91 protein-coding genes and 7 pseudogenes (2 of these 98 running past the window's edge) are annotated in these 115343 nt (G+C 61.1%); 46 read left to right on the plus strand and 52 right to left on the minus strand.

Annotation, left to right across the window (positions count from 1 at the left end):
• The 3 genes from ACSFC5_RS20780 to ACSFC5_RS20790 form a co-directional block, all read left to right on the plus strand.
• Positions 1-880, plus strand: partial view of a hydantoinase B/oxoprolinase family protein gene (locus tag ACSFC5_RS20780; protein WP_440767127.1) — the 3' portion only. The gene continues 1091 nt to the left of window position 1, outside the view; only the last 880 of its 1971 coding nucleotides appear in the window; the start codon falls outside the window, past its left edge; its stop codon occupies positions 878-880.
• A 147-nt stretch (positions 881-1027) separates the two neighbouring features.
• Positions 1028-1474 carry a GNAT family N-acetyltransferase gene (locus ACSFC5_RS20785; protein WP_440767128.1) on the plus strand — a complete coding sequence of 149 codons (447 nt, stop codon included), beginning with the start codon at positions 1028-1030 and terminating at the stop codon, positions 1472-1474.
• Positions 1475-1648: 174 nt separating this feature from the next.
• Positions 1649-3061 carry an aspartate aminotransferase family protein gene (locus tag ACSFC5_RS20790; RefSeq protein ID WP_440767129.1) on the plus strand — a complete coding sequence of 471 codons (1413 nt, stop codon included), beginning with the start codon at positions 1649-1651 and terminating at the stop codon, positions 3059-3061.
• A gap of 30 nt (positions 3062-3091) precedes the next feature.
• Here ACSFC5_RS20790 and ACSFC5_RS20795 read toward each other — a convergent pair whose 3' ends face one another.
• Together ACSFC5_RS20795 and ACSFC5_RS20800 are read right to left on the minus strand one after the other, a co-directional pair.
• The gene (locus ACSFC5_RS20795) at positions 3092-3607 is read right to left on the minus strand and encodes an Lrp/AsnC family transcriptional regulator (RefSeq protein ID WP_440767130.1); all 516 of its coding nucleotides are present in this window, start codon (positions 3605-3607) and stop codon (positions 3092-3094) included.
• A 109-nt stretch (positions 3608-3716) separates the two neighbouring features.
• Positions 3717-5066: an aminotransferase family protein gene (locus tag ACSFC5_RS20800; RefSeq protein ID WP_440767131.1), complete on the minus strand. Its 1350-nt coding sequence runs from the start codon at positions 5064-5066 to the stop codon at positions 3717-3719.
• Positions 5067-5241: 175 nt separating this feature from the next.
• Between ACSFC5_RS20800 and ACSFC5_RS20805 the strand changes: the two genes are divergently transcribed.
• Positions 5242-6723 carry a CoA-acylating methylmalonate-semialdehyde dehydrogenase gene (locus ACSFC5_RS20805; protein ID WP_440767132.1) on the plus strand — a complete coding sequence of 494 codons (1482 nt, stop codon included), beginning with the start codon at positions 5242-5244 and terminating at the stop codon, positions 6721-6723.
• Between the two features lie 186 nt (positions 6724-6909).
• Here the strand turns inward: ACSFC5_RS20805 and ACSFC5_RS20810 are convergent, their stop codons facing one another.
• The 3 genes from ACSFC5_RS20810 to ACSFC5_RS20820 all read right to left on the minus strand — a co-directional run bounded on the left by ACSFC5_RS20810 (position 6910) and on the right by ACSFC5_RS20820 (position 10122).
• Positions 6910-7947, minus strand: coding sequence for an LLM class flavin-dependent oxidoreductase (locus tag ACSFC5_RS20810; RefSeq protein WP_440767133.1), 1038 nt, complete (start codon positions 7945-7947; stop codon positions 6910-6912).
• On the minus strand, positions 7944-9182 hold the full coding sequence (locus ACSFC5_RS20815; RefSeq protein ID WP_440767134.1) for a Zn-dependent hydrolase: 1239 nt from the start codon (positions 9180-9182) through the stop codon (positions 7944-7946). Before ACSFC5_RS20815 ends, ACSFC5_RS20810 begins: the two co-directional genes overlap by 4 nt.
• Before the next feature lie 169 nt (positions 9183-9351).
• Entirely contained in the window at positions 9352-10122 is a 771-nt protein-coding gene (locus ACSFC5_RS20820; protein WP_440767135.1) for an IclR family transcriptional regulator, read from the minus strand.
• Between the two features lie 206 nt (positions 10123-10328).
• Between ACSFC5_RS20820 and ACSFC5_RS20825 the strand changes: the two genes are divergently transcribed.
• On the plus strand, positions 10329-10985 hold the full coding sequence (locus tag ACSFC5_RS20825; RefSeq protein WP_440767136.1) for an isochorismatase family protein: 657 nt from the start codon (positions 10329-10331) through the stop codon (positions 10983-10985).
• Here ACSFC5_RS20825 and ACSFC5_RS20830 read toward each other — a convergent pair.
• Positions 10954-11706 (minus strand): SDR family NAD(P)-dependent oxidoreductase, encoded by a 753-nt coding sequence (locus ACSFC5_RS20830; protein ID WP_440767137.1) that lies wholly within the window; start codon positions 11704-11706, stop codon positions 10954-10956. The genes ACSFC5_RS20825 and ACSFC5_RS20830 overlap by 32 nt on opposite strands.
• Before the next feature lie 182 nt (positions 11707-11888).
• On the opposite strand from ACSFC5_RS20830, the gene ACSFC5_RS20835 reads away from it, so the two are divergent.
• The 6 genes and pseudogenes from ACSFC5_RS20835 to ACSFC5_RS20860 all read left to right on the plus strand — a co-directional run bounded on the left by ACSFC5_RS20835 (position 11889) and on the right by ACSFC5_RS20860 (position 18874).
• A complete protein-coding gene (locus ACSFC5_RS20835; RefSeq protein ID WP_440767138.1) occupies positions 11889-13304 on the plus strand; it encodes a dihydroorotase in 1416 nt (471 codons plus the stop codon).
• 150 nt (positions 13305-13454) lie between these two features.
• Positions 13455-14085 (plus strand): annotated as a pseudogene (locus ACSFC5_RS20840) (transposase domain-containing protein); the annotation flags it as partial.
• An 82-nt stretch (positions 14086-14167) separates the two neighbouring features.
• Entirely contained in the window at positions 14168-15328 is a 1161-nt protein-coding gene (locus tag ACSFC5_RS20845) for an NAD(P)/FAD-dependent oxidoreductase (RefSeq protein ID WP_440767139.1), read from the plus strand.
• Positions 15329-15594: 266 nt separating this feature from the next.
• Positions 15595-16899 (plus strand): glycosyltransferase, encoded by a 1305-nt coding sequence (locus ACSFC5_RS20850; RefSeq protein WP_440767140.1) that lies wholly within the window; start codon positions 15595-15597, stop codon positions 16897-16899.
• On the plus strand, positions 16892-17275 hold the full coding sequence (locus ACSFC5_RS20855; RefSeq protein WP_440767141.1) for a cupin domain-containing protein: 384 nt from the start codon (positions 16892-16894) through the stop codon (positions 17273-17275). The genes ACSFC5_RS20850 and ACSFC5_RS20855 overlap by 8 nt, the downstream gene beginning before the upstream one ends.
• 87 nt (positions 17276-17362) lie before the next feature.
• Positions 17363-18874, plus strand: a complete 1512-nt coding sequence (locus tag ACSFC5_RS20860) for an aldehyde dehydrogenase family protein (protein ID WP_440767142.1) — start codon at positions 17363-17365, stop codon at positions 18872-18874.
• 17 nt (positions 18875-18891) lie between these two features.
• Here the strand turns inward: ACSFC5_RS20860 and ACSFC5_RS20865 are convergent, their stop codons facing one another.
• Positions 18892-19875: an ROK family protein gene (locus tag ACSFC5_RS20865; protein ID WP_440767143.1), complete on the minus strand. Its 984-nt coding sequence runs from the start codon at positions 19873-19875 to the stop codon at positions 18892-18894.
• 147 nt (positions 19876-20022) lie between these two features.
• On the opposite strand from ACSFC5_RS20865, the gene ACSFC5_RS20870 reads away from it, so the two are divergent.
• Positions 20023-21429 carry a phosphohexomutase domain-containing protein gene (locus ACSFC5_RS20870; protein ID WP_440767144.1) on the plus strand — a complete coding sequence of 469 codons (1407 nt, stop codon included), beginning with the start codon at positions 20023-20025 and terminating at the stop codon, positions 21427-21429.
• Positions 21430-22031: 602 nt separating this feature from the next.
• Complete coding sequence (locus ACSFC5_RS20875; RefSeq protein ID WP_440767145.1) at positions 22032-23171, plus strand: tyrosine-type recombinase/integrase; 1140 nt, start codon at positions 22032-22034, stop codon at positions 23169-23171.
• Between the two features lie 569 nt (positions 23172-23740).
• Here ACSFC5_RS20875 and ACSFC5_RS20880 read toward each other — a convergent pair.
• From ACSFC5_RS20880 to ACSFC5_RS20900, 5 genes and pseudogenes are all read right to left on the minus strand, one after another.
• A pseudogene (locus ACSFC5_RS20880) lies at positions 23741-23944 on the minus strand (DUF7568 family protein); the annotation flags it as partial.
• A 10-nt stretch (positions 23945-23954) separates the two neighbouring features.
• Entirely contained in the window at positions 23955-24407 is a 453-nt protein-coding gene (locus tag ACSFC5_RS20885; protein ID WP_440767146.1) for a toxin-antitoxin system TumE family protein, read from the minus strand.
• Entirely contained in the window at positions 24404-24916 is a 513-nt protein-coding gene (locus tag ACSFC5_RS20890; RefSeq protein WP_440767147.1) for a winged helix-turn-helix domain-containing protein, read from the minus strand. Before ACSFC5_RS20890 ends, ACSFC5_RS20885 begins: the two co-directional genes overlap by 4 nt.
• A 79-nt stretch (positions 24917-24995) precedes the next feature.
• Positions 24996-25163: pseudogene (locus ACSFC5_RS20895) on the minus strand (transcription initiation factor IIB family protein); the annotation flags it as partial.
• Positions 25164-25410: 247 nt separating this feature from the next.
• Positions 25411-25785, minus strand: a complete 375-nt coding sequence (locus tag ACSFC5_RS20900; RefSeq protein ID WP_440767148.1) for an ABC transporter permease — start codon at positions 25783-25785, stop codon at positions 25411-25413.
• A 134-nt stretch (positions 25786-25919) separates the two neighbouring features.
• On the opposite strand from ACSFC5_RS20900, the gene ACSFC5_RS20905 reads away from it, so the two are divergent.
• Positions 25920-26783 carry a hypothetical protein gene (locus ACSFC5_RS20905; RefSeq protein ID WP_440767149.1) on the plus strand — a complete coding sequence of 288 codons (864 nt, stop codon included), beginning with the start codon at positions 25920-25922 and terminating at the stop codon, positions 26781-26783.
• A gap of 97 nt (positions 26784-26880) precedes the next feature.
• Here the strand turns inward: ACSFC5_RS20905 and ACSFC5_RS20910 are convergent, their stop codons facing one another.
• The 4 genes from ACSFC5_RS20910 to ACSFC5_RS20925 all read right to left on the minus strand — a co-directional run bounded on the left by ACSFC5_RS20910 (position 26881) and on the right by ACSFC5_RS20925 (position 34236).
• Positions 26881-27744, minus strand: a complete 864-nt coding sequence (locus ACSFC5_RS20910) for a DUF8173 domain-containing protein (protein ID WP_440767150.1) — start codon at positions 27742-27744, stop codon at positions 26881-26883.
• Entirely contained in the window at positions 27741-29018 is a 1278-nt protein-coding gene (locus ACSFC5_RS20915) for an MFS transporter (protein WP_440767151.1), read from the minus strand. The genes ACSFC5_RS20910 and ACSFC5_RS20915 overlap by 4 nt, the downstream gene beginning before the upstream one ends.
• A gap of 228 nt (positions 29019-29246) precedes the next feature.
• Positions 29247-29477 carry a DUF2071 domain-containing protein gene (locus ACSFC5_RS20920; RefSeq protein ID WP_440767152.1) on the minus strand — a complete coding sequence of 77 codons (231 nt, stop codon included), beginning with the start codon at positions 29475-29477 and terminating at the stop codon, positions 29247-29249.
• A 736-nt stretch (positions 29478-30213) separates the two neighbouring features.
• Positions 30214-34236 carry a carboxypeptidase regulatory-like domain-containing protein gene (locus ACSFC5_RS20925; protein WP_440767153.1) on the minus strand — a complete coding sequence of 1341 codons (4023 nt, stop codon included), beginning with the start codon at positions 34234-34236 and terminating at the stop codon, positions 30214-30216.
• 321 nt (positions 34237-34557) lie between these two features.
• Between ACSFC5_RS20925 and ACSFC5_RS20930 the strand changes: the two genes are divergently transcribed.
• Both ACSFC5_RS20930 and ACSFC5_RS20935 read left to right on the plus strand, forming a co-directional pair.
• Entirely contained in the window at positions 34558-36438 is a 1881-nt protein-coding gene (locus ACSFC5_RS20930; RefSeq protein WP_440767154.1) for a histidine kinase N-terminal 7TM domain-containing protein, read from the plus strand.
• A gap of 184 nt (positions 36439-36622) precedes the next feature.
• Positions 36623-38320 carry a bacterio-opsin activator domain-containing protein gene (locus ACSFC5_RS20935; RefSeq protein ID WP_440767155.1) on the plus strand — a complete coding sequence of 566 codons (1698 nt, stop codon included), beginning with the start codon at positions 36623-36625 and terminating at the stop codon, positions 38318-38320.
• Positions 38321-38529: 209 nt separating this feature from the next.
• Here the strand turns inward: ACSFC5_RS20935 and ACSFC5_RS20940 are convergent.
• Positions 38530-38808, minus strand: a pseudogene (locus tag ACSFC5_RS20940) (IS6 family transposase); the annotation flags it as partial.
• A 283-nt stretch (positions 38809-39091) separates the two neighbouring features.
• On the opposite strand from ACSFC5_RS20940, the gene ACSFC5_RS20945 reads away from it, so the two are divergent.
• The 5 genes from ACSFC5_RS20945 (at position 39092) to ACSFC5_RS20965 (ending at position 43218) form a co-directional block, all read left to right on the plus strand.
• Positions 39092-39313, plus strand: a complete 222-nt coding sequence (locus ACSFC5_RS20945; RefSeq protein WP_440767274.1) for a hypothetical protein — start codon at positions 39092-39094, stop codon at positions 39311-39313.
• Between the two features lie 32 nt (positions 39314-39345).
• On the plus strand, positions 39346-39615 hold the full coding sequence (locus tag ACSFC5_RS20950; protein WP_440767156.1) for a hypothetical protein: 270 nt from the start codon (positions 39346-39348) through the stop codon (positions 39613-39615).
• A gap of 216 nt (positions 39616-39831) precedes the next feature.
• On the plus strand, positions 39832-41250 hold the full coding sequence (locus tag ACSFC5_RS20955; RefSeq protein ID WP_440767157.1) for an APC family permease: 1419 nt from the start codon (positions 39832-39834) through the stop codon (positions 41248-41250).
• Positions 41251-41863: 613 nt separating this feature from the next.
• Positions 41864-42754: a ParA family protein gene (locus tag ACSFC5_RS20960; protein WP_440767158.1), complete on the plus strand. Its 891-nt coding sequence runs from the start codon at positions 41864-41866 to the stop codon at positions 42752-42754.
• Positions 42751-43218 carry a DUF7970 domain-containing protein gene (locus ACSFC5_RS20965; RefSeq protein ID WP_440767159.1) on the plus strand — a complete coding sequence of 156 codons (468 nt, stop codon included), beginning with the start codon at positions 42751-42753 and terminating at the stop codon, positions 43216-43218. Before ACSFC5_RS20960 ends, ACSFC5_RS20965 begins: the two co-directional genes overlap by 4 nt.
• Positions 43219-43312: 94 nt before the next feature.
• Here the strand turns inward: ACSFC5_RS20965 and ACSFC5_RS20970 are convergent.
• Both ACSFC5_RS20970 and ACSFC5_RS20975 read right to left on the minus strand, forming a co-directional pair.
• Positions 43313-44590 (minus strand): annotated as a pseudogene (locus tag ACSFC5_RS20970) (RNA-guided endonuclease TnpB family protein).
• Positions 44587-44742: a DUF2080 family transposase-associated protein gene (locus ACSFC5_RS20975; RefSeq protein ID WP_373608730.1), complete on the minus strand. Its 156-nt coding sequence runs from the start codon at positions 44740-44742 to the stop codon at positions 44587-44589. Before ACSFC5_RS20975 ends, ACSFC5_RS20970 begins: the two are co-directional and overlap by 4 nt.
• Positions 44743-44795: 53 nt before the next feature.
• Between ACSFC5_RS20975 and tnpA the strand changes: the two genes are divergently transcribed.
• Together tnpA and ACSFC5_RS20985 are read left to right on the plus strand one after the other, a co-directional pair.
• On the plus strand, positions 44796-45194 hold the full coding sequence (tnpA, locus tag ACSFC5_RS20980) for an IS200/IS605 family transposase (protein WP_440767160.1): 399 nt from the start codon (positions 44796-44798) through the stop codon (positions 45192-45194).
• 203 nt (positions 45195-45397) lie between these two features.
• On the plus strand, positions 45398-46363 hold the full coding sequence (locus ACSFC5_RS20985) for a transcription initiation factor IIB (protein ID WP_440767161.1): 966 nt from the start codon (positions 45398-45400) through the stop codon (positions 46361-46363).
• A gap of 745 nt (positions 46364-47108) precedes the next feature.
• On the opposite strand, the gene ACSFC5_RS20990 is transcribed toward ACSFC5_RS20985, so the two are convergent.
• Entirely contained in the window at positions 47109-47897 is a 789-nt protein-coding gene (locus tag ACSFC5_RS20990; protein ID WP_440767162.1) for an IclR family transcriptional regulator, read from the minus strand.
• Positions 47898-48790: 893 nt separating this feature from the next.
• Positions 48791-49051 carry an alpha/beta hydrolase-fold protein gene (locus ACSFC5_RS20995; protein ID WP_440767163.1) on the minus strand — a complete coding sequence of 87 codons (261 nt, stop codon included), beginning with the start codon at positions 49049-49051 and terminating at the stop codon, positions 48791-48793.
• A 701-nt stretch (positions 49052-49752) separates the two neighbouring features.
• Here ACSFC5_RS20995 and ACSFC5_RS21000 point away from each other — a divergent pair.
• From ACSFC5_RS21000 to ACSFC5_RS21020, 5 genes are all read left to right on the plus strand, one after another.
• Positions 49753-50916, plus strand: a complete 1164-nt coding sequence (locus ACSFC5_RS21000; protein WP_440767164.1) for a CaiB/BaiF CoA transferase family protein — start codon at positions 49753-49755, stop codon at positions 50914-50916.
• A gap of 169 nt (positions 50917-51085) precedes the next feature.
• Positions 51086-52264, plus strand: coding sequence for a CaiB/BaiF CoA transferase family protein (locus tag ACSFC5_RS21005; protein ID WP_440767165.1), 1179 nt, complete (start codon positions 51086-51088; stop codon positions 52262-52264).
• A 182-nt stretch (positions 52265-52446) separates the two neighbouring features.
• A complete protein-coding gene (locus ACSFC5_RS21010) occupies positions 52447-53625 on the plus strand; it encodes a CaiB/BaiF CoA transferase family protein (RefSeq protein WP_440767166.1) in 1179 nt (392 codons plus the stop codon).
• 638 nt (positions 53626-54263) lie between these two features.
• The gene (locus ACSFC5_RS21015; RefSeq protein WP_440767167.1) at positions 54264-55280 is read left to right on the plus strand and encodes a TAXI family TRAP transporter solute-binding subunit; all 1017 of its coding nucleotides are present in this window, start codon (positions 54264-54266) and stop codon (positions 55278-55280) included.
• A 73-nt stretch (positions 55281-55353) separates the two neighbouring features.
• The gene (locus tag ACSFC5_RS21020; RefSeq protein ID WP_440767168.1) at positions 55354-57279 is read left to right on the plus strand and encodes a TRAP transporter permease; all 1926 of its coding nucleotides are present in this window, start codon (positions 55354-55356) and stop codon (positions 57277-57279) included.
• 207 nt (positions 57280-57486) lie between these two features.
• Here the strand turns inward: ACSFC5_RS21020 and ACSFC5_RS21025 are convergent, their stop codons facing one another.
• Both ACSFC5_RS21025 and ACSFC5_RS21030 read right to left on the minus strand, forming a co-directional pair.
• Positions 57487-57765 carry an aldehyde dehydrogenase family protein gene (locus ACSFC5_RS21025; RefSeq protein WP_440767169.1) on the minus strand — a complete coding sequence of 93 codons (279 nt, stop codon included), beginning with the start codon at positions 57763-57765 and terminating at the stop codon, positions 57487-57489.
• A gap of 322 nt (positions 57766-58087) precedes the next feature.
• Positions 58088-59425 (minus strand): ABC transporter substrate-binding protein, encoded by a 1338-nt coding sequence (locus tag ACSFC5_RS21030; protein ID WP_440767170.1) that lies wholly within the window; start codon positions 59423-59425, stop codon positions 58088-58090.
• Positions 59426-59672: 247 nt separating this feature from the next.
• Between ACSFC5_RS21030 and ACSFC5_RS21035 the strand changes: the two genes are divergently transcribed.
• Positions 59673-60035, plus strand: coding sequence for a helix-turn-helix domain-containing protein (locus ACSFC5_RS21035; RefSeq protein ID WP_440767171.1), 363 nt, complete (start codon positions 59673-59675; stop codon positions 60033-60035).
• A 124-nt stretch (positions 60036-60159) separates the two neighbouring features.
• On the opposite strand, the gene ACSFC5_RS21040 is transcribed toward ACSFC5_RS21035, so the two are convergent.
• Positions 60160-61614, minus strand: a complete 1455-nt coding sequence (locus tag ACSFC5_RS21040; RefSeq protein WP_440767172.1) for a YjiH family protein — start codon at positions 61612-61614, stop codon at positions 60160-60162.
• A gap of 204 nt (positions 61615-61818) precedes the next feature.
• Here ACSFC5_RS21040 and ACSFC5_RS21045 point away from each other — a divergent pair, with 204 nt between their 5' ends.
• Genes ACSFC5_RS21045 through ACSFC5_RS21060 form a run of 4 tightly spaced genes read left to right on the plus strand, consistent with a single transcriptional unit; the run spans position 61819 to position 67098 of the window.
• Positions 61819-63768: a 3-hydroxyacyl-CoA dehydrogenase/enoyl-CoA hydratase family protein gene (locus ACSFC5_RS21045; protein WP_440767173.1), complete on the plus strand. Its 1950-nt coding sequence runs from the start codon at positions 61819-61821 to the stop codon at positions 63766-63768.
• A gap of 2 nt (positions 63769-63770) precedes the next feature.
• Positions 63771-64970: a thiolase C-terminal domain-containing protein gene (locus tag ACSFC5_RS21050; RefSeq protein WP_440767174.1), complete on the plus strand. Its 1200-nt coding sequence runs from the start codon at positions 63771-63773 to the stop codon at positions 64968-64970.
• Positions 64967-65479, plus strand: coding sequence for a Zn-ribbon domain-containing OB-fold protein (locus ACSFC5_RS21055; protein WP_440767175.1), 513 nt, complete (start codon positions 64967-64969; stop codon positions 65477-65479). Before ACSFC5_RS21050 ends, ACSFC5_RS21055 begins: the two co-directional genes overlap by 4 nt.
• The gene (locus tag ACSFC5_RS21060; RefSeq protein ID WP_440767176.1) at positions 65476-67098 is read left to right on the plus strand and encodes a long-chain fatty acid--CoA ligase; all 1623 of its coding nucleotides are present in this window, start codon (positions 65476-65478) and stop codon (positions 67096-67098) included. The genes ACSFC5_RS21055 and ACSFC5_RS21060 overlap by 4 nt, the downstream gene beginning before the upstream one ends.
• Before the next feature lie 533 nt (positions 67099-67631).
• On the opposite strand, the gene ACSFC5_RS21065 is transcribed toward ACSFC5_RS21060, so the two are convergent.
• Both ACSFC5_RS21065 and ACSFC5_RS21070 read right to left on the minus strand, forming a co-directional pair.
• Positions 67632-68489, minus strand: coding sequence for a branched-chain amino acid ABC transporter permease (locus ACSFC5_RS21065; RefSeq protein WP_440767177.1), 858 nt, complete (start codon positions 68487-68489; stop codon positions 67632-67634).
• 3 nt (positions 68490-68492) lie between these two features.
• Complete coding sequence (locus tag ACSFC5_RS21070) at positions 68493-69788, minus strand: ABC transporter substrate-binding protein (protein ID WP_440767178.1); 1296 nt, start codon at positions 69786-69788, stop codon at positions 68493-68495.
• A gap of 183 nt (positions 69789-69971) precedes the next feature.
• Here ACSFC5_RS21070 and ACSFC5_RS21075 point away from each other — a divergent pair, with 183 nt between their 5' ends.
• From ACSFC5_RS21075 to ACSFC5_RS21090, 4 genes are all read left to right on the plus strand, one after another.
• On the plus strand, positions 69972-71024 hold the full coding sequence (locus tag ACSFC5_RS21075) for a branched-chain amino acid ABC transporter permease (RefSeq protein ID WP_440767179.1): 1053 nt from the start codon (positions 69972-69974) through the stop codon (positions 71022-71024).
• Positions 71025-71041: 17 nt separating this feature from the next.
• Positions 71042-71818 (plus strand): ABC transporter ATP-binding protein, encoded by a 777-nt coding sequence (locus ACSFC5_RS21080; protein WP_440767180.1) that lies wholly within the window; start codon positions 71042-71044, stop codon positions 71816-71818.
• Positions 71819-72535, plus strand: a complete 717-nt coding sequence (locus tag ACSFC5_RS21085) for an ABC transporter ATP-binding protein (RefSeq protein ID WP_440767181.1) — start codon at positions 71819-71821, stop codon at positions 72533-72535.
• A gap of 678 nt (positions 72536-73213) precedes the next feature.
• Complete coding sequence (locus tag ACSFC5_RS21090; protein WP_440767182.1) at positions 73214-73975, plus strand: IclR family transcriptional regulator; 762 nt, start codon at positions 73214-73216, stop codon at positions 73973-73975.
• Between the two features lie 495 nt (positions 73976-74470).
• Here ACSFC5_RS21090 and ACSFC5_RS21095 read toward each other — a convergent pair whose 3' ends face one another.
• Positions 74471-75229, minus strand: coding sequence for a UbiA family prenyltransferase (locus tag ACSFC5_RS21095; RefSeq protein WP_440767183.1), 759 nt, complete (start codon positions 75227-75229; stop codon positions 74471-74473).
• 427 nt (positions 75230-75656) lie between these two features.
• Here ACSFC5_RS21095 and ACSFC5_RS21100 point away from each other — a divergent pair, with 427 nt between their 5' ends.
• Together ACSFC5_RS21100 and ACSFC5_RS21105 are read left to right on the plus strand one after the other, a co-directional pair.
• Entirely contained in the window at positions 75657-77045 is a 1389-nt protein-coding gene (locus ACSFC5_RS21100; RefSeq protein WP_440767184.1) for an acetate--CoA ligase family protein, read from the plus strand.
• Positions 77038-77733 carry an acetate--CoA ligase family protein gene (locus tag ACSFC5_RS21105; RefSeq protein WP_440767185.1) on the plus strand — a complete coding sequence of 232 codons (696 nt, stop codon included), beginning with the start codon at positions 77038-77040 and terminating at the stop codon, positions 77731-77733. Before ACSFC5_RS21100 ends, ACSFC5_RS21105 begins: the two co-directional genes overlap by 8 nt.
• A gap of 99 nt (positions 77734-77832) precedes the next feature.
• Here the strand turns inward: ACSFC5_RS21105 and ACSFC5_RS21110 are convergent, their stop codons facing one another.
• The 3 genes from ACSFC5_RS21110 to ACSFC5_RS21120 all read right to left on the minus strand — a co-directional run bounded on the left by ACSFC5_RS21110 (position 77833) and on the right by ACSFC5_RS21120 (position 80408).
• The gene (locus ACSFC5_RS21110) at positions 77833-78711 is read right to left on the minus strand and encodes a fumarylacetoacetate hydrolase family protein (RefSeq protein ID WP_440767186.1); all 879 of its coding nucleotides are present in this window, start codon (positions 78709-78711) and stop codon (positions 77833-77835) included.
• 242 nt (positions 78712-78953) lie between these two features.
• A complete protein-coding gene (locus ACSFC5_RS21115) occupies positions 78954-79136 on the minus strand; it encodes a hypothetical protein (protein ID WP_090309853.1) in 183 nt (60 codons plus the stop codon).
• A 186-nt stretch (positions 79137-79322) separates the two neighbouring features.
• Positions 79323-80408, minus strand: coding sequence for a cupin domain-containing protein (locus ACSFC5_RS21120; protein WP_440767187.1), 1086 nt, complete (start codon positions 80406-80408; stop codon positions 79323-79325).
• A 248-nt stretch (positions 80409-80656) separates the two neighbouring features.
• Here ACSFC5_RS21120 and ACSFC5_RS21125 point away from each other — a divergent pair, with 248 nt between their 5' ends.
• Complete coding sequence (locus ACSFC5_RS21125; RefSeq protein ID WP_440767188.1) at positions 80657-80980, plus strand: hypothetical protein; 324 nt, start codon at positions 80657-80659, stop codon at positions 80978-80980.
• A 230-nt stretch (positions 80981-81210) separates the two neighbouring features.
• Here ACSFC5_RS21125 and ACSFC5_RS21130 read toward each other — a convergent pair whose 3' ends face one another.
• The 3 genes from ACSFC5_RS21130 to ACSFC5_RS21140 all read right to left on the minus strand — a co-directional run bounded on the left by ACSFC5_RS21130 (position 81211) and on the right by ACSFC5_RS21140 (position 84653).
• Positions 81211-82446, minus strand: a complete 1236-nt coding sequence (locus ACSFC5_RS21130; protein ID WP_440767189.1) for an FAD-dependent monooxygenase — start codon at positions 82444-82446, stop codon at positions 81211-81213.
• Positions 82447-83452: 1006 nt separating this feature from the next.
• Complete coding sequence (locus ACSFC5_RS21135) at positions 83453-83770, minus strand: universal stress protein (protein WP_440767190.1); 318 nt, start codon at positions 83768-83770, stop codon at positions 83453-83455.
• A gap of 487 nt (positions 83771-84257) precedes the next feature.
• Positions 84258-84653, minus strand: coding sequence for an acyl-CoA thioesterase (locus ACSFC5_RS21140; RefSeq protein ID WP_440767191.1), 396 nt, complete (start codon positions 84651-84653; stop codon positions 84258-84260).
• 480 nt (positions 84654-85133) lie between these two features.
• Here ACSFC5_RS21140 and ACSFC5_RS21145 point away from each other — a divergent pair, with 480 nt between their 5' ends.
• The 3 genes from ACSFC5_RS21145 (at position 85134) to ACSFC5_RS21155 (ending at position 90246) form a co-directional block, all read left to right on the plus strand.
• Positions 85134-88217 carry an FAD-binding and (Fe-S)-binding domain-containing protein gene (locus ACSFC5_RS21145; RefSeq protein WP_440767192.1) on the plus strand — a complete coding sequence of 1028 codons (3084 nt, stop codon included), beginning with the start codon at positions 85134-85136 and terminating at the stop codon, positions 88215-88217.
• A gap of 1036 nt (positions 88218-89253) precedes the next feature.
• Entirely contained in the window at positions 89254-89799 is a 546-nt protein-coding gene (locus tag ACSFC5_RS21150) for a helix-turn-helix domain-containing protein (RefSeq protein WP_440767193.1), read from the plus strand.
• 282 nt (positions 89800-90081) lie between these two features.
• Positions 90082-90246 carry a hypothetical protein gene (locus ACSFC5_RS21155; RefSeq protein WP_440767194.1) on the plus strand — a complete coding sequence of 55 codons (165 nt, stop codon included), beginning with the start codon at positions 90082-90084 and terminating at the stop codon, positions 90244-90246.
• Between the two features lie 155 nt (positions 90247-90401).
• On the opposite strand, the pseudogene ACSFC5_RS21160 reads toward ACSFC5_RS21155, so the two are convergent.
• The 8 genes and pseudogenes from ACSFC5_RS21160 to lysA all read right to left on the minus strand — a co-directional run.
• Positions 90402-90545: pseudogene (locus tag ACSFC5_RS21160) on the minus strand (thiamine pyrophosphate-binding protein); the annotation flags it as partial.
• Positions 90535-91878 carry a class-III pyridoxal-phosphate-dependent aminotransferase gene (locus ACSFC5_RS21165; protein ID WP_440767195.1) on the minus strand — a complete coding sequence of 448 codons (1344 nt, stop codon included), beginning with the start codon at positions 91876-91878 and terminating at the stop codon, positions 90535-90537. The pseudogene ACSFC5_RS21160 and the gene ACSFC5_RS21165, both read right to left, overlap by 11 nt.
• Before the next feature lie 98 nt (positions 91879-91976).
• Positions 91977-92777, minus strand: coding sequence for an IclR family transcriptional regulator (locus ACSFC5_RS21170; RefSeq protein WP_440767196.1), 801 nt, complete (start codon positions 92775-92777; stop codon positions 91977-91979).
• Between the two features lie 763 nt (positions 92778-93540).
• Complete coding sequence (locus tag ACSFC5_RS21175; protein WP_440767197.1) at positions 93541-95142, minus strand: N-acyl-D-amino-acid deacylase family protein; 1602 nt, start codon at positions 95140-95142, stop codon at positions 93541-93543.
• Between the two features lie 278 nt (positions 95143-95420).
• Positions 95421-96173: pseudogene (locus ACSFC5_RS21180) on the minus strand (serine hydrolase domain-containing protein); the annotation flags it as partial.
• A 63-nt stretch (positions 96174-96236) separates the two neighbouring features.
• On the minus strand, positions 96237-97313 hold the full coding sequence (locus ACSFC5_RS21185) for a dipeptide epimerase (protein WP_440767198.1): 1077 nt from the start codon (positions 97311-97313) through the stop codon (positions 96237-96239).
• A complete protein-coding gene (locus ACSFC5_RS21190; protein ID WP_440767199.1) occupies positions 97310-98332 on the minus strand; it encodes an NlpC/P60 family protein in 1023 nt (340 codons plus the stop codon). The genes ACSFC5_RS21185 and ACSFC5_RS21190 overlap by 4 nt, the downstream gene beginning before the upstream one ends.
• Positions 98319-99584 (minus strand): diaminopimelate decarboxylase, encoded by a 1266-nt coding sequence (lysA, locus tag ACSFC5_RS21195; RefSeq protein ID WP_440767200.1) that lies wholly within the window; start codon positions 99582-99584, stop codon positions 98319-98321. The genes ACSFC5_RS21190 and lysA overlap by 14 nt, the downstream gene beginning before the upstream one ends.
• Positions 99585-99720: 136 nt before the next feature.
• Between lysA and ACSFC5_RS21200 the strand changes: the two genes are divergently transcribed.
• The gene (locus ACSFC5_RS21200; protein ID WP_440767201.1) at positions 99721-100641 is read left to right on the plus strand and encodes a serine hydrolase; all 921 of its coding nucleotides are present in this window, start codon (positions 99721-99723) and stop codon (positions 100639-100641) included.
• On the opposite strand, the gene ACSFC5_RS21205 is transcribed toward ACSFC5_RS21200, so the two are convergent.
• On the minus strand, positions 100642-102156 hold the full coding sequence (locus ACSFC5_RS21205) for an amidase (RefSeq protein ID WP_440767202.1): 1515 nt from the start codon (positions 102154-102156) through the stop codon (positions 100642-100644).
• Positions 102157-102379: 223 nt separating this feature from the next.
• Between ACSFC5_RS21205 and ACSFC5_RS21210 the strand changes: the two genes are divergently transcribed.
• Complete coding sequence (locus ACSFC5_RS21210) at positions 102380-103090, plus strand: helix-turn-helix domain-containing protein (RefSeq protein WP_440767203.1); 711 nt, start codon at positions 102380-102382, stop codon at positions 103088-103090.
• 75 nt (positions 103091-103165) lie between these two features.
• Here ACSFC5_RS21210 and ACSFC5_RS21215 read toward each other — a convergent pair whose 3' ends face one another.
• The 9 genes from ACSFC5_RS21215 to ACSFC5_RS21255 form a co-directional block, all read right to left on the minus strand.
• Positions 103166-103510, minus strand: a complete 345-nt coding sequence (locus ACSFC5_RS21215; protein WP_440767275.1) for a toxin-antitoxin system TumE family protein — start codon at positions 103508-103510, stop codon at positions 103166-103168.
• Between the two features lie 86 nt (positions 103511-103596).
• Positions 103597-104115 (minus strand): DUF7342 family protein, encoded by a 519-nt coding sequence (locus tag ACSFC5_RS21220; RefSeq protein WP_440767204.1) that lies wholly within the window; start codon positions 104113-104115, stop codon positions 103597-103599.
• A 220-nt stretch (positions 104116-104335) separates the two neighbouring features.
• A complete protein-coding gene (gene dacB / locus ACSFC5_RS21225) occupies positions 104336-105682 on the minus strand; it encodes a D-alanyl-D-alanine carboxypeptidase/D-alanyl-D-alanine endopeptidase (RefSeq protein WP_440767205.1) in 1347 nt (448 codons plus the stop codon).
• Positions 105672-106979 (minus strand): ABC transporter ATP-binding protein, encoded by a 1308-nt coding sequence (locus tag ACSFC5_RS21230; protein ID WP_440767206.1) that lies wholly within the window; start codon positions 106977-106979, stop codon positions 105672-105674. The genes dacB and ACSFC5_RS21230 overlap by 11 nt, the downstream gene beginning before the upstream one ends.
• A gap of 72 nt (positions 106980-107051) precedes the next feature.
• The gene (locus ACSFC5_RS21235; RefSeq protein WP_440767207.1) at positions 107052-108104 is read right to left on the minus strand and encodes an ABC transporter ATP-binding protein; all 1053 of its coding nucleotides are present in this window, start codon (positions 108102-108104) and stop codon (positions 107052-107054) included.
• Positions 108101-109165, minus strand: a complete 1065-nt coding sequence (locus tag ACSFC5_RS21240; RefSeq protein ID WP_440767208.1) for an ABC transporter permease — start codon at positions 109163-109165, stop codon at positions 108101-108103. Before ACSFC5_RS21240 ends, ACSFC5_RS21235 begins: the two co-directional genes overlap by 4 nt.
• A gap of 57 nt (positions 109166-109222) precedes the next feature.
• A complete protein-coding gene (locus ACSFC5_RS21245) occupies positions 109223-110173 on the minus strand; it encodes an ABC transporter permease (RefSeq protein ID WP_440767209.1) in 951 nt (316 codons plus the stop codon).
• A gap of 39 nt (positions 110174-110212) precedes the next feature.
• A complete protein-coding gene (locus tag ACSFC5_RS21250; RefSeq protein ID WP_440767210.1) occupies positions 110213-111877 on the minus strand; it encodes an ABC transporter substrate-binding protein in 1665 nt (554 codons plus the stop codon).
• A 90-nt stretch (positions 111878-111967) separates the two neighbouring features.
• Positions 111968-112468: a DUF7974 family protein gene (locus ACSFC5_RS21255; RefSeq protein WP_440767211.1), complete on the minus strand. Its 501-nt coding sequence runs from the start codon at positions 112466-112468 to the stop codon at positions 111968-111970.
• Between the two features lie 149 nt (positions 112469-112617).
• Between ACSFC5_RS21255 and ACSFC5_RS21260 the strand changes: the two genes are divergently transcribed.
• Complete coding sequence (locus ACSFC5_RS21260; protein ID WP_440767212.1) at positions 112618-113730, plus strand: M42 family metallopeptidase; 1113 nt, start codon at positions 112618-112620, stop codon at positions 113728-113730.
• Between the two features lie 179 nt (positions 113731-113909).
• Here the strand turns inward: ACSFC5_RS21260 and ACSFC5_RS21265 are convergent, their stop codons facing one another.
• Positions 113910-115343, minus strand: the 3' portion of a protein-coding gene (locus ACSFC5_RS21265; protein WP_440767213.1) for an aldehyde dehydrogenase family protein. It continues 102 nt past the right edge of the window; 1434 of the gene's 1536 nt are visible here — the last part of the coding sequence; its start codon lies beyond the right edge, outside the window — the gene reads right to left on this strand; its stop codon occupies positions 113910-113912.

A 115343-nucleotide genomic window follows, 5' to 3' on the forward strand; every position in this document is an offset into this window, starting at 1 on the left:
ACGGGCGATGGCCTGCGCGTTCAACCTCGAGTACCTGCTCTCGGGCGGCACCGACCGTCGCCCCGACCGCGACGGCGAGGAGTTCATGTGGTACGACTGGATGGCCGGCGGCTGGGGCGGCCGCGACGGGATGGACGGCGCGAACGCGACCGCTCCGGTCTTCGGTGCGGGACTGGCCGTCCAGTCGCTCGAGGGCCAAGAGCGGGACACGCCGCTGCTGACGAGCGAGCACTCGATCGTCACGGACTCCGCCGGCCCCGGCGAGTTCCGGGGCGGCTGCGGCGTCCGGAAGGGCGGCCGCCTGCTCGAGAGCGAGAACAGCGTGATCTCCTACTGCTCCGATCGGTCCCGCTCGATCACGTGGGGACTCAACGGCGGCCTCCCGGGAATCCCACACGGCGTGTCGCTCACCCGGGACGGCGAGACCGAGGATATGGGGACCGTCTTCTCCAACCGGCCGATCGAGGAGGGCGACGCGTTCGTTCGGCCGTCCTCCGGCGGCGGCGGCTTCGGCGATCCGCTCGAGCGCGACCCCGAGGCGGTCCGCGAGGACGTCATCGACGACTACGTCTCGATCGAACGAGCGGAGACGGACTACGGCGTCGTGATCGACGCCGTCGATCCTGATCTGTGCGAGTACGAGATCGATCTCGAGGCGACGGAGCAGGCGCGTGATCACATTCGGGAGAACCGGGAGTCTTGGCTCGAGGAAGATCCCGAATCGGTCGCCGAACGCTACCGCGAAGGCGAACTCGACCAGCGCGATCTCGTCCGCCAATACGGCGTCATCCTCGAGTGGGAGACGGAGGAGTTGCTCGAGCGCACGACCGAGCAGTTCCGCGAGATGCTCGGTCGACGAGCCGCCGCGGAGTGGCAGTAGAGGTCGCCTATAGCCGGCAGCGGCCTGACAAAACGCTTTTGACGATACTCCGTGTGTACTCCACTGCTATCGACCAATCGCCGTCGCCGACGCCACCGAGCGGTGGGTTCAGTCGGCCAGCGGCGGGATCGTCGAGGCGAGTGACAGATGAGCAAGATAACCATCCAGCAGCTATCGACCGACGCGGAACGACGCGAGGCGTTCCCGATTCTCAACGAACTGCGGACGCACTTGGACGAGGCGCTGTTCGAAGAACAGTACGAGCAGATGTACGAGGAGGGGTACCGACTGTTCGGTCTCTACGAGGACGACGAGATGGTCGCCGTCGCGGGAGCCAAAACCGCGACCAACTTCTACCTCGGCAAGCACGCCTACGTCTACGACCTGGTGACGACCGAGTCCCGGCGCTCGGAGGGGTTCGGCGAACAGCTCCTCTCGTTCGTCCACGACTGGGCGGCGACGGAGGGCTGCGTGGCGGTCGAACTCGAGTCGGGCCACTGGCGCGACGACGCACACCGGTTCTACACCGACGCGCTCGGCTACGAGAAGTACTGCTACTCGTTCAAGTACGATCTCACGAGCGATCACGAGTGAGCGTGGACGATTGGACGGGAAATCCTCGGTCGTGAACCGTCGAACGGACGACTGCCAGGGAGCTGTGACCGACGGAGAGCCGCGACTCGAGGAGCGACATCGAGCGACGTCTCGGGAAACCTGTATGTGTACAGTTAACAAAGGTCTTTAGGACGCTCCGCGAACCCTCTATTGATGACCCGAGGACCACCCATAGCGGAACTCCACTTCGATGACGCACCGCACGTCGACACGTCGATTCCGGGCCCGCGCTCACAGCAGTTACTCGAGCGACAGGCCGAGATCGACAGCAGCGCCGTCGCGTATCCCAAATCCGTCCCCCTGGCGTTCGCCGAAGGTCGGGGCGCGACGATCAAGGACGCAGACGGGAACGTGTTTCTCGACTTCTTCGCCGGCATCGGCGTGCTGAACGTCGGCCACTCGAATCCGTACGTGCTCGAGGCAGTCAACGAGCAGACGAACGAACTCGTCCACACGATCGACTTCCCGACGGAAGCCCGACTGGACTTCATCGACGCGATCGGCGAGATCGCGCCGCCGGGATTGCGGGGGAACAGCAGGATGGTGTTCGGCGGCCCCTCGGGCAGTGACGCCATCGAGGGCTCGATCAAGTTGGCGAAACACAACACCGGCCGCCACGGATTGCTCGCGTTCGAGGGCTCCTACCACGGCGGGTCGGCCGGGGCGTTGAGCCTCACCGGCGGCCGGGCGTACAAGGCCGGTTACGAGCCAATGTTGCCCGACACGGTTCACGTTCCGTACCCCGACCCCTATCGCGAACGCCTCCCGAACGACGGCGCGACGGCGCTCTGTCCGCAGGACGACTGCTGCGGGCAGGTGTCCTGTGCGCGGTCGCTCGAGGCCGTCAAAGAGAAGTTCGAGGGCGCCTACAGCGGCCACGAGCCGCCGGCGGCGATCTGGGTCGAACCGATTCAGGGCGAGGGCGGCGTCGTCGTCCCGCCCGCGGGATTCCTGCAGGGACTGCGCGACATCGCGGACGACAACGACGCGCTGTTAATCTTCGACGAGATCCAGTCCGGCTTCGGCCGCACCGGCGAGTGGTGGGGCGGCGAGCACGCCGGCGTGACCCCCGACGCGATGACGATGGCGAAAGGAATCGGTGGCGCCGGCCTTCCGCTGGGCGCGATGTTGTACCACGAGAAGTTCGACACGTGGGGGCCTGGCGGCCACCTCGGAACGTTCCGCGGGAACCTCCCGGCCATGCGCGGCGGGATCGCCGCGATCGAATACATTCAAGAGCACGACCTGCTCGACCACGCGACCCAGCTCGGGGAGTACATCCGGGACCGAATCCGAGCGGTCGATAGCCCCCTGATCGGCGAGGTGCGCGGGCGCGGGCTGTTCATCGGCGTCGAATTGATCGACGAGAACGGGAACCAGAACGCGGAGATGGTCAAGGCGGTCCAGACCAGCTGTTACGAGCAGGGCGTCCTTGTCTGGAAGGCCGGCCGACAAAACGGCGTGCTCCGACTCCTGCCGCCCCTTGTCATGACGAACGAACAGGCCGAGATCGGGCTCGATATCATCACCGACGCGCTCGAGTCCTATACCGAGAATAGCCGCTAACCCAGACGCCGCCGGTTTCGTCCGCAGGGATCAGTCGGTGCCGTCGACGGCGTCTCGAACCATCTCTTCGGACATGTTCGCGACCGCCCGTGTACTCGTCTTCAGCTCCCGCATCACGAACTTCGAGGACGTCTCGTCGACGCCGTCGATCGAGACGATTTCGTCGACGAGGTCGTTCATCTGCTCTCGGTTTTGCACCCGTGAGTGGACGACGAAATCGACGTCTCCCATCGTGTAGTACACTTGAAAGACGCCATCGATCGCGGTGAGCGACTGGCCGATATCCTCGGCGTAGTCGCTCTCGTGTGCGACCGACACCTCCGTGATCACCACCATGTTGAGCCCGAGCGCGAGCGGGTCCACGTCCGCCGACACGGCGGTGATGACGTCGGCGTCTTTGAGCTTGTTCAGCCGGTAGTGTACCGCCGATTTCGACAGTTCGAGCTCCTCCGCTAGCTCCGCGAGATTTACGTCGGCGTCGCGTTCGACCCGCTCGAGGATCGCAACGTCCGTCTCGTCCACGGCGGGGCGTTCGTTCGTGTCCATAGTAGTCAGTTCGTCGCCAGCGGGTTCCGTGCGACTCGCATTCGATCGCGCTCGAGAGCCAAGTTGCCGACACAATCGGCGTCAATCGGCGCTCGAGTGATCCGACGGGCTATCGATCCATCGCGGCGTCGGACACCTCGAGCGCGACATCGAGACCGGCGACGGCCTCGTCGACGTCGTCCTCGGTGATCGGGAGCGGCGGCGCGATGATGAGCGTGTTGATCATGTTGCCGACGTAGACGCCCTCGTCCCACGCCGCGGCGCTGACCTCATCGACGACGGTCGATCCCATCGAGATCTTGTCGGAGCGGTGGCCGAAGGGCACGCGCTCGTCGGGATCTTTCGTTAGTTCGATCCCGCGGAAGAGACCGACACCCCGCGTCTCGCCGACGCTCGGGTGGTCTTCAGCGAGTTCCTCGAGTCGCCCCTCGAGATAGTCGCCGACCTGCCGGGCGTGTGGAATCAGTTCCTGGTCCTGGTAGCTCGTGACGGCCGCGAGTCCGGCGGCACAGGCGAGGGGGTGGCCCGCGTAGGTGTGGCCGTGGCAGAACATCTCGTTCTCGAAGTGGTCGGCGATCTCGTCGGTGACGATCGTCGCGCCCAGCGGCGCGTACGCCCCACTAAGTCCCTTCGCCATCGACATGATGTCGGGCGTCACGTCGAAGACGTCGCTGCCGAACCACTCGCCGGTGCGGCCGAAGCCGCTCATCACCTCGTCGCAAATCAAGAGCGCGCCGTGGTCGTGAGCGATCTCTTTGAGTCGCGGGAGATACTCCTCCGGCGGAACGAGAATGCCGTTCGAGCCGACGACCGGTTCGACGAGCACCGCCGCGACGGTGTCGCCCTCGAGCATGAGCATTTCGTCGATATACTCGAGGCTCTCCATCGGCTCGAGGGTGGAGCCGTAGGCGTAGGGATCGGGAGCTTTGATGGCTCCGGGGACGCCGGGTTCGGCCATGAGTCGTCGTGGGTCGCCGGTGACGCTAATCGAACCCGCGGTCGCGCCGTGATACGAGCGGTAGCGCGAGATGATCTTCTGCTTTCCCGTGTACATGCGAGCGATCTTGATCGCGGCTTCGACGGCTTCGGTGCCGCTGGTCGAGAAGAACGTCTTCGAGAGGTTCCCCGGCGTCACCTCCGCGAGCTTCTCGCCGAGTCGCGCCCGCGGTTCGGTCGTAAAGCCCGGCGCGAAGTACGCGCCCTCGTGGGCCTGTTCGGCGATTGCGTCAGCGACTCCGTCGGCGGAGTGTCCGAGGTTCGAACACATGAGCTGACCCGAGAGATCGATGTACTCCTCGCCGTCGGCGGTGGAGAACCGAACGCCCTCACCGCCGACGACCTCCGTCGGGGAAACCTCGCTCTGGAAGGACCAGGTGCCGAACACGTACTCCTTGTCGAGTCGTTCGATCTCGGTTGCGTCCTCCGGGAGCACGTCCTCCGTTGTCTGCGTATCTGACATTGTTACCTCATCCATCGTCGTCGCGCGTGATTAATCTTTATCAAAGTTCCAGTTGAGCAGACCATTTTCCAACTATTCAACGTGATATAGAACGCTGTTCATTGGTTATCGGTGATGATTGAACAATGTGGATAGAATACGAAGAGTTATTTTGGTGGTCGTGGTACGCCTCCGCATGGTCGAGTTAGCATCACTCTCGGAGACGGGGGACGTACAGAACTACGTCGGCGGAACGTGGAAACGCGCGGACAGCGACGACGGACAGGAGGTCATCAACCCGGCGACCGGCGAGAAGCTCGCGTTCGTCCCGTTCAGCTCCGAATCGGACGTTGACGACGCCGTCGCGACCGGGCTCGAGGCGTTCGACGAGTGGTCGACGACGCCCGTCGAAGCCCGCATCCAGCCGCTGTTCGAACTGAAGCAACTGCTCGAGGAGCACCAGGACGAACTGGCCGAACTGCTCGTCCAAGAACACGGAAAGACGCTGCCGGAGGCACGCGGCGAACTTCGCCGCGGCATCGAGAACGTCGAAGTCGCCTGCGGCATCCCCTCGATGATGCAGAGCGGAACGCTGCTGAACGCCGCGCCCGACATCGACGAGAGCGCCGTTCGCAAGCCGCTGGGCGTCTTCGCCGCGATCACGCCCTTCAACTTCCCCGGCATGATCCCGCTGTGGTTCCTGCCGTACGCCGTCGCGACCGGCAACAGCTTCATCCTCAAGCCGAGCGAACGCGATCCGTTGGTCGCCCAGCGCATGTTCGAGCTCATCGACGAGGCGGGCTTTCCGGATGGCGTCGTCCAACTCGTCAACGGTAGCGTCGACACCGTCAACGCGCTGCTCGAGCACGAGGATATCGCCGGCATCTCCTTCGTCGGGAGCACCCCGGTCGCGAAACACGTCTACGAAACCGCGGCGGCCCACGGCAAGCGGGTCCAGGCCCAGGGCGGGGCGAAGAATCACATCATCGTCACGGAGACGGCCGACCTCGAGTTCGCCGCCGAAAAGACGGTCGCGTCGGCGTGTGCGTGTGCCGGCGAGCGGTGTCTCGCCAACGACGTCGTCGTCGTCGAGGAGTCAGTCTACGACGAGTTCACCGACCTCGTCCTCGAGGAGGCCGAGTCTCAGGTGGTGGGGTACGGGCTCGACGACGGCGTCGACATCGGCGCGCTCATCACGCCCGAACACGAACAACACGTACGCAACTTCATCGAGACCGGCATCAGCGAGGGTGCCGAACTGCTCCTCGACGGCCGCGACATCACTGTCGAGGGCTACGAGGACGGCAACTTCCTGGCCCCGAGCGTCTTCGGCGGACTGGAGACGGATATGGTGATCACTCGTGAGGAGATCTTCGGACCGGTGTTCGGACTGATGTCGGTAAGCGATATCGACGAGGCGATCGACGTCCTCAACCAGAGTCAGTTCGGGAACGCGGCGAGTCTCTTTACCGGCAGCGGGCTCGACGCCCGCAAGTTCCGCCACCGCGCCGACGTGGGGAACCTGGGTGTCAACGTCGGCACCTCCGCGCCGATGGCCTTCTTCCACTTCGGAGGCCAACGCGACTCGTTCTTCGGCGACCTCCACGCCCAGGGCGAGGACATGATCCACTTCTACACGGACAAGAACGTCTACATCGAACGCTGGCCGGACAACTGATCCGCGCTGGAAGCAAGCATCGGTTTCGACGGAACACCGACCGACGTTCGGTCGCGAGCCATTCTTTGCGGCGCATTTTTCGGGCGTCTCCACCGTCACAGCGACAGGGCTCGGTTGGGAGCATTGGACCGAAAAAAGCGGCGGAAAACGGGATCGAACGGCGATTCGGGCTCGAGCCCGGGTTGCTCACTCGGCTTTAAACTCGGCGAACACGTCGATCACTTCCTTCGTGTTCGATCCGAGCGAGTAAAGCGAGGGCTCGGTACAGCCGGCCTCACAGTAGTCGCCGACCTTCTGGACGCAGTCTTCGGGTGTTCCGGCCGCGACGACGTTGGTGACGACTTCGTCGGGGACCAGTCGACTGGCGCGCTCGATGTCGTCGGCGCTGGCGGGCCAGCCGCCGAGTTCCTCGCCGATCTGCTCGCCGACCTCGGGATCGATTCCCGACGCCTTCGTGATGTGTGGTTGCTGGCCGATGTACTGCGTCACGAGTCCGCGGGCGTTGTCGATGGCGACGTCGGCGTCCTCGTCCATCGAGACGGCGATGAGTTGTGGCCGATCGACGTCCTCGATCTCCCCGCCCTGTTTCTCGACGCCCTCGGTGAGCTTCTCCATCGCCATCTCGTTGTGCTCCGGCGGGATCAGGTAGTTCATGTAGACGCCGTCGACGACGCCCTTCCCGACCAGTTCGCCGGACATCTTGTTCATTGTCAGCCCGGTCGCGCCGATGTAGATCGGCACCGATCGCGGATCGGCGTTCGCCCGCACCAGGTCGAGTTCGATGTCCTCGACCTGGATGTACTGGCCGTCGTAGGTGACGTTCTCCAGATCGAGAAGCTTGCTGAGGACGGTGCAGTACTCCCACATGTACCGGAGAGCGTTCTGCCGGTCGATCCCGACCTTGCTCGCGAGCGGATCCCACCACGCGCCGATGCCGAGCATCGCCCGACCGTTCGACAGTTCGTGCAGCGTCGAAAACGTCTGGGCCATCAGCGCGACGTTTCGCGTATAGCAGTTGGTGACGCCCGGCCCGAACTTGATCGAATCGGTCACCTGCGTGTACGCGCCCATGATCGTCATGGCGTCCCGAACCAGCCGGGACTCGCCCTGCCAAACCGAGTCGAATCCTTTCGATTCGGCGTACTTCGCGTACTCGATCTCGTCGGCGACGTTCTCGCTTTCCCAGTTCCAGATGCCGAGTCGATCGAACGTCGGGTCGCTCATTGTGCACCTCCGGCGAGTTCGACAGCAGCGGAAGCGGTCGTCGACGCCGCGCTGTAACAGTCGTCCCAGCTGGTGTACTCCGACTCGTTGTGGCTCTTCCCGTTCTCGCTCACCGCGAACACCATTCCCGTATCACAGACGCTGTGCATGTGCGTCGCGTCGTGACCGGCGCCGCTGAAAATCCGCATGCTGTCGTACTCGAGGTCGTCGGCCGCGGTCTGGACCGCGTCCACGCACGCGTCGGCGAACTCGACCGCCGGCGCGCGCATTCGATCCTCGTACTCCCACTCGACGCCCTCCCGCTCGGCGGCCCACTCGGCCTCCTCGAGCACGCGCCGGCGGGCCTCCTCGATCACGTCGTCGGACGGGTCCCGGAAGCCCCAGGTGAAGGTGACCTCGTCGGGAATGATGTTGATCGAGTTCGGTTTCGCGTCGATGTAGCCGGTCGTCCCGACCGTGCGCTCGCCCAGCGTGCTCGGAATGCGGCGGATTTGGCTGATCACGTCGGCCGCGGCGACGAGCGCGTCCTGTCGGTAGTGCATCGGCGTCGGGCCGGAGTGGTCGGCCTCGCCGTGGAACGTGATCGCCCCCCAGGTGAAACCGACGATTCCGGTGACGACGCCGACGTCTTTCTCGTTTTCCTCGAGGTAGGGTCCCTGCTCGACGTGAAGTTCGAGGTACGCCTCGTACTCCTCCGGCGGCTCGCAGGGTTCCTCGCCCTTGTATCCGATGCGCTCGAGTTCGTCTTCGAACACGTTCCCGTCGACGTCGGTCTTGGCGTATTCGTCCTCGAGCGAGTGTGCCCCCGCCCAGACGCCGCTGCCTTGCATCGCCGGCTGGAAGCGCGAGCCCTCCTCGTTGGTCCAGTTGACGATCTCGATCGGATGCTCGGTCTCGATCTCCTCGTCGTTGAGGGTCCGAATCAGTTCCAGCGCGGCGACGACGCCGAGCGCGCCGTCGTAGATCCCACCGTAGGGCTGGGAGTCGAGGTGGGAGCCGACCATCACGGGCTTCGCGTCGGGATCGGTCCCCGCCCGGCGTCCGAACATGTTTCCGAACTCGTCGATGCGGACGGTGATGTCCTCCGCTGCCAACTGATCGGCGAACCAATCGCGGATTCGCTTGTCCTCGTCCGAAAGTGCCAGACGGTGCAGCCCACCGTCGTCCGTGCCACCGATTTCGGCCTGCTCTTTCATCGTCGAAACAAATCGCTCTCGCTGTAGCGCAACCGGCATACAGCTATGTCTCGGGAATCGTAGATAAGCCTTTGCGTATAAGCACCACGGTTAATCGGCTCACACGGCGGAGTTCACACTAGAGCGCGCCGAAGCGATCAAAACGACGACGAGATCGCAAACCGTTCTCACACGCGACCGTGCCGGCGTTACGAGAAAAAGTTGAAACTCACGAGAAGGTGATATCGAGCTCGAGTTCGTTGGCCGTTCCGAGGAGGATCAGCGGGATCTCTTCGGTGAACCAGTCGCCGTTCATACGGTAGGTCGGCCCCGAGACGCTGATCGCGCCGAGGACCGCACCCGACTGTTCCAGCACCGGCACGCCGACCGCACTCAACCCCTTCGTGCTCTCCTCGTTGTTGAACACGTAGTTTCGGTCCCGGGCGGTCTGGAGCTCCTCGCGAAGCTCGTCGCGGTCCGTGATCGTGTGCTCGGTGAACCGCTCGAGTTCGATCTCCTCGATCAGCGAGTCGGCGTACGAGACGGGAAGTGCACTGAGAATCGCCTTTCCGGCCGCGGTGGCGTGTAGGGGGACGCTCTCGCCGATGTTCGAATCGGTTTCCACGCCGTGTTCGCTCGTTTCGCGGTGGACGTACACTCCCTTCCCGTGCTCTTCGATGATGAACTGGGCGCGTTCGTCGGTTCGTTCGGCCAGCCGGCTCACTTTCTCGTGGGCGAGCTTGTACGCCTGTTTCCGCCATCGGGCGTGTTCACCGAGTCGGAGAAACTGGAGGCTGAGGTGGTACTCGTTGCCCTCCTTGACGACGTAGCCGTGCTGGTACATTGTCGAGAGATGGCCGTGAACGGTGCTCTTTGGCATCTCGAGCAACTCGGCCACCTCGGTCACGCGCGCACCGTCGAGTTCGTCGAGGACGTCGATGATCTCGAACAGTCTATCGACCGACTTGACAGACGACAGCTGCGTCTCACCTGCATCCATGTTGAATGCTAGTACGGCCCAACACTAAATGACCGTTTCGCAGTCTCCATGTTATTACATAGTACTCCTAAAGGATATTCCAGCCCGTCATCGACAGTTTCGAGACACCCCCGCGAAATCTTTTTTACTTCGTCGGTGGATATCGGCGTATCCGATTCGGGCAAGCGGGCTGCCATCGACCGCGACCGAACGGATTCCCTCATTCCATGCCACCAGATACACCGGCGGTATACGACCGTGCAGGACTGGACGCGCTCGTCGGCTACGGCGACTCACCCGCGCTGCTCATCGTGGATCTCCAACGCGGCTTCACCGACCCTTCGTGTGTCCTCGGCGGGGACCTCTCGAGCGTCGTCGAACGCACCAACCAACTCCTCGACGCCGCTCACGAGTCCGACTGTCCCGTCGTCGCGACGCGAATCGTTACCTCCCACCCCGAGGGGGCCGATCTCGGGATCTGGGGCGCGAAGATTCCGACGCTCGAGGTGCTGGCCGCGGGCTCCGAGTGGGTCGACCTCGACGAGCGACTCGAGCTCCGAGAAATCGACCACGTGCTGGAGAAACGGCAGGCGAGTTCGTTTCACGAAACCGAACTCCACTCGATGCTGACCGCGTGGGGGATCGATACGCTCGTCGTCGCCGGCTGTACGACCAGCGGCTGCGTCCGCGCGACGGCCGTCGACGGCTGTTCGCACGGGTTCCGCGTGATCGTCCCCGAGGAGAGCGTCGGCGACCGCGCACCGGAGCCCCACGAGGCCAATCTCTTCGACATTCACGCGAAGTACGGGGACGTTAGGCCGGTCGACGAGGTGGTCGACTACCTTCGCGACCCTAGTGCATCGCGTCCCCGCCGTCGGGACTGAGCGTCTGGCCGGTGTAATAACTGCTCTCGTCGGAGGCGAGAAAGACCACCGTCGGCGTGATGTCTTCGACCTCGCCGAGCCGACCCATCGGAAGCGAGGCCTCCTTCGCCTCGCGCCACTCCTCGCTGATATCGTCCAGAAGCTCGGTCTGGACCGGCCCCGGCGCAACGGCGTTGACCCGGACCGTCGGCGACACCTCTCGGGCGAGCGCTCGCGTCATACTGATCACGCCGCCTTTCGCGGCCGAGTAGTGGACCAACTCCTCGCCGCCGACGATGCCGAGCTGCGACGCGACGTTAATAATCGAGCCGCCGCCCGACTCGAGCATCCCCGGGAGGGCAAAGCGGATCGGGAGGAAGGTTCCGCGAAGGTCGACCGCAATCGTCTCGTCCCACATGTCGACCGGCATCTCCTCGAGGCGCGACTGGGTCAGGATTCCCGCGTTGTTGACGAGCACGTCGATCGTCCCGAACGCGGATTCGACCGCCTCGATCATCGACTCGACGTCGTCGGCGTCGCTCACGTCGGCTTCGAACGCGCGCGCCGTCCCCCCGTTCGATTCGATCGTCTCGACGACTTCGTCGGCGTGCGCAGAGCCCTCCTGTGGCGGATAGTTGACGCCGACCGTCGCGCCTTCCGCCGCCAACTCCGTGGCGATGCCGCGTCCGATACCCTTACTCGCTCCCGTCACTAGCGCTGTCGTTCCGTTCAGTCGGCCCATACACAATTATCCCGCAGCGACGGCATAACTGTTCACGTCGCCACGAGAGGAGGGTCACGGGACTGGGACGAAGACCCTGGATTATTAAGCGGGCCCCATTGCGCGACAAATTGCTGTTCGACCCGCCACGGCTTTCGATCGGTCCTCTACAGTTAAGTCGTCGGTCGCTGTCTGTACACGATATGGTAGAGTCTACCATCCGGGTCGTCAACGCACGTGTCGTGACACCATCCGGAACGATTCCAGGCGGAATGGCTGCCGCAGACGGAAAGATCACCGCGATCGGATCGGAAGATTCCCTTCCCGAGGCCGAGCAAACGATCGACGCCGAGGGGAACTACCTCATTCCGGGGTTCATTTGCCCGCACAACCACATGGGTATCTCGAGGTACGAAAACGACTATCACACCCAGTACGAACACGATATGGAGACAGAGACCAAAGCGTGTCTCGCTGGCGGCGTGACGTCGTTCTTTACGTTCCTCCTGCAGGAGGAGCCGTACGTCCCCGACATGGACTTTTTCGTCGAGACCGGCGAGCAGCAGTCCTACATCGACTTCGGGTTCCACGCGATCGTCCATCAGGACCACCACATCGACGAGATCGACGACCTCGCCGAAGAGGGGATTCGATCGTTCAAACTGTTCTTCAACATGTACAAGACGTCCGCGCCCGAGCTCGGGATCGGCCACTCCGACGCCGGCCGCGTCTACACCGTCCTGAAGAAGACGGCCGAGATGGAGAACGCGGTCGTGATGTTCCACGCGGAAAACGACGACCTCGGCCCGGTGAAAGTCGAAGAGATGCAGGAAGCGGGCCGGGACGATCTCAGCGCGTGGGCCGACGCCTCGCCGGGCATCAGCCAGGCGATGCAGATCGAACAGATCGGGATGCTCACCGAGCACACCGGCGCGACGTCGTACGTCGTTCACAACAGCATGGAGGAGACCCTCGACGCCCTCTCTCGGTACCAGGACCGCGGTGTCAACCTCTACGGAGAAACTCTGCCGAGTTTCCTCGCCAACCACTGCGAGGACGAGGACGTCGGGCTCTGGGGGAAGATATCGCCGCCGATCGGCTACAAGGAGGACCAGGAAGCGCTCTGGAAGGCGCTTCGCAACGGCACGTTCCAGAACGTCGGCACCGATCACTGTCCGTACCAACTCGAGTTCAAGGGGCCGCGGGACGGGAGCGTCTGGGACTCGCCGCCGGGCGATCAGGGGCTGCAGACGTTCCTCCCGCTCATGCTCAGCGAGGGCGTGAACAAGAACCGTATCTCGATGGAGCGGATGGTCGAGGTCTGCTCGACCAACAACGCGAAACGATTCGGGATCTACCCGCGCAAAGGCGCGCTCGTCGAGGGGGCGGACGCCGACGCGGTGATCGTCGACCTGACGAAATCGTTCACCGTCGACGAGGACTACCTCTACGGACTGGACAACCGCTGGTGTTCGGCGTTCGGCCGCGAACTCACCGGTGCGCCGACGCACACGATCAAGGGCGGCGAGCTCGTCGTCGAGCACAACGACGTGCTCGTCGAAGGCGGAGACGGGCGGTACCTCCCGCGCTACGAGGACGGCGTTCCGCTGGCCGAATGAGTCCCTGCCGGTCGTCGAGAGCCATCTCAGCCGGGACGCAGTCGGCTACCACGACTTCCGCCTCGACCACAGTCGCGTAGCCGGTGTATCGACGAAATGGCACTGTTTCGGCAAGTGCAAAGAGTGAGGCGTACGGTTTCGTGGATCGCTATACCAAAAATCGACCGGCTCAGTGGACGTCGCGACCGGATCGATGTGAGTCGCGTGGACCGAAAGCGGACACGGCGTCAGTTGATGGAGCTCGGTATTCGACTCCGCCATGCTAGACTCTCGGTTTCAAATACTGTTCGAATATTAGAGAGCTCTGGTTCCGATCGCAGTCGTAAGGCGGTCTACGATTAGATTCACGAGTGCGATTTCAGCCGGCAGTTGACGACGAACCGAATCACGACCCGCTTGCCGAGACGGTGATTGAACTCGACGATCACCGCTATTGGCCGTACACTGCTGTCGATCCAGAAGCGAACAGTGTCCCACATATACGGCTGTATTCGACGGCTACGACCGCATTGACAGAACGGTTTTGACACGAACTTACCGAAAAACACGACCTCGACGATGCCGTGTTTCTCGTCGATGGAGCAACACTGCTCCAGACTGCACTCCGCCGACCTGGGCTCCAATTTCGATACGAAAAACACCGAATCGGAACGCTGCTAAACGTATCTTTTGTAAGATACGATGTCGTACCTCTTTGTACTCAAACTGTTTCAGTCACGCAAACTCATCACCGGCCGGACCGTGGCTCCAAACTTTTGCCGTCCGGCATTCCGCTACGAACCAAACACGACCGTGGAACGAGGGCGAGGATCTCTCAATCTGTGGACCAAAATGGTATGTTAGTGTTCGAATGATAGTGGAGTATGTCCGCATCCCACGAGGAGCGTCCTCACATCGTGATCGTCGGCGCCGGCGTCGCCGGCTGTCATGCCGCCAGGAACCTCGCCGCCGACCACGACGTCACCGTCGTCGATCGGAACGGTATCGCAGCCGAGGCGACCGGGCTCTCTGCGGGAATTATCGCACCGACGCTGTTCTACAGCGACGCGCCGGCCGTGGCTCGATACGCGAACGCTTTTTTCCGTGAGTTCGACGGTTCTCACGGGTTTTCCTTCACGAAACGCGATCGGATCGACGTGATGACCGAGGCGGAGGAAGCCGAGGCACAGGACCTCGCTTCCCGCCTGTCGGACCAGGGGTTTCCGGTAGCGTATCACGGCTCGAGTGCAATCGAGGAGCGCTACCCTCAGTTCGATCTCGAGGCGTTTGCAGGTGCAGTGGTGTACGAAGACACCGGCTGGGTCGATCCCTACACGTACGCGACTGCATTGCAGGCCGAGGCGCGCGAGCGCGGCGCGACGTTCACTCTCGACGCAGACGTGACGGACCTTCTGGTCGACAACGGTGACGTCGTCGGCGTCGAAACGGAATCCGGATCTATCGAGGCGGACGCCGTCGTGGTCGCGGCCGGGTGGCGGACGAACGGGTTACTTCCCGAAGGGGTTGCCGTGCCGATCCGCCCGTATCGGACGCAGGTCCTCGTTCTCGAGCCGGAAGAACCGCTCTCGCCGAAGTTTCCGCTCGGTCGCGTGGGATGTGAGCACCTCTATTTCCGCCCGGAACACAACGGTGACTTACTGATCGGCGGCGGCCACTATCCGATAGACGATCCGGGGGCGTTCACGACGGACGTGGACGAGTCGTTCCAGCTCGAGATTGCGTCGTTCGTACCCGGGTTCGTCGACGGGTTCGACGACGCCGGCTTCGTCAACGGCTGGGCGGGGATCGACGCCGCTTCGCCGGACACGCGTCCGATTATCGACGCACCACGGGACGCGCCTGCGGGCCTGATCGTTGCGACCGGATTCAACGGGCTCGGCATCATGGGGTCACCGGTCATCGGGCCGACCGTCCGCGAGCGGCTTACGGGAGAGTCGCCGCCGTTCCCGTCCGACTTGTTCGCGGCGGATCGTTTCAACGGGGTTTCCGAGTCGTTCGAATACGTCTCGACTTCGGACGTGTAGCGACGGAGTCGCGCCTCGTTTCGACGCTGGCGGTAGGCGTCCTGTATCATCGACCGGTTCCCGCTGAACCACTCTCGTTCTAACGGACTAACTCGGTGCCGTATAGCGATTTATCGGATCCCGACAAGCGAAACGAGCCCTTTTGGACCGTCATATGATTTATGGCGTCCGAGCAAGAGATACGTACTCATGGCTGTAACTACCATACGTGGCCCACAGACCACTCGTCGAACGACGCCTTCCGTCCTCGCCTCGGTGGTTCGCGCATGAGCGACGGTAAAACGATCGCCTTCTTCCCCGAAGCGGCGTACGGTCCTGCGCTGAATTCGGTCGGCATCGCACAGGAGTGTCGCGAGCTCGGTCACGAACCCGTCTTCCTCACCGACCCGCCGATGGCGGAGGTGTTCGAAGACTACGGGTTCGAGACTCACGAGGTCAACTTGGCGGATCCGTCCCTGACGGCCGAAGAAAAGTCGACGTACTGGGACGATTTTATCAACAAACACATTCCGAACTTCGATAAGGATCCCTACGACCAGCTCGATAACTACATCACCGAGTGCTGGGACGCCATCGTCGAGACCACGACGTGGGCCCAGCAGGACCTGCCGGACGTGTTAGACGAAGTCGACCCGGATCTGATCTGCGTCGACAACGTCATTCTGTTTCCGGCCGTCAAACAGTACGGCGTTCCCTGGGTCAGGATCGTCTCCTGTTCGGAAAACGAGATTCCGGATGCCAACATTCCGCCGTACCTGTCAGGCTGTCGCGCGGGCGACGTGGAGAGTCACCACGAGTTCGAACGGCGATACAACGAACTGATCGAACCGGTGCACGACGAGTTCAACGACTTCCTCGAAGAGCACGGTGAAGATCCGTATCCGCGGGGGCTGTTCTTCGAGCCCTCGCCGTATTTGAACCTCATCAAGTATCCCGAACGGCTGCGCTGGGACCGCTGGAACGAGCTCGATCCGGATCGGTTCCAGTACCTCAACGGCTGCATCCGATCGGAAGACGAGACCTACGAAGTGCCACCGATCGGCGACGAGGACGACCCGCTCGTCTACCTGAGCTACGGCAGTCTCGGCGCGGGCGATACGGACCTGATGCAGCGCCTGATCGACTTTTTCGGCACCCAGCCCTACCGCTTCCTCGTAAACGTCGGCGAGTACATCGACGAGTACGACGAGACGCAGCTCCCCGACAACGTCAAAATCGATAGCTGGTTCCCCCAGCAGTCGGTCATTTCGCAGGCCGACCTCGTCATCCATCACGGCGGCAACAACACGTTCAACGAGTGTCTCTACTACGGCAAACCGGCGATCATCATGCCGTACGTCTGGGACGGCCAGGACAACGCGACGCGACTCGACGAGACGAACCACGGCATCAAACTCCACCGCTCGGAGTGGACTCCCGACGAGTTCGCCGACGCGCTCGAGTCCTGTCTGACCGACGGGGAAATACTGGCGAACGTCGCGGAGACGTCGAACGATATGCAGGAACACAGCGGAACGAAAAAGGCAGCACGACTACTCGACGGCGTGCTCGAGGAGCACGCCAATGTCTGACGACGAACCCGATACCGACGAATCACCCGCCGTGAGCGTGCTCAAGAACCCGACGGCGGTCGACGTCGACGAACTCGAGGACTGGGGACCCGTCCCGGACATGATCGAGGGCGAGTCCCATACAGCGGGGACGGTCATCTACAAGGGACCCGACGGTGAATCCGAAAGCGGCATCTGGACCTGTACGCCCGGCTACTGGGAGTGTGCGGTCGAGCGAGACGAGTTCTGCCACTTCCTCGAAGGCACCGCGACGTACACGCACGAGGACGGCACCGTGACCGAAATCGAGCCGGGGACGATCGCGACGTTCCCGGCCGGCTGGACCGGCACCTGCCGCGTCCACGAAACCGTGCGCAAAGTGTACATGTGTCGATAGCTGAGGAACCGACATGAAAAAACCGACCCCACTCCCGGACGGCACACCAGCCCGTGACAGCACGCCGCGCAACCGAGGTGCACGCCAGTGAGCGGCTTCGATCCGTTCGGCTGCCACGTCTTCGTCGACGGCGCGTTCCGCGAGAGCGACTCGCTCGAGTCCACGGACGTGATCGACCCGGCGACCGAGGAAGCGGTGGGGACCGTCGCGGTCTGCGATCCGGATGAAGTCGAGGACGTCATCGAGAGCGCCGCCGAGGCGCAGGCAGCGTGGGGTGACGAACCTGCCGGAACGCGCGCGACGGCGCTCCACGAGGTCGCCGACTCGCTCGAGGCGGCCGACTTCGAGCCCATCGCGACGCTGATGACGAGCGAACACGGCAAGCCCTACCCCGAAGCGGAGGGGGAAATCGCGAACGTCGCGGGAATCTTCCGGTACTACGCCGAACTGGCGCGGGACGACCAGGGGAACGTCCCCGGCTCGACGCAGGCGAACTCGTTCCAGTTCGACCGGGCGTTTCCCTACGGCGTCACCGTCCATATCGTTCCCTCGAACTTCCCCGTCTTGCTGACGGCCTGGACGGTCGCCGCCTCGCTCGCGGCCGGAAACGCGGTGATCGTCAAACCGTCCGAACAGACGCCGCTCTCGACGCTCCAGTTCATGGAACACTTCCGGACGCTTCCCGAAGGGCTGGTCTCGTGTCTCACCGGTCGCGGCGAAACCGCGCAGGCGATGATCCGGTCGGACGGAACGGACGCCGTCGCCTTTACCGGCGGCGTCGAAACCGGACAGGCGGTGAGTACGGCCGCTGGCGAGCAGTTGATGCCTGCCGTCATCGAAGCCGGCGGCAACGACCCGCTCATCGTCACCGAACACGCGCCGATGGACGTCGCAATCGCCGGATCGACGACGGCCGCGTTTCACCTCTCCGGCCAGGTCTGTACCTCCGCAGAGCGGTTCTACGTTCACGACGCCGTCCACGACGAGTTCGTCGACGGCCTCGTCGAGATGACCGACGCGCTGCGCGTCGGCAACGGCTTCGAATCCAGCGAGATCGGTCCGCTCGTTAGCGAGGCCGCCCGCGACAACGTCGAGCGACTGGTTGAGGACGCCCTCGAGAAGGGAGCGACACTCGAGTGCGGCGGGCGCGTGCCGCCGGATCAGGAGACGGGCTGGTTCTACGAGCCGACGGTGTTGACGGACGCGACCCCGGAGATGGCCGTCGTTCGGGAAGAGATATTCGGTCCGATCGCTCCCATCTGTCGGGTCGGGAGCTTCGACGACGCGCTCGCAGAAGCGAACGACTCCGAGTTCGGACTGGGCGCGTCAGTGTTCACGACGGATCTCGAGGAGGCGATGCGGGCCTACGAGACGCTGGAGGCGGGCATGGTCTGGATCAACAACCCGATGATCGACAACGACGCGATTCCGTTCGGCGGCTGGAAGCACTCCGGTATCGGCCGCGAACTGGGTCGGCAGGGGCTGGACGCGTTCCGCCAGACGAAGATGGGCGTCATCGACTGGAGCCCGCAGGTGCACGACTGGTGGTACCCCTACCCCGAAGAGTGGTTCTACGACACCGAAGACGAGCGCTTCTGATCGGCGTCGTCCCGCGGTCACACGTCCGTTTTGTCGCTTTCGTCCGCGAACGCACAGCGAAGCGCGCCCTGGATGACGGCCTCCTCGCCGAGGGTGCTACACACGATTTCGGGCGTCTGCACGACGAGTTGGGAGTCGATCCGCTCGCGGATCGGCTGGAGGACTAACGACGGATTGTTGAGCGCGACCGCACCGCCGACGCTGACGACGGCTGGCGAATACGCGTTGATCACGTTCCCCATCCCGAGTACGTTCAGTTCGGCGATCCGGTCGACGACGCGCGTCGCGAGCGGATCCGTGCCGGCGCGCTCGAAGATCCGTGCGGCGGTAAGTTCGTCGGACTCGAGTGGAAGCGCGGTCTCCGGTTTCGCATCCGCATCTGCATCCGCAGCCAGCAGTCGAGCCAGTGCGGGAATACTGTTCCCCGAGCAGTAGGCTTCCCAGTGGCCCGTCGCCCCGCAGCCACAGGGGAGGCGGCCCGCGGCGTCGATCGTCATGTGGCCGACTTCGCCGGCGTTGCCGTCCGCACCCAGAAACGGGCTGCCGTCGCTTATCACGCCAGCGCCGATGCCGGAAGAGATAGTGAGGTACACGAGCGAGTCGACGTCAGGGTGAGTGTGGTGGTGTTCGCCGATCGCTCCTGCCAGCGTATCGTTGTGAAGGACGACCGACGCCGTCTCGAGCACGTTCGCGAGCGGATCGACGAGCGGGATCGGGTCGAGTGACGCTCCGTCGCGTCCCAGATTCGACGAGAGGCCGACTGTTCCCTTGACTCGATCGATCGCTCCCATCGATCCGATACCAGCGCCGACGGCGGCCGATGGCTCGATAGACGCGTCTCTACACGCCTCTCGAACAACGTCGAGCACCGCCCGCGTGATCGCGTCGGCGGTCGGTCCCTGCGGCGTCTCGGCTCTGGCACGGCCGACGATTGCACCGTCGTCACAACCGACGACTGCTCGAGCGTTCGTTGCACCGAGATCGACGCCGACGGCGTACATTACCAAGAATCATCCACTGAGTCGACTTAACTGTGCGCGTAGTCTACTCTACGTGCCACTGATGGAAGCGTCGTGTTGCGACGATCAAACGGTCCGTTAGGTCGGTACTGCCGAGCGTTTATGTTTCTCGTTTCGGTACGGTATTCCATGAGTCCGATCAGCTTCGGGACCGGCGGCTGGCGAGCGACGCGGGAGCACTTCACGGACGAAAACGTGCGACTGGTCGGACAGGGCATCGCGACGTACCTCACCGAAGAACAGGGCTTTACGCCGTCCGAAAACACCGTCGCCGTCGGCTACGACGCCAGGGCCACGTCGCCCGACGCCGCATCGAACCTCGCGGACGTCTTCTCGAGTGCCGGCTTCGACGTGCTCGTCACCGATCGAGACTTGCCGACGCCCGTCGTCGCCCACTCGGTCGTCGATCGAGACCTCGCCGGCGCGGCGATGGTCACCGCCTCGCACAACCCGCCAGAATACAATGGCGTGAAGTTCATCCCCGGCGACGCCAAATCCGCCATGCCGTCGATCACCGATGCGATCGAGAACCACATTGCACCGCCGGCTCCACTGCCCGAAGCCAAACGCGGAACTGTCTCCCGCTACGATCCCGTCGACGCCCACGCGACGCACGCTGTCGAACTCACCGAACGGTACTTCGGTACCGATCTCTCGGATCTCACGGTCGTCTACGACGCCATCCACGGCAGCGGTCGAGGGATTACCGACGCGCTACTCGAGTCCGCCGGTGCGACGATCGTCCGCCATCGCAGCGATCGCGACCCGACTTTCGACGGAAGAGCGCCCGAACCGAGTCCCGAGACGCTCGCCGAGCTCCCGTCGATCGTCGCCGAGCACGACGCTGACCTCGCCATCGCGAACGACGGCGATGCCGACCGGATCACGGTCTGTACTCCCGACCGAGGCGTACTGAACGGAAACCTCCTCTTCGCGGTACTCTACGAAGCGTTGCTCGCCGATGCGGCAGTGACGGGGGCCGCCGTCCGAACGGTTTCGACGACGTTCCTGATTGATCGGATCGCCGCCGAGTACGACGCCGACGTACACGAGGTGCCAGTCGGTTTCAAGTGGATCGCTGACGGGATGGCGACACACAGCGGACTCTTCGGCGGCGAGGAATCGGGCGGGTTCACCATCGACGGTCACATCGGCACGAAAGACGGTGTGCTCGTCGCGCTGTTAGCCGCCGCAGCGGCCGCGATCGAACCGATCGACGACAGACTCGACCGCCTCTTCGCGACGTACGGCGAAATCCACGCGGACAAGATCAGCGTCGATTGTCCCGACGACCGGAAGGACGACGTCATCTCCGGTCTCGAAACGGCGCTTCCCGATACCGTCGCTGGCCACCCCGTGGTCGATACCGTCGGTCTCGACGGCTACAAACTGCTCCTCGAAGACGGCTCCTGGATTCTCGTCCGACCGAGCGGTACCGAACCGAAGATGCGAGTGTACGCCGAGACGCCGACTGCCGACCAACTCGAGCCGCTCCTCGAAGCCGGGCGAAAACTCGTCGAAGCACAGTACGCCTAACCCGTTTTACTGGCGGAATCGGAGTTTACAAGCGGTCTCGGAGACTGCCTTAGAGTTGATCTCGGGATCGAGCCCGGTACGCTGACAGACACTCCAGTTGCACGGTTCCAGCAGAACCTCTCAACCCGTTCCAGGCAAAAGAGAGAACGATCGCAAGGTCGAAACGCACAAATGAAAGTCACCGAGGGAGTTCCAGAGGACGAGGTACTCGTAGTCCGGTCATCAGACTACGTCTGATGGGCAATCAGAAATCGAAGATTTCTGATGACGGCTTCGAACTCGAAAACATGAGTGGCCGACGTGCGACGCTCTGGCTCTCTACAATTGGACATCTCCACGTTCGCTACCACTGCGAAATCACCGAGGAAGCCACGGCCAAAAGAGTCACCGTTTCGGCTCATTCAATATATCATTAAGCAGTTTATACAGTAGTGGATCTTCCCGTTGAGTCCCTCAAACTAGTGATATCTGCAGATTGGATACCACAACAGATCACACTTGATTAGCACAATAATCAAGTGTGGTTTTATGATGGTCACCTCCCTCTATCAATCACGATCAATGGAATCTAGCCAGATCCGGGCTCTCGAGGGTGATCGAGCGTGAATTCGAAACCGACAGCCGTTGGGGCGCCGCTCGAGGAGTTCCTAAGGTCGAAGTCCAAGGGCGGCGAGGGAAGCGGGAACTATCGGCGGAACCTCGAGCGCTGTGTCGAGGACTTCCTCGAGTGGCTCGAGGCGGATTCACGGTCGGGAACAACATTCGACGAGATCGACGAGCGGACGTTTCGGCGGTACGCCCGCAAACTCGCGAGTCGCGAACTCGCGCCGGGGACGATTCGGACCTACTATGCGCAAGTCAGCGCCTATATCGGCTGGTGCGTTCGTGAGGGGCTCCTCGAGGCGAACTACGCCCAGCGAAACGTCGCGAAGGAGCCGCTGCCGGAGAACGACGGCCGTCGGTCGGGCGACCAACAGGCCTGGACCGACGAGCATCGGTTGCAGATCACCCGATACGTCGACGAACGTGCCCACGATGCCCTCGACGAGCAGGGATTCGGTGCCATCAGAGCGTTCCGCGACCGGGCGCTCGTCTACGTCCTCTGTTACTCCGGCGTTCGCGGCGGCGAAATTTTTGCGGATCCGAAGGACGACCGGCGAAACGGGCTCAGATGGGGGGACGTCTCGCTCGAGGACCGACGGATGACCGTCCTCGCGAAGAAACAGGACTGGTCCGACCGGTCGTTGACGAAACAGGCCATAAATCCCATGTCGCGATACAAAAGAATCGTCGATCCCGTCGGCGACGAGTGGCCGGTGTTTCCGACGTTTCACCTGCCCTCGCTCTACGAGACGCTCCGTACGGGTCTACGGGACGAACGCGGCTGGACGTCGGACGAGATCGAGGCACTCGTCGACGGGCTCACCGGTCAACTGGACGTTTTCGAGGCGTTTCGTGAGTACGAGTTGGCGCCACCATCGATCAACACGGATGGCGCCCGACGGATCATGCGACGGCTGTGTGCGGACGCGGGGATCGAACTCGAGGACAAGCACGGCTATCTCGCACCACACGGCGGCCGACGTGGCGCCGGCGAAGTGATGGTCCGCCAGCGCGGGTTCACTGCGGCCGCTCGGCTTCTGGACAACAGCGAGGAAGTGGTCCGACAGTCGTACTCGCACATCGAGGCGAAAGAGATGGCTAAAGACGCTGGTGACGCCTTTACAGAACACGATGCGTGAGGCGGTTGGCCCCATGTGACGACGCAATCTGTGGCCATTCACGGAAGCGAGGGTATTATTGTCCCTATGAATACCGATCCGATGGCTTCTCTCTTGAAGAAGGATTTCTGTCGTTGGTTGCGTCTGACTTCATAATACTGTGGGAGACCCGTTTGAGACTCGAATAGAGTGAAAATGGCCACAGTATTTTCAGTAGTTACAATATCTTCAATAGGTGTCTATTCTACCGAAAAGTAGATCTACGAGGTATCGATGGAACCACAGTCAACGTGTAGTTAGATCAGTTCGAAAAGCAATCAAAATATATTGGGCACTATTTTGGGAGGTATCTAGTTACGCCAGTTTGAGACGCGAGCAGGTCGTGAAGTTAGTCGGAACAAGTCTGAGACACTGACAAACTGGGGTAGTCGTCCGAATACCGAAATGGTCGCGAAGACACTGGACACGATGGGGTGTGGACACTGGACATCGAGCCATTCTTTCTAGACTCATTTATGGATCTGGCCCGATTGAGACGGGCCACCCATTCCGGCCCAAAATAAACATCACCGCAGATACGTTCCCATCAATCAGCGCTCGGCGCCGTACACAATTCGCGAGGGCGCTTCGTACCCGCAGTCGGGACAGTCGAACCAGCGCTGTACTTTCGCGCTGTCAGCTGTTTTCTTACCGACGAGGACGTCATCGTTCGGACACTCGAGACAACTCGGTTCGGGCGCTGGCCGTTCGTGGAGCTCTCTACGGAACGATTTCGCGTCTTTTTGACTCTCGTAGTAGTCCTCCTTACGGTGGGTTTGACGCACTATTCAACCGATCCAGGTCATCGTCCTCGTACGCTGCTCGCCACATCGTATGGACTACACGAGTGACGAGTGACACCTCGGTCACGTCGATACAGGACGGTTTGGCTGCCGTCGTGGCGGCCTCGGGAGGAGGGTCGAAATGGATCTCGGGTGAGTGTGTATTCGGGTGCCGATCGAATCGCCAATTGACGTCTTCGCTATCGACGTACTGAAACGAATACATCCCCGGTTCGCTCCACTGGATATCGAGTCGCGCAGCGTCGGCGTCTCCAAGGCCATCGCTGAGACTGATCTGCAGTTCCGTGGGTGCGACGACGTCATCGTATGAGGTTGCGTCGGCTAACGGCTCACGCTCGAGCCAGAGGTCACGAATCCGCTGAAGCGCCGGGAGATAGATCGGTCCGAACTCGCCGGCTCGGTCGTCCTCGCTCATACAGCGAGCTGGTGGCTGTCCTCGTCGTAGGCAAGTGCTGCTTGGGCGACGGCGAGATTCTGCCGCGTCGTTCGCCACGCGGTGAGGTCGTCCCAGCCCTCCGTCTCGTCGGCGTCGAGTTGCTGGCTGAGCTCTTCGGGTGACACCACGTCGTAGCGGTCCTCATAGCGCCGGATCTCGTCCTTCATTTCCTTGATGCTGTCGAGCAACTCCGGCCGAGTGACTTCTTCACGAAGCTCGCGGATCCGGGACATCAACACCCGGTCGCTGTTTCGCTTGTATAGCGTTGTTTGGCCGTCCTGCTCCGTCTCGGCGAAGCCTGTGTTCACGAGCGCCTTGCAGTGTCGACGTGCCGTCGGTTCGCTCACGAGGGCGCGGTCGGCGATATCGGCTGCCGACTGCCCACCGTGGGTTTGCTCAACGATTTCGTACACCCGCTCGAATGGCGTGGTATCCTCTTTCCAGTCCGCTTTGACCTGCTCGTTGATGTCATCCCACGTCTCGGTCATACTGGGTGCTACGCACTCTATGAACAGATAATTTCCTAAGAAAATTATTCCTTTCGACAGTGCTTGTATAGGAGCATCGTCAGGCTACCTGCTCTTCTAACGTGTCTTGATGCGACCGGATGGTCGTTGCAGTGACGCTCGCCACCTCCGCGACTTCCGCCTGCGTCAGCCATCGTCCCTCTTCGCGACCCGCCTTGTACAGACAGGCGGCTGCGAATACTGATGGTTTGACGCCCGACGCTACTCCTCACGGTTCCCTCTCTTGCTGGGGCAGTAGCAAGCATTGTAACGGTCGTCATCGCCGGTACCGCTATGTGGAACCGTGCGTGGGGACGGTGGAGACAACTTTATTACACGTTGGTCGCTCTCGCTACAGTTGCGTTCGTGGGCTTGCTCTGGTACTGGAATCTTCTCTGGTACCAGATGTGAGAGATAAGCTCGTCTGCTAACAGATTCCACAGGATACTCAGTACCGTCCTGCCAACGAATCCGAGTCAGATGAATTGAGAATACACCACTGCGACGAGGATTCCCAAATTGGCGACGATGCCGGCGTAGGCGACTGTGTAATCAAGGACAGTCAAGGCCAGCGAAAAGACCGCGACCGCACTCACCAACAACGGCCAGTGGTCCCAGTCTACGAGCACTGCGCCGGCGGCGGCGACGAATCCGATGGCAGCCACAGCCCAAAGGGCTCCGAACACACGCATACCCATGTCCCCTACATTCACCGCACCACCGAGGAGCGTCGTCTTGTAGGGAAATTCGGCGACGTCGGCGAGTCCGAGATACACGACGGTGCCGAGAAGATGAACAATCCCATGTCCAACAAGGATGATTAATCCCACGTACGTCAGGAGGCTCCTCATGCCTGTACTTATACAGTGCCTCAGAATGATTGTTTCGATATATGATGTTTGCGCCGAATGCAACATCCCGTCACTGCCCGTGTCAAAAACCATGCTAGTGCACCGCGACGCCGATCGGAGAAACGACTGAGGTGGTGAGCGTGTCTCAGATACCAATTCCCCGCCCGTACCGTCTCGCATCACTCACGACGCTACTACTGACGACAGTTGCCACCAGTGTTGGACTGCTCGTCCCGAACTTCTACCGAGATCACCCAGTGTTACTCCCCCAGATATACGGGCAAGACCTGTTAACGCTCGTGGTTGGAGTTCCAGCCCTCGCTATTTCACTGTACTACGCGAACCGCGGGTCACTACGAGGCTACGTCGTTTGGCTTGGCGTGACTGGCTACCTGTTGTATACTTACGCTTCGTACGCCTTCATGACCGCGTTCAACGAACTATACCTCGTGTATACGACGTTAGTCTGGCTGACGCTGTTTACGTTCGTCGGCGGGATGGCTCGACTTGACGCAGCGACGCTGAAACAGGACCTCGATGAGGCATCCGTCCGCCCCTACGTCGCCTTCCAGCTATCGCTGGCCGTATTAGTCTCGTTGCTATGGTTCTCGGAGATTCTGCCGGCGACCCTCTCGGGGACGACACCGGCGAGCATCGCCGAACCAGGACTCCCGACGTCAGTAATCTACTCGCTGGATCTTGGCATCATCGTCCCTGCATTTGCCTTGACGGCCTACTGGCTCTGGAACCGTCGGGCCTGGGGATACGCGTTCACCGCCGTCCTGCTCGTGAAGATCGCCACGCTCGGCGGCGCAGTCTTAGCAATGGTCGGATACATGATCCTCGATGGACAGTCCGTACGGCTGCCCCAGATCCTCATCTTTGGAACGTTGACAGCCATCAGTCTGGGGCTGATGGGTCGATTTCTAATGGCGATCGATCCCGAGTCCGACCCAGCCTGGGCAGGAACAAGTTCCGATAGCGGGGATGCAGCGTAGCGAGAGGCCGGGCTACGTCTGCTTGAGGAAGAAGGTAATAGTCGTTCACTCGTAGTTTGATACAGGATCCACCGAATGTGACGTACCGAGTCCGTTGTCACTCAGGCAGCGATACCGGCTCGAACTTCTGTAGTCCGAAGTACGTCACCACGACGGCCCCAAGGCCGATCAGAAGGAGCCCGCCTGCGATTAGATCACCGAGGATTGGAACTGCGCCGGCCACCTGTAACAAGACCATGATACCGACGACGCCGATTCCGGTCGCCAGCCCAACCCTAGGCGTGTCCAACTGCTTCCCGGCAAGATATCCCAATCCGATGATCCCGTAAGCAATCGTCACCAGGCCGATCAGGAGTCCGAGGATGCTCACAGGAAGAAGAACCAGGGTAAACGCCATGAACACGAACACTGCCAGGAACGTCACGGAGAGGAGTGCGCCCACGGTAAGGCTGATCACCGGATGGTCCCGCGCGGTCGTTCCGATATTTTCGAGCAACACTGGACGCTTTCGGGAGAGCCACGCCCCGATGAGGGATAGGAACAAGGTCGTCAGCACGACCGGCGTGTACGCAGCGATCGGGCCGGGTTCGGCAGGCGCGAACTCGACAGTGGATCGCTCAGCAATGACCGCGTTATCCGCAAACTCCTCGGTCCCACCGATGTGCTGGAGTTCACCGTCGATCGTTCCTCCGTCTTCAACGACGAGCGACCCCGACAGTTGCGTTACGTCGCCTTCGACTTCCCCGTGAATCTGGAACTCGCCGCCGATGACGTAGACCGGTCCGGAAATCGTTTCGTCGTCCGGAATTGTGACGGTCGCATCGCCGACGATCAACGCGCCCCGATGCTCGGTGATCTCGTGGTCACCTTCGATGACCAACTCGGTGGTTTCGACGTCCACCCCGCCGGCCGAGATCATGAGCAGGACGATTATCAATAGCGGAATGAGTTCCAGATTCATGACGATACCTCTCCACGTGCTAACTCGAACATTCGATGGACGTATAGCAGTACGGGCAACGCGACGATGAACAGCAGCGAGAGTGCGTTGACGTACGTCATGTGACTCCCGAACGGGAGTCCGATTCCCTCGGAGTACAGTGCCAGGGCGGTACTCATGAACGTTGCCAGCCACCCCGCGATTCCGACGCCGAGGGCCGTATGCGTACCGATCGTCTCGGTGGTCGAGAGATCCGGCCAGAGTGCGAAATTGAGCGTCGTATAGAAGCTGACCGCGAGCACGTAGAACATCGGCAGGATGAGCGCAGGCGTCTCGCCGACTCCAAACTGGAAGTCGAACACGTACAGCAGGTGCGTGAACGCGAACAGGCCGAACACCCAGAAAAACACCCAGTTCCGATCGAAATTCGTGTACAGGACGCCGGCGGCGAGCGCTCCGACGATGTGCAACACGGCAATGAACAACCGAACGCTCAGGTCTGGCGATTGCCAGGACGTGTAAATGTAGAGCGGCTCCTCGATGATTCGGAGAAATCCCAGGCTATCGATGAAGAAGACGCCGAACATCAACAGGACCGGTCCCCAGAACGCGACGCTCAGTGTCCGAACCGACGTCGGTCGGCAGAACCGTCCGATCCCAAACGTACTTCGTTCGTGCTGCCCGGCGAGGGTATCGACGAACGCGAACCGCTTCACCGAAAGCACGGCCAGGATCAGCACTGCTGGGACCATCATCGCGCTCATGACGAGACTGAACTCGTCAATCCGCCACTCGACTGGATACAGCGCTGCGACGAAAAACGAGAGGCCCGCCACGACCGCGGCGACGTATCCACGGTCTCTAACAGGGATAAAATCGAGCATGAAGCTGAACGTCACCGGGATGCCGAGTCCGAGCGTGGCTGAACAGACGACGACCCAGAGCACGAACTGTTCGACCGTACTCACGAACGGAGCAGCAATCGTCAGCAACAACTGGACGAGAATAATCAGAAAGAGCAGGCGAAACTTCACGTACAAATCGGTACTCCACCCACGCCGATCCATTACGAGGCCGCTGCTGACGGCGGCGACGAGTGTGAGAAGCGCGAGTACGGCCATCACTATCGAAACATCCTCGGGGGTCATCCCGATCTCTCGCGTCCCGAGATCGGTCAATCCCAACTGAACGAAGGTAAGATTGTAGTAGTAGCCCGCCGTGAGCGCAGAGACGTAGATTAGGTAGCCAGTGATTGGAATCCACTGGCGCTCACGGACGAAATCGAAGAGCTTCATAGAGTACTGTGTTCCTCAACCCAGTATAAATATTGTTTCTCGATTTATATATTGCCAACGATACAACTCAAATGTTTTTGAGGTTATTACTAGGTGTTGTCATCCATATACGTCACTTCATCACCCTCGATACAATCAGTAGAGCGAGATTATCCAGCGGATTCCAACCGCAGGAACAATTGGTAGATTGTAAACCGGAATATCCCCACGCTTAGCAATCCTCACTCTTCATGGTAGGGAGGATGTCAATCGTTTGTTCTTGGAGGCAATTGTTTTCACACCAGGACTGTAAAGATAGATCGGATTTAAGTCTGGGGTCGGGAACCCATTTGCCTCAAAGAGCGTGTTCTCCACAATCTTGACGTTGGCGTCGTACAACGGCCACGGGTCATGCTGGATATCAGCGTAGCGGACGGCCCCATCCGGAGCTTCGGAATAGTAGCGGTAGCGTTTCCTCACCGTCGCGGAATTTGCTCCTGAAAGCAGTCAGTTGCGGTGCCGTTTCGCTACCCATAAAAAAGTAAGGCGGTACAATTCTGTGGTGGCCTCTATCAAAAATCGACCCCCTCAGCGGGCGTCGTGACTGGACCGATATGAGTTTAGTGGAACGAGAGTAGACTCCGAACCCGCTGATGGGACTCGGTATTCGATACTATTCCGCCATCTTCTCATATTCAAATACAGTTCGATACTTAGAGAGTCTTGATGTCGAGCGTAGCCGAAAGACAGCCACGATTGGATTCACAAATGCGTTCGACAGCCGGCGGTGACGAGGAACCGTATCACGTCGCGCTTGACGAGATGGTGATTCAACGTGACGAACGTCACTATTGGCTGTACAGTACTGTCGATCCAGTAACGAACAAAATACCCCATATGCGGCTGTGTTCGACGATGGCGACCACATTGACAGAACGGATCTGCGAGAGCTCACCGAGAAACATAATTTGGCGATGCTGTATTTCTCGTCCATAAATCAAAACCGCTCCAGACTGTACTCCGCTGAACTGGCTCCAAGTTCGATATGGAAAACATCGAAATCGGACCGCTTCCCAACATGTATTTTATTATATGGAAGATCATACCTCTTTGGTATCAAACTGTTTTAGTCGTGTACAACCATCTACAGCAGAATCGTCACCCCAAGCCGTCACCGTCTGACACAATGTGACAAACTATACACGACCGGCCGAACTCAGCTGTGTTTGTTACCGTTTCGGAATTGACGGCCAGCGACGAGAAACACGACGATCGCCAGGAGTGTGACACCAATTCCGAAACCGGGTGTCCCGTCGTCGACGTCTTCCGTCGAGCTGTCACTGTCAGTCTCGTGGGCGCTCGAGTCATCGTTCACGCCAGATGGATCATCGTCATTAGCCTCGTCCGCGTTCGAATCATCGTCTACGGCAGGAGCATCATCGTCATCCATCTCATCAGCGCTCGAGTCCTCATCGTCCACGTCAGGGGGTCCGACACCAACGGCAAACTGCGAGAAGCTGTCGACACCAGCACTGAATCGCAGTTCGTCTTCCGTTACGTCGACCACCGTCGTCTCGAGTGGTCGCCACTCGTCGGTCTCAGGGTCAAAGTGGTACAGTGATACCGCGTCGGTGTCACCGTCGACGGAGTCGAGCGCCTCGGTTGGGACGCTGAACTCGATTGTCGCCGAGTCGAGTTGGTCGGGCTCGAAGTCGGTAGCGATCTGGAGGTAGCCAACTGCCTCGAGGCCGTGATCGAGGTCGCGAGCGTCCTCGCTGGTCGGCTCGCTGGCCTCGCGGATCGTTAGCGCTGTGTCGATCGACTCGGTGAACTCGATGGCGAGTGTTTCGGTCGTCGCTACTGGGCGGTCCTCGTCTGCAGTGTCATTGGTGGAGAATCGGAGTTCGATTGTCCGGGTATTGCTGAATTCAAGATATGATTCAGAAATACCGTGGCTAACGGTAGGGGTGATGTCAGCTCGAAGGTCGTTACCCACAGTGCGAACCGACGTCGTCTGGTCGCTCTCTACTGATGTGCGATTGCTCGTCCTGTCTCCGCTGGAGGGGGCGGCTTCGACGGTCACCGTTGTCGGAGCGGATTCAACTCCGTTCAGTTCAGCGGTCACCTCGTATTCGTCAGCGGTAGTTTCCTCGAACGTGCCATTGTTAGCGTTCGTCCAATTGAACGCGGTGTCCTCGTGTTCGACGGGGTTGTCGAATTCGTCGAAGGCAATCGCCTCGAAGTTGATCGTCTCGCCAGCGACGAGCGTCTGATTACTGTCTGGTTCGATCTCGACAGTGTTGATGGCGGCTGGTTCGACAGCCACAGTCGTTGCGTCCGATTCGATCTTATCCAGTTCAGCAGTCACGTCGTACTCGCCAGCGGCAGTCTCGTTGAACGTTCCATTTTGAGCGTTCGTCCAGTTGAACGCCGAGCCGTCGTCCTCGACGACGTTCTCGAATTCATCGAAAGCGGTCGCCTCGAAATCGATTGTCTCACCAGCGTCGATCGTCTGCTTTGCAGCCGGATCGAGTTCGACCTTCGTAACGTCTCCGGGCCCGAAGGTGGCCGTCGCCGTGTCAGTCCCCGCATCGGGCTCGCTGAACTCGAGGGTAAACGCACTGGCGTCGGTCGAGGTGGCGTTGAACGTTGCCTCGCCGGCAGCGTCAGTGTCGGCCTCGTCACCATGGCCGATGCCGTCTAGATCATCGACGGTTGCGGCGTCTTCGACAGTGACGGTCGTCCCCTCGAAGGGGTTGCCGTTGCTGTCCTCAATGGTAACGATGAACTCGACTTCGTCGTCGCCGTCGGCGACTGCCCCATCGCTGGTTACATTGGCGTCGATATGCTGGGGAATCGTCTCGATCGTCACTTCCTCGCAGTCACTATCGTCACCGCTGGTTACCGTCACGCTGCCCATACCGGCGTCACTGACGACAGTGTCCCATTGCAGGGTATACTCCTCGGATCCACCGCTCTCGAGTGTGACCGCTTCGGTGTCCTGCTCGTTGCCGTCGAAATCACGCAGTTCGACAGTCTGAACGCCGTCTGCGGCCCAGTTGGTGACGTTTGCGGTCACCTCGAGGGTGTCGCCCTCGTCAATCGGCGCGTTGGTGTCGGTGACGTTCACCTCGTAGAACGGCTCGGTGTCCTGCCAGGCGAGCGCCGGGTAGGCACCGGTGGCGTGCCAGGTTCCCTCGGTGCCCTCAGCGGGGAACTCGAAGCCGGGCATGAACGCGGTAGCGTTTGTATCGGTCATCTGGGATGTGCTGAGGCCTGTCGCGTCGCCATTGAACACGCCGCCACCGGTCGCGTCGTCTCGACCAGTCGACTCGGTATCCCAGTACGAATCGGTCACCGGCCCAGTAAAGTGGTACCCCATGAGACCACCGACACGCTTGTCACCTTCGATGCTTCCGGTGGCATACGATCCGGCGATAGTGCCGTCCTGCTGGTCACCCACGAGACCACCGACATCGCTCCCAGTGGAGGTAACGTTCACCGACGCGTAGCTATCGAGAATATCTCCATTATTTATCGCGACGAGGCCGCCAATTCCAGATCCGGAGGCGTCGAGATCACCAGTAGCAAACGAGCGTGCTACGGTGCCATAGTTCCTGCCGACGAGGGTCCCGGAGCTTCCATCTGCAGTTACAGTTACGTTTATAAGTCCGACGTCGACCACCGAAGACCCGGTCTCGGTGTATCCAAACAAGCCGACGTAGTCCGTACTCCCACGATTGACAGAGAGATCAGAGATCGTGTGACCGCCGCCGTCGAACGTGCCTGTGAACGGCGTTCCCTGATAGCCGGGTTCCACGCTGTCGGTGTCTCTGGCAATCGGCTCGAACCCGTCGCCGCCGTGAGCGCTGCGTGAAGCCACCTCGTCGTACCCCTCGGTGCTCTCGTTCAGGCCATTGTTCAGCACGAAGTCGCTATCCAGATTCTCGCGCACGTTGTCCAGATGGTACCAGGTCTCGATCTCGTAGGGTGTGTTCGCCATCCCGTTGCCGCCCGCGTACAGCGGTTCTATCGTCACCGACGCGTCGACGCTCTCGTGCGTAGTTGCTACGCTCACCGTCCCCTCGCCGTCGTCGCCCTCGACGGTATCCCACTCCAGAGTGACGGTCTCGGATTCGCCCGGCACCAGTGTGAGTTCGCGGTCGACCCGCTGCTCGTTGTCGAACCCGGTATCAATAAGCGTCACTGTCTGTGTGCTCCCCTCGCCGAGGTTCGTGACCGTCGCGGTCACCGAGAGCGTTTCGCCGACTGTCACCGGCGTGTTCGTCTCGGTGATCTCGACGGCGAAAAAGGGCTCAGCCAACAGTGTCTCGTCGACCTCGGCTGTCGCTCCGTCGCCGACGGTTAGCTCGGCGTTCGTGTTTTCGTTGTAGCCGTCCGCCTCGAATGTTAGGTCATAGTCGTGGCCGCCAGGGACGTACTCGATGGTGAAGGCTCCTGCTTCGTTCGTCTCGGCGGTGTAGGCCCCCGCGCCGTTCTGTGCGGTGACGGTCGCCTCGTCGATACCTTCCCCCGTTACTTCATCTCTGACCTCGCCGGTGATCTCAGCGGTGCCCGACAGAACGTAGTTCGGATTGATTCTCTCTCCGGGGTCCAACGAACGCACCTCCACGTAGTCCTCGTAGCCGTCGTTCGCGTACGTGAACTCGTAGTCGAACCCACCGGGCACGGATATCTCGGCGAATCCGCTTTCGTCAGCTGACGCTGCCTTCGAGACGCCGAACGTCTCGTGGTCCGCGATCATCGTCCCGCCTTCGAGCGGTGCGCCCGTTACCCTGTCAGTGAGCGTGACTCGGACCTCCGAATCGCCGGTGAGTTCGAGGTCAATGCCGGTCGCGTCCCCGCCGTCGACGGTCGCGGTCGTCGAGTTCCCGTCCCACCCCTCGGGGTCGGCGCTCACCGTGTACGCCTCGCTCGTCTCGGGAACGTCGACGCTGTAGAAACCGTTTCCGTCGGTCACGACGGTGAAGACTCCCTCGCCGTTCTCCACCGTGACCTCGACGCCAGCGACGCCGGTCTCGAACGTCGTGTCCTCGATAACGCCGTCTATCGTGCGGTGCTGCACTCCGTCCATACTGTAGGTGGCGACAGCACCGTGGTCGGTAACCTCGATGGCGGACATCTGCGTGCCATCAGACGTACCGTCAGCCGCCGCCATCCCCATGAAGACACCCATCGCTGCTACCACGAGAATCGCGGCGAGCCAAAGGCCCCTCATCGCCTCTCCGGAGCCGACACCGCATTAGTTCGGCACGCTCGGTCGGTCGACATCCGTGGGAAGCCCGGTCGACGAACGGCCTGCCACAGATTCCAAACGGACCGTGACAAGCGATTTCCGGCGGTTCCCATCAATAAAATTGATCGCATTGATTGTTAATCGGTACTGATACAATCCTTATAAGTAAACTACCAGCGGATGGTGGTGTGTCTGTAGGTCACATGCCGAGGAACCCGCTGCCGACCGTCTCACATACGTGTTTTCGAAATGACTAAAACCGATAGAGTCGTACTGGCTGGCGCGTAACACAATCACAGACTTATGTACATAGTCGGGCTGATCGCCTACGCCGGGTCAGCACTCATCGGCGGCCTGCTCGCGGTCGCCCTGCTGACTAAATACGGCCGCCGACAGCCCTCCTTTACTTTCGGACTATTTCTGTTCGTCATCGGCTTCTGGGCGGCGACGTATGTTGGCTATCTGGTTGCTTCAACCGAGCAGTGGCTCCTGTTTTTCATCCAGTTATCGTATGTGTCGGTCGTCTCTGCGCCCATCGTCTGGCTCGTCTTTGCACTCCAGTACACTGACCACGAGGCCTGGCTCTCGCGGCGACGGATCGCCCTGCTGTCCGTTGTTCCTGCAGGCGTCCTGACGCTTGTCTGGACTGCCCCATATCATTCGCTGTTCTACGCCGACACCGTGGTCACGATAGTCGACGGCGTCGCTCTGCTTGATACGCCACCGGCGATCGGCCACCAAATCAATATCATCTACGCCTACGGGCTGCTCTTGGTCGGCACCGCCCTGATCGTCGCCGAAATGTTCACTACGAACCAGCTCTACCGTCGACAGTCGCTGGTGCTGTTGGCCTGTCTGAGCGCGCCGTGGGTCGCAAACGGCGTGTTCCACCTCGGTATCCAACCGATTCCGACGGCGGATCTCACCCCAGTCGCCTTCGTTCTCGCCGGCATCCCGCTGGCGGTGATCGTCCAGCGCACCGACCTCACCGGCTTCGTCCCAGTCGCTCACGAACGCATCTTCCACACCCTCGACGATCCTGTCTTCGTTGTCACTGACTCGAATCGAATTCTCGATGTCAACCGCGCCGCCCGCATGCTGGTCAACGCCGACGCTACCGACACACCCATCGAAGGCAGCGATATCACCGACGTGCTCCCAGCGACGCTGCTCGAGGACGGTGACCTCCATCCGGATCTCGAGATTGCAATGGGTTGTGTGATTAACGTCGATGGCAGGCCCCGGCAGTACATCGCCCGCGTTCGCGCCATCGATCCGGCCCGTCAGGATCCACGCGGCTGTATCGTTTCCCTGACGGACATTACGGATCAAAAACGACAGCAAGAGAACCTCGAGGCGAAAAACGAACAGCTCGAGCGCCTCGCCAGCGTCGTCTCGCACGATCTCGCGACGCCACTCGCGACGGGCGAAGGTCTGCTCCACCTCGTCCGCGCCGACGTCGACGAGGGCGATCCGGAACTCGAGCAGTCGCTCGATGACCTCGAGGTCGTCCACGCCCGGCTACGAGAGTTCGCCGAGGCGCTCCCCGAACTCGCGCGGGAAAGCACCGACGTTGCGTCACCGGTCGAGTGCGATCTCGAGTCCGTCGCGCACGCGGCGTGGGACGTCGTGGACACCGGCGAGTTGACCCTCGTGATCGAGTCAACACGGACGATCAGGGGCGATCCGCGGCGGCTGCAGCAGGCGTTCGAAAATCTGTTCCAGAATTCCGTCGAACACGGTTCACTAGAATCCCGCCCCAACGACTCCGAGAGTGCCGTCGACGCCGATGTCGTCGAGCGGAACCGAGATCGGAACGGATCTTGGGCGGGCGGAACCACCCCTTCCGGCGAGCAGGCCGGCGGAGCGAGAGCAGCGAACGACACTCGAGTGACGACGGTTCGAGTCGGAACGGTCGGTTCGGCCGTCGACGGTAGGGGCGGCGGGAGCGACTCCACCGGTCGAGAAACCGCCCGGCAACGCGGCTTCTACGTCGAGGACGACGGTCGTGGAATCCCGCCCGAGCGACGCGAGCACCTCCTCGAGTTCGGAGTCAGTACGGGCTCCGGTGCGGGCTACGGGCTTGCCATCGTCCGAACCATCGTCGAAGCACACGGCTGGGCCCTCGAGATCGGCGAGTCGGCCGACAGCGGGGCGCGATTCGAGATCCTCGAGGGCGACTGACGATCTTCGGTGTACCACCGCATGGTGGTATGTCTTTTAGTATGCCCGGTGCCGATCTGTGACCAGTGATATCGCCAGGGCGACCGACCGATCGACCTGCTTTCCCGCAGAGCAAGCCCCAGAGACGCTGCGATGGTCTCGTGGAAACAGGGGACGTCACAGCGGGCGAGGGGATGACACAGGCATGACAGTATCGAATCCAGACGCCGGATCGACCGATCAATCGACGCGGGCCTCGACGGTCGACACGCTGCTCGTCGACGACGACGAAACGTGGGCCAGAACACAGCGACGAGTCCTCGAGCGGCACGACGACGCCGTCTCAGTCTCGACGGCTCACACGCTTCAGGACGCGCTTTACGCCCTCGAGACGGGTTCGCCAGACTGTCTCATCTGCGACTACCAGCTCGGCGACGGCACTGGGCTCGAATTCCTCGAAGCGGTCAGACGCGACCACCCGAAGCTGCCGTTCGTGCTCGTCACCGGACAGGGAGACGAATCGGTCGCGAGCGAGGCGATCCGGGAGCGCGTTACCGACTATGTGAGAAAGGACGACCTGGCGAGCCAACCAGATCTCCTCGCTACGCGGGTCGCGTCCGTCGTAGCGGCCTATCGAACGGAGCAAGCGCTCGAACGTGAACGGCGGAGCAAAGAGGCGCTGCGCAGACTGGTGACCGCCAGCACGACCAGACAGGAACTCGGCCGAGGCGTTTGCCAACACTTCGTCGACGAGCACCGGTACGCCTTCGCGTGGATCGGCGTCCTCGATAGCAACGGCGCGGTCGTCCCGTTCGCCACGGCCGGCGACGATAGCTACCTCGAAGCGGTCCTCGAGCCCGGCACGAAATCCAGTGACGGGACCGAGCCAGCGGTGACGGCGCTCGCACGCGGCGACACAGTCGCCGTCTCGTCGATAGACTCCGTCGGCGACCCGCCGGAGTCCGTCAATGCCGAATCGAGAGCTGAAGACGCAGAATGTGGACCCGATTCCGGCGAAGAGATCGACGGGTCCCGAAGCGTAGCGCAGTGGCGACACGCGGCTCTCGAGTACGGCATCGGATCCGCGATGGCGGTCCCCATCGAACACGACGATGTCCAGTTCGGCGTCCTCACAGTCTACGACGACGGAGTCGCGTTCGACCGCCAAGCGAGGGAGTTGCTCTCCGAGTACGCCGAGACGGTTGGCTACGCGTTCCAGGCAACGGAGTGGCGACGGGCACTGTTCTCGTCGACCGTCACGTCCCTCGAGATTACCGTCGCGGACGAATTCTCACCCCTCGTCGCGCTCTCCCGCGAGCTGGCGCGAACGGCGACGATCGAGGTCGGAACCGTCATTCCCAGAAACGACGATGAGGTGCTCTATCTGGCCTCCATTTCGGGTGCGTCCGCGAACTCGCTCGAGGACGCCGTCGAGGCCGTGGCGTCCGTACGCTCGATCGAGGTGTACGGGACCGACGACCCTGTTCGATGCGGACTCGTCGTCGAGACACCGGTGCCGGAAACGGTCCTCGTTGAGGTCGGCGGTCGATTCCGACGAACCGTCGTTGCCGACGGACAGATGCGTATCTCGGCCTCCGTTCGGGCTACGGAGGCGGTCCGTCCCGTAATCGATCGTCTTGAGGACGCGTTCGCCGACGCATCGGTAACGACGGTTTGGTCCGATCATCCTCAACCGGAGGACGCCGGCGAGGATGGGCTAGAACGACTGACGGATCGGCAGCGGCAGGTGCTGGAACTGGCGCTCGACGCGGGATACTTCGAGCGACCGCGCCGGCACAACACCGGTGAGCTTGCGGCGATGCTCGATATCTCTCGGGCGACGTTCACTCAGCATCTACGAGCTGCGCAATCAAAGGTGTTCGAGGAACTGGTTTCCGAGTGAACCGGATTCGTCGACTGGTCCGACAACCAGTCACTCACTACTGGCCATCTCGTGAGCGACTGTTTCGAACGGCTCGTGAATCGACAGACGAAGTCGCATCAATTCGTTAGAACGATAGTGGCCACTGAGCGTCAATGCCACCTGATCGCGCGACGGCTGTGCAATCAGTGTGCAAATCCGTTCAGTTGCTACGATAGTACTTGACCGCGCTAACAACCAGCCAGTGTCCACGACGACCGGCCAGTCCGTGCATGGCTAAAATAGTTCGGGAACGAAGAGGTACGACGTGTTATATCACGAAAGACACGTTCAACACTTTTCCGATTACCGCATAGATTATATCGAAATCGATGTCCGGATCAGCGGAGTGAAGTCTGGAGTTGTGTCGCTCTACTGACGAGGAACACGGCATCATCGAGGTCATGTTTCTCGGTGAGTTCCCGCAGGAACCGTTCTGTCGGCACGGTCGTAGACGTCACGTATCCTCTTGATACGAATACGCAGACTGTAGGTGAATGACAATTAAGAGTGATTCCGTATGAGAACTGGGACTGTTGTGGAGATCCACATTTGCCCTGATAGCGGGGACCCGATGGAACCCGTTACGGAAGTGGAACGATAGAAAATAAGGGGCTGAATGGGGACTGGTATTTCAAGAAACAAGGAATATGAAACCTGTTAGATCAGAATCCTAATAGAGATATAAAGGAGGCAAGCGATATCACTTTCATCGAATCAGAAACGATTGAGGCGATTGAACGGGAGGCTGGTATTGACTTGGGTCGTGGGGCACACCGGCGCAACGTCACAACCGAAGGAGTTCCGTTAAACCATCTTGTCGGTGAAGAGTTCACTGTCGGAGATGTAGTATGTAGGGGGATAATGCTATGCGAGCGCTGTGGCTATATGCAATCTCTATCCGGTGAAGATGGTCTCAGCGAGTCACTCGTTCATCGCGGTGGGTTAAATGCAGCTGTGGTAACGTCTGGATAAATGTCGGTGGACGATCAAATCAAGTGGTGAATATGGATCAAGTGGAACTCAAAATTACCGAATCTGTGTCCGTTGTTGTTGAAATAGGAACGGAAAAAGCGTACTCCTATACAGTGATATCTCAAGGTAAAGAGGTTGTCGCGTACGAAACGAGTGCAGATATTCGCAACCCTGCAGGACGCATCGGTGTTCGAAATGTTGTTTTCCGAAATGTGGATGATTGCTCAAAAGAAGCGGCTGAAGAGTCCATACAAAACGAGCTGGCCCGCAATAAAGAGGATCTAAATCACCTCTTGAGATAAATGTGGATCAGGTGAAATCACCCGTTCCAGATAGAGCTTCGTTTAAATTCGTGTACCTGAGAGAAATTGAGGGATGACTGCGATCCGTCTGCCGTGGTCGCTAAAATTGTGTGAATTATTTGTCTCGATCCGAATTCCCTTGCGTTATCAAGCATAACTTGTTTGACACTAGACTGCCGATTATTGTTGATCGAAAGGTCATCCAAAAATCGAATCATGGCTGAAACTACACACAGCGGCCTTGCAAAGACATTGTCGTCGAAGGAGGTGTTGATCCTCTCGTTCGGTGCAATGATCGGGTGGGGATGGATCATCTTAACAGGAGAGTGGATCAGTGAAGGTGGACCGGTAGGAGCGATATCCGCTTTTGTGTTAGGCGGAATCGTCGTTGGGTTCGTCGCAATCATCTACAGCGAACTCGCTTCATCGATGCCCCTAGTCGGTGGTGAACACGTCTATAGTCTCCGTGCGTTAGGACCGATCGGTTCGTTCATTTGTACCTGGGCGATTATTTTTGGGTACGTTACCGTCGCTGCCTTCGAAGCGGTTGCCCTGCCGTCTGCCATGGCGTACATAGTTCCTGGATTCAACGTCGTTCCGCTGTGGTCTGTGGCCGGTGAGCCGGTATATGCGTCTTGGGTTTTAGTTGGTGTCCTCGGAACCCTCTTTGTGACGTATCTGAATTTTATCGGCATTCGGCCAGCCGCACAGTTTCAGATAATCATGACAGTGATTATCGCATTCGCAGGGGTCGTATTGATTGCTGGTGCACTGATCGGTGGACAACCATCTCCAGACCCCTCCTTTGGGGCTGGCACCGCCGGTATCTTCGCCGTGATGTTGATGGTCCCCTTCATGTTCGTGGGATTCGACGTGATACCACAATCGGCAGAAGAGGCCAACGTCCCTCCTCGAACGTTGGGGCTCTTGATTATCCTTTCAGTTGTGATGGCCGCACTATTCTACATGGCCGTAATCTGGGGGGCGAGTCGGGCACTTCCCGCAAGCACACTTGTCGACAGTCCGCTTCCAGCTGCCGCAGCTATGGCTGAATTATTCGATTCACAACTGATGGGGCAACTGATGGCTCTCGCCGGCATCGCCGGGATTCTTACGAGTTGGAACGCGTTTATCATCGGTGGCAGCCGAGCGTTGTTCGCCCTTTCGGAATCTGGAATGATTCCCGCATCCCTATCGAAAGTCCATCCCGAGTACAATACCCCGAGTAACGCGATTCTTCTCATCGGGGGCCTCTCCGTGCTCGCACCACTCTTCGGGGAACAGATGTTGACGTGGATCGTGAACGCAGGAGGGCTAGGTATCGTCACCGCTTGGTTCTTCGTCGTCGTGTCGTTCCTCGTCCTTCGCTATCGAGAACCCGAGATGGACCGCCCGTACAGGGTTCCGGCGGGATACCTCGTCGGGGCACTCGGGTTCGTTATGACCGCAATCTTCGTGTCACTCTACTTACCCGGCGGAGGGTCGGCACTGCTCTGGCCATACGAGTGGCTGATCGTTCTTTTGTGGTGTATCCTCGGCGTCGTATTGTTCGTCGTCTCGGGAGCAGATACCACGGCATCGGCGGAGGATCTCGCTGGAAAGCTCGAGTCGTTGGAAAAAGACGATGACGTGTGACCGCCGTCTTGGTGTAAGCGGAGAGGGGGTTCGTGCTCTCGAACCACCACAGGTAAGTGCAGATGATATTTGAAATAGGCACAACACCCACAATAGGTGAAGTATCTGGAATAGATAGAATAGCCACAACATCGCCGATAGTGGATTTGTCTGGCACTAGAGCCCTGAACAGTATCGTCCGGATAGGCACAATAGGTACAGTAGGTGAAAGAGAACCAAGAGCAGAAGCCGGATTTACAGCCCGGGAAGGAACAATAGGTACCACAGGTCAAATAGGTTAGACAGGTACATTTTACTAACTAGGCTAAATAGCTGAACTGAGTTGAATAGTTCCAACACCCTCGATAGCCATCAAACCAGTCAACAGTGGCCCACCCAAAGCAGGGCAGATAGGCAGAGTAGGGATGATTGGTTAGGCAGATACAATAGGTACAACAGGTTCAATAGGCACACAACCTATTATAGATGCCCAACCTATTGTAACTACCCCACCTATTGTACCCCCAGTAGGTAAAACTAAGAAGATAGAATTAGATGAGGTCAGTAATGGCTGAAATAGAAGGTGTCAGAACAATAGGCACCTATCGCACCGTACAAACGGGTGATCCTCTCAATGCAAACCACAACAACTGAACCACGCGCCGTAAGCGTGGTCATTCTGAAAGGTGGCGTCGGCAAATCAACGACCTCGATGAACCTCGCGCGCCAGCTCGCCGAGCACGGCGAGACACTCTACGCCGACCTCGATCCGAACGGCCACGCGACGAACGGGCTCGGCTTCGGGGACGCTTACCAGGGAGAGATCAACCTCGGCGATGTCATCCTCGAGGGTGACGCGACGCCCCAAGATCTCATTCGGTCGACCGAACATGGATTCGATCTTCTCCCGTCCTCGGATACGCTCGAGGACGTCGAAAAGGACCTCGCGGGCGCGATGCAGGGATCGGCCCGCATCAAGTCAAAGATCGTCGATCCGTTGCTCGGGACGGAGTACGAGTACGTGGTTTTCGACTGCCCGGCGTATCCGGGGATGCTCAACAATAACGCACTGGTCGCGACGGGGAACGTCGTCATCCCGATCGAACCGGGCTCGAGTGCGATCGGCGGCTACAAGCGAACCATGGAACGGCTGATCGAACCGGCCCGGGAGTACATCGACGTCGACGTCCTCGCAGTCGTGCCGAACAAGCTCTCCGATCGAATCGATCAACAGACCGAGGATCGGGAGCTGCTCGAGAACCTGAACAAGGCCACCTACGAAGTGAACCCCGGACAACCGCTGCAGGAGGCGGTCCCGAACTTCGCCCGGATTACGGCCGACGAGTTTGACGCAATCGACGCCGGCGAGATGACGCCACCGAAACCAGGGATTCGCCACCGCTCTGCGCTTTCACGGTCGCTCCAGCACAATCAGCCGTTGCAGGATTACGATCCGGAGAGCGACCAGATCGCGTACTACGAGGAACTCGCCGAGATCGTCGCAGCCGGAGGGATCGAACGATGAGCAACCCGTTCGACGACCTCAAATCGGATGACGAGGAGCCGGCAGGGTCGGAAGATGAGACCGAGTCCGAACCGGAATCGGAGCCGGCATCGGAACAGCCTGTCGACGAACCGTCGACGGCAGAATCGACTGCTGGGAGTACGGGCGGCGAGTCGAGCACGGATCAGACAGGGAATCGAGAGCAATCCGAGAGCGAGTCCGAGACACCGCTCACGCCCGCAGAAATTGGGCCAGCGTTCGAGTACAGCGAAGTACAGCAGAAACCGTTCTACGCGCGCACCGAGACGGTAAACGAGTTCGAAAATCAAATCCGAACGACCATCGTCCCGACGCTCGCCGAAGCGGAGATCCTCGACGAGGAAACTCGAGAGATACACGACGCGGTGCTTCGGCTCGCGAACGAGAACCCGGAACGGATCGCCGAACTCGTACTCGAGGAACGGCGACAGGCGGGCAATCAGTGAACCGCCTCGGGGTCAAGTGGTTCGAGAGAGCAAAGCTCTCTCGTCATCGCGGAAGATCTGCGATCTTCCGAACGACCCCGAGGCTTCCCGTGGATTAATCAGACACTCCCATCCGACCATCGGCCTGATAGCCTCGGGCAGTCGGGTGGGTCACAGTCGGGGCGTCCACGGCCCCCGATGCCTGCCGTCGCACCTTCCGAACAACGGGAAGGCTGTTGAGAGCAGGCACATTCCATTCTTGATGCTTCTCGATACCTTTCACGGCGATGTTGACGCTTGCACCACGGTCGCTGTGGTCTTGATGTCCACAGTCCCGACACTTGAACCGCTTCTTGTTGCGGTTTGCACGCTCCGTATGTCCGCACATCGGACACCTCTAGCTGGTATATTCAGGATTAATCCAACCAGTCGGGATACCCTCGAACGACGCCTTGTACGACGTGTAGTATTGGAGAGCGCGGAACGGGAGGTGGTGCAAGCGCCGGTTCATCCGCGTGCCGTAGTCGATACTGTCACGCATCTCTTTGAGGTCTTCAAAGACGATGCACGGCTTCTCGAACTGACGGCTCCACTCCACGATATGCCGAGACACCTTGTGGAGCCGATCACAGACGAACCGTTCTTCCCGTCCTTCGAGCGTGTCGTGAATACTGTCCTTCCCCGCGTTCTGGACACGCTTTCGCATCGTGAAGTAGCGGTGGCGCTCAAATTTGATTTCGGGAAAGTCGATGACCAACGTGTCCCCAACTCCATCTTCGGAAAGTGCGGTGAGAGCCACGTTGTCCTCGTTCACGTCCACACCGACGACCGTCCGTGAGTCCTGTTTATTTCGAACAGTCTGTTCGGTGTTGATGACGTTAACGTGCAGCTCGGCGGTGTCGTTGTGGAACAGGGCTTCTGCCGTCCCGATGTTCCACTCATCACTTTCGAGTGCAATCTTGAGAATGTCGAGGTGGGTGTCACTCCCTTTGAGGATGCCTTTGACGTGCTTGTACGGCTTCGCGCTAATGCGAAACGCCACGTCGCCGTTATCGGTGATCGACAGATTGTACCCTTCCTCGTAGTTCGCACGAAGCGGGTACGTACCATCCTTGGTATGACTCGGGACACCGAAGTCGTCGTACTCGTGGTAATTCTCCATCGCACCGAGGGCTTTCGCAACGACTCGCTGAGTCGTGTTCTTCACGAGATCGGCTTCGTCGGCCACTCGGTCAGGGATCGCATTCCAGTCTATGCCTTGCTTGGCGAGGCGGATGGTTTCGTTATACACCGACCGGGATTCGAGTATGGCGTCGTACAACAGACCCTCGTTGTCACTCTGGATGTCGAGTTGGAAGTCCAGTGTCTTGACGAGGGGCTGCGAGTCAGTCATTCGTCGTCTTGTTCGGTGGGTTCTGAAGTTCGGACGACTTTCACGTCAGCCCCACGCCAGCGTTTCGGCACGGTGACGTGGGCGCTGTTCCCGAACGGCTTGACCTCGCCATCGAGAATTTCCTCGCCCTCGATTTCAAATCGGTTCACCATACCTGTGTATATCCATTAGATATACTTAATTGTGTTGGTGGCGTGTTATCAATTTGGGTGAAAAGCGGTCAAACCATACGGTGTACAACGTTAACTACCACTTCGTGTGGTGTCCAAAGTACCGGCACGCGATACTCGAACCAATCGAAGATTCGCTGGGAGCGTGTTTCCGCGCCCTGTGCGATGAGTACGGATACGATATACTGTCGCTACACATCTCACCCGACCACGTGCACCTGTTACTCTCTGCTCATCCAAAACACGCACCGAGCGAGATAGTACGGACGATCAAGAGTATCACGGCACGAAAGATGTGGGAACAGCACGAACCGTACTTTGAGGAGTATCTGTGGGGTGGTGGCTTCTGGGAACAGTCATACTACATTGGAACAGCAGGACAGGTATCAAGCGGGACTATTGAACGTTATATCGAACGAACAAAACACGTTTGAGTGTCGGCTTCACCCTTGGGTCAAGCCCCGAGGCACTCGCCTTGTTCTTCTGTAGACCGAGACCCCTGTATAGTTGTCGACTGGACGCAACGCGACCGCTACTATCCGATTTCGAGCTGTTGACTCCTCGCGCGATGACAGGTAAATTGACAGAGAGCGCTCACAGCGTTTAACCTTCTCTGGCAATTCTGTATGAATGACTGATGGAACGCCTAACTCGCGAAGACGAGCGCGATGAACAGACGGCCGACGAGACAACTGAGCAAGAAGGCGTTCAGACCTGTCCGGAGTGTAACTCGAGTTCGCTGGTCAGAAGCGCCGACGAGAGCGAAGTAAGCTGTGAGGACTGTGGGTTAATTCTCGAGGAAGAGACCATCGATCGCGGGCCGGAGTGGCGGGCGTTCGACCAGTCGGAACGAGACAGCAAGTCTCGCGTGGGAGCCCCGACGACCCAGACGATGCACGACAAAGGGTTGACCACGACGATCGACTGGAAGAACAAAGACGCCTACGGCCGGTCGCTCTCCTCGGACAAACGGAGCCAGATGAATCGGCTGCGGAAGTGGCAAGAACGGATTCGAACGAAAGACGCCGGCGAGCGAAACCTGCAGTTCGCGCTCTCCGAAACCGATCGGATGGCGTCCGCGCTAGGCGTGCCGCGATCGGTCCGGGAGGTCGCGAGCGTCCTCTACCGACGCGCGCTCGACGAGGACCTCATTCGCGGCCGTTCGATCGAGGGCGTCGCCACGAGTACCCTGTACGCCGCGTGCCGGATGGAAGGGATTCCGCGGTCGCTGGACGAAGTGGCCGCGGTCTCGCGGGTCGAACGGATGGAGATCGGACGCACGTATCGGTACATCTCGCAGGAACTCAGTCTCGAGATGGAACCGGTCGATCCGAAAAAATACGTCCCTCGCTTCTGTTCAGAACTGGACCTCTCCGAGGAGGTGCAAGCGAAAGCCAACGAGATCATCGATACCACGGCCGAAAAAGGGATGCTCTCCGGAAAGTCGCCGACCGGCTACGCCGCGGCGGCGATCTACGCGAGTGCCCTCCTGTGCAACGAAAAGAAGACTCAGCGAGAGGTTGCCGACGTCGCACAGGTGACTGAGGTCACCATCCGAAACCGGTATCAGGAACAGATCTCCGCGATGGGACTTCACAACTAGCCTTCGCGCTAGTGGCGCCGACTCGCATCGCTGAGCACCATCTTGTTTGACTGGGCTCGATACGTCAGCGGACTCAACTCGTCGATCGTATTGGAGAACGGACCCACATCCGCGTTCTTTCGAGTGAATTGTCGAGCACTCAGTTACCTGAGACGACGTAGCACACGGCTCAAAAATAAAAATATCTCGACAGTACATCAAAATAGTATGGATACATATAGGTCTTGTATTTTGAATCTATACAAACATATCCAGTAACGCTCTCCGCCTCGTCTTCTTTAGCGAAAAGGCTCGAGAACAGCTAATTACCGATCGGGGAGAATCACGTCACTTTTCGATGCTGTAGAGCCGTTAGAGTGCCTATTTCTGTGAATGTACTCAAAGGAGTTACCGTAAACAACCCCCGGCCCAGAGAAGTAAACAGATAGGCATGAAATATCGGATTAGGCAGATATATAAGAAGATGTGCGGAGATAGTTGGTTATCTCAGGCCCTATGCCCCATCACGACATGATATTCAAATAGTTACCGACTGAATTAGATCTGCTGTGAGAGTTCCAGTTATTGACTGTTTGTGGGAGGTACTCGAAGTAATATCATTTTGGCATATAGTTTTTCAACCAGGTAGATTCTATTGTTGAGGAGACGTTTCACCATCAGCAGTCACGGTTCTGGTCGGTCGACATGTTCCACGGTAACTGAGTCAGTACCGGAGTGAGGGTAGAAGTCAAGTGAATAGGAAAATTCACAGTTCGGCATCTCCGGTTTGGAGATTGATTTCGATCATGTTTGCTGCCTGTACCATCTGTTCAGGATATTCTCGCTCGAACGAGTCACCCTTCAGTCGACTCGCCGGGCCGACGAGGCTGACAGCTCCAACCACACCGTCGTCGACATCCAGAACAGGCGCACCGATCGCACGGATTCCATTCATCTCTTCCTCACGATTCAGCGCGAAACCCTGCTCTTTGATGATGGATAGTTCGCTTCGCAACTCGTCCGGATCCGTAATCGTATTCTGCGTAAACTGGACGAGTTCCTGGTTCTCGAGGATCGTCTCGAGACGTTCTTCGGGTAAGTGAGCGAGAATCGCTTTTCCACCGGCGGTACAGTGGAGATACTTCGTCGCTTCCGCCCGCTTCTGGATGTGGAAGGACCGACCGATCGCGTTTTCACCGAAGCGTTCATGCAGCACAAACAGTTTGCCGTCGTGCTCGAGGAGTAGGCTCGCGATCTCGTCCGTTTCGTAGGCGAGCGTATCAGCCACTCCTTTCCCGGCCCGTAGCATCCCACTGTTGTTTCGAATATGGGCACCGTACAGCAGAAAGTCGGGGCCAAGTCGATAGGTGGTCTCGTCTTGGCGAACCATATTCTGCTGTTTGAGCGTCGTTAAATGAGTGTGCACACCGCCTGGAGTGAGTCCAACACGGTCGGCCAATTCCGTAACCGTCAGGCCACCGGACACTCTGAGCTCGTCGAGGATCGCACAGGTGTGCTCGACGGCTTTGATCGTTTTCGGAGAGGTGTCGCCCATGAAGAGACGAAAGGACTGCGTCCACCATATATTTTCGTGTGGTAAAAACAGAACTCACCAAGAGAGAATAGAACGCTGTTTCGTCAGTTTCGACATCGTCGTGGTTAGTCGACGTGATTCACACCTCGAGAGAGTTGCAGTCGACCAGTCCACGGTTGGGTGTTCTATCGGGGCGTAATGGAAATCTCAACCGTCTCTGGGTCGTTAACGGTACGTTCCTCGAATATGTTCCCGTTCGGCCTGACCGGTAGGCCCGCTCTCACGGTGAACGACAATCGACCCTCATCATCGGCCGCAACGACAGCTGGACTGACGCTCGCTGGTTTTCCGTCAGCAGCGATTACAAAGCGGTCCTGGGGTTCGTAGAACCCGGATGTGACGAATTCGATCTTCCCGCACCCGGTAACGGTAAACACATCAGCAGTTACGTGTTCTCGAGGTCAAGGAACTCGGCAGTCTCTCGACTGAGCGCTGGTCGACTGACTTGCCAACCCCATGCGTCGAAGGTGGGCTCAATGGAGCGGTAGTTAACGCTCGACGGATCGACGGGATCACGCTGGAACACCGCCAAAAAGTCGTCCTGTACGCGTTCGATATCTTGGTGTGCCCATTCGTAGCTGTGACCACGGTCATGATTTGCGGAGAAATCCCGTTCACAGTCGCAGCTGGTAGTCTTTCAACGAGTTCTATGCCGAACTCATACGCCACCAGTTCGATGGGGCCACCGTTGCCAACGGCGATATGGACTCGGGTATTTTGAAGGTTTTCCGTCATGTACTGTGCATTGTGGCCCTTCCAGCGTGTCTCTTCTTCACGTGGGTCTCCCCAGGCTCCGAGTCTTCCGTCCATGCCTGGTCCCCAATCGCCTGATTCGACTACCTCTTTCGAGTAGTCTAAGAGGTACGGTGTTCCGAAGAGGGCAGACACACCAGCGTACAGATCCGGATGACGGCCCCCAGGGGTAACGAACCCACCCCACCCATCGAGTATCCAGCCGCGATCCGGCCGTGTCGGTTAGACCGTACCCTGCACTCGTTCTCGATGAAGGGGATGAGTTGATCAACGTGGTACGTCTCCCACTTCGGTGCACCAAACGCACCGTCGTTGTACCAATCGGAGTGCCACCCGTCTGTCCCATCCGGCATTACAAACACGATATCGGCGTCAAAGTAATGTTGTAGCGACCCAGGCCCGCTGTCAACCGTTGTCCAATCGCCAGTTGATCCCGACTCCGTGGAACAAGTACAACGGTGGAGAGGTTTTCTCCGACTCGTGGTATCCGGGCGAAACGGACACGCTCGTGTTCGTCTGGTCAAACGGGGGGTCAACTAACGGGTTATCGAACGCGTACTCCACTAGCCAGTCGCTGCGCCACTTTTCGTCGACTACATCGAGAAGATATGGTCTCCGTGTCGTCGTTTTCGTCTTGGACAGCGGCGGAGGTCGGTCCGCTGCGTGCAGACGTGGAACCTCCGAGGCCGAATCCCGCAAAGGCACCCGCAGTTGCCATAAACCGTCGGCGATCAGCACGATAGTCTCTACGTGCCGTAGTTGGGTTTTGTTCACTCATAACACGATCGACCATAGTACTACTAGTGAGTGGTTGAATATTCAATATATTCGATTGTTTCCGCGTTTGGGCGGTGTGGGAGAATCAACCGATTATCTGTACTACAACCGATCGCGCTTCCAGGATGGTTGGACGGTGCGACAGTTGTTTCTAACCGATTTTCGACGCTCGGTTTTCGATAGATCATCTATCGCCGCCTCATTCTGATTCAGTGTATCGATTCCCAATCGACCCAGTACGCAGTCGACCAGTAAGGCTAACTTGATCGAACGCAGTGCTGTGAGTATGGGACCCAAGCCGTTAGACGATATCACGCTTATAGACGCCTCACAGGGCGTCGCCGGACCGACTGCGGGCGTCATCTTCGCCGACCTCGGCGCGGACGTTATCTCCGTCGAGCCACCAGGGGGGAAGACCGCCCGTCACTACCGTAACGGGATCACGCTTCCAAACATCGCGCGCAACAAACGCTCGGTCGTCCTCGATCTGAAAACCGCCGAGGGAGTCGCTGCACTCCACCATCTCGTCTCTGACGCCGACGCGTTTATCCACAACAACCGACCAGGGAAGAATGACAGCCTCTACTGTGACTACGAGACCCTCGCCGAACTCAATCCGAAACTCGTCTACTGTTCTGTCACCGGCTACGGCGAGGACGGTCCCTACAGTGACCGTCCGGCAGTCGACCCGCTCGCGCAAGCAACCTCTGGCATGATGTGGTCGACCGGCGAACCCGACCGCAAGCCAGCCCGCATTAGCGTCTCCGTCGCCGACTTCTCTACCGGTATTTACGCCGGCTTCGCGATGCTGGCCGCGATCCGTCACGCCAGAGCAACCGGTCAGGGCCAAAAGATCGAAACATCGCTGTTCGACACTGCGGCCGGTTTCATGGGCCACTGGTACACGCTGTTCAGCAAGACCGGCGAGCAACCGCACCGGCAGGGAGATTCGTGGGACACCTACGCGCCCGCTGGCATCTTCAAGACGGCGACGAAACCGATCTATCTGGCGACGCCGTTCCAGTTCCTCTGGGAACGCGTTGCCGAGGCAGTCAACCGGCCCGACTGGCTCGAGAACCCGCTGTTTGAGACGAACGAAAAGCGCCTCGAGAACCGCAACGAACTCACCACTGAACTCGAGGCAGAGTTCGCAGGATACGATCGCGACGAACTCCTCGATCGACTGTTGCCGGCTGGCGTCCCAGCGTCGGAACTCAAAACCGTTGCGGAGGCCGCTCACGACAAGCATCTTCACGAACGCGGGACGCTGCAGTACATCGAGGACGTGGATGGCTCGGAAGTAATCGCTACTGCCTGTCCCGCTCGATTTTCCGAGACGCCGGCCGAAGTAGAACACGGTCCACACGAGGTCGGCGCTGATACGCGAGACGTGCTCTCCGAGTACGGGTACGAAGTCGAGAAAATCGATACGCTCCTCGACTCACAGTAACACGCGACCAGTTTCGACGTGTTCTCTCGACTATCGTCCAGTTGAGCAGTGATTGGAGTGGACCGACGTTATACACCTTTAGACGGCTCAATCTCTCCGTGCGCGATCATCGAACAAGAGCTACCGTTCCATCCAAAAGGCTTTATCAGCTGGCATGCTCCCATCGAGTATGCGCGGGAAGCCCTTAGCGGACATTACGGTTCTCGATCTGTCACAGGCAGTTGCAGCGCCGTGTGCAAGCGTGTTACTTGCTGACTTCGGCGCGAACGTGATCTCCATCGAACCGCCAGGCGGTGGCTCCGAACGGAAGTACGGCGGCGGATCAACGATGCCAAACTTCGGCCGGAACAAGCGGTCGATGGTTATCGATCTCAAAACCGACGACGGCACCGACGTACTCCACCGACTGGTCGAGGACGCTGACGTCCTCATTCACAACAATCGGCCGGGAAAGATGTCGGACCTCGGCTGCGGTTACGAGACGCTCTCGGACGTCAATCCGCGACTCGTTTACTGCTCCGTTACCGGCTACGGTGAAGATGGTCCCTACTGCGACCGCCCCGGATTCGACCCGCTCGCGCAGGCGATGTCCGGTCTGATGTGGACGACGGGCGAACCCGATCGCAAACCGTCGCGCATCGGAGCGTCGACGATCGACATCGGAACCGGCATCTACGCGGCCTTCGCGATCTGGCCAGCACTCCGTCACGCCAGAGCGACCGGCCAGGGACAGAAGATCGAAGCCTCCCTGTTCGACACCGCGGCCGCGTTCATGGGCCACTGGTACACGCTCTACGACAAGACCGGGCGGCAACCACAGCGGCAAGGCCACTCCTGGGAACTCTACGCCCCGTCGGGGGTCTTCGAAACTGGTACCGATCCGATTTACCTCTCGACACCGTTCCAGCATCTCTGGGAGCGCGTCTGTCGGGCCGTCGATCGACCGGAGTGGATCGACGACCCTCGCTTCGAAACGGGTGAGGACAGAGTCGACAATCGGTCGGAACTTGCTGCGGAACTCGAGGCCGAGTTCGCCACCTACGAGCGTGACGAACTCCTCGATCGCCTTCTCGAAGCGGGTGTTCCCGCGTCGGAGCTCAAAAATGTCGCAGAAGCAGCGCGCGACGAACACCTCCACGAACGGGGCACGTTACAGCAGGTCGAAGACGTCGACGGCTCCGAGGTCACGGCCGCGACGACGCCAGTCTCTCTCTCGGAGACACCCGGCCGTATCGAACGCGGTCCACCGTCGCTCGGTGAGCACTCTCGAGACGTCCTGGATGAGTTCGGATTCGACGAAGACACGATCGAGCGGCTGGTCAGCGACGACATCGTCCACGAAAGATAAGTCCGTAAACTGCGCTGACTGATCCACTCCACTGTCGTCCGTTCGCGTTGACGTTCCTTGAGAACGAACGGTGTCGCTGCTTTCTCTCGATTTCTATGGTACACGTGCAGCCAGCAGCAAGTCGCATCGACAACGGATACCGTCTCCCAAACCGTTTTATCTAATCACAGTCGATGGGTTGTATGGCCCAAACACCGCTTGCAGCGACGACCGTACTTGATCTCTCACAGGGAGTAGCCGGACCAACCGCAGCAACGTTGCTCGCGGATTTCGGTGCGGACGTGATCTCCGTCGAACCGCCGGGCGGCGCGACGGAACGCCGACTCGCCGAGGGATCCGCGTTCCCGAACGTCAGTCGTGACAAGCGCTCGATTGTAATCGACCTCAAATCCGACGACGGCACCGACGTGCTCCATCGACTGGTCGAAGACGCCGACGCCCTCATTCACAACAACCGACCGGGAAAGATGACCGACCTCGGCTGTGACTACGAAACGCTCGCCGAGATCAATCCGGAACTCGTCTACTGTTCGGTCACCGGCTACGGCGAGGACGGTCCGTACCGCGACCGTCCGGGGATCGATCCGCTCGCACAGGCAATCTCCGGAATGATGTGGACGACCGGCGAGCCCGATCGAAAACCCTCGCGGATCGGTGTGCCGACTATCGACTCCGGTACGGGAACGTACGCCGCCTTTTCGATGGTCCTGGGACTCTGGCACGCTCGAGAAACCGGAATCGGACAAAAGATCGAGACCAGCCTCTTCGATACCGCGGCGACGTATTTAGGGAACTGGTACACGCAGTACAGCATGACCGGCGAGGTTCCACAGCGGCAGGGTCACGCCTGGGACGGCTACGCTCCGTCGGGCGTCTTCGAAACGGGGACAGACCCCATCTATCTCGCGACGCCGTTCCAGGGTCTCTGGGAGCGATTCACGCACGCGATCGATCGAAACGACTGGGTCGATGATCCGCGATTCGAATCGAACGAGAAACGCCTCGAGAACCGCGAAGAACTCACCGCCGAACTCGAGGACGAGTTCCGTTCGTTCGATCGGGAAGAGTTACTCGCACAGCTGGTCGCGGCAGGCGTCCCGGCAGCCGAACTCCAGACAGTCGAACAGGCGGCACACGACGAGCATCTCCACGAACGCGGGACGCTCCGGCATGTAACCGATGTCGATGGGTCCGTGGTGATCGCGACCGGGCCGCCGGTTAAATTCTCCGAGACACCGGGTACAGTCGACGACGTTGCACCCGAACTCGGCGAACACACGTCTACAGTCCTCACCGAGTTCGGTTTTGACGCGTCGACGATCGAGCGCCTGATGGACGAAAACGTCGTGAACTCGCCATAGCTGAAAGTGAGGACTGAATCGTTTTCACTACTGGTAAACGATTAGGGGTTCTGATCCTCGTTGGGGAGTTACCGAAACGATTGGTAGTGGCAAGTGTACCAATTCTTGTTACCACTACGCATCGTTCAGTGATTCATCAACGCTGTGAGTGAACATTCTCAATCAAGAAGGTGGCACGTCGTTGCGTAATCGCCTGTGGGTTTACCAGCAGTAAATGAGCGAGAAGACCAGTGTCGGCTGCGAAATGCCCGAAATCGACGTTTTCAGACGTCATCGAAAGTGGTTGGCGTCGTACAGTAACCTCGACAGCAGCGAATTTACGGTCGTACTGTTGTAATTATATGCGGACCGGACGAGGAGACACCGGCAACTAGTGTATTTACTCACGGTAAAAGGCGTGGAGACTACTGAGTTAGTACGATCAACGGGCGGTTGGAACGACTATCAACCACGCGAACAGTGAATCGACCGCCGGGCTCGAGTCACGACGGAGCGTTCCGAATCACAGATAATCCAGCAAGCGTGGGTGGATCACACACGTGGGAATGAACCGTCCCGAGAAAGCGTGTGGGATAATCTACAGAATAGAAAGAAATATATATTCCCCCCATACATGGTATGTTATTGCAAGACTAACCATGACTGGCATTACGAGCGGCCGTCAGAGTAGACGACAGTATCTCATCGGCGCTGCAGCGGTCGGGACAGCGTCGATTGCAGGGTGTATGGGTAACAACGGTGCCGAGAGCTGGGTAATGGGCACCAGCGAACAGGGGACCTCGAGTTTCTCGATCGGGCAGGCACTGCAGAGCGTCCTCCGGAACAATAGCGATCAGGTCGAAGTCTCGGCACAGGCATCCGACGGGCAGGTCGCCAACGCACGACAGCTCGGCGACACGTACGATATCGCGTTGCTATCGAACAACATCCACTACGATTCACTGGAGGAGCGCGGGCCGTTCGCAGACGAGGCCCCGGATAACCCCGCCTATCTGGGTTTCTCTACGACGTCGTCCGAGTGTTTCATGGTCACGAGAGCCGACAGCGACATCGAAACGTACGACGACCTCGTCGGCGAGACGATAACGACGTTCGGCTCCGGTTCAGCGCTCTACCAGCTAACAGCGACGATCTTCGAAGAGCTCGGCATCTACGACGACTACGATTATCGGGACATCCCGCTTAGTGACTTCGGCTCCGCACTCGATGAGGGCCGAATAGATGCCTGTGGGGCCTATACCACGCTTTTGGGAACGAGTATGTCCGGCGGGATGCAGGATCTCGCGAGTCGCGTCGACCTTCGGGCACTCGAGATGAGCGACGAACAGCAGGCAGCCGTCGAGGAGATCGTCGCACCGGAAGTGCAACAGATCTCGCCGGAGTCGTTCGACAACATCGATGACGTGCTCGCGTGGACCGACGTCGCAAACGTCGTGTTTGCGGATCACGTTCCCGAGGACCTCGCCGAACACGCGGTCGAGGTCTGGTTCGACAACTGGGGCGAAGTCCAAGAAGCGTACGGATCCATGCTCGACAACGAGGGCGACAATCTCCACAGTGGATTCCTCGACGGACTCCCCGTCCATCCGGGTGCAGCAAACGTCTTCGAGGATCGCGGTGTAGAGACGGACGACTGGGACGTCGGCTCGGTTTGAGCGGTCCGTGAATAGCAACGGTCTTGAATACAGCCGCTAACGTGTATTAATACGAATAATGTTCACTCGTCTCATGGAACCTCCTACTCGACTCGCACGACACGTAGACGTGACAGCAGTCGTCTACGGCCTCGCAGTTCTGTTTTGGGGGTTCGTCACGTGGCATACCCTGCAGTGGCGCATTTCCCAGGCGCTGTTCGGCGTCATCGTTCTCGGGTTCGCGCTTACCGTGTACTGTCTGGAAACGATTGCCGAGGCAGCCGAGGAGGACCAGCGACGGCGCCTCGCGCTTCTCACGCTATCGCTCGTGATCGGTATCGCGACGACCGTTTACATCGTCTTGAACTTTCAGGAGCTACAGACGGTCAGAGTCGGGTATTCGACGACGCTCGATTACGTCGTCGCAGCCGCGTTTATCGCGTCGATCATCTACCTGACCTACGACGCGTACGGACTCGGATTCGCGTCGATGATCGTTGCGGTCGTCATCTACAGCCAGTTCGGGTCGCTGTTCCCGGGGTGGCTCTCTCATGCGGGCCTGAGTTTCGAACGCGGACTCGAGGTCGGGATGCTCGGAATCCAGGGCGTGTACGGAGATTTAACACAGGTCATGGGGACGATGGTCGCCCCGTTCCTGTTGCTCGCCGGCCTCATTCGATTGTTCGGCGGGTTCGGGCTGATCATTCGGCTGTCGTTCTGGGTGGCACAGTACGTTAAATCGGGTATCGCCCAGATGGCCGTCATCAGCAGCATGCTGATCGGATCCATCAACGGGAGCGCCCTTGCAAACACGTCAATCACGGGTTCGTTCACGATCCCGGTATTGAAGAGCACCGGCATCAAAAAACAGCAAGCGGCAGCGATCGAATCGGTCGCCTCGACAGGCGGCCAGATCATGCCGCCGGTGATGGGTGTCGCGGCGTTTCTGATGGCCGATATTCTCGCCCGGCCGCTTATCGATATCTTCGTCGCTGCGGCCGTTCCGGCGCTAATATTTTACCTGACGATCGTCATCTCCGTCTACCAGATCGATCGGCAAAACGACGTCGACGTCTCGGTTGACAGACAAAATCTGATCGACCGTGTCCCGGAGCTCGGGGAATGGATCGATACCGACGGACAGGATCGATCGATTTCGTACACCGTGCTCGAGGTCGCACAGTTCGTACTCCCGCTGGTGGTGTTGTTTTACTATCTCGCGTACGTACAGACGACGGTCATGCGAGCGGGAATGTACGCTTCAGGTATGATGGTCCTGACCGGCTGTGTATTCGCCGTATACGACAACTATTACTCGGACGGGGCGTCGCTACGGGCGTCGGGACGCGACGCAATCGAGAAACTGGCGGGCGGAATGTACGACGGACTCCACACGCTCGCTCCGCTGACGATCGTCGTCGCGGCAATCGGACTGCTGGTTGATACGCTGTTTACGACCGGGCTTCCAGCGACGCTGTCCTTCGCGCTTATCGACCTCTCCGGCGGTGTCCTGGCGATCTTGTTGGTGCTGACGATGATCCTCTGTATCATTCTGGGTATGGGAATGCCAACCAGCGCCTCGTACCTCGTCGTCGCGCTCCTGGTCGCGCCGAACCTCATTCAGTTTGGCATTCCAGAACTCTCCGCGCACTTCTTTGTGCTCTACTTCGCTATCCTCGCGGCGATTACGCCACCGATCGCTCCGGCGATCGTCATCGCGAGCGCCATCGCGGAATCGAACTTCTGGAAGAGCTGTCTGGAAGCGATCAAGATCTCGATGCCCGTATTTGCACTCCCGTTCGCGTTCGTCTACAACCCGTCGCTGGTCACTGACAGCCCCTCTCTCAATACGCTCTGGGCGGCCATATTTGTCGTCATTGGCGTCTTCGTTCTCTCGTACGGACTGAACTCGACCCGTCCGTTTCCGGTGCTTACGCGGATCAATCGGCGGGTCGCACTCGTTGGCTCTCAAGTATTCTTCACTGTCGTTGGGATCCTGATCATCGCGGTTCCAAAGTAAGCAATCGCGCTCGAGTGACTGTTTTGCCGTCGCTGTGTCTACAGTGACGGATATGACGTTCTTAGCGAACGACTCTATCGTCCAGTAGTTTCAGACGGATACAACTGGTTCGACGGTTCGATCCGTGCGGGTGAAACAGTCCCGCCAGTGCTCAACGCTGGCAAGACGTAGCCCGTTCGTGACCGACAGCGTCCGCTCGAGATCCCATCAGAAATCGTACTGAAGCAAAATCCACGCTGTCTCGATGACTTCGGTCAGGAACTTCTCGATGTCGAAGCCGTCGCCACCGGAGGTTCTGGTGTCGCTGAAGGGGACATGGGCCTCGTCGGTGATCGGCTGGTCCTTGACATGGAGAATCTTAGCACCCATGCGTTCCGCGATACGTTTCCCCACGACGACGTTGTCGGCGTGGACCGAACCTAAGAGCCCGAACGCCGTATCGTTCGCGAGTTCGACCGCTTCGTCGACATCCGAGATCGGAATCACCAGTGCGATGGGGCGAAGTCTGTACGATAATACCTGGCCTCGGACCGTCTAGTGAGCTAGATTGGTACGGTATTGAAATCTCGAGGGAGAGATACCGATGCTATCAAACTGAACCGTCACTGCCGATCCGAAATCCATGGAGTGCTCGCCGTCGGTATCGTCTACTATAGGTGAACGCTTCCACGGACGTTCGGTCAGTGGAAACAGCGTGCGTACGAATCTGGAATAAATCGAGTTGATCGCGTGAACGAGATTCGAACGTTCGTTTCTCACTGGATCGACCGTTACGCTCCGGGTTCGAACTGCGTCGACAGCCCGCCGATCATAGCCAGTCGGGGTCAACGTAATTGGCCGTCGCCTCCGATTCTGGCCAGATGACTTCCTGAACGCCGTCGCCCGCATCGTTTTCCTGCCACTGGAAGTACACCGGTCGGATGTTGTCTTCGCCGTAGATGACGTCGTGTGCGAACTCGTGGTTCGCGTCGTAGAACTCGATCGTTCCCGTGGTGCCGGTAACCGACGTTTGCTCGAGTGCGTCGACGAGGGCGGCGGCCTCGAGCGTCTCGGCTCGTTGTGCCGCATCCGCGAACACCTCGATCGCGTCGAACGCGACGTACCCGCTGTAGACCGGTGCATCGCCGTCGAACAGCCGCTGATACTCCTCGACGAACGGCTGGGTCTTCTCGGTCAGTTCGCTGTTTGCGGTTGCGGTGGTGTAGCTCAACCCGTACTCACAGCGTCCATCGGTCAGGTCGTAGTACATGGGAAGTTGCATCGGGACGTGATTCCCGCCGAACGCGAACGCCCGTTGCTCGGTCGCCCAGTCCGCCAGGAGCTCGTTACCGGTGTGGGCCGCCGAGACGAACGCCGCGTCGGCACCGGTTGCTTCGACGTCGCCGTAAATATCCCCGAAGTCGTTGGTCGCTGGCGGATACCGTTCCCACAGTGTCACGTCGACGCCGGTGTCGGCGAGATGCTCCCGATAAATCTCCCATGACCGTTCGACCCAGGCGTAGTCCTCGGCGAGGACGGCGATCGACTCCCAGCCGATCTCGCTCGCCATGTCCTCGAAGAAATCGAGTTGCATCTCGCCCATGAAGTGGGCGTTCTGGGGCCCCACCCGGAAGTGATACTTGTACGTCTCGTACTGTTCGCGGACGAGCTGATTCGGTAACAGCGGGACCGACCCCGCCGTAAGGTGAACCGTCTCGTGCTCGGCGATGTCGTCCATCAGTCCGTTCAGCACTTCCGCCGTCGCCACGCCCATGGTGACGTCGACATCCGCTTCGAGAATGAGGCGGTGATACGCCCGCCGCGCCTCGAGCGGACTCGCGTTCGTGTTGGCGACGATGAGTTCGACGTCCCGGTCGAGGATCCCGTTTGCTTCGTTAAGCTTGGCGGCGGCGACTTCGGCGCCGCGAACGATCGACTGGCCAGTGTGGTTGCTGTTCGGATTCGGCGTCAGAACGCCGATCCGTACCGGGTCGGTATCGTCGGCTTCCCTGTCGATCAACTCGTAACTCCCCAGACAGCCCGCAAGCGAGATCGTGGTTGCGCCCGCCGTCGTCGTTTTGAGCAGTTGGCGGCGGTCGAGAGTACGTTGCCGGGTAGTGTCATTCGTACCGTCTGAACGTCCACCACGGTAGGTTTCGTCACCCATATTTACCGGAAGTTAACATTCATTTCACTTAATACTACGTATTAACAATGGTGTCGAATTACGCCATCACGGTTACCAGATTCTGTTCTGCCAGCGAGAACTAGCTGTACTAATTTCGCCTATCATTCGTTCGAATCGGGACAGATTACGTTATGGTACCGATTATAATAGACTAGCTATGGAAACAGACGAGTTGGCCGGACGGTCGGTCAAGTAGAACGAGACACTGTTCTCCATTACCGAATCTTTGAAAGAGACAGACGTTGCGGGAGTCACTGAACTCGCCGACCGGCTCGGGCTGGCCAAAAGCACGGTCCACAATCACCTCCTCAGCCTCGAGCGACACCGGTACGTCGTCAACGAGGGTGGCCAGTACCGACTCGGCCTCGAGTTCTTCAACACGGGGTCCACGTTCGCAATCAGTACGAGGTCTATCACGCCGCGAAAGACCGTATCGATAAGCTCGCAGAAGAGACCGACGAGGCGGCGTGGCTCATCGCCCACGAAAACGGACTCGGGATGTTCGTTTACGGCGTCCCGCGAAACGAGTCGTTCTCGTTCGATTCGACGATCGGAACCTGGTCTCCCGTTGCAGATCACGAAAACGTAGTTCTCGTTTTCCGTCGGTCAAAAAGGCAGTGAGGTACCTGTGTCGAGCCGTTGAACGCCTGGTCCCAGCACTGATCAGGAGCGTTGCGTCGCTCGAGAAATCCCGTTCGGCAGACGGGAGTCGGTTACAGGAGACCCGCAAACGACACGATATGCGTCAGTGCTGCGCTGATGGGAATCAAGACGAGCGTTCGGACGACGAAAATCGACGTGATGTCTCGAAGCCGAACCGGAATGTCGTCGAACATGTCCATCATCATTGGACCGGATGCAGCGAGGAACAGGATCTGGCCACTGACGACCAGGATCACGAAGAACTGTGCGGCGGGCGCAATGCCGACCGCTGCCAGTGCACCGATGAAGACGTCGGCAAAGCCAAGAACGATCGCTGCGGCCACGACGTCCGCGTCTGGAATACCGAACAGTTCGATGACCGGAACGAGTGGGCTGGAAATCAGTTGGAAGAGTTGCGTGTTCTCGTAGACGACGAGTACGAGCGTTCCGATAGCGACGACGGTTCCGATAAGACTCGCCGTCAGGACGATGCCGTCAACGAGTCCTTTCCACCCAGCTCGCACCGACGATGTTCCCTTCGATTCCGCCATCGCCTCGCTGATACCGAGTCGGAAATAGTCGCCGATCGACCCCGTAAGGTCGGGTTCGACGTTCGGCTCGCTGATGTACTCCTCAGGAACTCGAGAGAGCGGCGGAACACGAACTGTGATGATCGCGGTAGCGACGATCGCGACCAGGTACGCGAGCAAGATCACGGGAAAGAGATGCAGCAGTTCGAAGGCAGAGGCGAACACGCCGAGAGTTCCGATGCTCGCCGTCCCGAAACACGAGCAGATGATGAAGACTTCGCGTTTGTTGTATCCCCCACGGTCAAAGACCGTTCGTGTAACGTAGAAGCCGATCGCAAACGAGCCCGCCCATGACGCGGCACTGTCGAGTGCAGATCGTCCGGGCAGCCCGAACAGCGGTTGCATCACGGGGCGGGCGAGGGTCCCGACGAACTCGAGGGCTCCACACTCGATGAGCATGTTGACGAAGATCGAGCCGAGCGGGATGATGATGACGACGCTCAGAATCAACGTGTCCCAGATCACGCCGGAGACGCCTGGATTCTGGATAAGTGTGGGACCGATTCCCAGGAGATAGGCGGTCGCAAGTACCGTTCCGGCGAGGCGGAGAAACCAGAACGCCGCGTTCGTCTCCCAAACCTGTAAATCGAATCGGTTCGTGACGCTGTCATCGAACGTATAGAGGCCGCGACGGTGGCTCTCCGCGATCGTCGTCATAACGGCGGCGCCGAAGATCATGAGCCATGCCAGGCCAAGCACGTACTGCGCGGCACCCTCCTCGATGTACGACACAAAGATATCGAACGGAACCGTTACAGCACCTTCCCACGGAACCGGAAGCACGAAGAAGGCAGTTCCCAAGACGAACACAGCGAGGAACCGTGCGAACGGGAGCCGTTCAGTTTCGTTGAGTGTCTCGTCGGCGATTGTTTTTTCATCGGGTTCGACCCCTTCCCACGTCTCCTCGTCGCTACGCCATGCATCTTGCCCAATCACATCAGATTATGTGCACACCACCCATGATAAGTATATCGATGGGGTTTCGAATTCAAATATTGTTATTAGGCATGCGTACCGCGAGCGGGTCAACTGACGAATCGATGCAGGCCGAGCTGTCGGAAAAATATTATGTACTAGCAATAGCTGCATGCTGGTGGGTTGTCCAAAGATATATTTGTTGGAACCACAGAGATAATTATGATGACAGTCAGCAGCATTCAGCGTGTAACAGTCCTCGGAGCAGGGAGTATGGGTCACGGGATCGCGGAGATCGCCGCGATCGGTGGCTACGACGTGACGATGCGTGACATTGAGGACGATCTCGTCGAAAACGGGTACGACAACATCGAATGGAGCGTCGAGAAACTCGCGGAGAAAGGACAGGTCGACGAGTCCGCCGACGAAATTCTCGGGCGAATCGAGACGATGACGGACCTCGCTGACGCAGTCTCCGACGCCGACCTCGTTATCGAGGCTGTTCCCGAGCAACTCGAGATCAAGGAGGACACGTTCTCGTCGGTCGACGAACACGCGCCCGATCACGCGATCCTGGCGTCGAACACCTCGAGCCTCTCGATTTCCGATATCGCGTCGGCGACGGATCGACCGGAACAGGTCGTCGGGCTCCACTTCTTCAACCCGCCCGTGAAGATGGATCTCGTCGAAGTCACCTACGGCGAGGCGACGAACGATGAGACAGCTGAACTAGCCTACGAGTGGGTCGAATCGGTCGACAAGACGCCGATCTACGTCCGCAAGGACGTCCACGGCTTCGTCGTCAACACCGTCCTCGTCCCGTTCATGGAGGAGGCCGCGTGGATGCTCTCGAATGACGAAACCACGATCCAGGAGGCGGACGCCGCGATGGTTTACGAACGAGGCTACCCGATGGGGCCGTTCGAACTCAACGACTTCGGCGGTATCGACATCGGCTACCACTTCCGTTCGGAGTCCGATCAGTCGGTTCCGCCGGTCGTCGAGGAGAACGTCGAGAACGACCATCTCGGCAAGAAAAGCGGGAAGGGATTCTACAACTACGACGACGGTGATGGCGTCGATTATAAGCCCGAGGACGCCGGAAGCTACGACACCCTTCGAACGGAAGCCGTCATGATCAACAAGGCTGCCTGGCTCATCGGCAACGGCGTCGCCACGCCTGAAGAGATCGACATCGGTCTCCGCCTGGGCGGCAGTTTCCCCGAGGGGATGTGCCGACGCGGTGACCGCATCGGACTCGACGTCGTCCTCGAGAAACTCGAGGCGCTCTCGGCGGAGTACGACGCGGAACGCTACAAACCGACCGACTACCTCATCGAACTCGTCGAAGAGGGATGGACCGGCGAGGATGCCGGGAAGGGCTTCTATGACTACCGCGTCGATCCGCCGTACCACTACATCAACTGGGAGATCGACGACGACGGCGTCCTCGAGATCGAACTCGACCGCCAGGAGCGCATGAACTCGATGTCCGACGATATGTTCATGGAGATCGACCGACTCCTGACCGACATCGATACCGACGACGTCCGCTGTGTCGTCTTCTCGGGCGCCGGGGACAAAGCGTTCAGTTCCGGGGCGGACATCACCGGCTTCACGGCCGACGATCCCGCCGAAATCATGGACGTCGACGAGATGTTCCAGACCGTCTACGAGTTCCCGCGGCCGACCGTCGCGAAGATCGACGGCTTCTGTCTCGGCGCCGGCATCGAACTCGCACTGGCTTGTGACATCCGTATTGCGACCGAGGACTCGACGATCGGCACCCCCGAGACCGACCTCGGCGTGATCCCCGGCGGCGGTGCGACCCAGCGCCTCGCCCGTCTGATCGGCGAGGGCCGAACCAAGGAGATGGTCTACCGTGGGATGCAGTTCGACGCCGTCCAGGCCGAGGAGTGGGGCATCGTCAACCACGCCGTCGCTGACGACGAGTTCGACGACCGCGTCGGCGAGATCGTCGCCGACCTCGTCTCCGGCCCGCCGGTCGCACTCAAAGCCGCAAAGCAGGTCATTCAGGACGGCCAGGACGCCAGCCTCGAGGCCGCACTCGAGATGGAAAAGCAGGCGTTCGCCGTCCTCGCGACTACCGACGACATGCTCGAGGGCGTGACGGCGTTCAGACAGAACCGCGAACCTCACTTCGAGGGTGAGTGATCGTGGCAGCTTCAGCGCGTAACGTCGCGATCGTCGGCGGCGGTACCTCGGAGTGGGGCGAACGCGACGCGACGTGGAAAGACCTCGCCCAGGAGGGCGGAAAGGCGACCTTCGACGCCGTTCCCGGTGTCGGCCCCGACGATATCGAGGGGCTGTTCGTCGGCACGGTCCAGCCGGAGCGATTCTCCTACCAGTCACACGTCGCGCCGATGGTCGCCGAGTTGCTCGGGATCGAAGTCACGGAGATGACCGCCCGGACCGAACTGGCGTGTGCCAGTGGGCAGGCGGCACTGCGCTACGCCTGGCTCGCCATCGCCGCCGGACAGCTCGATACGGCACTCGTCCTCGGCGTCGAGAAGATGAACCTCGGCCGCGAACACATGCCCGAGATGCAGGCGTCGATGGCGAACGTCTTGGACCGGGAGTTCGACGGCGTCAACGGGCTCTCCGCGCCACCGTTTTTCGCGTGGTACGCCCAGCGACACATGCACGAACACGGCACGACCCGCGAACAGCTCTCGCTGGTCGCCGCCAAAAACAAGAGTCACGCCGCCAAGACTGACTTCGCACAGTACCGCTCGGAGATCGAGCCCGAGGACGTCACGGAGTCGCCGAAGATCGCGCCGCCGCTGCACCTCTACGACTGCAGCGGGATCACCGACGGCGCAACCGGCGTGATCCTCATGAGCGAGGAGAAGGCTCGCGAGGTCACCGACACGGCGGCCTGGATCACCGGCAGCGGCCAGTCCTCGATGGCGGGCAACTCGATCAACAACTTACCGTCGTTCTCCGGCTGGCCGCAGGCTCGCAAGGCCTCCCAGAACGCCTACGACCAGGCCGGCATCGAAGACCCCCTCGAGGAGATCGATATCGCCGAGGTTCACGATTGCTTCTCGATCAGCGAGATCATCGAGTACGAGGAACTCGGCTTCTGTGAGCGCGGCGAAGGCGGCCAGTTCATCGAGGACGGCCGCAGCCAGATCGACGGCGACGTCGCCGTCAACACCCGTGGCGGTCTCCTCGGATGTGGCCACCCGCTGGGCGCGACCGGCGTCTCCCAGGCCCTCGAGGTTACCCGCCAGTTCAACGGCGGCGTCGAGAGCGGCCGACAGGTAGACGACCCAACGACCGGGCTGATCCACAACTTAAGCGGCAGCGGCTCGGTCCACAGCGTGATGGTCTTAGACCGTGATCCACAATGACTGACTCAGACACCAACGGCGGCGACACCGAACGCGAGCGCGTCTCGGTCCCCGACGAGGTCGAACTCCCCCGACTGCTCGACTTCTACGAACTGCAGACGGAGGACCAGACGCAGATCCACGAGTTCTACGACAACCTCCGGGGCGGACAGCTGACGACCACGCAGTGTACCGACTGTGAGGAGATCCACTTCCCGCCCCGGATCGTCTGTCCCGAGTGCACGAGCGATGACCTCGAGTACGTCGACCTCCCCCACGAGGGAGAGCTGTTCGCCTTCTCGGAGGTTCGCGGCGGCCTCCCGATGGGACTGAGCGAGCACGACGTCCCCTACGTCGTCGGCGTCGTCGATCTCGGTCCCGTCCGGCTCTCCGGGCGCGTCGACGACGCCGCCTACAGCGACCTCGAGATCGGCGACCCGGTCTCGCTGAAGATCGTCGAGATTGACGGCCCGACCGACGAAGAACGCGTCTTCTACCGCTTCGAACCACAGGACGCTGATTCACGATGAAAGACTACGAACTCACGCTGCAGGTCATGCTCGAGCGGGCCACTGACCTGTTCGGACACAAAGAAATCGTCTCGGAACTACCTGACGCAACGACCCACCGATACACGTACGACGAGGCCTACGACCGGATCGGCCAGCTGGCCAACGCGCTCGACGAACTCGGCGTCGGTCGCGGTTCGCGCGTGTCGGTGATGGCGATCAACCACTACCGCCACTACGAGCTGTACTTCGCTCCCTCGTGTAGCGGTCGAAGCATCCACATGACCAACCACATGCTCCCCGACGAACACCTCGTCGAAATCGTCAACGAGGCCGAGGACGAGGTCGTCTTCGTCGATCCCGAGTTCGTCGAGACCGTCGAGGCCGTCGCCGACGACTTCGAGACGGTAGCGCACTACGTCATCTTGGACGATGAGGTCCCCGAAACTGACCTCGAGCCGGTTGTCGCCTACGAGGACCTTCTGGAGGGTCAGGACACCGACTACGACTGGCCCGAGATCGACGAAGACGAGGAGGCCGGTATCTGTTACACCTCCGGGACTACGGGGCTGCCGAAAGGTGCCGCCTACTCCCATCGAGACCTCTACCTGCACTCGCTGACCCACGGCCACGTCGACGTGTTCGAGGTCGGCGAGAACGACGCCGTAATGCCCGTCGTCCCGATGTACCACGTCAACGGCTGGGGACTGCCGTATTCGGCGACGCTATCGGGCTCGAAGCTCGTGTTGCCGGGGAACAAGACCGACGCCGAAGGGATCGCACAGCTCATCGATCGGGAGAACGTGACCGTCACCGCCGCCGTGACGACGGTGTGGATCGAGATGGCCCAGTTCTACGACGACCGAGACGATATCGAACTCGCGAGCCTCGATCGAGTTCTCATCGGCGGCACGTCACCGCCGGAGTGGCTCATGGAGAAGTTCGATAAGGAGATCGGCGCACCGATCCATCAGGGCTACGGGATGACCGAGGCGGCACCGCACCTCGTCAACACGATGACGACATCAGAGGTCGCAGAGCTCCCGGAGAGCGAGCGATACCACCAGCAGATGAAGCCCGGAATCCCCGCGCCCGGCGTCCGGATCCGCCTGCGCACGCCGGGCGGAGAACCGGTTCCCCACGACGGAGAGTCGACCGGCGAGATCCAGGCGCGGTCACCGTGGCTCATCGACGAGTATTACGCGCGCCCCCAGGAGACCGAGGCGTCGTTCACTGACGACGGCTGGTTCAAGACTGGAGACGTTGGTACCATCGACGAGTACGGCTATCTCGATGTCGTCGACCGCCTCGACGACGTCATCAAAAGCGGCGGGGAGTGGATCTCGTCGCTGGAACTCGAGAACGAGCTCATGGCCCACGACGCCGTCGAGGAGGCGACGGTGATCAACATGGAACACGAGAAGTGGGACGAGCGGCCGATCGCGTACGTCGTCCAGCGGAGCGTGGTCACCGAGGACGAACTGAAAGAACACCTGTTAGAGCGGTTCCCGAAGTGGTGGCTACCGGATGAGATCGTCTTCATCGAGTCGATCCCGAAGACCACGACCGGGAAGTTCGACAAGAAGGTGCTTCGCGACGAGTTCAAGTCCGAATACGGGGAGCTCCCGGTCGACCAGTAGACACGTCGCCAACCGATATTTTGGGTCGTTTCGTTCGTCCAGGGTTACCGCTCAACTCACTCGTTCGTCCCACATTCCGCCGTGTATGTACACGAGTACGGAACCGGATGGGGATTGCGTTGCTCCGGGAGATAGCGGTCAAGACGCAGTTCACCCTCTCCGTGGCCTCCGCGGTCAACTTCAGGACGTTCAGCGAACGTGAGATTTTCGCACGTTTCGATTCCGTTTGCGGGCGTCGCTGGCTTTCCCGCCACAGTTCCAGCCGACAGTGCAAGCGCTGATCCGGCGATACCGAGTCCGCGAAGGACTGATCTTCGGGACGCGCCACGGTTCTGCTTACGAGTAACCACCGTCAACATGCGGTAGTGATGGTTGACCAACACATATATTTTGTGATGATCATCAAAATCGTACGGTGTATCGGGAGGAGACATTCCAGTACGACATCGTGAAATGCGGTATCCGTGATTCCAAAGACTGCAACGAAAGAAAGCGGTGCAGTTCAGGACCCAATACGAGGAGAGGTGCCGATCTCAGGCCGGCAGCTCCCGGCCGTAGAGCCCGGTCGGTCTGACCAGCAATACGACGACGACGACCAGTAGCGCGGTCATCCCGCTGAGTCGCGGCGATATGGCCGAGGTAGTAAATACCTCGAGGAAACCGATGATGTACGCCGCGACGAGGCTGCCTCGAATCGAGCCGATGCCGCCGAGGATGACGATCGCGAACGCGAGGACGAGGGGCGTCATCCCCATGTCGTAGGAGGCGGCGCGGAACGAGCCGTAGAGTACGCCGGCGGAGCCGGCGAGCAGTCCGGCGACGCCCCAGGTCAGCAGCGTGATGTCGCCGGTCTTGATGCCGACCAGTGCGGCGCCCTTCTCGTTCATGCTCGTGGCGATAATCGCCTGTCCGCGCTTCGTGTGGTTGACGAAGACGAACAGCGCGCCGATAAACACCCACGAGAGGACGAATATCAGCAGGTTGTTGTACAGGAGCGAGACGCTGCCGATCGACGTGCTTCCGCTGAGGAGCGACGGGACTGATCGCGGCTCGGAGCCGATACCGGCCCGAAACGAGTACTCGATGACGAACCACGCCAGCAGCGTCAGTATCAACACGTTTATCGGATCGTCGATGTGCCTGACGAAGACCCCGTAGAGCACGACGTGGAAGATCGCGCCGGCGACGGTACCCGCGAGCAGTCCGATCCAGACCCCACCGCCCAGTCCGGCGACGAACCAGGCGGTAAAGGCCCCGATCGTAATCGTCGCACCGTGTGCGAGGTTCGCCTGGCCAGCGACGCCGAAGACGAGGGTAAACCCGACCGCGATGAGCGCGTACAGCGAGCCGAGGATGATCGTGTTGGCGGCGATGCCGACGATATCGACCATGGCTCAGAACCACTCAGGCTCTTGGTACTCCGAGGTCGCCAACTCCTCGGGGTGGATGACCTGCTGAAGCCCCTCGCCGTCGTCTTCCTCCTGCCACTGGAAGTTGATTCGCCGAAGGTAGTCCTCCCCGAATTTCGCGTCGTGTGGATACTCGTGATCCTCATCGTTGAACTCGATCCGACCACGCGTCCCCACGTAGGAGGCGTCAGCCAGCGCCGGGACGACTTCTTCAGCGTCCGTCGTTCCCACCTCTTCGACGACCTCGGCCCACATCATGATCCCGTCGTAGGTCGCGTACGAGAAGGCATCGTTCGGATAGACGTCGAACTCGTCGTTGTACCGCTCCGCGAATGCGGTCGTGGACTCGGAGAGATTTGCAGTGTGGACCGCGGGCGCGTTACTGATTGCGTACTGGTTGTCGCCGTCGAACGCTTCGTAGGAACCCGGATCGACGATCTGGGAGATCTGACCGCATATCGAGAACTCACGTTCCTCGTCTCGCCACTGGATCATCGCCGGCCCCGCACTGTGGGCCTGTGCCATCACGACGGCGTCCGCGTCCTCGCCCTCGATGTTGTCGAACAGCGGGGTGAAGTTCTCCGTATCGGCCGGATACCGCTCGTTGTAGACGACCTCGAGGCCGACGTCTTCGAGCAGGTCGGGGAGAGCGTTCGTGAACGACTGGGTCCACTCGAACTCCTCGCAGAGCACGGCGACCCGATCCCATCGTCCCTCCTCTTGCATGTGCGCGGCGAGATCCGAGATCGACGCGATCCAGCGGGTCGCGTTCCCGTACGGACGGAACTGATACTTGTACTGCTCGTAGTCGTCCGCGAGCATCTCGGCGATCGTCGGCGAAGTGTGGCCGCCGCTCATGTGAACCGTCTGGTGGTCGGCGATTTCGGACATGAGGGCGGTCATCACCTCCGTGACGAACACGCCCGCCGTTACGTCGACGTTCTCCTCGACGACGAACTCGAGATACCGATCCGAGGCGGTCGAGGAACTCCCCTGCGTGTCCGCGACGAGCAACTCCACGTCCTCGTCAAGGACGCCACCGTCATCGTTGAGATCGCTGACGGCCAACTCGGCAGCCTGCTGCTGTGCGGTCCCCTGGGGAGCACTCCCGGGGTCGTACGCGAGCAGCCCGATCTTGATTTCGTCGTCGTCGTCGCTATCCCCCATCCCGCCGATACAGCCGGCGAGTGAGGTGGTCGCGCCGATTCCGGCGAGGCCGACGAACTGCCGTCTGTTCAGTTTCCCAGGAGCACCTGTGATATGCCTTTGATTACCACGCATATGAACCGAGTGTTTCCAATGGTAAATAAAACTATCGGTGGTGTTGTGTACCGACGTCAAGGCTGACGACGGTCGCTCCGGTCGCGCGGCGCCCGGACGTGATACTTATAAGCAAGGATCGAGCGTGGTAGAAACATATATAATGGCGCGCAAGACACATACTGTCGAAGATTAAGTGAACACATGACACAGGTAGACCTCGAACCACGGTACATCGTCGGCATTGTTTGCTTCGTCGGGCTCATTGCAGCGCCGTTTCTCCTCCCGATACTCACGCTTAGACAGCTCACCGCGGCGCTGTTCCTCGGGATGTTCGCGATGAGTTGGGACTACGTCTCCGGCTACACGGGACAGTTGAGCTTCGGGCACAGCATGTTCTTCGGGGTCGGTGGCTACACTGCAGCGGTGCTCAATCTTGAACTCGGTCTCACACCAGTGCTGGCGATTCTCGCCGGAACGATCGCCGCGGGCATCGCAGGACTCGCCGTCGGATTTCCGGCACTCCGCCTCGAGGGACCGTATCTGGCGCTCATCACGCTGATCGCACCGCTCGTGCTCGTCCAGATCGTCAACATCTTCCCCGGAACGTTGGGTGGCGACGCGGGACTTCCGAGTCCGGCGGGCCTGGTCTCGGTCGACGGGCCCATCGAGATCCTCTCGACGATCGGCTTCGAAACGGTGTTCGTCCACGAGACGATCGTCTACTACTATCTCGCACTGGCGCTTTTTCTGGCAATCTATGCGCTCTTTTACGCGTTCACGCGGTCGTACGTCGGATCGATCTTCACAGCGATCCACGAGGACGAAGACGCGGTCCGGTCCGTCGGCATCAACGCGGCGAAGTTCAAGGTGTTCGCGTTCACGATGAGCGGCACGGTCGGCGGGCTGGCGGGCGCCGCGTTCGTTCACACTGCCGGGGAGCCCAATCCTGGTGAAATCCTCAGTATCGTCGTGAGCATCGAGGTCGTTCTGGTCAGTATCCTCGGCGGCATGGGAACGATCACCGGTCCCGCCGCCGCGGGGATCGTCTACTACTTCGCCCGGGACGCGCTCCAGACCAGTTCCCTGACGATTCCCGTCCTCGACGTCACGGTCGGGCACATCTCGATGGCGCTATTCTTCGGAATCGCGCTACTCGTCCTCTTTTTCCTGCCGAAGGGGGCGCTCCCGTGGCTCACCGAGTGGAGTCGTGACGTACTCGAACGACGAACCCGGCGTTCGGAATCGCCATCGTAATCGACGGAGGAACACGCATGAGCACGCATACAACACAATCCCCCCGTGACGAAGCACAGACGACCGACATCCTCCGACTCGAGGATGTCACGAAACAGTTCGGAAACGTTACCGCGGTAGACAACCTCTCCTTTAGCGTCAGCGAGCGAGAGATACTCGGATTCATCGGTCCAAACGGCGCCGGAAAGTCGACCACGTTCGACTGCGTCTCCGGGACGATGGCACCGACGGACGGCGAGATATACTACCGCGACGAGAACGTCACCGGCGTCCCACAGCACGCCCTCGTCGAGAAGGGGATCGCACGAACCTACCAGACGTTCCGCCCGCTGAACGACCGAACGGTACTGGAGAACATCGCGCTCTCACAGATGCCTAACTCGTTGTTCTCGCTGCAGGATTTCCGCGCCGACACGGAACAGCGAGCCCGAGAGATCTGCGAGCAGGTCGGACTGGGCGACGTGGTCGACCAGACGCCCGACGAACTTCCCCACGCCGGAATGCTCCGGCTCGAGATCGGACGGGCACTCGGAACCGATCCGGATTTGCTGTTGGTCGACGAGCCGTTCGCCGGACTCACGTCCGACGAAATCGACCGCACTGCCGGCCTGTTCACCTCGCTCCGCGAGGATGGGATGACGCTGGTCGTGATCGACCACAACATGCACGGGCTGCTCGACCTCGTCGACCGCGTTATCGTCATCTCCTTCGGCGAGAAGATTGCCGAGGGGACGCCGGCGGAGATCCGCGACGATCCGACCGTCCAGGAGGCCTACCTCGGAGGTGAGATTTAAATGGCGGACGACTCGCGCGAATCGATGCTCTCGGTTTCGAATCTCTCCGTCTCCTACGGGAAGGTGACGGCACTCGAGGGCGTCGACCTCGACGTCCCGTCCGGTGAGACGATCGGCGTCATCGGACCGAACGGTGCGGGCAAGTCGACGCTGGTCGACACCATCGGCGGCTTCCTCGATTACGAGGGCTCGATCACCTACCGGGGCCTCGAGGTCTCCGAGACGGACACGCCGACGCTGATCGAAAACGGGCTGTTCTACTGCACTGAGCGACGGGACCTGTTCGGCCAGATGTCCGTCGAACAGAACCTCCGGCTCGGCTCGTATCTCAACAACGAGGGCGAAAGCGAGCGACTCGAGGAGGTCTTCGAGCTGTTCCCGCGACTCGAAGAGCGCCGGTCACAGGAAGCAGAGAGTCTGAGCGGCGGCGAACAACAGATGCTGTCGCTCGGCCGTGGCCTAATGAGCGATCCGGAGTTTCTCGTTTTAGACGAACCGTCGATCGGGCTGGCGCCGGTCGTTCTCGACGACATCAGCGAGGCTCTAACGTCGATTCAGGAACTCGACGTCACGATCCTCCTCTGTGAGCAAAACCTCACGTTCGCCCTCGAACACGCCGACCGACTCACGCTCCTCGAGAACGGAACAGTACAGCGATCCGGAACGACGGCGGAGCTCCAGTCGGACGAACTCGTCGAATCGTACATCGGTGGCTGACGGGGGGTTCGGCTCAGCCCCCGTCAGACGGAGCCACGAAGCGTTGGAGGTCGATTTTGGTGCGACTGTGACTGTTCTGCGATCGCGTCGGGTGACCGGTATACCTGCCCGTATCAGTCCGGTTCCCGTCCGCCGTCACGCTCCACTCTCGTTTTCGAATTCCGTCTGTCCATAGTAGATTGGCGTTTCCTACCGGCTGCCGTACCGATGGTCCGACGTGTCGTGGGCCGGTTTGTGGCTGATCAAACCGTACCCTACAGGGCCTGGTCCCGTTCAGTGACCGGTTGATGACTGGTTGGTCACCGACCGATGGTCGATCACACTGGCGAATCCTCTTCCGTCGATCCGCGAATCCGCTCATGCTGGTCGTTCACGCACCACATTCGTTCGTCATCGTCTCCCATCGAGTGACCGGACATGCAATGCCAGTCGATGACGACCGCTGTATTCGTCTACTAGTAGTAGACACCGTCTCAGACACGCTCAGATTCCGGCTGCCGCTTCGGATTGATTACAGTGGTACTATTGTAATCGACGGTGGAACGAACGGAGACCCATCGCAGATCACCCGAGAGATCAACCAACGGCGGAGAGAAGTCCGGTTTGGTTCGTAGGTGGTTCCAAGATATCGTCTGATATAATCGGACAGTTTAAGTATCGGGACGGCGACATTCCGGTATGACCGACGCAACACCCCCGATGTCATCGGTGCTCCGGGCGTTCGACGTACTGACTGTTCTCTGGGAAGTAAACGGCGCCGGCCCGTCGGAGGTCGCGACGCGGATGGACATCCCGAAGAGCACGGCTCACGTCTATCTCCACACGCTCGAGGAGACTGGCTACGTCGTCAACGACGGCGGCGAGTACCGGCTCAGCCACCAGTTCTTGGCGACGGGATCGCGAATCAAACACCGTAACAGCCTCTTTCAGGCAGCAGAGCCGAAACTCCGCGAACTCGCAATGGAGACGGGCGAACTCATCACCCTGGTCATCGAGGAAGCTGGCCAGTCGGTAATCCTCCACAAGGAAACTGGCGACCGATCGCTCGAACTGGGCATCTACTCGGGGATGATCACGCCGTTGCACTCGAACGCAACCGGGAAAGCGATTCTCGCCAACCTTCCACCGGAGCGGACGGACGAAATCATCGAGATCCACGGGCTCACGCCGTTGACAGAGAAGACGGTCACCGACGAGGAGCGGTTACGAACCGAACTCGACTCGATCCGGGAGCAGGGGTACGCAGTCGACTGGGATCAACAGGTCAAGGGAATGGGGCTAATCGGGGCACCGATCGAGATCGACGCCGAACTCAAGGGTGCAGTCGGTATCGCGGGGCCGACGGGGCGAATCCAGGACGAGACGTATCAGACCACGCTCCGACAGGAACTCCAGGGGACGATCGATTCGATTACGATCAAGTATCGGTACGGCACGTGACTCGAGGTGATACCGTCGTATTGGGGGATCCATTACCGGAAACGATCACGAGCGACAAACGTTCACTAAAAGGAAACCCACTGGTTCAGTCCCGCCAGCGAACGGGACCATTGATTTTGCGATATGCTGACCGTACAGCCATCGTGAAACCAATTGCGTACTGACTGCCGGTCCCTACCCGTTCGATTCGAGATCGAGTTGATCTCATATTGAGTGCCACTGGGCAACTCGAGCGTGGGCTGCGACTCGAAACCGGTGTCGCCAAACGTCGGTCAGCGGCGGGTGTCGCGAGCGATTCGTTTCTTGGTAGCGAACACATGTTAGTCACTTTTGATATTTCGTGGACGAAACCGCGATCATTGTGACTGGATCGAACACGAGAGAGAGTATGCACCCTGTTCACAGAGCTCCTGTTCTTCGTGAGAGAACCGTTTGCTGCTCAGGAAACAGGACGGTATCCCGTCGCGAATCGGCCGATCGGACCGATTGGAACCCTCAGCCGGAGATGCGAATCGCGATGAACAGTATCGTGGCGAAGACGTAGGTCACACCGATGAACATCGCGACGAGGCGATTCGGATCGGGCGGCCTGACGAGACAGCCGAGCGTGACGACCCCTGGGACGACCCCGGCGAGTGCAGCGACGGTCGGCAGCAGTCCGAACACACTCGAGACGAGTAGAACGACCAGACAAGCACCAATCAGTCCCCAGGCGATTCGCTGGGCTCGAGTCGGGTCGAAAACGACCGGAAGCGTTCGCTTTGCCAGCCGTCGATCGTGATCGTAGTCGAGCCGGTCGAGCATGATGTTGATTGCAGCCAGCAGAAAAAATAGCGTAAGACAGACGGCGAGGACCGTGCCGCTGATTGTCCCGGTCTGGGTCGCGTAGCCGCCGACTGTCGCGAGGCAGATTCCGAGTGGGTAATCGACGGTGACGGTGAGCGGATGGGTGTCCAGTTGCGGCGCATGGAAGTAGCCAAGCATGAGCAACGGTGCCGTGGCGACGGCTGCGACCGGCCCACCGAACTGCCAGAGGAATCCGAAACAGAGGCCGAACAGGATCGTCGCTACGGCGATCGCGAGACGGATCTCCCGTGGCTCGAGGTGGTTTCCCTCGTCTTCGCCGCGGACATAGTAGTCGACGTAGCCGTCTTTCAAGTGGGCGACGTAGACGGCCAGACAGACAGCGAACGCGTGGATCGCTCCACTCGAGAGCGAGATATCAGTCGCAAGCGCCGCGCCGAACACTGACATCGCGGCTCCCGGAACCAGAAATATCGGTTGGACGTGGACCCACAACCCGTGACCCCTACGTTCGAGTCGCGTTCGCGACGGTATGGATGGATCGGACACGAGTTGCCCTACCACATCGCAGTACATCAATAGTGGTCGTTCGAGAGTGATTCGTACCGTCCGGTGTCGCCTCAAGAAGATCGAAACGATCAGCGACGATTCCCCCGCCTGCTGGTCGAACAACACGTCGACAGAGCCCTCTAGATCGCCGATAGGGTATACCTGCTCGAGAACGATCGGATCGTTACGTCCGAGACCGGTGACGAACTCCTCAAGAGTGACCACGTAACGGACGCCTTCCGTCGCGGATAGCGAGTCCGGTCGTCGTTCTCGGTGTTCGGTTCCCGCCAGTGGAAAACGCTTTCACCCAGTTTACCCAATAGCCGGTATGTCGGTAACTGACTTGTTCGATCCCAGGGGTATCGCGGTTGTCGGAGCCTCCGAAACGGCCGGAAAGATCGGCTACGAAGCCATGCAAAACGCGGTCGAATTCGACGGCCCGGTGTACCCGGTTAACCCGTCGGCGTCCGGCAGCGTCTTCGGCCGGGAGTTCGTCTCCTCGGTGACCGAGATCGACGGCGAGGTCGACCTGGCGCTGTGTTGCGTGCCGGCACCGGTCGTCCCGGACGTCATCGAAGACTGCGGCGAAGCGGGCATCGGCGGCGCGGTCATCTTCGCCGGCGGCTTCGGCGAAGCGGGGCCGGAGGGCCAGGAACTCGAGGGGCGACTCATCGAAGCTGCGACCGAGGGGGACGTTGCCCTGCTCGGGCCGAACACGAGCGGCTTCCTGGTTCCGGAGGAGAACCTCTTCGCGACGTTCGCGACCGACGTCGACAGCATTCCCGCCGGGAACGTCGCTGTCATCGCCCAGAGCGGCGGGCTCGCCTACGCCATCGCGTTCCAGGCGGAAAACGAGGGGGTCGGCGTCTCCGCGATGGTCGGCCTCGGCAACCGCGCGAACGTCGGCTTCGAGGAGGCGATCGAGTACTTCGACGGCGACGCGAAGACCGACTCGATCGTCCTCCACGTCGAGGGGACCGACGAGGGGCGCAGTCTCCTCGAGACCTGCCGGCGCGTCGAGACGCCGGTCGTCGCCTACAACGTCGGCGAGCAGGATGTCGGCGATTTCGCGGAGTCACACACCGGGGCACTCACGGGCGAGTACGAACTGTACGAAGCAGGATTCGCCCAGTACGGCGTGCCCACGGTCCGTTCGTCGACGGAACTGCTCGATGCGGGGACGGCGCTGGCCAACTCGCCGCGTCCAGACGGACCGAACGTCGGCGTCGTCACCGCCCAGGCCGGGCCGGGAATCGCGATCACCGACCGCCTCAAGGCCGCCGGCGCGACGCTCCCGTCGCTGACCGAGGAGACCCAAGCAATCGTCGAAGAGATCCTCCCCGGAATCACGTTCTCGGCGAACCCAGTTGATACGGGACGCCCGATGCCGGAGTTCGGCGACGTCGTCGCCGCCGTCGCTCGCGACGACAACATCGACATCGTGCTGGTCTACGAACTGTACGAGGGCGGACTCGGCTATCCGATCGAGGCCCTCGAGGGGCTCGCCGAGGAAGTCGACAAACCGATCGTCTTCGCCAGCGGCGGCCCAGAGGACGTCATCCGCGACGAACTCGCCGAACTCGAGGCGCTCGGAATCCCGACCTTCACGGCGCCTGAACGCGGGGCGGACGCGGTCAGCGCGCTCGTCCAGTACGCCAAGCGCAACGCGGGGCCCGACGCGGCCCTTGCGGGCGAGGAGGTGACCGTCGATGACTGACGCTCTCGAGGCCGCCCGCGACGAGCAGCGCTCCGCGCTGACAGAAGCCGAAGCGAAGGAGTTACTCGCCAGTCGCGGGCTCTCCGTTCCGGACGGCGAGACGGTCGCGTCGTCCGAAGAGGCGGTCGAGGCCGCCGAGCGAATCGGCTACCCGGTCGTCGCAAAGGTCTCCGCACCGTCGGTCCAGCACAAGAGCGAGTGGGGGAGCGGCGTCGGCGTGAACGTGAACCTCACGACCCCCGACGAGGTTCGGACGGCCGCGGTGGACATCTTCGAGGCGGCCGACCGCGAGGGGATCGACGCCGCGGTGTTCGTCGAAGAAGCTGCCGACCTCGAGGCCGGGCTCGAGGTGATCGTCGGCGGCACGCGAGATCCGTCGTTCGGCCCGACCGTTCTCGTCGGCCTTGGCGGGATTACCGTCGAGGTCCTCCAGGACACGAGCCACCGGATCGCGCCGATCTCGACCGCCGAGGCCGTCGCGATGACCCGCGAACTCGAGGCCTCGCCGCTGTTCGACGGCTATCGCGGCTCTCCGGCGGTCGATCGGGAGGCCATCGCCGAGGCGATCGTCACCGTCGGCGAGATCCTGTCCAACAACGAGGAAATCCGTGAGATCGAGATCAACCCGCTACTGGCGGAGTCGGATCGAGCGGTCGCGCTCGACGCGCTCGTCTCGTTCGAGGACTGAGTCACTGAGCGTCGGCTTTCGGTGTCGTCCCGTTCGCGGAGTTCCGGTGTCGTTGTGGTCGCAGAAAATCACGGTAGATACGGTGTCGCTGGGTGGTTCTCAGTCGTCTTTCTGGCTCTTCCGAACGTCGACGTCCTCGAAGGCGAGGTCGCGTTCCGTGACATCGACGGTCATCGCGCCGACGTCCTCGATCTCGGCGTCGATGGTGTCGCCACCCTCGATCGCGCTGACGCCTTCCGGCGTCCCGGTGGTGATGACGTCCCCGGCTTCGATCGTCGCGCCGATCGAGGCGTACTCAACGATGTCGGCGCAGCTGTAGATCATGCCGCCGGTGTTCTCTCGTTGCTGAGTCTCGCCGTTGAGTTGGAGCTCCATTTCGAGGTCGTGGGGATCGTCGAACTCGTCGGGGGTCGTGACGCAGGGGCCGATGATGGTGAACGTGTCGTAGGACTTGCGGTTCGAGCGATCCTGGTCGCCGCGAACGGAGACGTCGAGCAGGATCGTGTAGCCGAGAATAGCGTCCCAGACGTCGTCGGCGTCGATGTCCTTGACGTCCTCGCCCATGACGAAGCCGAGTTCGATCTCGTGGTCGACCCGTCGGTCGTTGAAGGGGAGTTCGATGCCGTCCTCAGGGCCGGCGACGCTCGAGGGAGCTTTGAGGAAGTACCCCTTGTCCTCGATGGTGAACCACTCCTCGGTCACGATGTCCTTGTCGGCCAGGGCCTCTTCGACGTGGTTCTCGTAGTTCAGCGGCGCCGCGATGACCTTGCCGGGGCGGCGGACAGGAGACTCGATGGTGACCTCCTCGCGGTCGTAGTCAGCGTCCTCGCTTTCGTACTCGCTGGCGTCTAAGTCCTTGCGGGCGTATTCTTTGAGCGGGTCGTTCGTCTCGAGACCGAGGTCGTCGGTCACGTCGATGATGCCGTCGTCGTTGGCCAGGAGTCCGAGCCGATCGTCGTTGAATCTAACGAGTCGCATGGTAGACCCACTGCGATCCGACCACATAAAACATCCTCTCTCGATCTCGCACGCTCGAACAATAGTGAGGGATTGCGATCGGAACGGCCTCGCATCGCCTCCACAGTTTGGTAGGCTGTCCTCGGACCGATAACGGAAAGCGATCAGTCGGTCCGATCGTCATACGGTTTGCTGTAACGTTTTACCGGAGCAACCGCAGGACGGATCGCGGTCGCTCCGGTAACGACTTACAGCAGACCGTATCAGTCGTTGGCGGCGATCTGATCGTCGAAGACGGTGTCCGAGTCGAAGACGTTGCGACAGTCCTCACACACCATCTGCTGGTCCATCGCGTACTCCCAGAGTTTGCCGCCGCAGTCCAGACAGTCGAAGTGTGCCCGAACGAACGGACTGTGCTCCGCGTACGGATTCTCGAACTCTGCCATACGCGTACGGTACGTCCGCCGACCAATAAAGGATTCCCCATACCGGTGATCTCGGGGGTCGGTGGCTCGAGCACGAGACGGGAAACGAAAACCACTATCGGGAGCGCGACTGGGACGCGCAGTCACCGCTCGAGCCCGAGTCCATCGAAAAACGGACCGCGGCCGTGCGACCGCCGCCGTCAGTCGCTACTCGTTTGGCGCGGATTCGGCGTAGAAGTTGAACGCCTCGAACACGGGTCGGTCGGTCATGCCCAAGAGGATCGCTTCCTCGCCGTCCGGCTGGTGGCTGTGGAGTTCGTTCGGCGGGACCACGAAAATGTCCCACTGTCCCCACTCGAGGGTCTCGTCGCCGACGTGGGTGGCACCCTCGCCCTCGATGACGAAGTAGACCTCCGTGGCATTGTGGAAGTGCGTCTCGGTGGCTTCCTGCAGGAGCTGCGCTCGGAACGACATCGTCGGGAACAGCGGCGCCTGGCCGTTCGCCGGGTTGACGTACGCCATACTATAGCCGTCGTACGGGTCCGGCGTGGTGTTGTCAGCGCGCTGGCGCAGCGTCTCGAGGGTCTCGTCCCAGCCGAAGCGGTAGGGCGGGGTCGGATCGCGGATCCCCTCGAACGGCCCCGGAATCCCGTCACCTTTCGGTTCGTTGGCGGGACGGGCCTGTCCGAATTGGGAATCCCAGTAGCCCTGGGTCTTCGTGACCGGCTGGCGCTCGAGTTCGTGGTTCTCGAAGACGTTCGAGGAGTTCAGCGAGTCCAAGATCAGCGGCAGGTCCAGCACGTCGAGCCACATCGCGGTCTCGTCGGAGTCGTTGACATGATCGTGCCACTCCCACTGTGGCGTCGTGATGAGGTCGTTGTTCTCCATCGGGAACTCCTCGCCCGCGACGACGGTCTTCATCTCCTCGTGGCCGTCGATGGTAAAGCGCAGGGCGTTGGCCCCGTGGCGGTGGGAGGGCGCCGTCTCACCCGGCGAAACGGTCTGGACGCCGAGATAGATCGTGTTCGAGATGGCGTTGTCCATTCCCGTGTTGATCGGAACCGCGACTCGCCGCTGGAACCCCGGCGGTAGTTCCTCGATCGGCATGTCCTCCTCGACGTTGTCGATCGCCCGCTTGATGTCTTCCCACTTCCAGATGTCCGGCTCGAGATCGTCGTAGGTGTTTCCGAAGTCGTCTTCGACCTCCCACAGCGGCCGGAGGTTGTTCTCCTCGAGGATACTCCGGGTCTCCGAAGTCAGTTCGATACCCTCTTCGGGCTCCTGTTGTGCCATAGGTGTTACAACTGCAAGAATCAGCATAAGTGTGTTGGAGCACGAAGTCGAGCGGTTCCCTGTCGCACGCAGACCCCTACTGTGGGCCTACAGGGGCAGATCGGCTCGTGTGGTCTCGTTGCCGTCGGTGATCGAGTCGACGTCGCGTCCTTCGTTCAACCGAAAGCAGCCGACAATTGGAATCTTTTGATAGGGGAGGACTGACCAAAAGGGAATGGATTTAGGTGTTCGCGCTACAGACTGTGAGTATGGTACTAGAACGAGACCTCGAAGCGGTCGCAGCGAAGCGAAACGACCTGCCATCTGCCGCCGACGTCTACGACGAGGGCGAGGAAATCCCCATCGAGGATGTGTTCGACGACGCGTTCGTGCAGGCGCGGACAGAGTTCGAAACCTTCGACGAACTGGTCGCGGCCAGTCCTAGCGAGGTCGGCTCGATCGACGAACTCGAGACGGTCTCCCACGGCGAGTGGGACGAGTTCGTCGCCGAATCGACCGACTTCGACGACGAGGAGGCGTTCGTGTTCGCCGCTCGTGATCACTGGGTTGCCAAGCGACTGCAATTGGTCTGAGCCGTACTCGCTTTTTGTGCGTCTCCGCGCGGCGCAGTCCGAATAGACGCGTCGTTCGGTCGGCGCTTTCGAGAACCGAGACACGACTAGATCTGCTGCTCGAGGCGCTCGTATTCGCCGCTCGATCGAGCGACGTGTAAGCGACTGCTGTTCGGATCAATGTCTCGAGCGACGCGAAGACCGCGAACGCTCCTCGAAAGCACGACGAAAAAGCCGAACCGAGCGGATGCTCAGTAGTTACCGGTCGAGACGATCGGCGGCGCTTCGTGGGGGCCGTACGGCGCGTCGTCGAGCCACTCTCCGGCGACCTCAAAGTAGTCAGACAGCTCGGCCGCGACTTCCTTCCGGAGTACCGTCTCTGGATCGTCACCCTGGAGATATTCCAGGGCCTGTCCGGCCGCACTGAGGTTGTACTCGGCGGCTTTCTCGCGGCGCGCGGCGAACAGTTCAATCTCGTTGTGTGCGACGCCCTCCGTCTCGGCGTCGAGGGCCACGGAAATGGCCGAAGCGGCCTCGTCGGCGTCGGGGACGCCGGAGTTCATCCCGCGGGCGCCAAACGGCGCGAGCAGGTGGGCTGCCTCGCCGGCGAGCAGCACTCGGCGGTGCTCGTCGACGAACGTGTCGGCCATCACCTGGAGGAAGTGATAGGTCGAGACCCACTTCAGCTTGTCCTCGTACTCTTCGCCCATGATGTCCCGAACGAATTCCCGCATCTGCTCTTCGCTACTGAGTACCTCGGGATCGTCATCCCCGATACACTGGATGTCGAGGCGCCAGCCACCGGTGAACGGAACGAGCAAGACGTTTCGGCCGTCGGCCTCGGGCGCGTCGTAGTGGAACATCCGCTCGAGATCGGGGTGGCCGTCGTCGATCGCTTCGTCCTCGACGTCGGCGATGATGAAGGCGTTCTCGGACTGATCACCCTCGAAATTCGCGCCGATTTCCTTTCGGACGTTCGAGCCGCCGCCGTCGGCGCCGATCAGGTACTCCGTTTCCCACTCGCGACCGTCACCGGTCTCGACGGTGACGCCGTCAGGCGAGGAATCGACCGAAACGACCTCGGACTCCCAGTGGATCTCGATACCGGCGTCCTCGAGTGCCTCGTGCATGTACTGTTCGGTGACGACCTGTGGAACGCTAGTGAAGTGGGGAATGTCACCCGAGCCACCCGGCGAATCGTAGGTTCGGTTGAATACCTCCTTTCCTTTGTAGAGGGTCCGGCGAGTCGGCCAGACGAGACCCTCATCGACGAGGTCTGTTCCAAGTCCGGGGCAGATCCGTTCGAACGTTCGAAGCGTCGCGCCATGGACGTAGATCGCACGACTCCCGTCCCGATCCCGATCTTCGGGTTCGGCCTCGAGAATCGCCGTCTCGATTCCGCGCGCGTTCAATGCGAGTGCTGCCGTCATGCCGACTGGCCCGGCGCCTGCAACTAGGGCTGGTTTGTCGTTCGTATCGCCGCTCATTGTCGGGAGTGATGGACCACGGTATCATAGTAGTTGTGGTCGTCCACTGTTCATGGGGCATTAGGTTACAAAAATCGATAGAAGAGAATTTTGTATTACATTCAACGGTAGTGATGATCGCTCGAAGTATTCAAACATGCTCGAGACGAGAACACAGCAGATGTGGATGCCGACGGCACCGTAACGGCCCGAAATCCACGATACCCGCGTGGGGGTGAGAATTCTCGCGGGCTAACGGTCGAGTTCGCGTCAGCCGTTCGCCATCGACTTTCGTCGGCAACACCTGCGTTTCCTCACAGCGAACTAACTGGCGATGTCCGCAGAACACGACGGGGACGAGAGAGGGATAGTATCCAGTTGACGGTGCGCTACCTCCACAGGTTGAATGATTCCGTTCACCACACGCGTTTGGTACCGTGATATCGAGCCAATAGTTGGCAAGGCACTCAATACGTCACACGAATAGATCCGCACACGGTACGTCTACCGGCGATATCTCGGTGGGGCGCGAGCGGCAAACAGGTAAGGGAGCAGTACTATCGACAGTGACGGTTTTTGTCCGGCTGCACTGCTGTATACTCCGTAGTTCCTGTCCAGGTGAGGTTACAGTTACCGATATAGGAGACCTGTAGGTTACAAAGGCCGTTATAATACCAATTTAGTAAATGTTTGTAACATTATCGGCCATATTAGTTGCAAACCCATCGATATGAGAGAGGAACATCCCACGTTCGTCGAATTTTTACAATAGTACAACCGTCAATACAGATGGACCACGCTGAGACGAACCGAATCGTTGCGACAGGAACGGTATCAACCGTAAGCGAACGCAACAAACGGGCTAGAGAAGTTTCCGTCGGCGATCGGCACCCTCGAGAGCAACTGCTCGGCGTAGTGTAGTCCCACGAAAAAACGGACGGCCCGTCATATCGTCTGCTGTGACGATGTACAGGTACAGTCCCAGAACGGTCACGTTGGCGCCGGAAATGACGTACCGTAATCCGTCTCAGTTGTCGGTCGTGTCGAGCAGCACCGTACGGTCCGATCTCAGGATAACATCCTGTGCAACGCTGCCGAACAGCGCTTTTCCGGTCGGCGAGCGCTTTCGCCCGGCGAGGCTGATCACGTCGGCGTCGATCGACTCGGCCTCGTCCAGAATATTTCGAACAGCGTCACCGCTTGATTGGCGGATTTCGACGTCGAAGCCCGCCTCCTCAAAGCAGTCGACAGCCACGGAAACCGACTTGAGATTCCTCGCGTCGGCCTCCTCGCCGTCCGCTCGAAAGACGTGATAGAGAACGAGATCCGTCTCATCCGTCTGCAATGGTAAACTGGTAATCGAGTCGACTTGTTCTTTCGCTCGTGTAACGTCCGTGTCGATGCTGACTAATATTGTTGTCATGGATATCGCGGTTTGTGTCGTATCCTGTCGTTCTGCACGACCGATTCGTCTTTCGATCCGAATTTGTGTAGGGATAGTATTAATTCCCAGGATTTACTGTCTCGCAACTGGCCCGTTCTCGAGGAGCGAACGGTGGCGGTCCTCACAGTGCTCCTAGAGAACACAGAGTACCAGCAGGAAGGCGATGGGGCCGCTACGAATAGAGCCCTTTGTGAATCATCGATTCGTACAATCACGGAACACCGATTTCCGGGTGACCAGGCACTCGGCCTGCTCCGCCTGTAGATCGAATCGTACGATGCGAGCGCGGGCTGTGAAATCAGTGTGATATGTATTGTTGTACGCCGTTCTCGACGCAACCACAGGTCGGTCGCAGTTGCTCCGTAGAGTGGTACTAACGACAGTTGTATCAAATACTCTCCAGTGATTTGCGCAGGTCGTCGGGCACTTCGATGCCGCTGTCCCCGTCGAGCGGAACGCAGACGCGGTATTCGGTCCCCTCGAAGACGACGTCGCTCTCGTGTGTTGCTCGATAGTTGAACTCGATGCTCGAGTCGCCGACGGTCGCGTCCAGTTCGATTTCGACCTCGTCGCCGCCGTTGACCTGACTCGTGAAGTCGAAGTCCATCGATACGAGGGGCAACCCCAGGCCGTATCGATCGTTGAGTTCCCAGTAGGGCCATCCGATCTCGTCCATACACATATCCGACGTCTCGTGGATCGCGTCGATCATCCGCGGATAGTGGGCGATACCAAACGGATCAGTGTCCGAAAATCGAACGGTCCAGGTGCGCGTGAAGCTCATGCGTTGGTGTTCCAAAACGAGTTCGCAGGTGTGATAAAGTTACTGCCGAACGGTGGGACACTGGATGTAATACCCTCCAAATGATATCGATGTGCCGTCACAGTAGGTTTCGAGTTAGATTACAACAGGGGATAGTATGCCAGTCAGCATTCAAGTAACCCTCACAGATGGCTGCTCGTACCGTCGGCCGGTAACCCCGTCACCCGAACACCACACCAACCGAACACCACCGCTCGCTTTCGAGGCCGCCGTCTCGCTCCCTGCCGGTCCGTTCGGAACGGTCCGTCCGAGAGCCAGATGCGAAGGCGGGTCTAACGGGAGTCGTGAACCGCTCGCGGACGCAGGAGAAAACGTCAACGTTACTTGTCCGTTTTGCGAACCGGAGACTGTGACGCGATTTCAACGGATCGGATCGAGCCCCCGAACGCGACCCCGTAGAGATACCCACGGGACCCACCACAGCCACGAACTAATCCAGTTATGACTGCGACTCCCCCCACGTCGATCGAGGAAACCGATACCAGGCCGTCGACTGACGAACGGGCCGGCTACGACTACGTTTCGGACGACATCGAGCGGCCGAAACTGGTTGCCGACCTCCGGAACAGGATCGCAGGCGACGTCCGGTTCGACACGTATACTCGTCAGCTGTACGCGACCGACGCCAGCGCGTACCAGGAGACGCCGATCGGCGTCGTCTTCCCGACGACGACCAAAGACGTCGCGAGCGTCGTTTCCTACTGCGCCGAACGCGAAATTCCCGTCCTCCCGCGGGGCGGCGGTACGAGCCTCGCCGGACAAGCGGTCAACGAGGCCGTCGTCCTCGATTTCACTCGCCACATGGACGACATCGTCTCGATTGATCCGGACGAGAGACGAGCACACGTCCAACCGGGAGTCGTCCTCGAAAAACTCAACGAGACCCTCGCCAGCAACGGGCTGAAGTTCGCCCCCGATCCGGCCGCGGGGAACCGCAGCGTAATCGGTGGCGCGATTGGGAACAATTCGACGGGCGCTCACTCGCTGATCTATGGGAAGACTGACGCCTACATCGAGACCTGCGAGGTCGTCCTCGCCGACGGGACCGTCGCCACCCTCGGCGAGATCGACGTCGACGAGCTCCGAGCACGGGCCGACCCCGACGGCAACCTCCTTGAGCGCGTTTCCGCCGAAGTCGTCCGCATCATCGACGACGAGGCCGACGCGGTCCGCGATCGCTTCCCGAACCTGAAGCGAAACGTCTCCGGCTACAACCTCGATATGCTCATCGAGGAGGCCGAAACCGGCACCGTAAACCTCGCACGCCTGCTCGCGGGCAGCGAGGGAACCCTCGCCGTCGTTACCGAAGCCGAGGTCTCTCTCGAGCCAGTCCCGGAAACGAAGGCCGTCTCCCTGCTGTTCTACGAGAGCGTTCTCGAGGCCGTGACGGACGTTCAGTACGTCCTCGAGCACGATCCGGCGGCAGTGGAACTCATCGACGACGTGCTCATCGGACTGGCACGAAACACGGCGGACTTCGAGGAGGTCGCGTCTCTCGTCCCAGCGGACGCTGAAGCGGCGCTGCTGATCGAGTTCTACGCCGACGACGACGAACACGGCCGAGAACAGACCGCTGGCCTCCTCTCCGACCGCGTGCCCGGAACTGAAAGCGCGGTCGCCTCGTCCGACGGTCCAACGGACGTCGACGAAACCTTCGCCTTCGAGGGGCTCGAGGCCCACGCCGAGGCCGACCGCGAGCAGTTCTGGAAGCTACGCAAGGCGGGTCTCCCGATTCTCCTCTCGCGGACCTCCGACGAGAAGCACATCTCCTTCATGGAGGACTGTGCGATCCCGCCGACACATCTGCCCGAGTTCGTCGAACGGTTCCAGTCGCTGCTCGTCGAGAAAGGTCGAGCCGTCGATGCGGCGTTCTACGCCCACGCGGGACCGGGCGTCCTCCACGTTCGCCCACTGGTGAACACCAAGGCGGCCGAGGACCGCGCGGACATGGTCGAAATCGCCGACGAAGTGACCGACATGGTCGTCGAGTTCGGCGGCTCCGTCTCGGGCGAACACGGCGACGGCCGCGCCCGGACCCAGTGGAACCGCAAGCTCTACGGCGAGGAGCTCTGGGAGACGTTTCGCGAACTAAAGACGGCGTTCGACCCCGACTGGCTGCTCAACCCCGGAAACGTCTGTGGCGACCACGACATGACGGAGAACCTCCGGTACGACAGCGACTACAGCCACGACGCCGGGTTCGATCCCGCGCTCAACTGGGACAACGAGAACGGCATGCGGGGAATGGTCGAACTCTGTCACGGCTGTGGCGGCTGCCGGGGCGACCAGGAGACCACCGGCGGCGTGATGTGTCCGACCTACCGCGCAGCCGAGGAGGAAGTCACCGCCACTCGCGGCCGCGCGAATCTCCTCCGGAACGCGATGAGCGGCGAGTTGCCCGACGACCCGACCGACGACGAGTTCGTCGAGGAGGTACTCGACCTCTGTATCGGCTGTAAGGGCTGTGCGCGGGACTGCCCGAGCGAAGTCGACATGGCTAAGCTCAAGACCGAGGTCATGCACGAACGCCACCAGAAATACGGCGCGAGCCTCCGGGATAAACTCTTCGCGAACTTCGACCGGCTCGCACCGCTGGGCAGCGCGCTGGCTCCCCTCTCGAACCTCGTACAGTCGTTACCCGGCACCGGCCTTATCGGCGAGAAGACGGTGGGAATCGCCCGCGAACGATCGCTCCCCGAGTTCCACCGCGAGACCGTTCAGGACTGGTTCGAGGCCCGCGGGGGCTCTCGCGTTCCCGAAGCCGAAGCCGAGCGGAAGGCGGTCTTCTTCGTAGACACCTACACGAACTACAGCCACCCCGACGTTGGCAAGGCGACGATCCGCGTCCTCGAGGCCGCTGGCGTCCACGTCGACGTCGCTCGACGGACCGACAGCGGTCGGCCGCCGCTCTCGAAGGGGTTCGTCGACAAGGCTCGTGAGACGATGCGGGCGAACGTCGCCGAACTCGCGCCCCGCGTCGAGGACGGCTGGGACGTGGTCCTCGCCGAACCCTCCGACGCAGTGATGTTCCAGTCCGACGCGCTCGACCTGCTCGGCGGCACTGGCGTCGAGTCGGTGGCGACGAACGCCTACGGCGTCTCCGAGTACCTCGACACGTATCGACTCGACGCGAACGTCGACTGGGCGGCGCCGTCCGATTCGCTCGCCTACCACGGTCACTGCCACCAGAAGGCCACGAAGAAAGACCATCACGCGGTCGGCGTCCTTCGGCGCGCCGGCTACGCCGTCGATCCGTTGGACTCGGGCTGTTGTGGGATGGCCGGCTCCTTTGGCTACGAGGCCGAACACTACTCGCTGAGCCAGTCGATCGGCGACATCTTAGTCGACCAAATCGACGACAGCGAGGCAACCGTCGTCACCGCGCCGGGGACCTCCTGTCGGACCCAACTCGGTGACAAGCGCGTCGGGCCCGTTCCCGCCGAGAGCGCGCTGGCCGGCAGCGATCTCGACAGGGCGGAGCCGCCGACCCCGATCGAACTACTTGCTTACGCACTGCCGCGATAGCGACCGACCATCGCGGCTCGAGCAGCGGTCTCACTGTGACACGGCTCATCGCAACGGTATACCCGATCGCACGCTGGCTGATCAGTCCGTGGGCGACGGTATCCTGATACTCGATACGACAGTAGAGCGCGCGACACGGTGCTCCACGCCGATTCACATTATCTGCAGCGCCGTCTCCCGGCCAGAAGGGGCGAGTGACCCCTCGACGCAGTCTCGAGTGCGCTGCTCCGTCTTGCTCCCCGTCTCAACCGAGGGTGAGAATCACTCGACAGATTCGGTTCGAATGCGATCGACTCAAGGACCTCGTGGACGTCCTCGGCGTACTTCGCACACCCCTGGGTGAACGTTCCCTCCTGACCCAGCGATTCGGGGCCTCTCGCCCGTCTTGCCTGGAAACTACGTCCGCAGTGAAAAGTAGTTTCTTGAACAGCGGCGGGAATCGAAATGGGAGCGCACTGATCCAACGCTCCTCATGGGGTACAAATCGAACCGGGTCGTGTTTGTGATGCTTTCACAAATAGTATACTGTTTATAATATCGGCGATGCCTTGACCGGAGCCGCTCACTGACACCGACTTCACAGTACGTCACTTGAACCAAACGATATTGTAGACACATTTCACGGCCCTGAAAGGGTGATTTCGTGATATAGTCGATCGTCCTCACAGCCGATTGACGGACAATATCTGATGATTTTGGCATTTTACACCATATCTCGTAAGGTATTTTTCAAAAGTAGCTGAATAGAAGGGTATGGACCCTATATAGGTAGTATAGTAATTGTTTCTAGTTTTTTATTATGAATATATGCTTCCTTAGCCCCGCAGTGAGAAATTATTAGAGAGTTTTATTAGAAAGTGAGTGATTTTGTTGAGAACCAGTTGAACGCCGTCGAGCCAGTTTAGATTCGGCACCCATCCACCCATCCAAACGTACCGTCGAATTAGACCGGTATCCCTGAGATCCATATCGTATGCACGGCGGTCGTGTGATATTGGGTAATCTTTTTACAGTGCATCCCACACGAACAATTACAATGGGTGAAGACGAATCCTTCGACGTTTCTCCGCGCGATATCGCCATTCTAAAAGCAAGAGTTGATCATCCAACCTCGTCCACACGAGAACTCAGTCGGATCCTCGAGGAAGAGTACGGTATCACGCTCTCTCACAATCGGATCAACGAGATACTGCGGACGATGTCCGAAGAGGAAATCTTCCGAGAAACGATCCTTCCGAACCGAGAAATATTCCGACACTACCTGTTCCGTGTTTCGTTTAACTTCCCGAACTTCGAGGACAACTGGCGGGACTGTTACGATGCGCTCCAGAGTGATCCTCACGTACTGATGTTCTTTACCGCGGACAGCAACTACCAGTGGCACGCGATTTCACAGTTCCGAACGGATGATGAGATGGAGCGATGGGTCCACAATTTCTTTAAAGAGCACGGGGACCTTATTTCGGAGTTCCACAACACTATGCTTCATACCGTTCACAAATTCCAAACGGAAGCGGCCGTCTTCGATACCATTCTCGCGGAAACCGAAGAAGGACGACAGTATCTGGAGCACAACGAGTAACTGTGTCAAAAAGAGATCGATAACCGATTGTTTAGCTTCGATAAGAGTCACTCCTTTACAGTACAGATTACATTTTTAACTACGAATCTGTATGAAAGTAGGTGATCTCTCCGCTCCGAGCGGAATTCGGAGAGGCCGATCGTCGCATACAAAGCCGATAGCGAGGACCTGATCGAGTGCGTCCAGTCTCACACCGGTGGCCGATTCAGCACCCCGCGACGTCCGAAGAGGCCCTCGCTAGTGAAAGAGTTGTTTTCGTACATTCGGTAACCGAACTTCTCGATGCCTGCCGTACGATCGCGACACGCCGACCCCGGCTGGGAAAACGTCGGCGTAGTCACCGTTCAGGCCGGCCGAGGCATTATCGACATCAAACTCAACGAGTGCAGTGTCGAGTTTCCCAAGCTACACGATGAAACGAAAGACAGCATCGACGACCTCCTGTAAGAGATCACCAATACGGAGAACTCGATCGACATTGGCCGCCTGCAGCCCCGAGTTCGGCCAGGTCATCGGCGCCGTCGACCGCGGCGACAACGTCGACATCGTCAACAAAATCTACGAGGACTCACTCGGCTATCCCATTGCGGAACTCGAGATTCATCGTATCGCGCCATCACGAACTCGATGTCGTCGCGCTCGCCGATAGACTCGTTCAACGGGAGCGCCTGCTTGCCCGGAATCCCAAACAGGGTGACGATCCCGTTCGTCGCCAAGCAATCGATGACGGCTTCGTTAATTCGCATACTGTCCCGTATTCGCCGACGTAACCGGTTCGACGGTGGCGATCGACTCCTTGAGGAGTTCGCCGGCGATAGCGAGTTCGCGGTCTCGGACGTCGAGCGGCGGGAGCAGCCGAAGCGACTTTCGTCCGCAGCCGAGCGTGAGCAGGCCGCGCTGGAGCGCCGCCTCCATCACGTCGTCGCGATGCTCCGCGGTGTCGAACTCGATCGCGGCCATGAGACCGAGTCCGCGCACGTCCTCGACGACGGCGTCGTGCTCGTCCTGCATGGCGGTGAGTCGCTCGAGGAGGGCCACACCTTTCTGTGCCGCGTTGGCCATCAGGTCGTGGTCCTCGATTGCGGCGAGCGTCAGCGCCCCCTGCATCGACGCGATGACGTCCCCGGCTCCCCACGTCGAAGAGATGCGGGCGGTCTCGTCGGGGAAGAGCTCCGACCGACCGATCGTCGCGCCGACGCGGAGCGCCTTGGCCGACGTGATGACGTCGGGATCGAACGCGTAGTGGTCCGAGGCCCACATCTCCCCGGTCCGGCCGACGCCGCTCTGGATCTCGTCCGCGATCAACGGGATATCGTACTCGGTGCAGAGATCGTCGACGGCGGCCATGAACTCCGCGCTGGGAACGCGGTAGCCGCCCTCGCCTTGTACTGGCTCGAGAATCAGGAACGCGACCTGTTCCGCGGGGATGTGGCCGTGTTTAGGGTCGAGTTTCTCCCGGAGGCGTTCCACACCGGCAAGGTCGTGAGGGACGTCGTGAATGCCACTGAGTTCGGGAAAGTCGCGACGATGGACCGACTTCGAACGGTTCAGCGAGAGGGCGCCGAGCGTTCGGCCGTGGAAGGCCCCCTCGAACGTCAGTCCGTACTTCGGCTGCTCGCAGTGGTCGTAACAGATCTTCATCGCGTTCTCGACGGCTTCCGCCCCGGAGTTCGAGAGGAATACGGTGTCCATATCGTACTGACTGGTGATGTCGGTCAGCGTGTTCATGAGGTGAGCGGGTCCCGGAAGTTCGCTCTCCTCCGGCGGGCCGCCGGTGCTGATGTAGAAGTCCTGGCCGGCGATCTTCAGCGGATCGACGAGGTCGAACTCCCGGAGCTTATCCATCAGCATCGGGTTGTTGTACCCGAGCGGGGCGGCGGCGACGTGGCTCGTGAAGTCGAGCAGAACGTTGCCGTCGGCGTCCGTACAGAAGGGGCCCTCCGCGTCTGCGGTGATATCCCAAACGAAATCGTAGACGTAGGTCGACTTCGCTGCAGCCTGGTGGTGGTACTCGATCAACTCGGACGCGACGGGCCCTGGAAGTTGCTCTACGGTCGGCGCTGCCGTCTCGCGGTCCATACGGAAATGTGACCGTCACTGCACTTAAGCAATTACCTTCAAAAATAGGGCCCTCGGCGAAAGTCCCAACGGCGACGCGGTCTCCGACGGACGATCACTCACCGATCTATCCGGGCGGTCTCGAGGTTCACTTCGATCAAATTCGCGGCCTCGATGACGCGTTTCGGCATCGCCGAGCGGAATCGGTCGTCCGAAAGCCGGCTCGTGGGCGCCGTCACGCTCACCGCGCCGACGACGGTCTCATCCGAATCGAGGATCGGCGCGCCGACGGCCCGCATGCCGCGGATCTCCTCCTCGTCGTTGATCGCGTAGCCGCGCTCACGGATCTCGGCGAGCGTCTCGCGGAGCGTGGGCGCGTCCGTGATCGTGTTTTTCGTCTGCTCCTCGAACTCGTGTGCCTCGAGAATCGCGTCGCGTCGATCCGACGGGAGGTGTGCGAGGATCGCCTTGCCGGCCGCGGTGTCGTGGAAGTACTGCGGCGTCTCGCGCATGCGGAGGTGGTAGTCCTTCGCGACGGCGCGGTCCCCGTGGCTCTCGTACAGTACCGCGATCCGATTTCGTTCCTCGGCGATCAGGTGGACGTACTCGCCGGTTCGATCCGCGAGGTCGTCGATTACGTCGTGACCGGCAACGTACAGACCCGTTTCGTTCCGGACGTGCTCCCCGAGGGCGATGAACCGAAAGCTGAGTCGATATTCCCCCTCCCGTTTCGTCACGAATCCGGAGTCGACGAGCGTCTGCAGGTACGTGTAGACGGTTCCTTTCGTCAGATCGATCTCCGCCGAGATCTCCGCGAGCGTCCCGCCTTGCAGCCGTTTGATAACGTCGACGATATCGGAAGCCGTCCGCACCGATTTGATCCGTCTCGGTTCGGTTTCCCCGTCGGGATCGGTCGTCATATTCGATAATACTGTACACAGAACATAAATATTTGCAATGGTCAAACAGTATTCGCCGGAGCGAACCGTATCGCGTTCCGTCTCGGACCGGCACGATCGGCGTATCAATCGAGCGGCGTTTGTAAAAAACGCGGAAAGGGGAGATACTACCCCGGTACCGCGCCCAGTGGTACCCTCATAGTGTGATTGAACTCGGCGATTCAGCTAACGACTCGTAGTACCACACTGGCCAGTACTGTCAAATCAGTCGGCCAGTGTTTGATAGTTGCAAACACACTACAACAGGCGCTATAGATTACATTCGTATGTCTGTAATAGATTTCGGGAGAACGTCCATCGTCGAAACCGATCGGTCGCAATTAATAGACGATAATATAACAACCACAGATTATTTTTCAATATGCCAACTTCGCATGCGATACAGAATGAGAATGTCCGGTTCGAAAGCCACCGCGCTATCGCCAGATCATCGCCGTGGATTTCAAATCGCGGCAACGAAGTTCAGGCCGTTCAGCCGGTCAGGCCGGTTACAGCCGATTTTTCGGGGCGATGACTGACTCGCGTGACAACCGATATTGGCCGTACCCTCATTCTCTTATATCAAATATCTGTAGGGGAAGTAGTACCGTAGGACGAGCCGAGTCAGCACTCACGACGGCAGGAGAGACCGAAGTCGGATACAACAGTAAAATTCGACGCGCTCGCCGAACTGGAGGTCGAAAGTAGACGGATCATCGAGGTGTACTACCAAAACTCGATCCGATCACCGAATCGCGACGCCGGGACGTGCGCCGGTGTGGTCGCCGCTTCGGACGACGAACTCGCCGTTGACCAGCACGTGATGGATGCCGTCGGGATAGACGGCCGGGTCGACGAACGAACCGCCTTGTCCGACGGTCTCGGGATCGAACACGGTGAGATCCGCCCAGAGCCCCTCCTTGAGGACGCCGCGGTCCTCGAGCCCCAATCGGGCTGCCGGCTGCCCCGTCATCTTGTAGACGGCCGTTTCGAGCGAGACGACGCCGCGTTCGCGGACGTAGTGACCGAGGACGCGGGGGAACGTCCCGTAGCTCCGCGGGTGCGGGACGCCGTCGCCGAGGGGGCCGGTCGGCCGCAGCGAGTTCCCATCGCTGCCGATCATCGTGAGTTCGTGGGCCATGACCGCCTCGACGTCCACGTCGCGCATGCAGAAGTGGATGTGCCTTGTCCGGACCCGGTCTTCGATTAACAGGTCGATGACGATCTCGGCGGGAACCCGGGACTCGCCGTCGCGTTCGGCGAGTTCGGCGACCGTCTGCCCCTGTACGTTCTCGAGGTCTGGCGTCCGAACGTTCGTAATGAGGATATCGTCCCACGAGTCGGTGGTAGCCTCGAGTTCGTCCCGGATCTCCGCTCGCATCGCTTTGTCCGTCAGCCGATCGAGTATCGTGTCGGTCCCCCCCTCGCGGGCCCACGTCGGCAGGCGCGCGCCGAGGCTGGTCGACGACGCGGTGTAAGGGTACTGCTCGCACTGGATTTCGACGCCGTCGCGGTCGCGGGCGCGTCGCATTCGCTCGAGGGTGTACTTGACCTTCCCCCAGTTGTCCCGGCCGACGGCCTTGTGATGTGAGACCTGTACCGGCACGCCCGCCCGGTCGCCGATCTCGATGGCCTCCTCGAGCGCCTCGAAAATATCGTCGCCTTCGCTTCGCATGTGCGTTGCGTACAGCTTGTCGTGGTCAGCGACGACCGACGCCAGTTCGACGAGTTCCTCGGTGTCGGCGAAGGCGCCGGGCGTGTAGATCAGTCCCGTCGAGAGGCCGACGGCGCCGTCCGAAAGCGCCTCGTCGACGATCGCTTTCATCTCCTCAAGTTCGTCCGCCGTGGGTTCGCGGTCCTCGTAGCCGAGGACGGGGATCCGCGCGTTTTCGTGCCCGATCAGCGAGCCGACGTTGAGCGAGACGCCGCCGGCGTCCGCGCCCTCGAGATGATCGAGGTAGTCGCCCATCGACTCCCAGGCGCTCGTGTCGACGACCTCCCCGACGCCCCGATAAGCGAAGCCCTCGTCGACGTCTTCGGCGCCCTCTCCGTACCGCGGCGCCGCGCTCGTTCCACAGTTGCCGACGATCTCGAGAGTCACGCCCTGCCTGACCTTGCTGTGGGCGTCCCGGTTCGCGGGGAGCGTGAAATCCGAGTGCGTGTGGATGTCGATGAAGCCGGGTGCGACGACGGCGCCGTCGGCATCGAGTTCGGTTCCGCCCGACCCCGGGACGTCCCCGACGGCGGCGATTCGACCGTCGCTGACGGCGACGTCACCGTCGAACCACGGTGCGCCCGTGCCGTCGATCACTCGAGCGTTCCGAACGACCGTGTCGTATTCTCGCATGAGCCGGTGAACTCCCTTCACGCGGTAAAAACCAGCCCCTTGGAAGATAGGTCGGGACCGCGGCCGACAGCGGGCGGACGGGTCGTGACTCACGCGCTTCGACAGTTGGTTCCCCCAGGAGTCCGACACTGCCGTCGTTCCGGACGCGACGATTGACGACCACTTCGACGAGACTCGGGACGCGTGTTCGGCGGGTTCTGGGGGCATTTTCGGTGAGTCTCGAGGCACGTATTTGGACAGCGTTACATAGCGAACCCGATCGCAGCAGCGTGGCCCGTTCAGCCGCTAGCAGCCCCAACGATCGCGTGGTAGCGCTGTCGGAACCGGGACAACTGCACCTGCTCGGAGACGGCGTTCGTGAGCAGACAGGCGAAGCGACCGCGCTCGAGGTCGATCCACAGCGACGTGCCCGTAAACCCCGTGTGGCCGATCGACCGGGCGGACCACTGCGGCGCCGGAATCAGCGCCGTCCCGACGCGCCAGCCGTACCCCTGTGCGGCGGTGTCCGTCCCGCTCCGTCGAACCGGCAGGCAGTCGATAGTTGGGGCGGCGAGGAGTCGGCTCACGCCAGACGGATCTGCATCTACGAGCACCGTCTGTGCGTAGCGAGCGACGTCTCGTACCGGCGCGAACAGGCCGGCGTTGCCGCTCTCGCCGCCCATCGCGTTCGCGATCGGATCGTTGATCTCGTTTCGACACGCGCCGAGACAGCGCTCGTGTTCGTAGGTCTCGACGACACCCGGGTCGGGGTCGTCGTACGGCCCGAGCGAGGGGCCCTCCATCCCGGCGGGCTCGAAGACGTGTTCCTCGGCGAGGGCCGCGAGCGATCGCCCGGTGACCTGCCGAAGCGCTTCGGCGAGGTGGACGTAGTTCAGACGGCTGTAGACGAACCCGTCGCCGATCCGTCGATCGAACAGCCGTCGATCGTAGAGATCCGCGAGCGCGTCGTCGACGCCGTCCCACGCGTCGGAGTAGGCGTAGGGCTGCAGGCCGGACGTGTGGGTCACCAGCCGCCACAGCGGAATCTCGCCGTGGCCGGATCGTCGGCGTCGTCACGCTGCGACTCGATTCGGCGGGTATCGTCGACCGGCATCTCAGACGGGAGAGTCGGGGACGATCTCGGGATCGGGAACGATACCGTGGCCTGGGCCGGAGAGATCGTGTGTCGGCCCTTTCGGAACGTCGGCGATGCCGCGTTCGAACGAGAGATTGCCGTCGAGGTCGACGTACGAGAAGTCGCCGAGTCCGGCGACCAGGTGGGCGCTGGCGTGGAGCCCGAGGGCGCTTTCGAGCATGCAGCCGATCATCACCTCGAGGTTCGCGCCGCGGGCGATTTCGGCGATCGCCGCGCCGTCGGTCAGCCCCGATTTTGCGGCCTTGATGTTGATGACGTCGGCGGCCCCCTCCGCGGCGATCCGGTGGGCGTCCGCGGGCGTGAAGACGGCTTCGTCGGCCGCGACCGGCACCCGGACGGACTCGGTGACTCGCCTGAGTCCGCTGATATCGTCCCGATGGACGGGCTGTTCGAGGAGTTCGAGATCGAACCCTCGATCCCCGGCCTCGTGGGCGAATCGGATCGCTTCCTTCGGCGTCCAGCCCTGATTCGCGTCGACTTTGATCTCGGCGTCCGGCGCGGCGTCCCGGACCGCGGCGACGCGCTCGAGGTCCGAGTCGACGCTCCCGCCGACTTTGACCTTGATCTCGTCGAAACCCGCCTCGAGGGCGGCTGTCGTTTCAGCGGCGGCGGTTGCGGGGTCGACGATCGAGACCGTGAGATCGGTTCGAACGGGCTCGGGTTTCCCGCCGAAACACTCCGCAAGGGCGATTTCCCGCTCGCGACAGTAGGCGTCGTACAGCGCCGTCTCGAGCGCGAATTTCGAGGAGACGGCCCCCGGAAGCGCCGCATCGAGTTCGGCGACGAGGCCGCGACGGTCTCGCAGGTCTCGCCCCTCGAGGATGGATGCCCCGACCTTCGCGCACGCGACCGCGCTCCCGACGGTTTCGCCCGTGATCGGCTCGAGCGGTGCGCCTTCGCCCCAGCCGACGACACCCGAGTCGGTCTCGAGTTCGACGAGCACGTTCGTCGCCCGGTGTTTCGAGCCCAGCGAGATCTCGAAGGTGTCGGTCAGCGGTAACTCGAGTTCGTAGACGTCGACGCGGTCGACGATCATGTCTGACCCTCCGGAAGCAGTCGCTTCGTCGCCGACATCGATTCGTCGAGTGACTCGACGTACCGTTCGTCGTCCGGATCGAAGCTGTTGACCGTCACTGCGTCGGCGCTACCGTAGGCGTGGATGTACTCGCTCCCGCCGAGACTGATCGCGACGTGGCCGGGGAAGAAGAGCAGGTCGCCGGCTGCGAGTTCGTCGCGGTCGACGTCCCTCCCCATCGTCGACTGCTGATCGGCATCCCTCGGCAGCGAGACACCGGCGGCGGCGTAGGAGACCCAGGCCAGCCCGGAACAGTCGATCCCGTCGGCCGTCATCCCGCCCCACTCGTAGGGCGTCCCGAGGAACTGCTGGGCGACGGAAACGACGTCGTCGCCGGATCCAATCGGTTTCCGCTCGCGGACGCACGACGCGGGAAGCGTCGCTCGAGCGCCGGTTCTGAACGAGGCCAAAATCTCGTCACCGTCGTCGTCGCGCGACTCGAGCCGGCAGTCGACGCCCGCGGGAACGGTCTCCAGCGCGGTTTCCGACTCGTCAACCACGTCGGCCGGCGCGGCGGTGACGACCGCGTCTGCGGTCCAGTCGTCCTGCGTGGATCCGGTGACGGACATCAGCGCGCTGTCGTCGATCCAACCGAGGTAGCCGCCGGGCGTCCGGACCCGCCGCCACCCGTCGCGTTCGTCGTACGCGGTCACTGCGGCTCCGTAGAGGAGTTTCGTGACCTGTTCGGCGTCACCGTCCGGTGCGCCGCGGACGGAGAGTACGCGACGATCGGTCGTTCGCGGCTCGCTGCCGTCCTCGAGCACGGCGAGGTCGTCCTGAACCTCGCGCACGCTCGCTCGCTCGACCGCGTCGACGACGGCCCGCCGTAGGCGGTCGGTCTGGACGGTTCCCGAGAGCGTAACCGGACCCTCCGTCCCTTGCTCCGGCGTCTCGACGTCGACCTCGAGACAGGTGACGCGCTCGTCGGGTGCGTACGCGGTCCTCGCTCGCTGGACGGCGAGACGCTCAGTGGAGGTCATCCGGCACCTCCGCGTTGGCGACGACGTCTTCCGCGCGTTCAGGTTGGCGAATCACGTCGACGTCGCCGTTCGACCGCGCGAGCAACACCGGCGGTTTCGGTTGGGCGTTCGTGTGGGAAGCGCTGCCCAACGAGTACGCGCCGATTCGGTCGACCGCGAGCAGGTCGCCACGCTCGAGCGGCGGCAGCGAGACGTTCTCGGAGATGACGTCGCCGGAGTAACAGAGCGGTCCCGCGACGTGGTAGCGCTCGCTGCATTCGCCGTCCGCGAGGGCGTAGATCGGGTACGGCCAGTACGACGACACCGCGTTCGTGCCGGCGTCGAGCACCGCGAACGTCGTGTGCGGCGTCTCCTTGACGACGCCGACGGTCGACACCAGGGTACCGGCGTTACCGACGAGCCGTCGACCCGGCTCGAGAAAGAGCGTCGGCAGCGACAGTTCGAACTCGGCGGCCGTCTCGCGGACCGTCGTCGCGATCGCCGCGATGATCTCCTCGGTGTCGGGAACCGGGCCGTCGTAGGGGACGGGAAAGCCGCCACCGAGATCGAGCACGTCGATTTCGACGTCGAGTTCGTCGCGAATGTCGGCCGCGAACGACAGCATCTTGCGGGCGGCGACGGCGTACGGTTCGACGCCGCGGATCTGGCTGCCAATGTGGAGCTGGACGCCGGCGAGTTCGACCGCGGGCGCCGACGCGGCGCGCTCGGCGACCGCCATCGCCCGCCCGGAGTCGGTGTCGAGACCGAACTTCGTCTCCCGCGTCGCCGTCGCCACCTCGGGGTGGGTCGGCACCTCCATCGCGGGGTTTCCGCGAACGAGCACCTTCGGCCGCGCCCCCGTCGACTCGGCGGCCTCGATCAGTCGCTCGAGTTCCGTCGCGTTGTCGACGAGAAGATGCTCTACGCCGAGCGAGAGGGCGCGCTCGACATCCTCGGGGCGGCGGTTCAGTCCGGTCAGCAGCAGCTCCTCGGGCTCGTAGCCGGCCGTCAGCGCCGCAGATAGCTCGCCCCGGGCGTACGCCTCGGCGTGACAGCCCTCGTCGCGAAGCACCGAGAGGATCCCGGGGTTGTAGTTCGCCTTCACGGCGAAGTGGACGAGCGAGTCCGGATACTGCTCGTCGAGCGCCCGCCGAAGCGTTCGGTAATTCTCCCTAATATCGTCCTCGAAGAAGACGTACGCCGGCGTTCCGTGCGAAGAGATGAGTTCGGATTCGATTCCGGAGAGCCGCTCTCTCCGTTCCTGTAGTTCCATTACTCCCAGTAGGAGCAGGTATCGGGGAAAACACACCCCCTCGCATACTAGGCGCTCGTTTCTCGCCGACGCCTGCGGAAGGGACGTCCATGGGACGACGCACGCACTCGAGCGCGACACCTCAGGTGATCGGTCGGTGACGGGACCCCGACTGGAACTCGAGAGCTGGAACGAGCTTCTATCGGCCGCCGAAGCGATCGACGAGCGCCTCGGCGGGCGACTGGGGATGGTCGTCTGCGACGTCGGATCTGATCAGAATGTCGAATCGGATCACGATGTCGAATCAGATTCCAGCAGTACTCCCCTCGTCGCGGTCCGTCCGAGCGAGCGCTTCGGCGCCGCAAGCATCGTCAAACTCCCGATCCTGTACGCGCTGTACCGCACCTACGACGGGCGACTCGCAGACCTCGACCGACCGCACCCGATCGCTCCCGAGAATCGCGTCGGCGGCGCCGGACTATTTCACCTCTTATCGGACCCCACGCCCACGACCGAGGACCTGGCGACGGCGATGATCGCAGTAAGCGACAACGCCGCGACCAACGAGCTGATCGCCCACCTCGGCTTCGATGCGATTGACGAGGGAGCGGCCGACCTCGGACTCGGGGGCACCCGCCTCGGCCGAAAGATGATGCAGACGCCGGCGGTCGATCCCACAACGTCGACTCTCGAAACTGACCGCGCGTCTCCCATCGAATCGAACGGCCATCGGTACGTGAACCGGGTGACGCCACGGGACTGCGCGGTCCTGCTCTCGGATATCCACGGCGAGCGAACGCTCTCGAGTGCGGCGTACGAGCGACTCGCGAGACCGCTCGCCCACCAGCACGATAGCTCGATGGTCCCCCGATATCTCCCGCCCGACATCGAGATCCGACACAAAACCGGGAACCTGCCGTCGGTCGCCGCCGACGCGGGACTGCTGACGGTCGGCGAGCGAACGGTCGCCTACGCGATTTGCTGTGACGGACTCGAGCACCGCGGCGAGGGGGTCGACGCCATCGCCGAACTGGGTGCGGGCGTGTATCGGATGCTCGAGCGACGGACGGAGACGTGACTACGATAGCGTATCGAACCCGTCCGGCGGCCGCCGGTGCTGAGTCGCTTGCTCGTAGGCGTAGGCGAGTTCGAACAGCCGGTCCTCGGCGAACTGTCGTCCCAGCAGTTCCATTCCCACTGGAAGCCCGCCGTCGGTGAATCCGGCCGGCACGACGATCGAGGGGAGCCCCGTGTTAGCCGCCAGTTCGCAGTTCAGCTCCGCGAACGGCTGGTGATCGGGAATCTGTACAGGTGGAATCGTCGACGGCGGGTACAGGAGCGCGTCGAGATCTTGCGCAGCCATCCGATCGAGCGTGTCGATCCTGAGTTCTCGACGCCGCTCGAGTCTGCTGAGGTAGCCCACGTTCTGATCCAGCGTCTCGGTGTCGAGATCGAACATGATCCCGGCTTCCAATCGGGACTGGACCGGCGGGGCGATTATGTCGGCCTCGAGGATTTCCGCGAAGCTGTCGTAGGGAACGTCGTCTCCCAGTCCCGACAGGTAGCGGTCGATGTCGCGCTCGAACTCGTAGCCGATGACGCGAGCCGACGCGAGGTGGTTCGTGTCGACGATTTCGACGGGATCGACGATCATCGCCCCCGCCGATTCAAGGTCCTCAATCGCCGTCTCGAGCACGTCGGTTACCGCGTCCGCGGCGGCCTGCAGGGCGCTCTCCTCGTTCTGCAGGCCGAACAGCTCCCGAACGACGCCGATTCGGGCGTCCTCGAGCCCGCGCTCGTCGAGGTGCGAGACGTACCCCGCATCGGAGGTGTTGCCCACGCCCGCGGCCGTGGTGGGATCGTTCGGGTCGTAGCCGGCCATCACGTCCAGCAGCCGTGCGGCGTCCGCGACGGTCCGGGTGATGGGACCGGCCGTGTCCTGCGTCGCGCTCAAGGGGACGATGCCCGCCGAACTGACGAGCCCCCTGGTCGGCCGGACGCCCACGAGATTGTTGAACGCGGGCGGCGAGCGGACCGACGAACAGGTGTCGCTCCCCGTTCCGATCGCGCCCAGGTTCGCGGCGATCGCCGCCGCCGTGCCGCCGCTCGAGCCCGATGGTCGTCGATCCAGCGCGTAGGCGTTTCGCGTCTCGCCGCCGAGCGAACTGATCGTATCCACGCCGAAGGAGAACTCCTGCAAGTTCGCCTTCGCGAGGACGATGCCGCCCGCCTCCCGGAACCGTTCGACGACGAACGCGTCCCGCGGCGGGACCGAGTCAGCGAGCGCCACCGATCCGGCCGTCGTCGGCATGTCGTGGGTGTCGTGATTGTCCTTTAGGACGGTCGGAACGCCGTGGAGCGGGCCGACGAAACCGTCGGTGTCGAACTGCGAGTCCAGCATTTTAGCTCGCTCTCCGGCGTTCGGATTGACGGTCAGAATCGCGTTCAACTCGTCGTCGTAGGCCTCGATCCGCTCGAGATAGCGTTCGACGAGCGACTCGGCGGTGAGCGATCCGCTATCGAAAGCCGCGTGGAGTTCCTCGACGGTCGCGTCGACGACGTCGATCGACCCGTCGGATGCTGTCGGAGACATGTGCTGTGTGCCGATACCGACGCCATCACCTAATAGCTCGTCACAGTTGGCAACAGGCCAACCAGTGTTGAGGTTCCGGATGGGAAATGCACTCTCTCGTGTGGTTTCCCAAAGATTGCTAATTTCGTGGTATAGACTAGTAATCTAAGGGCATTTCAGCCACATAGACGTCCACAAATATTTATACGATGTATGCCAACAGAAGACATAGTTCGGTATCTCTATGAAAAAACGGATCGATCTGACGCTGTGGCACGAGGCGTGCTGGATGCTGTCGGTCACTCGCGAGTATCCGTCGGCCACGCTCGTCATCACCGACATGTGTTCGGACGGCACCGATATTTTGGCGACGCTCGTCGTCACCGGTGAGGACGGACTCGACTTCGAGTCGGTCGCCGAAACGATTGCCGCGTCTCCGGACGTTCGGGCGACGGATCTCCTCGAGGCGAGCGCCCGACACCGCCGCATTCACGCTCGGTTCGACGCGACGAGTTCGGTGTACGACACGATCGTTCGGTCGTCGCTGACGCCAGTTGGCGAGATCCGGATCGCCGACGACACGGAACACTGGACGCTACTCGCCGACGGCGAGGCGATCGGGTCCGCTATCGCCGATCTCGAGGCCGTCGCCGACGTCGACGTCCGCCGCGTGGTCGACTACGAACCCGACGCGTCAACGAACTACACCCTCGTCGACGAGATCAGGGACGAACTCTCCGGCCGACAAACGGAGTACCTCCTCTCGGCGCTCGAGGAGGGCTACTACGGCTGGCCGCGCGACGTCGCAGCGAAGGATCTCGCCGAAAAACACGACGTCTCCGGCCCGACGGCGCTCGAGCACCTTCGGAAGGGCGAAGCGGTGGTCCTCGAGCGCGTGCTCAACAGCGTCAGAGAGGAGGAACGGAACGAACTCGCGGCTCGAAAGTCGAAGTGACGTGGTCACGCGGTCACGTACTCGGTCGACCAACTATCCCGGCGACTTAGCCGGTCGTTGGCGGCGTTATCCGCGTTACTCCTGTTCCCAAAGCGCCTCGAGACGCTCTTCGACGCGATCGAGGACGAGGCGGCTCACGTCGCGGTGGTCGTCCGGCCATCGGGCGTTCTCCGCGTCGATACGGCTAGCGTCCGGCGGCGGATGAAAGTGGTCCCGCGAGTTGTGGGCGTTCGGATGCCGGTCCCATCGACACTCCCACGCACCGTCCGGCCGTTCCTCCTGGTAGTGAAAATTGAAGTCGTCGTTGCGGTACCAACGAACCTCGAAGAGAGCGGACGCCTCGTTCGGGAAGTAGTCGTCGGACAGTTCGACGCGGAGGTGTCGTTTCCCGTCCTCGACGATTGCCGCCGATTTGAACATCCGACGCCCGACGAACCGGGAACGCATGCGCTCTAACACCGACCGGTCTATCGGTGCGGGACTCGCACCGTCATCCGTCGGCACCATCAACTGTGCGACGGAGCCGTCGAACCGGCGACCTTTCTCCGGGCGCATTCGTGAAGACGACGCTCCTCGAGGACGGTGGCCCAATCGCCGAGTTCCACGTACACGTCGTCGAGTCGCTCCGCATCGAACTCGAGGGCATCGACCTCGGCGGGCGACTCGACGGCGTATTCGTCGCGGTACGCCTCGATCCGATCGGTCAGGTCCGACACGCGGGCCTGCAACTCGTCGAGGGTGTTCTCCCGTGCTAGCTCGTTCACCCGCCGCCACTCGAAATAATCGTCGTTGCGCTCGTACCTGACCGGCCGGCCCTCGTGCCGAATAACGATACCGAGGTCGGCGTAGAAGGACAGGTGTGTCCGGGCCGACGCTTCCGAGCAGTCCGCCCGCTCGGCGATTTCGGCGGCCGTCATCGGCTTTCGAGCGTGCAACACCGCACCGTACACGCGCTGCTTTGTGTCCTCCTCTTCGAACGGTCTATCGAACGGGGGCGGACCGTCCCGACGGGCCTCGTCTGTCATACTCCCACTAACGAGAGTAGCATATATATTTCTCCCTATAGGGAAAATATATCTTCCAAAGTCACGGGTACCCGCCGATCGCTCCACCTCCGTGTGCGTTCGGCACCGATTCGATCCGTACTGCTCGCTGGGGTGCGAATTCGTTGGTACGAGTACAAGCTCGCTTCCGGTCGCGTTCCGCCGTTCTCGAAAGCGGACGGTCAGTTTCGAACGGGGTCTACTACTCGAGGTCGGTCCCAGCGACAATCTCGCCGACCAGTTCGTCAATCCGGTCCGTCGCCGTCGCCTCGAGGTCGCCGGTGAGATTCGAGAGGAGACAGGAGAAGACGATCGCGGGTTCACCGTCTTGGTCCTCGACGTAGCCCGAGAGCGTCCGAACGCCGGTCAGCGTCCCCGTTTTCGCTCTGACCGAAGCCGAGACGTCCGCGAGTCGGTTCTCGACGGTGCCCTCGACGCCGGCGAGCGGCAGTGACTGGCGGTACTGCTCGCCCCAGGGCTGCTCGAGCGCCCACTCGAGGACGGCGCTCACGCTCGCGGCCGACAGGAGGTTGTATCGCGACAGCCCCGACCCGTCGCGCAGTCGAACGGCGTCGGCGTCGCGCTCGGAGAGGAAGGCGTTCGCGTGCTCCTCCCAGGTTCCCCACGATCCCTGGCCCTCGAGTTCGAGCGCGACCGTCCGCGCGAGCTGTTCGGCCACGAAGTTGTCCGAGTTGACGAGCATTTCCCGTACCAGCGTCGACAGCGGTGCCGATTCGACGGCCGCACACGGAAGTCCGTCCGTTTCGACGGGGTCGTGTTCGATTCGCGTCCAGCCGTCGATATCGATCGCGTTCGCCTCGAGGGCGTCCTGCAGGAGCGAACTCGCGTGCATCATGGGATCGTCGACGGGACTGGCTTCGACCGCCGTCTCGCCGGGCGGAATCTCGCCTTCGACGCGGATGATCTCGGAGGCGCGTTTCTTGTACACCTCGAGTCGTTCGCGCTCCCCGGTCTCGACGTCGGACTCGATCCGCACGATTTCGGAGGTGGGCGACGCATCGACCGTTACCGAATCGGTGCGGTGGCTGACGGTGATATCGACCGTGTTTCGCTCGACCGCCAGCGGCGTGCTCTTGGCGCCGTAGGCGAACTGGCCGTCGTCCCACGTCCAGCCCGGACCGAGCGACTCGCGGTCGAACGCCGAGGCGTCGACGACGAGTTCGCCGGCGACGGTGTCGATCCCCGATGCGGCGACCCCGTCGGCGAGCGTCATCAGATCCGCCTGCGAGAGGTCCGGTGCGCCCCGGCCGGTCAACACGAGATCCCCGAGGAGGTGGCCGTCTCTCATCTCGCCGATCGCGTGGAGCGTCGTCTCGAACCGGTAGGCGGGGCCGAGTTCCGCGAACGCCCGCGCCGCCGTGACGAGCTTTGCGTTCGAGGCCGGCAACAGCGGCACTTCGGGATCGATCGCGACGATCGGCTCGCCCGTCCGCAGATCGACGGCGTAGACGCTCGCACTGATACGATCCGGATCCGGCAGCGCCGATTCGACGTGAGTCCGCACGTCTGTCCGTTCCTCAAGGCTCACGATCGTCACCTCGTTCGTCGACCTCGAGGTGACAGGCCGCAACGCGGTCCGGAGCCGTCGACTCGAGTGCCGGCAGCGTCGACTGGCAGATCGACTCGTGGGCTTCGAGGGCCTCTCGAGCGGTCGCCCACTCGCCCTCGAGCGCACGTTCAACCGCGCGTTCGGCGTCCCCGCGTGCCGCGGGCGGGACGCCGTCCGTCTGGCCGAGATAGGCGTCGAAAACGGCGTTCGGGCCATCCGCGTCGGCATCGATCGTCCGGTCGCGGACGTCGGCGAGGAGCCGTTCGTACGCCTCGTACCCATCACTGCTGAAGCCGTCTGGGAGGATGAAATCGGGACAGCGGGTGTGGAAGCGACAGCCCCGCGGCGGGTTCGAGGCGCTCGGAACGGTGCCGCCGAGCACCGACTGAACGCCCGGCTGATCCGGATCCGGGTTCGGGACGGAGCGCAACAGCGACCTGGTGTAGGGGTGGTGCTGGTCGGCGAACAGCTCCTCCGTCGGCGACAGTTCGACGAACTCGCCGAGGTACATCACGGCGACCCGGTCGGCGATGTATCTAACGACGCTCAAGTCGTGCGAGATGAGGAGGTACGTCAGGCCGTACTCCTCCTGGAGGTCGTCCATCAGGTTGAGGATCTGAGCCTGCACGCTGACGTCCAGCCCGCTAACCGGTTCGTCCGCGATGACGAGGTCGGGGTTGATCGACAGCGACCGGGCGAGGTTGATCCGCTGGCGCTGGCCGCCCGAGAACTCGTGTGGATACCGGTCGTAGTACTCGCGCTTGAGACCCACCTGCTCGAGCAACTCGAGCGAGCGCTCCTGTCGCCGGGATTTCTCCCAGCCGGCCCCCTCGAGCGGATCCTCGATAATGTGGCCGATCTTCCGGCGACCGTTCAGACTGGATTGGGGGTCCTGAAACACCATTTGCGTCCGCTTTCGGAATTCGGATTCGTCGATCTCGTCCGTCCGTTCGCCGTCAAAGCGAACCTCGCCGGCGGTCGGCTCCTCGAGTCCGACGATCGTCCGGGCGAGCGTGGATTTACCACAGCCGGATTCGCCGACGACGCCAAGAGTTTCCCCGGGTTCGATCGAGAAGTTCACGCCGTCGACGGCTTTCACGCTCGACTCGTCGAAGCGGACGGGGAACCCGTCCGAGTCGCGGTCGAACCGCACCGAGGCGAAGAGCCCGGAGTGGACGGGGAAGTGTTTTTTCAGGTCGGCGACCTCGAGCAGCGGCTCTTGGCCGTCGACGCGGTTGGTTCTGTCGTCAGTGTCGCGCTGGTCGGTCGTACTCATGCGTGGCTCCGTGCTGGCTCAGTAAATCGTCGGTCGTCTCTCATCCCAGTCGTCCGCTGGGGTCGTCCCATCTCAATCATCCGCAGTCCCTCCCGACTCCGTGGAGTCGTTATCCGTCGCCGACTCGTGTAACGCCGGCTCCGCTCGCGAGACGGTCTCGTCGTAGAGGAGGCAGGCAACCTCGTGCGAATCGGCCTCGCCGACGTCGTACGTCGGCGGCGTCGCCGTCGAGCAGTCGTCGAAGGCGGCCGGACACCGCGTTCGGAATCGACAGCCGGAGGGCGGTGAGACCGCACTCGGCATCGTTCCGCCGATCGGGTCGATCTCGTCTAGCGTCTCGTCGGGCGTCACCACCGAGTTGAGCAGCGACTGCGTGTAGGGGTGTTTCGGGTTTCGGTACAGTTCGTCGTACGGCGCACACTCGACCATGTTACCGAGGTACATCACGCCGACGCGGTCACACACCTCCCGGACGACGCCGAGGTCGTGCGTGACATACACCATGCTCGTCTCGTACTTCTCCTGGATGTCGTCGAACAGGTCGAGGATGCCGGCCTGAATCGTGACGTCGAGCGCCGTCGTCGGCTCGTCGGCGATAATGAGCCGCGGATCGCAGGCCAGCGCCATCGCGATCATTGCTCGCTGTTGCATCCCCCCGGAGTACTGGTGTGGGTACTCGTCGATTCGCTGTTCGGGGTCCGGGATGCCGACGTCGTCGAGCAGTTCGATCGCCCGCGAGCGGGCCTCCTTCGGCGAACGGTCCGTGTTCTCGACGATGACTTCCTCGATCTGGCTTCCGACGGTGAAGACGGGGTTGAGCGCCGACATGGCGTCCTGGAAGATGATCGCGATTTCGTTGCCGCGAATCTCCCGCCTGAGTTCGCGCTCGGAGAGATCGGTCAGTTCGCGGCCGTCAAAGCGAATGCTTCCGTCGACGACCCGTCCGGGGTCGCGAATCAGGCCCATGATGCTCTTGACCGCGACGCTCTTTCCGGCGCCCGACTCGCCGACGATTCCCAACGACTCGCCGGTGTCGACCTCGAAGCTGACGCCGTCGACGGCCTGGACGATCCCGTCGGCCGTAAAGAAGTACGTCCGGAGATCTTCCACCTCGAGGAGGCTCACGGGCGATCACCGCCGTCGGGCGCACTCGAGCCGCCGTCCGTGCTGGCCGGCTGTCGGCCGCCGTCCTCGAGGTCACCGAACCCGTACTCGTGGTCGGGTTCCGTCGGGAGGTCGTCGATATCGAAGTCGTCGATTCCGACGTCTTCGACGGTCATCTTCGGGTCCATTACGTCTCGTAGTCCGTCGCCGAGCATGTTGAATCCCATGACTGTGAGGAAGATCATTATTCCGGGGAACAGCGCGACCCACCAGGCGACGAGCAGCGCCGTTCGGCCGTCCGCGAGCATCCGGCCCCAGTCGGCCGTCGGCGGCTGAACGCCGAAGCCGAGGAACGACAGCGCGGCCGCGCCGATGATGACGGTCCCCATCGAAAGGGTCCCCTGTACTATGACCGGGGCCAGCCCGTTCGGAACGATCTCGCGAAAGAGGATCGTCCGTCGCGGGAGCCCGGCGAGTTTCGCCGCCTCGACGTACTCTCGATCGCGCAGGGAGAGCACTTCGGAGCGCATCACCCGCGCGTACGCCGGGATGCCGACGATGCCGTAGGCGATGAAGAGGTTGTAGATGCTCGGGCCGAAGATCGCCATGAAGATCATCGCGAGGACGAGGCCGGGGATCGCGTACAGGACCTCGACCGTTCGCATCAGGCCGTCGTCGACGTAGCCGCCGAAGTAGGCGGAGACGGCGCCGATGACGATCCCGCCGACGAAGCTGATCCCGACCGCGAGGATACCGATGGCGAGCGCCGTTCGGCTCCCGTAGACGATTCGGGACAGGATGTCGCGTCCGTACCGATCGGTTCCGAACGGATGCGCCCTCGAGGGACCGTCGTATCGCATGGTCTGATCCATCGCGTAGGGATCCGCGTGGAGCCACGTGATCATCGCCCGATCGAAGACGAAGCTATCGATCGTCGTGAACACCGCCATCAGCATGAGCACCGCGATGATACCGAGACCGGCGAGCGAGGTCGGACTGTGTCTGAGCTTCAGAAGCGTCGTGACGAACCCGCTTCTGGCGTCGAACTCCGCGCCCGTCACACGACTGCCGTCCTGGCTCATCTCGCCTCACCTCGAACGGGTGTCGGGTGGCGAACGGTCGAACTCGTGGTGGGTGTGTCAGTCATATTTGATCCGTGGATCGATGTAGGCGTAGGCGATGTCGGTGAGCACGACCCCGATCAGGAACAGCGTCGAGAAGAACAGCGTGACGCCGACGGCGACGGAGTAGTCCTGGTCGATGATCGAGTCGAAGAACAGCCGTCCCAGACCGGGGATGGCGAAGATCTCTTCCACGATGACGCTGCCGCCGAGCAGCGTCGACAGCTGGAGCCCGACGATCGTGATCAGCGGCAGGAGGGCGTTTCGAAACGAGTGACGCACCATGATTTTTCGCTCCGGAATGCCGTAGGCGCGTGCGGTCTCGACGTGTTCCGAGCGGAGCTCTTCGATCATGCTCGAGCGCGTCATTCGCATGAGCAGCGCCGTCTGTGCGGTCGCGAGCGTCAACACGGGCATGACGAGCAGCGTCGCGGACTCGATCGGATTGACGAACGGCGACGTGTACCCCGACGCGGGAAGGAGTCCGAGGTGGTACGTCATGACGTAGATCAGCATCAGCGCCAGCCAGAAGTTCGGCGTCGAAATGCCGGCCAGACCGGCGAATCTCGAGACGTGGTCGCCGGCTTCGTTGTGGCGAGCAGCCCCGTAGATGCCGAGTCCGATGGCGACCGGGAGCGCCACGACGTAGGACAGCCCCATCACGACGAGCGTCGGCTCCATGCGCTCCCAGATGAGGTCGGTCACCGGTCGGTTGTAGACGAACGACTGGCCGAGGTCGCCCTGGACGAGCCGCCAGAGGTGGTCTATATACTGTTCGTAGAGCGGTCTGTCGAAGCCGTGGGCTTCGATCATCTCGTCGGCCAGCTCCTGGCCCGGTTCGGTGCCGAGCCAGAGCCGGACGGGATCGCCCGGCAGCGCGTGCATCAGAACGAACGTCAGCGTGACGATGCCGAACAGCACCGGCACGAGCTGGGCGAACCGTCGGAGGGTGTATCTAAACAGTCCCATTGTGCGAAGGCGTCGTATTTCGATTCACGGCGTCGGTCGTCAGTCGTCGATCCGCGCCGACTGCCAGTCGTTGAAGACCTCCTGATTGCCGAACTCGGTCGGCTCGTACCCCTCGACGTCCGTGTGAACGCCGGTCGCACTCGAGGCGGAGTACACGCCGAGCACCGGATACAGCGGCATCAGGATTTCGACGGCCTCGACGTAGTACTCGTAGCGCTCGTCGCGGTCGACCGTCATCCGCGCTTCGCGGACGATCTCGTCGAGTCGCTCGAGGTCAGAGAGCACGTCCTCGTCGCCGCGCTCTCGGGCGCCCTCGTGGAGGTAGCCGATCGAGGAGTGGCCGACGACGTCGTCGCTCATGCCGCCGTCGTCGTTCTCGAGGTCCCGGAACATATAGTAGTAGTAGCCGTCCGGGTCGTCGTTGCCGCCCCAGCCGTAGGTGGTGATGTCGAAGCCGCCCTGGTCGAGGTCGTCGAGCCACTCGCCGTCGGAGACCTCGCTGACCGTGGCGTCGATGCCGGCCTCTTCGAACTCGTTTTGCAGGACGGTGGCCCGACCGCGCATCGACTCGCCCGCCCGCGTGGTGATGTCGACCTCGAAGTCGGTGCCGATGCCCGCCTCCTCGAACAGTTCGAGCGCGCGGTCGTGGTCCTGCGCCGGGTAGTACTCGTCTTCCCACTCCCCGGCGGGGAATCCCCAGGCGTCGATCACGCCCTGGGGCATATGGCCCCAGTTCCGGGTGCCAAGTTCGCCGACAGCGCCCGTCAGCAGGTCGTCGTAGTCGACGAGGTGGTGGAGCCCCTCGCGCGCCCTGACGTCCTCGAACGGCCCCTCCAGGCAGTTGACGACGAACCCCTGGAAGTCGAAGTTGTCGAGCCGATAGACGTCGACGTTCTCGTCGCCCTCGGCTTCGTCGAGCAGCGCCTCCGTCACGCCCGACTGGTGGATCGTCCCGTCGGCCAGTTCGACGAACCCGACCTCCGTCTCGGGGATGATGCGGTACTCGAGCCCGTCGAGTTCGGGCTCGCCCAGGAAGTAGTCGTCGACGGCCTCGAGTTCGACGGTCGAGGAGGGGTCGTGGTTCGCGAGTTCGAACGGTCCGCTACCGATCGGGTTCTGGCCGAACTCCTCCTGACCCATCTCTTCTGCGGCGTCCTTCGGAACGATCGCCGCGTTCATGTCCGCGAGTACCGACTCCATCAGCGCCGACTGGTACTCGAGGTGGATGGTGACCTCGTACTCGCCGGTCGCCTCGACGGTGTCGAGGAACTCGACGTTCGCGAGGTTGGGCGAGTCGTTGTCCGGATCGCGAACCCAGTTGAGCGAGTAGGCGACGTCCTCGGCCGTCAGCTGCGATCCGTCGTGGAAGGTGACGTCGTCTCGAATGTCGGCGACGAACGTCGTCTCGTCGATCTCCTCGAGTTCGCCGTCGGCCAGGTGCGGGACCGTCCCGCTGCCGTCCGGCTCCATCATGAGTAGCGAGTCGAACAGGTAGTGTGCGGCGGTGGTGTACCACGCCATCTGGTTCATCCGGGGGTCGAACGTCTCCACCTCGTCGGACGTGGCGATCCGGAACGTTCCCGCGCCGTCGCCGTCTGGATCCGCGCCGATGCAGCCGGCGAACAGCCCGGCGGTGCCGGCGGCCGCCATCGACTTGACGAACCGACGCCGATTCAAATCTGGTGTGCTGAGTTTATTGCGCATTGCGAACAGTCCTCACGTGTGCCTCGAACTCTCTTCACTAGGGGAAAATAGCCGTTCCCTATCATACTAGAGGAGAACAACGAGGGTGAACTACGCTCGTTCGATCCTGACCGTCTGCGCTGTGTAAACGCCCCGTTTTCGCCAGTCGTCGACCGCGAGATACACAATTAGTTCACGGTCGCCGGGGACGGGCGACCAGCGGTCCCGGCCATCTGCTCGCTGGCGAACGTGCCCGTCCCAGTGGCCCGTGAACGTTCGCCGCTCCCGCGGCCCGAACGCGAGTTGGGAACTCGCCGCCGGCGGATCGAACCGGCCGACCCCCGCCTCCGGGAGACCGTCGACGGTCCACCCCCAGGGTCTGCTCGTCGGGAGGTCGAGCACGACGCTCGTCGGCAACCGGTTCCTGACGCGAAATCGGAACGGCGTCTGTCGACCGACGACGATCCGATCCGGGGCCTCGAGCGAGCACTCGAGCGCTCGGTACGCGAGCCCCGCCGGAACCAGCGACCCGAAAAACCCGACGCGCGTCCCGTCGCCGGTCGTCCGATCGAGCTCCGTGCGGGCGTCTCGTCGATCGTCTCTTGATGCCATCGCGTCGAGTCGACTGATATGAGAGGGCGGTTTGATGCTTTCGATGGGTTCTCCTGCGTGGCGTGTACGCGATGCCGTCACTCGTCATCCGAACGGGAACCGCGTGCCGCCGCCCCAAAAGCTACCGTCGTCGACCGAGCACGCCACCCATGGAGATCGACCGAACCGAACTGGACCGACTCGTTGCTGCCCGCGGTGGACCCGGCGGAGAGTATCGCGTCGCTCGCGTATTCGAGGAGCTAATCGAGCCCCACGTCGACGAGATCTCGTGGGACGCGATGGGGAACGTGGTCGCCACGAGTTACGGCGACGGGACGAACGAAGACGGCGATGGGGAGAACGAGGACGGCGAGGGTAGCGAGGAGATCATGCTCGCCGCCCACACCGACGAACTCGCGTTCCTGATCGACGGGATCACCGACGACGGGCTTTGCTCCTTTTCGATGCTCGGGGGCCACTACCGGGGCTACCTGCTCGGCCAGCACGTCCGCGTCGGCCCGGACGCGGTGCCGGGCGTCATCGGCGCGAAGCCGCGACACTTCATGGACGACGAGGAGAAGGAGGCGCTCCCCGAGACCCTCCACATCGACCTCGGCACGCGGAGCCGAGACGAGGTCGCGAACCTAAACGTCGAACCGGGCGATCAGGCGACCTGGGACCGCGAACTGACCGACCTCGCAAACGGCCGGATCACAGGTCGGGCGCTCGACGACCGGATCGCCCTCGCGATTCTCGTCGCCGTCGCCCGCGCCGCCGACCCAGACAGAACGGTCCACTACGTCGCGACCGTCCAGGAGGAGGTCGGCCTTCGGGGCGCCCGCGCCGCGGTGCACGACGTCGATCCCGACGTCGCCGTCGCCCTCGAGATCTTTCCGACCGACGACTACCCCACCGACGGCGAGCGCTCGGTCGACGTCGAACTCGGCTCGGGACCCGTCGTCGAACTCGGCGACGGCACTTCCGAGTACCTCTTCGGCGGCGTCCTCGTCGACAGACAGACCCTCGAGTGGCTCAAGCGAGCCGGCGAGACCGCGAACGTTCCACTCCAGCACGACCTCATGATCGGTGGGACGACCGATGCCACGGAGTTTCAGAGCGCCGGTCGCAGCCGCCACGCCGGCGCGATCGCCGTCCCCTGTCGGTACACCCACTCGCCCGTTGAGCTGATCGAGCTCGCCGACGTCGAGGAGACCGCCGACGTGCTCGCGGCCGCGCTCGAGTCCCCGTTCCCCGACCGGACGGACGTTCGCGGTCGGCGGTAGCGTCGGTTCTCGACAGTTCGCTCCGCTGGAAGCAGTTGCGGTCATCTCGAGGCGAGCGGCGAGAAAGCGGTGACGGCGACGGAGCAGCGACGACGACTCCGAAGCAGCGCCTACTGAGGTGTGCCAACACTGGATCGAAGAGAGAGCGGGAAACACGGACCCTCAGCTGCCGTCCTGGACTACGAGTCGGTCGTCGTGATGTCGGCCGACAGCCCCTGGGCCATCTCGATCTCCTTGGAGTTGTTCAGCGTCCAGGCGGTGCGTTCGGTGACGGCCTCGATGGACTCGCGGGCGCTCGGGTAGCCGTTGCCGGACTTTTTCGCGCCGCCGAAGGGCAACTGGACCTCCGCACCGATACACGGGAGGTTCGCGTACGCGAGACCGATTTCGGCCCGGTCGCGGAACCGGTTGAGGTGGCGGTAGTCTTCCGAAATGATGGCTCCGGCGAGTCCGTACGGCGTATCGTTGTGGATCTCGAGCGCGCGGTCGATATCCCCCGAATACTCGAGGAGGGCGACGTGCGGGCCGAAACACTCCTCTTTGAGACAGCGCAGGTCGGTATCGTACTCGATCTCGTAGACGAACGGACCGACCCAGTGGCCGGCGTCGTGGCCCTCGGGTATCTCCTCGTCGCCGAGTTCGAATCGGTCGACCAGCACGTCGGCCCCCTCCTCGACGGCCAGTTCGTTGTGCTCGCGGATCTTCTCGACGTGACCCGCCTCGATGGCGGGACCCATGAACGTGTCCTCCTCGAGCGGATCACCTACGGCGACGTCCGCTGCAATCTCGACGAACCGTGCTTTGAACTCGTCGTAGACGTCTTCGTGGACGATCAGGCGCTCGCTCGAGACGCAGCGCTGGCCGGTCGTTTTGAAACTCGACATCACGGCCGCGTGGACGGCGATATCGAGATCGGCTTCCTCGGTGACGATGATCCCGTTCTTCCCGCCCATCTCGCAGGCCGCGAGTTTGCCGGGTTCGCCGCCGACTTTGCCCGCGATTTCGTGGCCGACATCCGCAGAGCCCGTAAACTGCACCGTATCGACCCGGGCGTCCTCAACGATGGCGGCGCCGGCGGCGCCGTAGCCCTGAACTACGTTGAAAACGCCCTCGGGAATCCCGGCGTCGTCCATCATCTCGGCGACGATCTGGGCGCACCACGGCGTCTGTTCGGCGGGCTTCCAGACGATCGTGTTCCCCTCGACCAGTGCGATGGCCATCTGCCAGAACGGAACCGCGACGGGAAAGTTCCACGGCGTGATACAGCCGACGACGCCGCGGGGCTTGCGGCGCATGTAGGCGTCCTTGGAGGCGACCTCGCTCGGCACCACGTCGCCGTGGGGATGGCGGGCGTTCGCAGCGGCCCATTCGACCATGTGCCAGGCTTCGGTCACCTCCGCCTTGCCTTCGGAGATTTCCTTCCCGCACTCCTTCGAGACGGTCGCGCCGAGTTCCTCGTGGCGATCCCGCAGTTCGTGGTAGATCTCCCAGAGGTACTCCGCGCGGTCGATGTAGGACAGGGCACGCCACTCCTCGAAGGCGTCTTCGGCGGCCTCGAGGGCGTCGTCGACGTCGTCGGCCGTCCCGCGCCGGAACGTCGCCAGCGTCTCGCC

The organism is Natronorubrum marinum (assembly GCF_052040125.1).
Classification (GTDB): Archaea; Halobacteriota; Halobacteria; order Halobacteriales; family Natrialbaceae; genus Natronorubrum.

Bases quoted from the DNA above. Each gene is read 5' to 3' on its own strand.
- ACSFC5_RS20785 (WP_440767128.1), top strand. From the start codon at position 1,028: ATGAGCAAGATAACCATCCAGCAGCTATCGACCGACGCGGAACGACGC.
- ACSFC5_RS20790 (WP_440767129.1), top strand. From the start codon at position 1,649: ATGACCCGAGGACCACCCATAGCGGAACTCCACTTCGATGACGCACCG.
- ACSFC5_RS20795 (WP_440767130.1), bottom strand. From the start codon at position 3,607: ATGGACACGAACGAACGCCCCGCCGTGGACGAGACGGACGTTGCGATC.
- ACSFC5_RS20800 (WP_440767131.1), bottom strand. From the start codon at position 5,066: ATGTCAGATACGCAGACAACGGAGGACGTGCTCCCGGAGGACGCAACC.
- ACSFC5_RS20805 (WP_440767132.1), top strand. From the start codon at position 5,242: ATGGTCGAGTTAGCATCACTCTCGGAGACGGGGGACGTACAGAACTAC.
- ACSFC5_RS20810 (WP_440767133.1), bottom strand. From the start codon at position 7,947: ATGAGCGACCCGACGTTCGATCGACTCGGCATCTGGAACTGGGAAAGC.
- ACSFC5_RS20815 (WP_440767134.1), bottom strand. From the start codon at position 9,182: ATGCCGGTTGCGCTACAGCGAGAGCGATTTGTTTCGACGATGAAAGAG.
- ACSFC5_RS20820 (WP_440767135.1), bottom strand. From the start codon at position 10,122: ATGGATGCAGGTGAGACGCAGCTGTCGTCTGTCAAGTCGGTCGATAGA.
- ACSFC5_RS20825 (WP_440767136.1), top strand. From the start codon at position 10,329: ATGCCACCAGATACACCGGCGGTATACGACCGTGCAGGACTGGACGCG.
- ACSFC5_RS20830 (WP_440767137.1), bottom strand. From the start codon at position 11,706: ATGGGCCGACTGAACGGAACGACAGCGCTAGTGACGGGAGCGAGTAAG.
- ACSFC5_RS20835 (WP_440767138.1), top strand. From the start codon at position 11,889: ATGGTAGAGTCTACCATCCGGGTCGTCAACGCACGTGTCGTGACACCA.
- ACSFC5_RS20845 (WP_440767139.1), top strand. From the start codon at position 14,168: ATGTCCGCATCCCACGAGGAGCGTCCTCACATCGTGATCGTCGGCGCC.
- ACSFC5_RS20850 (WP_440767140.1), top strand. From the start codon at position 15,595: ATGAGCGACGGTAAAACGATCGCCTTCTTCCCCGAAGCGGCGTACGGT.
- ACSFC5_RS20855 (WP_440767141.1), top strand. From the start codon at position 16,892: ATGTCTGACGACGAACCCGATACCGACGAATCACCCGCCGTGAGCGTG.
- ACSFC5_RS20865 (WP_440767143.1), bottom strand. From the start codon at position 19,875: ATGTACGCCGTCGGCGTCGATCTCGGTGCAACGAACGCTCGAGCAGTC.
- ACSFC5_RS20870 (WP_440767144.1), top strand. From the start codon at position 20,023: ATGAGTCCGATCAGCTTCGGGACCGGCGGCTGGCGAGCGACGCGGGAG.
- ACSFC5_RS20885 (WP_440767146.1), bottom strand. From the start codon at position 24,407: ATGAGCGAGGACGACCGAGCCGGCGAGTTCGGACCGATCTATCTCCCG.
- ACSFC5_RS20890 (WP_440767147.1), bottom strand. From the start codon at position 24,916: ATGACCGAGACGTGGGATGACATCAACGAGCAGGTCAAAGCGGACTGG.
- ACSFC5_RS20900 (WP_440767148.1), bottom strand. From the start codon at position 25,785: ATGAGGAGCCTCCTGACGTACGTGGGATTAATCATCCTTGTTGGACAT.
- ACSFC5_RS20910 (WP_440767150.1), bottom strand. From the start codon at position 27,744: ATGAATCTGGAACTCATTCCGCTATTGATAATCGTCCTGCTCATGATC.
- ACSFC5_RS20915 (WP_440767151.1), bottom strand. From the start codon at position 29,018: ATGAAGCTCTTCGATTTCGTCCGTGAGCGCCAGTGGATTCCAATCACT.
- ACSFC5_RS20925 (WP_440767153.1), bottom strand. From the start codon at position 34,236: ATGAGGGGCCTTTGGCTCGCCGCGATTCTCGTGGTAGCAGCGATGGGT.
- ACSFC5_RS20930 (WP_440767154.1), top strand. From the start codon at position 34,558: ATGTACATAGTCGGGCTGATCGCCTACGCCGGGTCAGCACTCATCGGC.
- ACSFC5_RS20935 (WP_440767155.1), top strand. From the start codon at position 36,623: ATGACAGTATCGAATCCAGACGCCGGATCGACCGATCAATCGACGCGG.
- ACSFC5_RS20950 (WP_440767156.1), top strand. From the start codon at position 39,346: ATGGATCAAGTGGAACTCAAAATTACCGAATCTGTGTCCGTTGTTGTT.
- ACSFC5_RS20955 (WP_440767157.1), top strand. From the start codon at position 39,832: ATGGCTGAAACTACACACAGCGGCCTTGCAAAGACATTGTCGTCGAAG.
- ACSFC5_RS20960 (WP_440767158.1), top strand. From the start codon at position 41,864: ATGCAAACCACAACAACTGAACCACGCGCCGTAAGCGTGGTCATTCTG.
- ACSFC5_RS20965 (WP_440767159.1), top strand. From the start codon at position 42,751: ATGAGCAACCCGTTCGACGACCTCAAATCGGATGACGAGGAGCCGGCA.
- ACSFC5_RS20975 (WP_373608730.1), bottom strand. From the start codon at position 44,742: ATGGTGAACCGATTTGAAATCGAGGGCGAGGAAATTCTCGATGGCGAG.
- ACSFC5_RS20985 (WP_440767161.1), top strand. From the start codon at position 45,398: ATGGAACGCCTAACTCGCGAAGACGAGCGCGATGAACAGACGGCCGAC.
- ACSFC5_RS20990 (WP_440767162.1), bottom strand. From the start codon at position 47,897: ATGGGCGACACCTCTCCGAAAACGATCAAAGCCGTCGAGCACACCTGT.
- ACSFC5_RS21000 (WP_440767164.1), top strand. From the start codon at position 49,753: ATGGGACCCAAGCCGTTAGACGATATCACGCTTATAGACGCCTCACAG.
- ACSFC5_RS21005 (WP_440767165.1), top strand. From the start codon at position 51,086: ATGCGCGGGAAGCCCTTAGCGGACATTACGGTTCTCGATCTGTCACAG.
- ACSFC5_RS21010 (WP_440767166.1), top strand. From the start codon at position 52,447: ATGGCCCAAACACCGCTTGCAGCGACGACCGTACTTGATCTCTCACAG.
- ACSFC5_RS21015 (WP_440767167.1), top strand. From the start codon at position 54,264: ATGACTGGCATTACGAGCGGCCGTCAGAGTAGACGACAGTATCTCATC.
- ACSFC5_RS21020 (WP_440767168.1), top strand. From the start codon at position 55,354: ATGGAACCTCCTACTCGACTCGCACGACACGTAGACGTGACAGCAGTC.
- ACSFC5_RS21030 (WP_440767170.1), bottom strand. From the start codon at position 59,425: ATGGGTGACGAAACCTACCGTGGTGGACGTTCAGACGGTACGAATGAC.
- ACSFC5_RS21045 (WP_440767173.1), top strand. From the start codon at position 61,819: ATGACAGTCAGCAGCATTCAGCGTGTAACAGTCCTCGGAGCAGGGAGT.
- ACSFC5_RS21055 (WP_440767175.1), top strand. From the start codon at position 64,967: ATGACTGACTCAGACACCAACGGCGGCGACACCGAACGCGAGCGCGTC.
- ACSFC5_RS21060 (WP_440767176.1), top strand. From the start codon at position 65,476: ATGAAAGACTACGAACTCACGCTGCAGGTCATGCTCGAGCGGGCCACT.
- ACSFC5_RS21065 (WP_440767177.1), bottom strand. From the start codon at position 68,489: ATGGTCGATATCGTCGGCATCGCCGCCAACACGATCATCCTCGGCTCG.
- ACSFC5_RS21070 (WP_440767178.1), bottom strand. From the start codon at position 69,788: ATGCGTGGTAATCAAAGGCATATCACAGGTGCTCCTGGGAAACTGAAC.
- ACSFC5_RS21075 (WP_440767179.1), top strand. From the start codon at position 69,972: ATGACACAGGTAGACCTCGAACCACGGTACATCGTCGGCATTGTTTGC.
- ACSFC5_RS21080 (WP_440767180.1), top strand. From the start codon at position 71,042: ATGAGCACGCATACAACACAATCCCCCCGTGACGAAGCACAGACGACC.
- ACSFC5_RS21085 (WP_440767181.1), top strand. From the start codon at position 71,819: ATGGCGGACGACTCGCGCGAATCGATGCTCTCGGTTTCGAATCTCTCC.
- ACSFC5_RS21090 (WP_440767182.1), top strand. From the start codon at position 73,214: ATGACCGACGCAACACCCCCGATGTCATCGGTGCTCCGGGCGTTCGAC.
- ACSFC5_RS21095 (WP_440767183.1), bottom strand. From the start codon at position 75,229: ATGTCAGTGTTCGGCGCGGCGCTTGCGACTGATATCTCGCTCTCGAGT.
- ACSFC5_RS21100 (WP_440767184.1), top strand. From the start codon at position 75,657: ATGTCGGTAACTGACTTGTTCGATCCCAGGGGTATCGCGGTTGTCGGA.
- ACSFC5_RS21105 (WP_440767185.1), top strand. From the start codon at position 77,038: ATGACTGACGCTCTCGAGGCCGCCCGCGACGAGCAGCGCTCCGCGCTG.
- ACSFC5_RS21110 (WP_440767186.1), bottom strand. From the start codon at position 78,711: ATGCGACTCGTTAGATTCAACGACGATCGGCTCGGACTCCTGGCCAAC.
- ACSFC5_RS21115 (WP_090309853.1), bottom strand. From the start codon at position 79,136: ATGGCAGAGTTCGAGAATCCGTACGCGGAGCACAGTCCGTTCGTTCGG.
- ACSFC5_RS21120 (WP_440767187.1), bottom strand. From the start codon at position 80,408: ATGGCACAACAGGAGCCCGAAGAGGGTATCGAACTGACTTCGGAGACC.
- ACSFC5_RS21125 (WP_440767188.1), top strand. From the start codon at position 80,657: ATGGTACTAGAACGAGACCTCGAAGCGGTCGCAGCGAAGCGAAACGAC.
- ACSFC5_RS21130 (WP_440767189.1), bottom strand. From the start codon at position 82,446: ATGAGCGGCGATACGAACGACAAACCAGCCCTAGTTGCAGGCGCCGGG.
- ACSFC5_RS21140 (WP_440767191.1), bottom strand. From the start codon at position 84,653: ATGAGCTTCACGCGCACCTGGACCGTTCGATTTTCGGACACTGATCCG.
- ACSFC5_RS21145 (WP_440767192.1), top strand. From the start codon at position 85,134: ATGACTGCGACTCCCCCCACGTCGATCGAGGAAACCGATACCAGGCCG.
- ACSFC5_RS21150 (WP_440767193.1), top strand. From the start codon at position 89,254: ATGGGTGAAGACGAATCCTTCGACGTTTCTCCGCGCGATATCGCCATT.
- ACSFC5_RS21155 (WP_440767194.1), top strand. From the start codon at position 90,082: ATGCCTGCCGTACGATCGCGACACGCCGACCCCGGCTGGGAAAACGTC.
- ACSFC5_RS21165 (WP_440767195.1), bottom strand. From the start codon at position 91,878: ATGGACCGCGAGACGGCAGCGCCGACCGTAGAGCAACTTCCAGGGCCC.
- ACSFC5_RS21170 (WP_440767196.1), bottom strand. From the start codon at position 92,777: ATGACGACCGATCCCGACGGGGAAACCGAACCGAGACGGATCAAATCG.
- ACSFC5_RS21175 (WP_440767197.1), bottom strand. From the start codon at position 95,142: ATGCGAGAATACGACACGGTCGTTCGGAACGCTCGAGTGATCGACGGC.
- ACSFC5_RS21185 (WP_440767198.1), bottom strand. From the start codon at position 97,313: ATGATCGTCGACCGCGTCGACGTCTACGAACTCGAGTTACCGCTGACC.
- ACSFC5_RS21190 (WP_440767199.1), bottom strand. From the start codon at position 98,332: ATGACCTCCACTGAGCGTCTCGCCGTCCAGCGAGCGAGGACCGCGTAC.
- lysA (WP_440767200.1), bottom strand. From the start codon at position 99,584: ATGGAACTACAGGAACGGAGAGAGCGGCTCTCCGGAATCGAATCCGAA.
- ACSFC5_RS21205 (WP_440767202.1), bottom strand. From the start codon at position 102,156: ATGTCTCCGACAGCATCCGACGGGTCGATCGACGTCGTCGACGCGACC.
- ACSFC5_RS21210 (WP_440767203.1), top strand. From the start codon at position 102,380: ATGAAAAAACGGATCGATCTGACGCTGTGGCACGAGGCGTGCTGGATG.
- ACSFC5_RS21215 (WP_440767275.1), bottom strand. From the start codon at position 103,510: ATGTTCAAATCGGCGGCAATCGTCGAGGACGGGAAACGACACCTCCGC.
- ACSFC5_RS21220 (WP_440767204.1), bottom strand. From the start codon at position 104,115: ATGACAGACGAGGCCCGTCGGGACGGTCCGCCCCCGTTCGATAGACCG.
- ACSFC5_RS21230 (WP_440767206.1), bottom strand. From the start codon at position 106,979: ATGAGTACGACCGACCAGCGCGACACTGACGACAGAACCAACCGCGTC.
- ACSFC5_RS21240 (WP_440767208.1), bottom strand. From the start codon at position 109,165: ATGAGCCAGGACGGCAGTCGTGTGACGGGCGCGGAGTTCGACGCCAGA.
- ACSFC5_RS21245 (WP_440767209.1), bottom strand. From the start codon at position 110,173: ATGGGACTGTTTAGATACACCCTCCGACGGTTCGCCCAGCTCGTGCCG.
- ACSFC5_RS21250 (WP_440767210.1), bottom strand. From the start codon at position 111,877: ATGCGCAATAAACTCAGCACACCAGATTTGAATCGGCGTCGGTTCGTC.
- ACSFC5_RS21255 (WP_440767211.1), bottom strand. From the start codon at position 112,468: ATGGCATCAAGAGACGATCGACGAGACGCCCGCACGGAGCTCGATCGG.
- ACSFC5_RS21260 (WP_440767212.1), top strand. From the start codon at position 112,618: ATGGAGATCGACCGAACCGAACTGGACCGACTCGTTGCTGCCCGCGGT.